The following is a 115,343-nucleotide window of genomic DNA, read 5'->3' on the forward strand; positions in this document are numbered from 1 at the left end:
GTCGAGTTCCCGTTCACCCGCTCCCTCGGCCCGGTGCAGAGCGCCTTCCTCACCGGGCTGCGCGAGCACACCGTGCTCGGTGTGCGCACCACCGACGGCCGGGTGCTGGTGCCGCCCGTCGAATACGACCCGGTCACCGCGGACGAGCTGGCCGACCTGGTCGAGGTCGCCCCCACCGGCACCGTCACCACCTGGGCCTGGAACCCCTCGCCGCGCCGCGGCCAGCCCCTGGGCACCCCCTTCGCCTGGGTGCTGGTGCGGCTGGACGGTGCGGACACCGCCCTCCTCCACGCCCTCGACGCGCCCGGCCCCGACGCCGTGCGCACCGGGATGCGGGTGCGGATCCGCTGGGCCGCGGAGCGCGAGGGGGCCATCACCGACATCGCCTGCTTCGAACCGTACGACGGCGCCGAGGGCGGCGAAGCCGTGCCGCACAGGGGTGCGTTCACCGACCCCGTCAGCGGCATCGTGGCCCCCGCCCGCCTCGACTACACCTACGCGCCCGGCCGCGCCCAGTCGCGCTATCTGAGGGCCCTCGCCGACCACACCACGTACGGGGAGCGCTGCCCGTCCTGCCGCAAGGTGTACGTCCCGCCCCGGGGCGCCTGTCCCACCTGCGGTGTCGCCACCGAAGAGCAGGTTGAAGTCGGCCCGCGCGGCACGGTCACCACCTTCTGCATCGTCAACATCAAGGCCCGCAACCTCGACATCGAGGTGCCGTACGTCTACGCCCACATCGCCCTGGACGGCGCCGATCTGGCCCTCCACGCGCGCATCGGCGGCATCCCCTACGACGAGGTGCGCATGGGGCTGCGCGTGGAGCCCGTATGGAGCGAGGACGGCCGCTACCCCGACCACTACCGCCCCACCGGCGAACCCGACGCCGACTACGACACCTACAAGGAGATGTTGTAGATGCGAGAGGTGGCCATCGTCGCCTTCGGCCAGAGCGACCACCGGCGCGACACCGCGGAGACCTCCGAGGTCGAGATGCTGATGCCCGTACTCCACCAGGCGCTCGACGCCGTCGGACTCCGGGCGGGCGAGATCGACTTCACCTGCTCCGGCTCCTGCGACTATCTGGCGGGCCGCGCCTTCTCCTTCACCATGGCCCTCGACGGCGTCGGCGCCTGGCCGCCCATCTCGGAGTCCCATGTGGAGATGGACGGCGCCTGGGCGCTGTACGAGGCATGGACCAGGCTGCTGACGGGCGAGGCCGAGACCGCGCTCGTCTACTCCTACGGCAAGTCCTCGCCCGGCGATCTGCGGGAGGTCCTCACCCGCCAGCTCGACCCGTACTACGTGGCGCCCCTGTGGCCGGACTCGGTCTCCCTCGCCGCCCTCCAGGCCCAGGCGCTGCTCGACGCGGAAGTCACCCGGGACAGGGGGGGCCCGGGGGACATCGTCGCCGACGAGCGGGCGCTGGCCGGGGTCGCGGCGCGGAGCCGGACCGCGGCCGAGGGCAACCCCCATGCCCAGCTGGCCGGTTCACCGCCGCCCGAGACCCTCCTGGACGAGCCGTATCTGGTGCGGCCGCTGCGCCGCCACGACTGCCCGCCGGTCGGCGACGGCGCGGCCGCCGTCGTGCTCGCCGCCGGGGACACCGCGCGCCGGCTCTGCCGCCGCCCCGCCTGGATCCGCGGCATGGACCACCGGACGGAGGCGCACAGCCTCGGTGTACGGGACCTCACCCGCTCCCCGTCCAGCCGGCTCGCCGCCGAGCGCGCGGGTGCCTTCGAGGCCCCCGTCGACCTGGCCGAGCTGCATGCGCCGTTCACCTCACAGGAGCTGATCCTCCGCCGAGAGCTGCGGCTGGGGGCGGACGTACGCGTCAATCCGTCCGGCGGGGCGCTGGCCGCCAACCCCATGATGGCCGCCGGGCTGATCCGCCTCGGCGAGGCCGCCGCCGCCATCCACCGCGGCGCCGCCGACCGGGCCCTCGCCCACGCCACCTCGGGCCCTTGTCTCCAGCAGAACCTGGTGGCCGTCCTGGAAGGGGAAGCCTCGTGACGAAGGAGCCGGTGGCCGTCGTCGGGATCGGCCAGACCAAGCACACCGCCGCACGCCGGGACGTCTCCATCGCCGGGCTGGTCCGGGAGGCCGCCGTACGGGCCCTGGAGGACGCCCAGTTGACCTGGTCGGACATCGACGCCGTCGTCATCGGCAAGGCCCCCGACTTCTTCGAGGGCGTGATGATGCCCGAGCTGTACCTCGCCGACGCGCTCGGCGCGGTCGGCAAGCCGATGCTGCGCGTGCACACCGCGGGCTCGGTCGGCGGCTCCACCGCGCTGGTGGCCGCGGGCCTGGTCGCCGCCCGTGTCCACCGGACCGTCCTCACCCTCGCCTTCGAGAAGCAGTCGGAGTCCAACGCCATGTGGGGGCTGTCCCTGCCCATCCCCTTCCAGCAGCCGCTGCTGGCCGGGGCGGGCGGCTTCTTCGCGCCGCATGTCCGGGCGTACATGCGGCGCACCGGCGCGCCCTCCGGCATCGGCGCCCTCGTGGCCTACAAGGACCGCCGCAACGCCCTGCGCAACCCCTACGCGCATCTCCACGAGCACGATCTGACGCTGGACCAGGTGCGCTCGTCCCCGATGCTGTGGGACCCCATCCGCTACTCCGAGACCTGCCCCTCCTCGGACGGCGCCTGCGCCATGGTGCTCACCGACCGCGCGGGCGCGGACCGCGCCCCGTATCCGCCCGCCTGGATGCACGGCGGCGCCATGCGCAGCGAGCCGACGCTCTTCGCGGGGAAGGACTTCGTCTCGCCGAGGGCCGGCCGGGACTGCGCGGCCGATGTCTACCGCCAGGCCGGGATCACCGATCCGCGCCGGGAGATCGACGCGGTGGAGATGTATGTGCCCTTCAGCTGGTACGAACCCATGTGGCTGGAGAACCTGGGCTTCGCGGACGAGGGGGAGGGCTGGAAACTCACCGAGTCGGGGGTGACCGAACTCGACGGCGAACTTCCGGTCAATCCCTCGGGCGGGGTGCTGTCCACCAACCCCATCGGGGCGTCCGGGATGCTGCGGTTCGCCGAGGCGGCGCTCCAGGTGCGCGGGCGGGCGGGCGAACACCAGGTCGACGGCGCCCGTAAGGCGCTCGGCCACGCCTATGGCGGAGGCTCGCAGTTCTTCTCGATGTGGGTGGTCGCGGACACGTCACCCATAGGCTGAGTCTCCTGCTCACTCCTCCTTTCGTGGCCTGTGCGGCACCGGTCACGATCGCTAGGGTGGGGCGCGGACGACGATCCGGGAGGATGAGCTGACGTGGCCGATACCACCACCACCGAACAGCCACTGACAGGAAGCGGCGAGAAGCCCGAACTCGACCTCTCGGGCGCCCGATGGCAGTCGAGCAGCCAGGGCGTGGGCGATGTGGAGATCGCCTTCGTCGAGGGATTCATCGCGATGCGCCACGGCCGCCGTCCCGAGGGCCCGGCGCTGATCTTCACTCCGGCCGAGTGGCGCGCCTTCGTCCTGGGCGCGCGTGAGGGCGAGTTCGACCTCACCTGAACCGGGGAGGGTGATCGGGGCGGGCGGATCCGGCCGGACCGGATGGCCCGCCCCGTAGTGCGTTATCGGCCAGGATCAGAACGCGTGGCTGCCTGAGGGTGCCTCATATCGCGGCGCCTGGCCTCCGGGTCCGTTTCCCATGAGTTCATCGCGGCTTCACGATCCCCTCACGCCCCATGCCGAAATGTGAGCGTGACTCACGGTAACACCGGCAGGTCGCATCGGGTCTCCACGCGTGGGAACAGAATCGTCCACGCTCTATGCAGCCTCGGCGCCGGGAGGTAGTTTTCCCTCCCACCTCCCCGTTGTGCGGGGCGGAAAGTCGGCTGAAAAGGGGGTGTCGTGCGCGAATTCAGTCTCCCTCATATGGTGGAACCGCTGCGCGCGGGCGGGCTCGCGGACTCGGTGTACGAGCTGGCGGACCGCGAACCGGACCGGGTCCAGTTCGCCCGGCGCGACCCCGCCGACCGGGATCAGTGGACTCCGGTGACCGCCGCGGCCTTCCGGGACGAGGTCCTGGCGCTGGCGAAGGGCCTGCTGGTCGAGGGAGTGCGGTTCGGGGACCGGGTGGCCCTGATGGCCCGGACGCGCTACGAGTGGACGCTGTTCAGCTATGCCCTGTGGTCCGTCGGCGCCCAGGTGGTGACCGTCTACCCCACCTCCTCGGCGGAGCAGGTGGGCTGGATCCTGGCCCAGACGCGGGCCGTGGCCGTGGTGGTGGAGGGCGAGGACGACGCCATGACGGTCGGCGCCGTCTGCGACACCCTTCCCGCGCTGCGCTCCATCTGGCAGATGGACCAGGGCTGCGTCACGGAGCTGTGGCGGCGCGGCGCCGGGGTCCACGAGGAACTGGTCACCGAGCGGCGCTGGCTCGTCGAACCGCGCTGTACGGCGGTCATCTGCTACACCTCGGGCACCACCGGACAGCCCCTGGGATGCATGATCACCCACGCCAATCTCGCGGCCGAGTGCGACACCCTGTTCGCGGGCTGGAGCGGGCTGTTCGCCGAACCCGGGCAGAAACCCGCCATCCTGGCCTTCCTCCCGCTGGCGCACATCTACGGACTGATGGTCCAAGTGCTCTGTGTGCGGAGCGGCATCCTCATGGGGCACGAGCCCGAGCTCAGCCCGTCCTCGCTGCTGCCGTCCTTCCAGTCCTTCCACCCGACCTGCGTCTTCGCGGTGCCCTACATCTTCGAGCGGATCCTCGGAGCCGCCCGGACCGCCGCCCAGGACTCGGGCAAGGGCTCGCTCTTCGAGCGGGCCATGGACACGGCGGTGCGCCACGCCGAGGCGGTCGAGCGGCAGACACAGGGCGCGGGGAGGGGGCCGGGCCCCGGGCTCAGAGCCGCCCACGCCGTCTTCGACCACATGGTCTACCGGCGGCTGAGAGCGGTCCTGGGCGGCCGGGTGCGCTACGCGGTCACCGGCGGCTCACCGTTCAGCCGGGAGCTGGGGCTGATGTTCGCGGGCGCCGGGATCACCGTGTACAACGGCTACGGCCTTACCGAGACCACCGCCGCCGTCACCGCGCAGCCGCCCGGCCGCCCCCGGCACGGCACCGTGGGCCGCCCGATGCCGGGCACGGCGGTGCGCATCGCGCCGGACGGCGAGGTGTGGGTGCGCGGCGGCACCGTCTTCGCGGGCTATGTGGACGATCCGAAGGCCACCGGGGCCGCGCTGCGTGACGGCTGGCTGCACACCGGGGACGTCGGATTCCTCGACAGCGAGGGCTATCTGACCATCACCGGCCGCAAGAAGGACATCATCATCACCAGCGGCGGCAAGAGCGTCTCCCCGCTGCCGCTGGAGGAGCGGCTGCGGGCGCATCCGCTGATCTCGCAGTGCGTCCTGGTGGGCGACAACCGCCCCTTCGTCGGGGCGCTGATCACCCTGGACGCCGAGATGCTGAGGCGCTGGCACCAGGTGGTCGGCGCGCGGCTCCCGGTCGGCCGGGAGCACGCGTCGGCGAACCAGGCGCTGCACGCGGAGATCCAGCAGGCGGTCTCCACGGCGAACCTCTCGGTGTCCAGGGCGGAGTCGATCAGGGCCTTCCGCATCCTCCCTAAGGACTTCACCGTGGCGGACGGGCTGTTGACGCCCTCGCTCAAACTGCGGCGCGACGCGGTCTACAAGCTCTGCGCCGCGCAGATCGAGCAGCTCTACGCCAACTGACCGATCGAGCGGCGCCACGCCGGCCGAAGGGTCGAGCAGCTCTACGCCGGCTGAGCGCCGGTCAGCTGGGCCCAGGGCCGCTGCCGCCCGCCGCTGACCGCCTCGGTGCCCTGCTCGTCGTACCGGGCCGTACGCAGCGACCAGCCCAGATTGCCCGTCATCACATGCCGCATGCCGTCCACATAGCGCGCCACGGCGCGGCGGGTGTCCGGGTCGGCCCCCGCGTCGGCGAGCCGCGCGGGCAGCTCGGCCGCGGTCTCCTCGAACCAGCGGTACCGGGCATTGGCCAGGTCGGCGATATGGCGTACCGCGTCCTCCAGTTCACCACCCGCGCGCTCCCGCTGGACGATGACGCTGTTGTGGACGTCACCGACGGCCAGCTCCTTGTCCAGGGAGGCGATGTCATTGGTGAAGACCACCACATCGTCCGTAGCCTCCCGCATCCCCTCCAGCGGGAAGCCGCCGTGCAGCGCGGACGGCAGGGTGTAGCCGTCGAACGGCTCGTTCAGATCGAGACAGGGCTGTACGCCTATCGAGTGGCGCCGCAGCGCCAGCACGTCCTCCACCGAGCGCGGCACCTCCGCGCCGCCGGCCCCGGGCAGGGCGCCGGTCCGCTCCAGCGCCTCGCGGTGGTAGGAGTGCAGATATTCCAGCCAGTGGTGACGGAAGCGGTCCCGCCACACCTGGGGCCGCCCGGAGTTGATGCGGCGCCACAGGTCGCGGAAGCTCTCCAGCAGCGGCCCGTCGTCGCCCGCCCTGCCGTGCGCCAGGTCCTCGTCGGTGATCCGCACGACGTCCGCCACCAGCCGCGCCACCGCCTCCGGACGGCTGCCCAGCTCCCCGTCGAACTGATCGTCGAAGACGAAGTACCAGCCCACGAGGTCACTGCCCAGGTTCAGGTCGGCGCCGGTCGCCCGGGGGTAGAACAGACCCGCCAGCACATCGAAGCGGAGCGCGTCGTACTCGGCGACGGACGCGTGGTCCTCGAAGACGCCGAACCGTGAGAGCCATTGGATGGTGTGGTGCCTGGCCGCCTCGGTGCCGGGGTTGAGGTCGGCGGAGGCCGGAAAGCCGAACAGGGCCGCCCGGCGCAGCAGTGCCGTCCGCCGGGCCTGTGGTCGCGCAGCGTGCGTGTGCATGAGTGGTGTCCGCCCCCTTCGTCGTTCGGGCGGCCAGGGCCCGCATATACCACAGGCGAAAGCGGTATCTGGCCAACCCGTTGAATCCGGTCATCCTCGCGTGCGGGACGTGGCATCGATAGAGGAGGTGGTGAATTGGCGTGTGCCACTGGCAATGCCCGGCGGAAATCCCCCCATGGGGGAGCTACGCAGCGTGCCATCCGCGCTACGCTCGGCGTCACCTGCCGGAGGGGAAGCAACGTGGCGGAGTACATGGACCATCAGAACCGGACGCGTCGGACGCTGCTGGAGCGGGAGCGGGAGCTGCGCGCGGTGGACGCCGCGCTCACCGAACTGTGCGGTACCGATCCCGCCGACGGTGCCGAGACACGTAGCGGCGGAGTGATCGCCTTCGAGGGGCCCGGCGGCGTCGGCAAGACCGCGCTGCTCGGCGAGGCGCGCCGCAGGGCCGCCGCGCGCGGCTGCACCGTGCTCCGGGCCCGCGGCGGCGAGCACGAACAGGGCGCGGCCTTCCATGTGGTGCGCCAGCTCTTCCAGCCGGTGCTCGCCGAGACCGGCGAGGACGAGCACCGCAGGATCCTCGGCGGCTGGTACGAGATCGTCGCTCCCGCGGTCGGCCTGGTGGTCTCGGGCCACGGCGGCGCGCCGGATCCGCAGGGCGTCCGCGACGGCCTCGACTGGCTGGTGACCCGCTTCGCCGTGGAGCACGCCCCGGTCGTCATGATCCTCGACGATGTCCACTGGGCCGACCCCGAGTCGCTGGACTGGCTGACCCGGTTCGCCCCGCGCACCGCCGATCTGCCCCTGCTGCTCGCCGTCGGCTACCGCCCGGAGGACCTGACCGCCGACGTCGCCGCCATACGGACTCTGGCCGAGCGCCAGGGTTCACGGCCCCACGTGCTGGCGCCGCTCACCCCGGGCGGAGTCGGCAGGATCGTCCGTGAGGTCCTCGGGGACCACGCCGACGAGGCGTTCTGCCGCGAGTGCTGGGCGATGACCGGCGGCAACCCGTGGGAGGTCACCGAGCTCACCGCCAAGATCCGCGACCGCCGGCTGAAACCGCAGTCGGAGAACCTGCCCGCGCTGCGCGAGCTGGTCTCCTCGGCCAAGGACAGCGGGCTCAACGACCGGCTGACCCGCCTCGGCACCGCCGCCGTCCGCCTCGCCTGGGCCGTCGCCGTCCTCGGCATCGAGGCCACCCCGGCGCTGACCGCCAATGTCGCCGGGCTCAGCGAGACCGAGGCCGCCGACATGGTGACCCGGCTCGTCGACGCGCGGATCCTGGCCCCGCCGCGCCCCGGGAACGGCACCCGGCCCCTGGAGTACCTCCACCCGCTCATCGCCACCGCCGTCTACCAGGCCATCCCCGGCGCCCTGCGGGTGGCCATGCACGGTCAGGCCGCCACCGTGGTGCTCGGCGCGGGCCTGGGCTCCGCGGCCGCCGGCCGGCACCTGCTGGAGATGCACCCCGAGGGCGACCCCTGGGTGGTGCGCCATCTGCGGGCGGCCGCCCGGGAGTATCTGCGCGCCGGAGCCCCCGACGCCGGGCGCCGCTGTCTGGCCCGGGCCCTGCGTGAACCGCCCGCCCTGGAGGAGCGCGCCGCCGTGCTGTACGAGCTGGGCTGCGCCGCCCAGCTCACCGAGCCCGACGTCACCGTCAACCATCTGCGGGCCGCGTTGGAGGAGCCCGCGCTCGGCCCCGAGCTGCGCGAGGCGATCACCTACCGGCTCGCCCAGGCGTACGGCCACAGCGGCCGGATGGAGGAGGCCGCCCAGGTCTTCGCCGACGAGGTCGGGCGGGCCACCAGCGCCCGCACCCGGCTGCGGATGCAGACCGAGCAGCTGATGTGGAACATGTTCCGCGCCGACGAGAAGGAGTCGCCCGCCCGCTCCCGGCGGCTCGCCCGGCTCGCGGACCACCTGACCGGCCGCGGCATGGCCGAGCGCTATCTGATGGGGCTGCGGGCCTGGGACGCGATGACGCGCGGCGAACCGGTCGCCACCGCCCTGCACTACGCGGAGGAAGCCCTCGGCGACGGCCTCAGCTGGACCGATGACGACTGGGGCTTCGAGGTGCCCATCCTGGTCGCCCTGGTCTTCCTCCACTGCGACCAGCCAGGACGCGCCGAGGAGCTGTTCAACAAGGGCATCGCCGAATGCGAGCGCAAGGGCTGGCGCGGCTCCCAACCTGGCCTTCGGCTTCACCCTCCTCGGTTACGCCCGGCTGCGCCGCGGCGCCCTCGGCGAGGCGGAGGAGCTGGCCCGTGAGGGGATGCGGATCGCCGACCTGGTGGGCTCCTCGACCCCCGCGCACTGGACCGCGGTCGGCACCCTCATCGGAACGCTGATCTGCCGGGGCCGGGTCCAGGAGGCGCAGGAGTTCGCGGCCCGGCACCGCGGCGAGACCCTGCCGCAGGCCACGCTCTGCCCCGATGTGCCGACGGTCCGCGGCGAGCTGCTGCTGGCCGCCAACCTCCACCGCGAGGCCCGGAACCAGCTCACCGAGGTCGGCCGCCGCATGGACGGGCGCGGTATGCGCAACCCCGCCTGGTGCCCCTGGCAGCTCCACCTCGCCCAGACCCTCGCGCTGACCGATCCCCGGCAGGCCGCCGAGGTCGCCGACGACGCGGTGCGCCGCGCCCGTCAGTTCGGCACCCACTCCGCCATCGGCAAGGCGCTGCACACCGCAGCCACCGTCACCCAGGGGCCGGACCGGATCAAGCTGCTGGCCGAGGCCGTCAGCCATCTGATGCGGTCACCGGCCGCGTACGACCTGGCCGTGGCGCTGGTGGACCACGGCGCCGCGCTGCGCCGCATCGGCCTGCCCCAGGAGGCCGGCGACCGGCTCTACCGCGGTCTGGAGGGGGCCGTGCGCTGCGGGGCCGACGCGCTCGCGGCCCGGGCCCGCGACGAGCTGTCCGCGGCCGGGCTGCGCCCCATGCAGCTGCGGGTCGATCACACCAGCCCGCTGACCTCGCAGGAGCAGGCCGTCGCCGAGCGGGCCGCCGAGGGCTGGTCGGACGCCCGGATCGGCGAGGCCACGGGCCTTGAGGAGCGTGAGGTGGCCCGGCTGCTGTCCGAGGTCTACCGTAAGGTCGGCACCGACCGGGCCGGGCTGGCCAAGCGGCTCATCACCCCCACGGTCGGCCTTCCCCAGCGCCCGGCGCCCGACCCCGGATGAGGGGTGCGGCCCGGCCGCTCCCCGGCACGGCAACGGGCGCGCGGCCACGTACCATGTCCGCATGTCCTTCCTCCGCCGCCGCAGCGCCGCCACGCCCACCGGGCCGGACTTCGACGTCCTCGCCATGGACCCGGGAGACTGGCCCGGCGATCTCGGAGCGGGGCTGCTGCCCGCTCCGGACGGCACCTGCCAGGGCGTCTTCCTGCGCTACGACCTGTTCGGCGGCCGCGGCCCGGCGATGATCATCGGCAATCTGCCCGAGGGCTCACCCGCCCGGGAGGTGGCCGAGGACCAGCCGCCGTTCGAGGTGACCCAGCTGCTGGCGGCGCTGGGGAACGACGAGCCGGTTCAGGTGGTGGACACCGAGGACAGCCCGGTGATGCACGAGGACAACCTGCTCATCGTCCGCCGGATCAAGCTCTCCGAGGGCCGGATCTCCTGCGCCCAGTTCGACCGCAGCGACGGTGTGCTCGTCACCATCGCCAGCTGGGACCGGCCGATCACCGACGATCTGTACCGGCTGCTCAAGCCACTGCCCGCGGAGATGTTCCAGCAGCGCTGAGAGACCTTCGCCGGGGGCCGTGAGAGCGCCCGTACGGTCGCTCACGGCCCCCGGCCGGCCGTCATACGGCGGATTGACGGCCCGTCAGGCTCACTTTCCCGAGCGCCGGACCGTCACATCGGCGGCCCGGACGAACGCCACCCGGTGCCCGAACTGGATCTGGTAGTACACATCCTGGCCGCGCACCACCTTGTGACCGGCCGGATCGAAGGTGGTCGCCCACAGATACTCGCCCCGCACCCTGAGCCCCAGCGGGTAGGACTGCCCGGCGAGCAGCTTGTACGGCAGCGGCGAGACCGCCTGCACCGGCACACCCTCCGGATACGCCTCCTTTTCCGGGTAGGCGCGGCCGTACACCGGAACCTCCGCCGCCCCGGCCTTGGGCGTCACCACGAGCCCCTTGGCGCTCACCGCCGTCGGCCGCAGCTCGGGGTTCTGGAACCAGGCCCGCTGGCCGAGGTACCAGATCGCCGTCCAGTCGCCCTCGTGCCCCGCGACCGCGAACTGCTGCCCGGTGGTGGCGCGGGCGCCGGTGTCGTTCACCCCGGTCGTGGAGTCCGAGCCGTCCGGGCGCAGCCCGATGTCCTTGACCAGCGGGGCGTCCGCGCTCGGCGCCGTGTGCAGCCGCACCGCGGACGAGCCGTGCGGGGCGCATGCCTGGTCCGCCGTCTCGCAGTCGGTGTAGACGGGCCGGTTGGTGTCGTAGTCGGGGCGGATGGTGACCAGGCCGCCGGAGGAGCCCGCGGTGCGCCGGAAGGGCGCGCCGAGCAGGGTGAAGTAGTGCGCCCAGTCCCAGTAGGGGCCGGGGTCGGTGTGCATGCCCTTGATGGTGGAGGTGGTGGTGCCCGGCACATTGTCATGGCCAAGGATGTGCTGGCGGTCCAGCGGGATGTCGAACCGCTCGGCGAGGTAGCGCACCAGCCGCGCCGAGGAGCGGTACATCGCCTCCGTGTACCAGGCGTCCGGGGCGGTCAGGAACCCCTCGTGCTCCAGCCCGATGGACTTGGCGTTGACGTACCAGTTGCCCGCGTGCCAGGCGACGTCCTTGAGCGGCACATGCTGGGCGATATGCCCGTCGGAGGAGCGCAGGGTGTATTGCCAGGACACATAGGTGGGGTCCTGCACCAGCTTGATGGTGGTGTCCCAGGAGCCCTCGGTGTCATGGATGACGATGTAGTCGATGGACTGCGAGGAGGGGCGGTCGCCCAGGTCGTGGTTGCCGTAGTCGTTGTCCCCGAACTCCTCGTAGGGCGCCGGGATCCACTCGCAGGACACGTCCTTGGGGGCCTCGACCCGCGGATCCCGCGCCCGGGACGGCAGACCGAGCGTCCGCAGCTGCCGGGTGTCCGGGGCGACATCGGGGGCGGCGTCCAGGGAGACCCGCTCGCCGCCCGCGGTCGTCCGCGCGGCACCGCCGCGGATCACCCCGTACACCTCGTCGGCGAAGAAGGCCGCGGCCGCGGCGTCATCGGCGCCGGAGTAGGCCGCCACCGCCGCGTACCAGTCGGCGGGGTCCTTGCTCGACGGCAGCCCCAGCCGCTTCTGCGTGGCGGCCAGCAGGGCCGCGCCACCGCGCACATTGGCGCTCTCGTCGTCGCGCAGCGCCTGCGCGGACAGCCCGGTGAGGTCCGCGGCGCGGCTGAGGGTGCGCAGCCGGGCGGGCAGCTGCCGGGGCTGGGGAACGGTGGCCTTGGGGACCCTCAGCGGCCGGGCCAGATCGCCGCGCGCGTCCTCGGTGCCCTGGCTGTGGTGCGGGGCGGTGAGCAGCGCGGTGTGGGCGTCGGTGAGGTGCATGGGGCCGTAGCCACCGGTGACGCTGGGCGCGCCACCGTGGCCGTCCCAGCGCGACTGGAGATATGACACGCCCAGGAGCACGCTCAGCGGAACGCCGTACTCGGTGGCGGCGGCCGCGAAGGCGCGCTGTAGGGCGCCGCCGTCGGCACCAGGCCCATCGGCCTGCCGCTGGTCGGCATGGGCGGCGGGGGTGGCGGATACCAGCGGGAGCAGAAGGGCGGCGGACGCCGCGGCTCCCGCGGTGCGCAGCGTGGTTCTCCGGGTGGGACCGGACGGGGTTCTGTGCGCGTCGTGGGCGCTGTCCTGTGCGGATCCTGGCATTGCAGCCTCCTCAAGCGGGCCGGGCCGAGCCGAGCCACTTAGAGATATGCGCTGCCAGGCGTGGCGTCAATCGCCGTCACCCGGACGGGCGTTCGCATGTCCACCCGCCTGCGGCGCGTCACCGGTCCAGACCGGTGACGCGCCAGGCGGCCGCCACCCCGCCTCCGCTCAGCGGGTGCCGACCGCCGCCCGCACCGCGCGCCGGGCCAGCGCGCAGTCGTCGTGCAGCCGGCGCAGCAGCAGCCGCTGCTCCTCACCGGCCGGCACCGCTCCCGGCACCAGGGGAGCGGGGTCGTGCATGGTGCGCTGCACCGCGGTCTCGTACTGCCGGATCTCCCGCGTCAACACCAGCATCAGATTCACCAGGAAGGAGTCCCGCGCGGCCGGGCCGGCGGCCTGTGCCAACTGGCTGATCTGGCGCCGGGTGACGGGGGCGTCGCCCAGCACCGTCCACAGCGTGGCCAGGTCATAGCCGGGCAGATACCAGCCCGCGTGATCCCAGTCGAGGAGCACCGGGCCCGCGGGGGACAGCAGGACGTTGTTCAACAGGGCGTCGCCATGGCAGAACTGCACCGGGGTCTGCCGCCCGCAGGCGTGCGAGACGCCGCGCAGCAGCTTCTGTAGATCGCCCATGTCCCGGTCGGTCAGCAGCCCGAGCTCGTGATAGCGGGTCAGCCGGCCGGCGTAGTCGATGGGGGCGTCGAACAGATGGGCGGGCGGCCGCCATTGGTTGACCCGGCGGATCGCACCCAGCACCGTGCCCAGATCGGCACGCGGCGGGGGCTCGGTGGGGTGGCGCTGCGCGGCCGCGATCCGCCCGGGCATCCGCTCGATGACGAGCGCGCAGTTGTCCGGGTCGGCGGCGATCAGCCGGGGCACCCGCACCGGCGGGCGCTGGCGGACGAACGCCCGGTACATCGCTATTTCCCGGCGGAACCGCTCGGCCCACGCGGGGGAGTGGTCCAGCAGGCACTTGGCCACCGCGGTGCTGCGCCCGGTCGCCCCGATCAGGAGTACGGACCGTCCGCTGCGCCGCAGCACCTGCACCGGGTTGAACTCCGGACAGATGCGGTGGACCGAGGTGATCGCGGTGCGCAGCTGCGCACCCTGTGGACCGGACAAGTCGAGTCTCCCGCGGGGCGGCACGGGGCCGAGGGCGGCGGCCCGCCGGGCCCGGCCGCCGGGGGCGGGATCGAGGTACGGCCCATTGCCGGGCAGCTGCCGCCGGTACGGCCGGGGCGGGACGGACACGGAGGACGATGCTGCGTACATGGGCGAGACAGATCCCTTCGTGTGCCGACGAATTGCGTACGCACCCGGCCCCGGGGCGGGGCCGCACCCTGGGGAATGCGGTTCGGTCGAACTCGAGCCGCCACCGGGCCGGGTAACGCGCTCCTACATCACACCCCTGTACGGGTGGCACACCATCTGGCGGACCCTGGCGAACCCTGGCGAATAGTCGCACAGCTCGTGACGGGGCCGTTACTGTCAAGTCAGCCGAGGAACCTGGGGGCTTGACGTGACGAGGGAACCCAACACCCGTCTTGCGGACCTGTTCGGCCTCGCCGGCTGGTCCAAGGGGGAGCTCGCGAGGCTCGTGAACCGGAAGGCGGCGGCCATGGGCCATCCGCAGCTGGCGACCGACACCTCGCGGGTGCGGCGTTGGATCGACACCGGCGAGACGCCGCGCGATCCCGTGCCCAAGGTGCTGGCTGCCCTGTTCACCGAGCGCCTCGGTCGAGTCGTGACCATCGAGGATCTCGGGTTCGGACGAGGGGGGCGCGCGGGAAAGGGGCAGTCCGGTGACGGGCTGCTCTGGCCGCCCGAGTCCACGGCCGCGGTCCTCACCGAATTCACGGGAATGGACCTTATGTTCAACCGACGCGGCTTGGTGGGTGCGGGTGCCGCGCTCGCCGCGGGATCCGCCATCACCGGTGCCATGAGCGACTTTCTGCTCTCCGACCCCACCCTCGCCACCGACGCCCCCCGTACCGACAATCCCCTGTCCGTCGAGCCCGTGGGCTTCGACCGCTACGAGGCCGCCCCCGTGGGCTCCCAGGAGATCGACGCCCTGGAGACCTCGGTCGAGGTCTTCCGCGCCTGGGACGCGGCCCGCGGCGGCGGGCTCCAGCGCAAGGCCGTGGTGGGCCAGCTCAACGAGGTGGGCGGCATGCTCGCCTACCGCCACCCCGAGCACCTCCAGCGCAGACTGTGGGGGGTGGCGGCCAATCTGGCCGTCCTCGCCGGCTGGATGTCCCATGACGTCGGCCTGGAGCCGACCGCCCAGAAGTACTTCGTCATCGCCACCCACGCGGCCCGCGAGGGCGGCGACCGGCCCCGGGCGAGTGAGGCGCTCTCCCGGGCCGCCCGGCAGATGGTGCACCTCGGCCGCCCGGACGACGCCCTGGAGCTGATGAGGCTGGCCAAGTCCGGTGCGGGCGAGGCGGCGCTGCCGCGCACCCGGTCCATGTTCTGCACCATCGAGGCATGGGCGCTGGCGTCCAAGGGCCAGGGTCAGGCGGTGCGGCGCGCCCTGGGCGAGGCGGAGGAGCTGTTCGTCTCGGACCGGGACGACGGGCCGGCGCCGAGCTGGATGCAGCTGTTCAACGAGGCCGATCTGCACGGCATGCAGGGGCTGGTCTACCGCACTCTGGCCGAGCACGAGCCGGGGGCGGCGGGGATCGCCCAGAGCCATGCCAAGAAGGCGCTGCGGATGCGGGAGGGCGGTCGCCAGCGGTCCCAGATCTTCGACCACATCTCCATCGCGTCGGCCTGTTTCCTCGGCGACGATCCGGAGCAGGCCGACCGCCATGCCCGGATGGCGCTGCTGACGATCGAGCAGAACTCCTCGCACCGCACCTGGGACCGGCTGCGCGAGATGTACCGGCTCACCGGGCGGTACGGCACCTCACCGGCCATCCGGGAGCTGCGCGAGGAGATCCAGCAGGTGATGCCGAAGGGAGGCGCGGGGAAGGGTGGCACGGGGCTGAAAGGGCCCGGCTCCATCGCCAGCAGCGCGGCCGTCTAGCGACCGGGCCGCGCCGTACGAAGGGCAGGACGAAGGGCAGCACGCGGGGTCAACGCCATACGAAGGGCAGACGTCTTACGCGGGGTCAACGCCGTATGAAGGGCCGACGCCTGACGAGGGGCCGTTCACCGCGCCACACCGACGCGGGGCGCCGCGTCACGCGCGGGCGCCGGTGACCCTGGCGATCAGCACACAGGCGTCGTTCTCGCGCGGCTCGTCGCCGAACGCCTCGGCCACCGTCCGTACGCACTCCTGTGCGCCATGGGCGGCGGTCAGCCGTGGCGCGAGCGCGAGCAGCCGCTCGGTGGCGCCCTCGGCGTCCCTGGCGAGCCGTCCGGTGTGCAGCACCAGCAGATCGCCCGGCTCCAGCCGCTCCTCGGCCTGGGTGTACGCGGCGCCCGCCGTGGCGCCGAGCAGCACACCGTCGGGAGAGCGCAGCGGGCGCCCCGTCCCATCGCGGAACAGCAGCGGGGCGGGGTGTCCGGCCTGCGCCCACGCCAGGGCACGGGTGCGCGGGTCGTACCGCGCGCAGACGGCGCCGACCAGCGCGGGCTGGGAGGAGACGGCGAGCAGCTGGTTGAGCCGCCCCATCAGCGCGCCGGGCTCGATCCCGGCCACCGCCATGCCGCGCACGGCGCCGAGCAGCATGGCCATGCCGCAGGTCGCGGTCACCCCGTGGCCGGTGAGGCCGCCGACGCTCAGCAGGGTGTGGCCATCGGGGAGTTCGAGCGCGTCGTACCAGTCGCCGCCGATCTGGGCGCTGGACTCCGAGGGGAGGTAGTGGGCGGCGAGGTCGAGGGCGGCGCTGTCCGGCGCCGGACCCGCGCCCGGGAAGCCGTCACGGGCCGGGAGCCGGAGGGAGCCGCGCCACGGCGGCAGCACGGCCTCCTGCACCTCCACCGCCAGCCGGCGCTCGGTCCGGGCGATCCGCCGCTGGTGGCGCAGTGTCTCCCGGCTCTCGCGCACCGCCCGCTCGCTGCGGCGCAGCTCGCTCACATCCCGGAGCACGGCCCACATGGAGGCGGTGCTGCCGTCGCTGTCCAGCACCGGCTCGCCCGCCATATGGACGGTGCGCACCACCTCGTCCTGGCGCACGATGCGGAACTCGCCGTCGATGGGCTTTCCGTCCACCAGGCAGTCCGTGACCATCCCGGTCAGGATCGGCTGGTCCTCGGAGAAGACCCAGGAGGGCAGCTCGTCGAGGGTGAGCCCGCCGTCCCCGGGATCGCGGCCGAAGATCCGGCAGAGCTCGTCGGACCAGGTCACCTCGTCGGTGAGGAGGTTCCACTCGGCGCTGCCGACCCGGCTCAGCAGCGAACCGCGGCCGGTGGGGGCATGACCGGCGGCCTCGCTCCCGGCCGGGGCCCCGGCCGTCGCGTCGGCCGTCGCGTCGGCCTCAGGATCGGTGGAACCGACGGTCTCGGATGGTTCGATCGCCCCGGATGGTTCGATCGCCCCGGATGGTTCGATCGCCCCGGATGGCTCGACCGTCTCGGGGGGCTCGACCGTCTCGGGGGGCTCGACCGTCCCGGATGGCTCGACCGTCCCCGGGGCCTCGACCGTCTCGGAGGCATCGGCGGGCAGCCCCTCGCGCAGCTCGTCCAGATGCCGGCCCAGATCGTCCAGCTGGTGGACGGCGAGCTCGCACAGCGCGCGCTGCCAGCGCACCTGCGCGTCATCCGTACCGCCCAGGTCCGCGACGGTGTCCCGGCGGACGGCGTCGAGCCCGCCGCGGAGCCGCTGGGTCTGCGAGATGAGGGCGTCCACCGTGTCACGCTGGGGAGGCGATACGGCGGGATGGTCCGCGGAGCGGGGGGACGGCATGACGTTCTCCGATACGGGCGCGGCGCGGCCGGGTCTTGAGGGAGGGACCGGTAACGACTCTTGCACAGGCTGCGACATCCCGTAAGCGGTTTGGCAATACCCGATCCGGTGGTGCTTGCGGCATATGCCGATGGCCTTCCGGGTGCATGTCGGGCGGGAATCGGCGGAGCGCGCGATTCCGGGTAGGCTGCGGCGCTCGGGAGTCCCTCAGTCCCGCACCGTTCATCAGGCATACGGCGGCAGGACATCGGCAAGAATGCCGATCGACGGAAATCCCGTTGCCAGCGAACCTCCCGCACCGGATGCTGACCTCATGTTCGATCCAGACATAGCGCCCAGCGGCACCCTGCTCGGCCTCCTCCAGCGAGGCCGCGGCGACGGGACCCTGCACGCCCTCGCCGCGCCGCGGGCCGAGGCGCTCGCGGCACTGCACCACTGTGTGCTGCGCGACCCCCGCCGTGACTGGCAGGTCGAGAACCGCTCGCTCTATTACGCCAGGCTCTGCCTGGACCTCGACGCCGGGCTCGACGAGATCGAACAGCATCTGTTCCACCCCGACGACCTGGTCGACGACGACGAGGAGCGCACCGGGCTCGCCCTCTCCGTCCTCGGCCACCTCGCCGCCTACGGCAGGTCCGACGCGCTGCGGCTGCTGCGCCGCTACGCCGCGGCCGGCAGCAACTGGGAATGGGCCCTCGACGAGCTGGCCCTGCGCGACGACGACACCGGGCTGCGCGGCCTCGCCCCCGCGATCCTCGCCCGCTTCCCCCGGACCCCCGACGGCGACGCGGAACTGGCCGCCGTGGTGCGCGGCGCCTACGAACCCCGGCCCTGGCGGCTGTGGGCCGACGATCCGGACCACGGGCCGCGAGTGCGCGCGGCGGCCGAGCGCGGCGCCTTCGACCGATGGCAGCGCCAGCTGCGGCCCTCGGGACCGCGCCCCGGCTGGAGCGTCCACGACGTCCTGCTGTGGGCCCAGCGGGAGCACGATCTGAAGCCGGACGCCCGCCGCCCCGACGCGGCCGCCCGCTGTCTCGCCGCCGTCGCCGGTCCCGAGGACCGGCCCGAGCTCCTCGCCGCCGCCGCGTCGGCCCCCGACGCCGCCCGCGCCGCGGCGCTGCGGCACCTCGCGGAGATCGGTGACCCCGAGGTGCTCGACCTGATCGAGGCCGCCGTGACCGAGCCGGACGCCTCACAGCTGGTCTCCCAGGCCGCCCTCTCCGCCTTCGAACGCATGCGCAGTATCGCCGCCCTCGACCGGGCCCGGATCTGGGCCCACCGCCCCGACGCCCTCGGGGACGCGGCGGCCGCGATGCTCTCCTGCCGCGGTGGTCAGTACGACACCCCGCTCGTGCTCGCCGCCCTCCGCCGCACGGTCCGGGCCGAGGGCCCGGACGCCCAGACCCTGTGGACGCTCGTCGACGGCGCCGGACGCCTGACGATCTCCTGTGCCGCGCCCGTCCTGCGTCATATCTACCGGGAGACGGCCTCCTCCCACCTCCGCGGCCGCGCCGCCCGCGCGCTGGCCGCCACCGATCCGTCCTTCGCGGCGGGCTTCGCGGTCGAATGCCTCTGGGACTGCGAGGAGAGCACCCGCGAGGTCGCCGCCCGCCACGCCGCCACCGCCGACGCCCGCGTCGTCGAACAGCTCCGCCGGCTGGCCGCCGACCCGGCGGAGGAGGCCGAGGTCCAGACGGCGGTCCGCAGCCGCATCGGGCCCGAGACCCCGGGCTTCTGACCCCCGGCCGCGGGCTTCCGACCCCCGGCCGCCCCCGACGTACGGCCCCGGGGGCCAGGCACTCCAGGACGCGCCCCCGAGGTGTCGGGCGCAAGGCAACCTCCGAGGCGCCGGACGCGTCTTTCCGGGCATGGGTGAGAGTCTCGTCACCCTTCGTATCTCCGCTCCGGCCCCGAGCAGGACGTTCGCAGCGAAACATTCACGCCGGGTGACCGGCCGTCGATTCCAGCGGGTTCATACGGCTTTGCGGCGATCCCTCCAGGGGCCCTGAAGGGGCCTCTCGGGGTGCGAGGGCCAACGCTCATGGGACGTTCTACGGCGCGAAACGTTCACGATGCCGGGGCCACCCTTCGTACGCCGACAACACCGGTATGCGTGTCGCCATCGTGACTGAATCCTTCCCACCCGACATCAACGGCGTCGCTCACTGCACGCTTCAGACCGCGGACCACCTCCACCGCCGTGGTCATCACCCCTTGGTCATCGCACCGGCGGGTCCCCCCGGAGGCCCACCGCCCGCCGCGGCCGGCGGTCCGCCCGAGAGCCAAGGGGAGATGGACCGGTCGCATCCGTACCCCGTCGTCCGTATCCCGTCCCTCCCCCTGCCCGGCTATCCGCAGGTGCGGGTCGCGCTGCCCAGCCGGAAGCTCGCGGCCGCGATCACCTCCCACGGCAGCGATGTCGTCCACCTCGCCAGCCCCTTCGTGCTGGGCGCGCGGGGGATGACGGCCGCGCTCCGGCTGCGGATACCCGCGCTGGCCGTCTACCAGACCGACCTGGGCTCCTACGCCCGCACCTACCTCGGCGCGGGCGAGAACGCGGCCTGGCGGCGCATCCGCGCCGTGCACACCGCCGCCGACCGCACCCTCGCCCCCTCCACCGCCGCCGCTCGCGACCTGGACGAGCACGGCGTGCCGAGGATCCGGCTGTGGCCGCGCGGGGTCGACACCGAGCGCTTCCAGCCCTCGCGCCGCGACCCGGAGCTGCGCCGCTCGCTCGCCCCCGGCGGTGAGCTGATCGTCGGATACATCGGCCGCCTCGCCCCGGAGAAGAACGTCGAGCTGCTCGCGCCGCTGAGCGAGCTCCCCGGCATCCAGGTGGTCGTGGTCGGGGACGGGCCGAGCGAGCCCGCGCTGCGGGCGGCCATGCCGAGGGCCCGCTTCCTCGGCCGCCGCACCGGCAACGACCTGGCCCGGGTCTTCGCCTCGCTGGACGTCTTCGCCCACACCGGGCCCCAGGAGACCTTCTGCCAGACCGTGCAGGAGGCCCAGGCCAGCGGTGTCCCGGTGATCGCGCCCGCGGCGGGCGGCCCGCTGGACCTGATCGACCACGGGCGCACCGGACTGCTGGTGCCGCCCGGGGACGCGACCGAGGTGACCGACGCCGTATCGCTGCTCGCGGCCGACGCGAAGCTGCGCGCGGCGCTGGGCCACGCCGGCCGGGAGGCGGTCGAGGGCCGCACCTGGGCGGCGATCGGCGACCAGCTCATCGACCACTACACCGAGGTCCTGGCGGCCCGCACGGCGGTCGCCGCATGAGCGCTGTGGGAGCTGTGGGAACTGTGGGAGGAGAGCAGAACATGAGCGACGGCAAGGGGCTGCGCATCGTCCGGCTGGCCAACTTCGTCACCCCCGCCTCGGGCGGCCTGCGGACCGCGCTGCGCGAGCTCGGGGCCGGATACCAGGCGGCCGGGCACGAGGCCGTCCTGGTGGTGCCGGGCGAGCGGGTCTCGGACGAGCACACCCGGCAGGGGCGGGTGATCACGCTGCCCGGGCCGACCATCCCCGGCACCGGCGGCTACCGCGTCCTGGCCGACCGGCGGCGGCTGGCCCGGCTGCTCGACGGCCTCGCACCGGACCGGCTCGAGGTGTCGGACCGCACCTCCCTCCGCTGGACGGGGGAGTGGGCGCGGCGCGCCCGCGTACCGGCCGTGATGGTCTCCCACGAGAGCGCGGACGCCGTGCTGCGCACCTGGGGTGTGCCGGACGCGTTCGCCGAGGGAGCCTCCGACCGGCTCAACCTCCGTACCGCGCGGGCGTACTCGCGGATCGTCTGCACCACCGAATGGGCGGCGCGCGAGTTCGTACGGATCGGCGCCCGGAACGTCGTACGCGCCCCGCTGGGCGTGGATCTCGGCCACTTCCGCCCCTCCCACCACGACGCCGCGCTGCGGGACCACCACCGCGGTGAGGCGGCCGTGCTCATCGCCATGTGCTCGCGGCTGTCGCCCGAGAAGCGGCCGGGCCGGGCGCTCGACGCGCTCGCCGAGCTGCGGCGGCGCGGCGTCTCCGCGGCGCTCGTGGTGGCCGGGGACGGGCCGCTCCGGCCGCGTCTGGAGGCCCGCGCCCGCGCCGAGGGGCTTCCGGCCGTCTTCCTCGGCCATCTGGCGGAGCGGGCGGGACTCGCCGCCATCCAGGCGAGCGCCGATGTGGTGCTGGCGCCGGGCCCGGCGGAGACCTTCGGCCTCGCCGCGCTGGAGGCGCTGGCCTGCGGTTCGCCCGTTGTCGTCAGCGCGCTCTCCGCGCTGCCGGACATCGTCGGCGCGGCCGGCGAGACCGCGGCCGACAACGGAACGGCCTTCGCGGACGCCGTCGAGCGCGTCCTCGGCCGCTCGGAGCCCCTGCGCCGGGCGGCGGCCCGGGCCCGGGCCGAGCGCTACGGCTGGCCCGCGGCGGTCGCGTCCTTCCTGGCCGCCCATGACGCGTCCACCGAGGGCGTCCGGTGCGCCGACGGCGGTCGGCTCCCGGCCGCCGCGCTCCCGGCCGCTCCGGCGGTCTCCGCGCCCCGGGCCGTCGGCGGTGTGCGGTGAGCGCAGCCGGCGCTCACACGGGGGACCGGGCTGGTACGGAACCGTCTCGTAAGGAGGCCGTCCCTACGGAGGCCGCCCTTACGGAGACCGTCATCGCGGAGGCCGTCCTTACGGAGACGGGGTGTGCGGGGCAGGACGCGACCACTGCCCCGCACCGGGCGGGCACTGCCCCGCACCGGGCGGGCACTGCCCCGCATCGGGCGGGCCGGACGCCGGGCGCCACGCCGGGCGACGAGGAGGCCACGGGCGAGTGCGCGGGCGAGTGCGCGGGCGAGGGCCCGGGCGAGGGCGCGGAGCCGCGCAGGCTGCGGTTCGCCGCCCTCGGCGACTCGCTCACCGAGGGACTCGGCGACCCCGCGCCCGGCGGCGGTTGGCGCGGCTGGGCCGCGCTGCTCGCGGCGGCGGCCGGGCCGCACCCCGATGAGCCCGTGGAGTTCGTCAATCTGTCCCGCAGCGGGGCGCTGGCCGCCGATGTCGCCGACGAACAGCTGCCCGCCGCCCGCCGTGCCCGCCCGCATCTGGTGTCGGTCGTGGTCGGCGGGAACGACACGCTGCGCGACTCGTTCGACATCCACCGGGTCGCCGAGGCCCTCGACCGCACGATCGGCGCGTTGCGCGCCGACGGCGCCGTGGTGCTCACCGCCTGCCTGCCCGACCCCGGGCGGATGCTGGGGCTGCCGTCCGCGCTGGCGCGCCCCCTGGGGCGCCGGATGCGCGCGGTGAACACCGTGGTGCACGCGCTGTCCCAGCGTCACGAGGCGGTCCATGTGGAGCTGAGCGACCACACCTGGGTCGCCGACCGGCGGGCGTGGAGCGTGGACCGGCTGCATCCGAGCGAGCTCGGGCACCGGCTGCTGGCCAGGGAGTTCCACGGCGCCCTGCGCGCCCGGTCCATCGCGACCGGCGCCCCGCCGTCCCTGGAGCTCGACGGCGTCGCGCCCTCGCGCGCCGCCTCCGCGTGGTGGATGGCGACCCGCGGCACCCGCTGGATCGCGGACCGCTGCACCGACCTGCTGCCCGGTCTGGTCTCGCTGGCGGCCCTGGAGTGGCGCCACCGCCTCAGGGGCACCGGACACCTGCTCGAGGACCGGGACCGGCGGGCGACGCTCGCCGCGCTCACCGCGGTGACCCGCGGCCCGGCCCCCGCCCACCTTCCGCACCCGTCCACCACCGACCCACTGCCCCAGCCGCCCGCCGATCTGCTCATCGCCGGCACACCGCCGTCCGCTGCGACAATGGCGGGGTGACGGGTCGCTGGGAATTCTGGATCGACCGGGGCGGAACCTTCACGGACGTCGTCGGCAAGCGTCCGGACGGCCGCCTGGTCACCGCCAAGCTGCTGTCCCACCACCCCGAGCGCTATACGGACGCCGCCGTCGCCGGGATCCGGCAGACGCTGGGGCTCGGCCCCGGCGATCCGGTCCCGGCCGACCGGATCGACGTCGTCAAGATGGGCACCACGGTCGCCACCAACGCCCTCCTGGAGCGCAAGGGCGAGCCGACCGTCCTCGTTGTCACCGAAGGGTTCCGGGACGCGCTGCGCATCGCGTACCAGAACCGCCCCCGCCTCTTCGACCGCCGGATCCTGCTCCCCGAGGCGCTGTACGACCGGGTGGTGGAGATCCCCGAGCGGGTGGACGCCCATGGCGAGGTCGTCCGCCCCCTGGACCTCGACGCCGCCGCCGGGGCGCTGCGCACCGCCCACCGCGACGGCTTCCGCAGTGCCGCCGTCGTCCTGCTGCACGGCTATCGGCACACCGCGCACGAACAGGCGGTCGCCGCGGTGGCGCGCGACCTCGGCTTCGCCCAGGTGAGCTGCTCCCACGAGGTCAGCCCGCTGATGAAGCTCGTCTCCCGCGGCGACACCACCGTGGTCGACGCCTATCTCTCGCCCATCCTGCGCCGCTATGTGGAGGACGTGGCCGCCGAACTGCGCGGTATCCGGCTGATGTTCATGCAGTCCAACGGAGGGCTGCGGGAGGCCGCGCACTTCCGGGGCAAGGACGCGGTGCTGTCCGGGCCCGCGGGCGGTGTGGTGGGCATGGCGCGCTCCTCCGGTGAGGCCGGACACGACCGCGTCATCGGCTTCGACATGGGCGGCACCTCCACCGATGTCTCGCACTACGCGGGCGAGTTCGAGCGGATCTTCGGCACCGAGGTCGCCGGGGTGCGGATGCGCGCCCCGATGATGAACATCCACACCGTGGCGGCGGGCGGCGGTTCGGTGCTCCACTTCGACGGCCGGCGCTACCGCGTGGGGCCGGACTCGGCCGGTGCCGTCCCCGGCCCCGCCTGCTACCGGCGCGGCGGCCCGCTGACCGTGACCGACGCCAATGTGATGCTCGGCCGGATCCAGCCGGACCACTTCCCCGCGGTCTTCGGCCCGCACGCCGACCAGCCGCTGGACGCGGCGACGGTCCGGGAGCGCTTCGCCGCGCTCGCCGGGGAGATCGCGGAGGCGACCGACGACCGGCGCGGACCGGAGGAGGTCGCGGCGGGCTTCCTGGACATCGCGGTGCTCAACATGGCCAACGCGGTCAAGAAGATCTCCGTGCAGCGCGGCCGTGATGTCACCCGTTACGCGCTCACCAGCTTCGGTGGCGCGGGCGGCCAGCACGCCTGCGCGGTCGCCGACGCGCTCGGCATCGGCACGGTGATCGTGCCGCCGCTCGCGGGGGTGCTCTCCGCGTACGGCATCGGGGTGGCCGACGCCACCGCCATGCGCGAGCAGGCCGTCGAGGCGGAGCTGGGCGAGGAGACGCTGCCGCGGGTGCGCGAGCTGTGCGCGCGGCTGGCCGATCAGACCCGCGGCGAACTGCTCGCGGACGGGGTCCCGGAGGACACCCTGGACACCGTCGCCCGGGTCCATCTGCGGTACGCGGGCACCGACTCCAGCATCCCCGTACCCGTAGGCTCCGCCCCCGCGATGACCGAGGACTTCGTCCGGGCGCACCGCACCCGCTACGCCTTCACCATGGACAAGCCGCTGGTCGTCGAGGCGGTGTCGGTCGAGGCGGTCGGCGCGTCCGGGCCGACCTGCGGCCATGCCGTGGAACGCCCGCCCAGGGAGGGCGAACTGGCGCCCGTGACGACCGTAAGGATGTTCTCGGAAGGGCGCTGGCAGCGGACGGAGCTCTACGAACGCGATCACATGCGCCCGTCGGAGCGGGTCACCGGGCCCGCGATCGTCGCCGAGGAGGACGCCACCACCGTGGTCGACCCCGGCTGGCAGGCCACCATGGGCGAGCGCGGCCATCTGCTGCTCACCCGGGTCCGGCCGCGCCCGAGCACCACCGCGGTCGGCACCGAGGTGGACCCCGTGATGCTGGAGGTCTTCAACAGCCTCTTCATGGCCATCGCCGAACAGATGGGTGTCCGCCTGGAGCACACCGCCCACTCCGTCAACATCAAGGAGCGGCTCGACTTCTCCTGCGCCCTCTTCGACGCCGAGGGCAACCTCATCGCCAACGCCCCGCACATCCCGGTGCACCTGGGCTCCATGGGCGAGTCCATCAAGGAGGTGCTGCGGCGCAACAAGGGCGCGATGCGGCCCGGCGATGTGTACGCGATCAACGACCCGTACCACGGGGGCACCCACCTGCCGGATGTCACCGTGGTCAGCCCGGTCTTCGACGAGGCGGGGGACGAACTGCTCTTCCTCGTCGCCTCGCGCGGCCACCACGCCGAGATCGGCGGCATCACCCCCGGCTCCATGCCCGCCTTCAGCCGCACCATCGAGGAGGAGGGCGTCCTCTTCGACAACTGGCTGCTGGTACGGGACGGGGCGCTGCGCGAGCGGGAGACCCGCGAGCTGCTGACCGCCGGGCCGTATCCGTCCCGCGCCCCGGACGCCAACCTCGCCGATCTGCGCGCCCAGATCGCCGCCAACGAGAAGGGCGTCCAGGAACTGCGCCGGATGATCGGGCAGTTCGGCCTCGACGTCGTGCACGCCTATATGGGCCACGTCCAGGACAACGCCGAGGAGTCGGTGCGCCGTATCGTCGCCGGGCTGCGCGACGGCTCGTACCGCTACGAGACCGACGGCGGGGCGGTCATCCGCGTCAGCCTTACGGTGGACCGCGACGCGCGCGGCGCCGTCCTGGACTTCACCGGCACCTCGCCCCAGCGGCCGGGCAACGACAACGCGCCCGGCTCGGTGGTGATGGCGGCCGTGCTCTATGTCTTCCGCACGCTGGTGGCCGAGGACATCCCGCTCAACAGCGGCTGTCTGAAGCCCCTGGAGGTCCGCGTCCCCGAGGGCTCCATGCTGGCGCCCGTCTTTCCGGCCGCCACGGTCGCCGGGAACGTCGAGACCTCCCAGGCCGTCACGGGCGCCCTGTACGCGGCCCTGGGCGTCCAGGCCGAGGGCTCCGGCACGATGAACAACGTCACCTTCGGCAATGACCGCGTCCAGTACTACGAGACGGTCGCCAGCGGCTCCGGCGCGGGGGACGGCTTCGACGGCGCCGACGCCGTACAGACCCATATGACCAACTCCCGGCTGACCGACCCCGAGGTGCTGGAGTGGCGCTATCCGGTGCGGGTGGAGAGCTTCGCGATCCGCCGGGGCAGCGGCGGCCGCGGCCAATGGCGCGGTGGCCACGGCGTCACCCGCCGCATCCGCTTCCTGGAGCCGATGGCGGTCGCCCTCCTCACCGGCCACCGCCGGGTGGCCCCGTACGGGATGGCGGGCGGCGGACCGGGCGCGCTGGGCGCGAACCTGATCGAGCGCGCCGACGGTTCGGTGGACCGCCTGGACGGCCGTGACGCGGCGGACGTCGGGGCGGGGGACGTCCTGGTCGTCCACACCCCGGGCGGCGGCGGTTACGGCCCGCCGGAGGAGGCCGGGGACGGATTGTCGGTGGCGGATGCCAGATTGGACGCATGACCGACTGGCAGGACATCCACGACTGGACGGATCTGCGGGCCGTGCGCGCCGCGCTCGCCGCGGGAGCCGACCCCGACCGCGTCCTCGGTGGCCATATGGCGCCGCTGCACTCCGCGGCCTGCTCGGGAAGCGCCGAGGTGCTGGCCGAACTGCTCACGGTGGCGCGGGAGGTGGACCAGCCGGACGCGGCGGGCCGCACCCCGCTGTGGCACGCGGTGCGCAACTGGGACCGGGAGAAGGCGTCGGCGCTCATCGCGGCCGGGGCCGACCCCTGGCGGCCCCGGGAGGTCGACGGGCGGAGCCCGGGCGAGCTGGCGTGGTGGACGCCGCTGGCCGACCTGGTGGCCGGGGTGCCCGGCGCCCGGGAGCCGTCCCCCGGGGAGCGGGCCGCGCAGCGGTCGGCCGATGAGCTGATCGCCGTCTTCGACGCCGAGGAGGGGGAGTACCAGGACTGGGGCTGCGTGGCGTTCGTGGCCGGGCGGAGCGTGCCGGAGGTCGTGGCCGCGCTGGGCGGGGACATCGTCGCCACCATCGGCGAGGGCGAGGGCGAGGGCGAGGGCGAGGGCGAGGGCGGAGACGGGGAGGCGGACGGCGCGGCCGACTACGCGGATGTCCTGCTGGAGGAGGAGGGACGGGTGCTGGTCGGCGCGGCGCCCGGCGGTGTGGTGCTCCAGCAGTTCGACGGGATCGCCCTCCATGGCGAGGAGGTGCTGGCGCCGCTCTCCCGGGGCACCGTGGCCGTCTCGGTCTTCGACCACCCCGACGCGTTCATCCATCCCTCCATAGCCCGGGACGGGGCGATGTGCCCCTGCCAGGAGGTCATGCTCGACCCGGAGCAGGGCGATCCGGAGGAGGCGTGGCGCTATCGCTTCGGGGACGGCGGGCATCCGTCCGGCTGGACGGCGCGGGCGCTGGCGATGGCCGCCGCGGTCACGGGGGTCGGGGTCGACGGCGGTCCGCGCTGGATCGGCAGGCCGGGCAGCAGCGTCATCCTGCTGCCCGAGCGGCTGCGGGACTGACGCCCCTGGGGGCCCAGACCGCCCCGGTCCTCAACCAGGTAGCCCGATATGAGGCATGGCGTGTTCGGATCCGTTTGCCGCCGCCACGATCGGAAACCCGAACCCTGTCAAAGCCCGCCTGGACGCGCCCGCATGACCCACGGACGCCCGCCCCGCGCACTCCCGCGCGTGAGCCCGACGGCGGGTGCTTTCAGCGACGTTGTTCAGGGAAGGGGCAGCCATGGCCTGGTGGCATGACGCCGAATGCACGCATGAGGATCCGGAGCTGTTCTTCCCCGTGGGGGTGGCCGGCCCGGCGGCCCGGCGGCAGGAGACGCTGGCCAAGGAGGTCTGCCGGCGCTGTCCGGTGATCCAGGAATGCCTGGACTACGCACTGGAGAGCGGAATGACCCACGGGGTCTGGGGCGGCACCGGCGAGGAGGAGCGCCGCGCGCTGCGCCGCAAGGCACAGCGCAGTCAGCGCGTCGGCACACGGCGCGCCCGTTAGGCGCCGTCCGGGACGGTCCGCCCGGCAGGCGGCCCCCAGGAGGCCCGGCCCAGCGGGGCGAACCGCACCGGAGTGCCGGGGACGGCCTGCGCCGCGGCGGCCAGATACCGCTCCGGAACGACGCCCACGACCGGGTAGCCGCCGGTCGTCGGATGGTCGGCGAGGAAGAGCACCGGCCGTCCGTCCGGCGGGACTTGGAGCGCGCCGAGCGCCATGCCCTCACTTGCCAGCTCACCGTCCCGTGCCCGCTCCAGCGAGGGGCCCTCGGTCCGCAGGCCGATCCGGTTGCTCGCGGCCGAGACACGGAAGTCGCCGGTGGAGAGGGTGCGCAGCCCCGCGGGGGTGAACCAGTCGTCACGCGGACCGAGCACCACGGGGAGCACCAGCTCCGGTACGACGCCCCGATGCGGCACCCCGTCCACGGCGGGCACCGGCCCCCGCGGCCGCCCGAGCCGCAGCACCGCGCCGTCCGCGAGCGGCGCCGGGCCCAGTCCGGAGAGCACATCCGTGGCCCGGCTGCCGAGCACCGGCTCGGCCTCGACACCACCGTCGAACGCCATATAGCTGCGCACCCCATGAGCGGCGGCCCCGGCCTCCAGGAGGGCGCCCGACGGCACCCGTACGGCCGCGCCCCACGCGACCGGGCGGCCGTCGACCGTGACCGGGCAGGGTGCGCCGGTGACCGCGACCGTCGCCGGGCGGCGCAGCCGCACCGCACAGCCGGTGAGCGTGGTCTCCAGGGTCGCGGCCCCCTCGGCGTTGCCCACCAGGCGGTTGGCGAGCCGGTGGGCGGGCTGGTCGAGCGCCCCCGAGCGGGGCACCCCGAGATGGGCATGGCCGATCCGGCCCAGGTCCTGGACGGTGGTCAGGGCTCCCGGCCGTACGACGACGAAGGCGCTGTCGGTCATGGCGCCGCCCCTTCCGGGGTCGCGCCATCCGATACCGGGATGAAGCGGACGCGAGTGCCGGGGGTGAACAGCGCCGCCGGTTCCCGTTCGGTGTCCCACAGCACGGCGTCCGTGGTGCCGATGAGCTGCCAGCCGCCGGGGGAGGAGCGCGGATAGACGCCCGTGTACCCGCCCGCGAGGGCCACCGAGCCGACCGGTACCCGGGTCCTGGGTGTCGCGTGGCGCGGCACGTGGAACCGCTCGGGCAGCCCCGTCAGATAGCCGAAGCCGGGCGCGAAGCCACAGAAGGCCACCCGGAACTCGGCACCGGAGTGGATCCGTACGGCCTCCTCGGGCGTCACCCCCCAGCGCTGCGCGACCTCGTCCAGATCGGGCCCGTCGTAGCGCACGGGCACCTCGACGATCTCGCTGTCGCCACGGTCGAGGGGCGGTATCCGCCAGCCGGGCAGTTCGGCGGCGAGCCGCCCGGGGTCCGCGAGCCCGTCGAGGAACACGGTCCGGGCGGCGGGCACGATGTCGCTCACGGTGGGCAGCCGCCGCTCGGCGGCGCGGCGCAGCAGCTCGGCGTGGAGCGCCTCGGCCGCCTCACCGCTGTCGAGCTCGATGAGCAGCCCGTGCTCACCGACGGGCAGGGTCCGCACCGTCATACGAACGCCGCCACGCGCACCCCCGCGGCGGCCAGCTCGGACCGCACCCGGCGGGCGAGGTCGGCGGCGCCGGGGGTGTCGCCGTGGACGCACAGCGAGCGCACGTCCACCTCGATGCGCCGTCCGTCGATCGAGGTCACCGCGCGGTCGCGGGCGAAGCCGAGGGCGCGCTTGACCACCGTGTCCGGGTCGTGGACCACGGCGCCGGGCTCGGTGCGGGGCACGAGCGTCCCGGCGGCGGTGTAGGCGCGGTCGGCGAACGCCTCGGCGATCACCGGCAGCCCGGCCGCGCGGGCCGCCTCGTGCAGCCGGGACCCGGGCAGCCCCAGCACCGGCAGCGGACCGCCGGCGGCCAGCCTGACGCCCTCGACCACGGCGGCGGCCTGCGCCTCGTCGTGCACGCTGCGGTTGTAGAGCGCGCCATGGGGCTTGACGTAGTGCACCCGCGTCCCGGCGGCACGCGCGAAGATCTCCAACGCGCCGATCTGATACGCGATCTCGTCGGCCAGCTCCCGGGCCGGTACATCCATGCTGCGCCGACCGAAACCGGCCAGGTCCCGGTAGGAGACCTGGGCCCCGACGCGCACTCCGCGCTCGGCGGCCAGCTCGCACACCCGGCGCATGGTCGAGGGATCCCCGGCGTGGAAGCCGCAGGCGACATTGGCGCTGGTGACGATGGACAGCAGGGCCTCGTCGTCGGTGAGCTGCCAGCGGCCGAACCCCTCGCCGAGGTCGGCGTTGAGATCGATGGACAGGTTCGCCAAGGATGCGGTCATATCCGTCCGTTCGGGCGTGGGGGATACGTGCGGGGTTGTGGATGGCACCACAAGGTAAGCGATCGTTGAACGATCCGACAAGATGGTTGTTGTCCGGTCACGGTTTCTGGGCTTGACTTCTCGCTATACGGGACGAACGCGACGCCGAACAGGGGTTGATGTGGCGAACGGGGCAAAGGGTGTAAATCGCCGTTCCGGCGAGCCGTCGGACGAGTCGCCGGAGATGCCGGAGGCGCCGGGGACGGCAGGGGGCGTGGAGCCGGCGGAGCCGGCCGGGTACGCCCCGGCCCCCGGTCTCGCCGCCGGGCTCGAGGCCGACCGGGCGCTGCTGGGGCGCACCAGCACGGCGGAGCGCGTCGCGGACATCCTGCGCGACCGCATCGCCGAGGGGTTCTTCCCGCCCGGCACCCGGCTGTCCGAGGACAGCGTGGGCGGCGCGCTCGGCGTCTCGCGCAACACCCTCCGGGAGGCGTTCCGCCTGCTGACCCACGAGCGGCTGCTGGTGCACGAGCTGAACCGCGGCGTCTTCGTCCGCGTCGTCACGGTCGACGACCTCAACGACATCTACCGCGTGCGCCGGCTCGTCGAATGCGCGGCGGTGCGCGGCCTGGGCGAGCCGCCGTACGAGGTGCGGGCGGTCGAGGCGGCGGTCCTGGCGGGCGAGCGGGCCGCCCGGGACCGGGCCTGGCAGGACCTGTCCACCGCCAATATCCGCTTCCATCAGGCGATTGTCTCCCTCGCCGGAAGTCCCCGCGCCGACGAACTGATGCGCGCGGTGCTGGCCGAGCTCCGGCTGGTCTTCCACGTCATGGCCGACCCCCGCCGCTTCCACGCCCCCTATCTGGTGCGCAACCGCCAGATCCTGGAGGTGCTCCAGGGCGGCGACGCGGTGGAGGCGGAGCGGCTGCTCGCCTCCTATCTGGACGATTCCCAGGGGCAGTTGGCCGACGCCTACGGGCGGAAGATGTCCCGTCGATAGAGGTTTCCCAGCGGTAAACGATCCGGCGAGGCCGGAACAAGTTCGTTTCAGGCTCTTGTCGGATCGTTGAACGAACGCCTAGCCTCCGGTGCACCCTCCTCACGCCCCCGTGAGGTCCTTGTGCGCGGAAGGCCGGACGCATGATCGTTCTCCTTGGCGTCCTCGTGGTGATCCTCGGATTCGCCACACGACGCAACCCGTTGCTGGTGGTGGGGGTCGCCGGCATCGCCACCGGACTGCTGGCCAAGCTCTCGCCCCAGGAGATCCTGGCGGCCTTCGGCAACGGCTTCGCCTCCAGCCGCTCGGTGACGATCTTCGTCATCACCCTGCCGGTGATCGGCCTCCTGGAGCGCCACGGCCTCCAGGAACAGGCCCGTACCCTCATCGGCCGGCTCGGCAAGCTCACCACCGGCCGGTTCCTCGCCCTCTACCTGCTGCTGCGCCAGCTCACCGCAGCCCTCGGCCTCACCAGCATCGGCGGCCCGGCCCAGAGCGTGCGGCCCATGGTCGCGCCGATGGCCGAGGGCGCCGCGGAGCGCCGCCACGGCCCGCTGCCCGAGCGGGTCCGCGAGCGCGTCCGCTCGTACTCCGCCAGCGCCGACACGGTCGGGCTGTTCTTCGGCGAGGACTGCTTCCTGGCCATCGGCTCGATCCTGCTGATCACCGGGTTCGTGAACACCACGTACCACACCCATCTGGAGCCGCTTCAGCTGGCGCTGTGGGCCATCCCCACCGCCGTCTGCGCGTTCCTCATCCACGGCTTCCGGCTGCTGCGCCTGGACCGCTCACTGGACCACGACTTCGCCGCCTCCGGCGGCCGATCCGCTGCCGAGGGCAGCCGCACCGCGGAGGAAGCCAAGTGATCAAGGCGGAGTGGTTCTACTGGCTCGTCGGCGCCGTCTTCCTCGCCATGGCCGCCCAGATGGCCGTCGACCGCACCAACCCCAAGCGCCTCGGCTCGGCCGCCTTCTGGGGGCTGCTCGGCGGCTGCTTCTTCTACAGCAGCTGGGTGGTGGAGAAGAAGGCCCCGGCCGAACCGCTGGGCGTCGCCGTCCTCGCCATGGTCTGCCTGGGCGGCTTCCAGCTCACCGGGCGCGGTGTGCCGCGCACCACCACGCCCGAGCAGCGCGCGGCCTCGGCCGCCCGGCTCGGCAGCAAGCTGTTCGTCCCGGCGCTCACCATCCCGCTGGTCGCCGTCGTCTGCGCATCGGCCGTCAAGCACTGGCACATCGGGGGCGAACCGGTCCTGGAGGCCGGCAGCGAGACCATCCTCGGCCTCGGCTTCGGCGCGATCGTCGGACTGCTGGTCGGGATGGCCGTGGTGCGCGAGCGGCGGCCCGCGGTGCCCCTGCACGCCGGGCGGAGCCTGCTGGAGTCCATGGGCTGGGCGCTGCTGCTGCCCCAGCTGCTCGCCGTGCTCGGCTCCATCTTCCAGGAGGCCGGGGTCGGCACCCAGGTCGGCAAGATCACCGAACAGGTGCTGCCGGAGGGTCAGAAGTACGTGGCCGTGGCCGTCTACTGCGTGGGAATGGCCCTGTTCACCGTCATCATGGGCAACGCCTTCGCCGCCTTCCCGGTGATGACCGCCGCCATCGGCTGGCCCGTGCTCATCCAGCAGATGCACGGGGACGCGCCCGTCGTCCTCGCCGTCGGCATGCTGGCCGGTTTCTGCGGCACGCTCGTGACACCCATGGCCGCCAACTTCAACCTGGTGCCCGCCGCCCTGCTGGAACTCAAGGACCAGTACGGGCCCATCAAGGCGCAGATCCCCACCGCCGGGGCGCTGTTGGTCTGCAACATCGCCATCATCTCGCTGTTCGCCTTCTGAAGGGGGCCGCTGCTGTGACCCGTGTGCTTCTCACCGGCTTCGAACCCTTCGCGGGCTCGGCCGTCAACCCGTCGTGGTAGGCCGTCTCCCTGGTGGCCGCCGATCCGCCGCCCGGCACCGAGGTCACGGCCGTACAGCTCGCCTGCGTCTTCGGCACCGCCCTCGACGAGCTGGCCGCCGCCGTGGCGGAGGCCGACCCCGACCTGGTGCTGTGCGTGGGCCAGGCGGGCGGCCGTCCCGGTGTCACCGTCGAGCGGGTCGCGATCAACGTGGACGACGCCCGGATACCCGACAACGCCGGACGTCGGCCCATCGACGAACCGGTGGTCGAGGGCGGCCCCGCCGCCTACTTCGCGTCCCTGCCCGTCAAGGCGTGTGTCGCGGCCGTCCGCGAGGCCGGGATTCCGGCCGCCGTCTCACAGACTGCCGGAACGTTTGTGTGCAACCACGTCTTCTACGGTCTGGCCCATCTCATCGCCACCGAGCGGCCCGCCCTGCGCGGCGGCTTCGTCCACCTCCCGTACGCGCCCGAGCAGGTCGTGGACGGCGCCGAACCCGCACTGCCGGCCGCCATGGCGGCCGACGCGCTGCGGGCGATCATCGGTGCGGCCGTGAGCACCCGAACCGACCTGCGCGTCGCCGAGGGGGCAACGCATTGAACGCGCCTTATGAATTCGACGAGCCGGACGAGCGGGGCGAGCCGGACGGGACGGACGAGCGGGGCGAGCCGGACGGGACCGGGAGCGAACTCGGCCGGTACGCGGCCCGGTTCGCCGCCCTCGCCACCGCCAACGTCACCCGGGCCTACCCCAACGCCCCCGCGCATCTGCTGCGCGGCCCCGAGGACCTGGTCGAGCCGCGCCGGCACCACCCCGCCTTCTACGGCTCCTACGACTGGCACTCCGCGGTCCATATGCACTGGCTGCTGGTCCGGCTGCTGCGCCGCTGCCCCGACCGCGTCCGCGCCGACGAGGTCACCGCCGTACTGGACGGGCACCTTACGGCCGACGCCCTCGCCGCGGAGGCGGACTATCTGCGCGCCCACCCCTCCTTCGAGCGCCCTTACGGATGGGCCTGGCTGCTCGCGCTGACCGCCGAGTGCCGGAGCCTGCCGGGGCCCGCGGGCGAGCGCTGGGCGAAGGCCCTGGAACCGGCCGCCGACGCCGTCTGCGCACTGCTGGGCGGATGGCTGGAACGCGCCACCTACCCGGTGCGGCACGGCGTCCACACCAACAGCGCCTTCGCCCTCGGCCTGGTCCTGGACAGCGCGGCCGCCGCGGGTGCGAAGGGGATCGTCGAACCGGTCACCGAGGCCGTCCTGGACTGGTTCGCCGACGACCACGACGCCCCCGTCCACTGGGAGCCGTCCGGGCAGGACTTCCTCTCGCCCGCGCTCACCGAGGCCGAGGCGGTCTGCCGGGTGCTGCCGGAGGAGGAGTTCGCGCGCTGGCTGGAACGCTTCCTCGCCGGCGTCGAATGGGGCGCGCCCGTCACCGTGCTCACCCCGCCCATCGTCTCCGACCCCGCCGATCCGCACATCGGTCACCTCCTCGGCCTCATCCTCAGCCGGGCCGCCGCGCTCCGCCGCGTGGCAGCCGCCCTGCCGCACGGCGATCCGCGGGCGGACGTGCTGCGGACGGCGGCCCGTGACCATCTGGCCGCCGGGCTCCCGGCCAGCGTCTCCGGGGACTTCACCGGCGACCACTGGCTCGCCACCTTCGCGGCGCTCGCCCTGGACGGACCACCGGCCGGTGAGCCGTAGACTGACGGATCGGTGAGGTGCGGGGGACGCGCCGGTGTACGCGCGTCCACACGCCGGGGACCTGGTATGTCATAGCGGGATCTCCGTGCCGTTTCGTACGTTGTCGGTGCGACGCCCTACTCTGTGCGACGTGACATCTCCACCCCCGGGGGCCGCCGCGCCCCAGCTCAACACCGCTGAAGGGGCCGGCCGGCCGGCCCCGGGCCCGGCCGCCGACGAGGGCCTGGCCCGGCGGCTGCGCGCGCTCGCCTGCACCGCCCCGCTGCACGACCTGGACGCGCGCAAGGCCAATCTCGCGGGGGAGTACGGGGTGTACGCGATGGCGGAGGTCGCCCTCGCCGCCATCGACCTCGTCACGCTCCACATGGACTTCGACACCGGCGCCGACCACGAGCAGATAGTGGCCAGGCTGCTGCCCCGGGTGGCGGCCCAGGCCCCCGGCCGCCCCGCCGCCGAGCACGACCGGGTCGCCCGCTGGGTGCTGGAGAACCTGATCAACGTCGGCAGTGTGGACCGCGGCTTCCGCGCCGTCTACGGCACCTTCGGGCCCGATGGGGTGTATGTCCGCAGGGACTACGACTTCAAGCTGATCGAGGAGGTGCCGGGGCCCGGCGGCAGCGTCTATCTGCGCACCACCGACGAGGCGGTCAACGTCCTGGTCGGCGCCCTCGACACGGACGTCACCAGCGCCCAGATCGCCGCCGAGGTCAAGCTGGAGGTCCTGATCAGCCGGGGTCGTCTCGCCGATGCCCAACTCGCCGCCGAGCAGGCCCGCTACCGCACCGTGCAGTACTCGGAGACGCTGCGCCGCACCCTCGACGCCACCCGGCGCAACGTCCGCGCGGTCGACTGGCTGAGCACCGTCCCCGAGCTGATCAGCGAGGCGCTCGACCACGTCGCCGACCGCTACCGCCACGAGAACGCGATCCTCACCAACATCCGCAAGGCGCGCGACGAGGCCGAGGGCACCGAGCACAAGCGGCGCGCCGCGGAGCTCGTCGACATCGTCAAGGACTGCATCCGGCGCCACACCCAGCTACAGTCCCGGCTGCTGGAGGCCGGTCCGCTGTTCCGCGCCGAGCAGGACCGCCAAGCCTTCGCGCCCCCCGCCCCGCGCTCCGGATACGACCTGTACGGACAGCTGCTGGCCCCCGTCCTCCCGCTGCCCCTCGAGCGCGCGGGCCGGGTCACCGACGCGTTCTTCGCCCGCGGCACGGGGCTGCGCACCCCGACCTCGGTGCGCATGAGCGACCTGGTCGAGATGCTGCTCACCCCGCCCGTGGAGCGGGAGCACCTCGGCGCGGAGATGCCCGAGCCGGACCTCATCGCCACCCCCGACGACAGCCGCTTCAGCGAGGAGCAGCTGGCGGTGGCCATGGAGCTGCTCGAACTGCCCGCGGACGCCCCGCGGCGGCTGTCCGGGCTGCTCGCCGACGCCCGCCGCCGCGACCCCGAGCTGCCCTATCTGATCGCCCTCCTCGCCGTCCACGCCGCCAGCCCCCCGGTCGGCACCGCCTACCGCCAGGGCGAGCAGCGGCTGCTGTTCGCCGTGGACGACGGCACCGAACTGGACGACCCCGAATTCGGCGGCGCCGACCTGATAGTGGGCACCGCCCTGCTGGACGCGGTCGGCATGGCGGCCGACCGCGCGGAGGTGGCGTGATGACCGCGACCCATGAGTACGCCCCGCGCGAGGAGGTTCAGCCGTGACCGAGTACGACATCGACGAGATGACACCGCCGGACGCGGCCCCCGCCCCGGCGGCGGCCGGTCTGACGCCCGCCGACGCGGCCGACGCCGCGCGGCTGGTGGCCTTCGGGCTCCAGCCCAAGCTGCTGCCCGCGCGGGACGTCGAATACGCCGAGCTGCTGCGCCGCCACCGCGACGAACCGGCGTTCGCCCGCCTCACCGACGCCATCGCCGCCGGACTCGGGCTCATCGTGCTGGAGGTGTCGACCCGCGCCGGAATGGCGGTGACCGCCGCCGAGGACTCCGTCTTCGCCGTCCGCATGGGCGACTACGCCCGCCGCGCCGCCACCGACTCCGCCGACCGCTTTCTGCACGGCCTCGCCCATCTCGCCGTCGCCGCCCTGGCGTTCCCCCGCCCCGAGGACCTCGCCGACGACGGCTATATCGGCCGCGTCACCGTCAACGGCGTCGACGCCTTCGTCCGCCAGGCGTGCCGGCGGCTGGAGGAGCGCGCCGAGGAGCAGGGGGAGAACACCGACCCCGCCACCGGTGCGCCCGGGCTGGAGTCCGCCTGGCGGGTCTACGCCCGGCGCAGCGCGACCGGCGCCACCAAGGACGCGCGCAGGCTCGCCGGTTCCACCACCGGCATCGTCGGCAAGGCCGTCGCCTTCCTGGTCGACTCCGGCTTCCTCCAGCGCACCGGCGACGAGTCCGGCGGCACCTACCGCACGACCGCCCGCTATCAGCTCCAGGTACGCGACATGGCGGCCTCCGCCGCCATGACCGAGCTGCTGGAGCTCGGCGTCGTCCCCGTCAGCGACGGCGGCGCCACCCTGCTCCCCCCCGACCAGGGCGACGACCTCGACCTGGTGGCCGACGCCGGTCTCCCCTTCCACTCCTGAACCCCGACGCCCGGCCCCCACCCGCCCGACACCACCCCACCTTCCGACAACGAGAGTCCGCCGCCATGTACGAGCTGTCCCGGATCCGCCTCTACTCCATCGGGCCGGCCGGTGCGCGGTACGCCGACACCGTGCTGGACCTGCGCGGAGTCGGCGAGCCGGTGCCCAGCCCCGCGCCCACCCAGGCGGAGTTCTTCGAGGAGGAGCCGGTCGGCCCGCCGCGCCGCCCCGCCCCCGCCGGGGTGCTCTTCCTGGAGAACGGCGGCGGCAAGTCCGTCCTGCTCAAGCTGATCTTCTCGGTGATGCTGCCCGGCCATCGCAACACCCTGGGCGGCGCCAGCTCCGGTGTGCTGCGCAAGTTCCTGCTCGCCGACGACTGCGGGCATGTCGCGCTGGAGTGGCAGCACACCGTCACCGGTGAGACCGTCGTCGTCGGCAAGGTCAGCGAATGGCGCGGCCGTCAGGTCTCCAACGACCCGCGGAAGTTCGCCGAGGCGTGGTACTCCTTCCGGCCCGGCCCCGGGATGAGCCTGGACTCGCTGCCGGTCGCCGAGTCCGCGGCGGTGCGGCCCGCCGTCGAGGGCGCGTCCACCGCCCGCGGCCGCCGCCGCACCATGAAGGGCTTCCGTGACGCCCTTACGGAGGCCACCAAGGCGTACCCGCATCTGGACGTGGTCTGGGTGGAGATCCACGAGCGCTGGAACGAACACCTCGGCGAGCTCGGCCTCGACCCCGAACTCTTCCGCTACCAGCGGGAGATGAACGCCGACGAGGGCGAGGCCGCCGGGCTCTTCGCCGTCAAGAACGACTCCGACTTCACCGACCTCCTGCTGCGCGCCGTCACCGACACCCGCGACACGGACGGGCTCGCCGACCTCGTCCACGGCTTCGCCCACAAGCTGGGCCGCCGCGCCGAGCTGACCGCCGAGCGCGACTTCACCGCCGGTTCGCTCGATCTGCTCCAGCGCATCGCGGACGCCGCGGAGCGGCGTGAGCAGGCGCGCGGTGTGCACGCGGGCGCCGAGCGCCGCACCCGTACGCTCGCCCGGCGGCTGTCCGCGCGCGGCGCGGAGGAGCGGGCGCGGGCCGCCGAGCTCGCCGAGCGGGTCGCCTCCGCCGCCGAGGCCGTCACCGACGCCGAGGGAGCGCGCGGCCGCAGCGATCTCGTCGCCGCCGAACTCGCCTACCGGCACGCCTCCCTGGCGCTCGCCGCCGCCGAGAAGGGTGCCGCCGCGCAGCGCCGCGAGCTCAACGAAGCCCGCACCCTGCACTCCGCCTGGCAGGCCGCCGAGACGGTGCTGCGCCACCGCGCCGCCGCCGACCGCTCCGCGCGCGTGGCCGCCGCCATCCGCGAGGCCGAGCGGGACGCGGCCCCCGCGCTCGCCGCCCGCGCCAAGGCCGCCGCCGACCTCGTCCGCGCCCTGCACGCGGCCGCGGAGGACGGCGAGCGGGTCGCCAACGAGGAGGAGGAGCGCTCCGCCGCCCTCCAGGAGGACGGCGAGGCCGCCCACCGCGACGCCACCTCCGCCGCCACGGCGGCCCAGCGCGCCCGCAGCGACGCCGAGCATCTGCGCCAGCGGCTCGCCGAGGTCGAGCAGGAGACCGCGGAGGCCGTCCGCGCCGGATGGCTCGACGACTCCGCCCCCGACGCCGACCCGGCCCGCGCCGCGCTCGCCGCCAGCGACGCCGAGAAGACCACGGTCGCCGCGTTCGACGAGGCCCGCGAGACCGCCCGGCGCACCGCCGACCACGCGAAGTCGGCCGCCGCCGAGGAGGCCCGCGCCGAACTGGCCGCGGCGCGAGCGGTGGACGCGGCGCGCGCCGCGGAGTCCGCGTACGACGCGGAGCGGCGCGCCGCGGAGGCGCTGGGCACGGAGCAGCGCCTGGTCGAACTGCTGGGCCTGCCAGAGCTGTCCGCCGCCGTGCCCGCCCCCCGCGGTGCCGCCACCCGCCCGTCACCGGCGGACGCGCGGGCGGCGCGCGGGGTGACGGTGCGCATTCCGGACGCGGGCGCCGCGGGCCGCCGAGGCGCCCGCGCCCTGCCGACCGACTCCGACCGGGACGGGTGGATCACGGTCCACGTGGACGAGGAGGACGCGGACGACGTCGGCCTCTCCCAACTCCCCGCCGCCTTCCGCGCGGACCCCTCCGCCCACCCGACCCCCGTGGACGGCGAACCCGCGCCCCACGACCACACCTACGCCCCCGAGGAGCCCCCCACCGACACCCGCGAACGCCTTGCGGCAGAGGACCACGCCGGGATGGACCCCGCCTCCGGCTCGGCGGCCTGGTCGACGGATGCCATCGCGGACGCGGAAGGTGACGCAGCTGCTGCGGGCGACCGGCTCCCGGGCACCGGACCGACGCCCGGTGACGGCGTTGCCGCCTCGTGCGCGCTCGGTGAGCCATGCCCGAGGGGCGAGATGCCGGGGCGAGTTGAGGAGGCGGGGGGCGGCCCCGCCCCCGTCGGCGGTGGACGGGCGGATACCGGACCGGTGGGTGAGGCGGAGGAGACGCGCCCCACTCGGCATGGAGGAGCGTCCGCAGAGGACGCGGAGGCGGGCCCCGGGGAGGCACCCGGGCGGCGTCCGCTCGCGGCGGAGTCGCGGCCTGCGGGGCGGGTGACGGTGCGGATCGACGAGGTCGAGGACGCCCCGTCGGGCGGTGGCGGTCCGCGCCCGGAGGGCCACCGTGCCGGTGCCCCGGCCGTGGCGGCCGATGCTCACGGCGACGGCGGTCAGTCCGGGACGCGGATCGCGGCTGACTCCGCCCACGGCACCCAGGCGGTCCCGGCGGGCGCCCCGCGCGGTGGCGCCCGGGTTGTGGCGGCCGAGTCCCGGCCGTCGGGAGAGGTGTCGGCCCGGGTCGGGGACGGTGACGACGGTCAGGCCGAAGGGGAGGCCGCTGCCACCGACACCCCGCCCGGCAACGTCACCGCCACCGACGCCGACACCCCCGCCGACTCCGCCACCGCCCCCGACGACTCCGACTGCTGGAGCCCCGAGCCCGGCGGCGAACCCGCACCCGAACCCGCACCTGATCCTGAAAGCGACCGCGGCAGCGGCCACCGCACCCCGCCCGCCCCGCGGCCCCTCGCGGACGGGCCGCTCACCGCCGAGGAGCTGGACCGGAACGCCGAGGCGTTGCGGGAGCTGCTCGAGGAGAGTGTGGGCTCCGCCGAGCGGCAATTGTTCGAGTTGCGGACCGCTGCCGCCGAGGACGCGCGCATCCTGGGGGCGCTCGGTGACGGGGGGCTGTTGCCGCCCAGTGCCGATGTGCTGGCGGCCGTCGAGTTCCTCGGGGAGCACGGCATCCCCGCGCTTCCCGGCTGGCGCTATCTCGCCCAGGCCGTGGACCCCGTCGACCACGCCTCCGTGCTCGCGGCCCGCCCCGAGCTGGTGGACGGTGTCGTCATCACCGACCCCGGCACCCACGCCCGCGCCCGTGAGGTGCTCGGCCAGGCGTCGCTGCTGCCGCGGTCCGCCGTGGCCGTCGGGACGTCGGCCGCGCTGCTCGCGCCGACCCCCGCGCCGGGTGCCGAGGAGAGCGGGGTCTTCCTCGTGCCGCCGAACCCGGCGATGCACGACGAGCGCGCCGCCGACGACGAGCGGCGCGAGCTGCGGGCCCGTGCCACCGCGCGGGACGAGGAGATCAGGGCGCTCGCCGCCCGGCTGGCCGGGGACCGGGCGCTGTCCGCGCGGCTCGCCTCCTGGCGTACCGGCTGCCCGACCGGTCGGCTCGCGGAGCTCGCGGCGGCGGCAGAGACCGCCCGGGAGACCGCGGAGACCGCGCAGAGCGACCTCGTGGAGGCGCGCACGGCACGCGCGGAGGCCGACGAGGCCGCCACCGAGGCCGCCCGCGTCCGGGACGAGCGCCAGGAGGCGGCCCAGCGGGCCCGCCGGGTGGCGGACGCGCTGGCCGGGCTGGCGTACCGGCTGCGGGAGCGCGCCACCTGGCAGACCCGGCTGCGCGAACTGGCCGAGGAGGCCGTCGAGTACGAGGAGCGCGCCGCGGGCTGTGTGGACCGGGCCCGCTCCGCCGACGAGGACCGGCGCGCCGCCCAGCGCGCGGCCGACGACGCGCGCCGTACCGCCCGTGCCCTGCGCGCCGAGCGCGCGGAGATCGCGGGCGCCCCCGACGACCTCGGCGAGGCCACCGAGCCGCCCTCCGCCTCGCTGCCCGCGCTCCGCGAGGCGTACCGCGCCGCCTCCCAGGTCTATGAGAAGGTCGGCGTCGGCGCCGACCTCCGCGCCGAACAGGCCCGCGCCGAAAGCGACGAGAGCGCGGCCCTCGCCACCCTCGACCGGCTCACCAACAAGGTCCGCACCCGCGCCGCCCAGCTCCTGGAGGGCACCGACGGCGCCGACGGCCCCTCCCGGCAGGCCGCCGCCGCCCGCGCCGAATCGCTGGTCCAGATGCTGGAGAGCCGCGCGTCGGCGGCGAGCGAGCAGCTGGGCCGGCTGCGCGGCGAGGCCGAGCGGCTCGCCCCCGCCGACGGCGACGCCCACACCGAGCTGCCGGAGGAGACGGTCCCGGCCGACGCCGAGCAGGCGAAGGAGCTGCTGCGCACCGCCAATGGCGAGCTGGCCGCCCGTACGGACGCCCTGGACACCGCCCGCACCGCCCACGCCGACCTGGTGCGCGCCCACCGCGCCGCCGAGGACGCCGCGGGCGGCTTCGACGAGACCGCCGCCCTGCTGCGGGATCTGCTGCGGGACGGTCCCGGCGCGGAGGACGACGGCGAGCGGCCCGAGCCGTACGCCGGGGATCTCGCCGAGGCCCGTCAGGCCGCCGCCGAGACCCGCCGCTCACTGCGCGGCTGCGCCGCCGATCTGTCGGCGGCCGAGTCCTCGGTGCGGGAGGCGAGCGATGTGCTCGTACGGCACGCCAACTCCACCCGCTACGAGCAGGTGCGCACCCCCGCCCGCCAGCAGATCCGGGAGCTCCCCGCGGCCGCCCTGCCCGAGCACGCCGCCGCCTGGGCCGACGCGTTCGCGCCCCGGCTGCGCGTGCTCACCGACGAGCTGGAGCAGCTGGAGCGCAACCGCGACTCGATCGTGGACCGGCTGCGCGGCCTCGTCGAGTCCTGCCTGGCCACCCTGCGTTCGGCACAGCGGCTCTCCCGGCTCCCGGAGGGGCTCGGCGAGTGGTCGGGCCAGGAGTTCCTGCGGATCCGCTTCGAGGACCCCGACCAGGCCACGCTCACCGAGCGGCTCGGCGAGGTCATCGACGAGGCCACCCGCTCCGCCGTCCGCAAGAACTCCGATCTGCGCCGGGACGGCATGTCGCTGCTGCTGCGCGGGGTCCACGCCGCGCTCCAGCCGCGCGGGGTGGCCGTGGAGATCCTCAAGCCGGACGCGGTGCTGCGGGCCGAGCGGGTGCCGGTGGGGCAGATGGGCGATGTGTTCTCCGGTGGCCAGCTGCTGACCGCCGCCATCGCGCTGTACTGCACCATGGCCGCCCTGCGCAGCAATGACCGGGGCCGGGACAAGCACCGTCACGCGGGCACGCTCTTCCTCGACAACCCCATCGGCCGCGCCAACGCCACCTATCTGCTGGAGCTCCAGCGGGCGGTGGCGGACGCGCTGGGAGTGCAGCTGCTCTATACGACGGGGCTGTTCGACACCACGGCGCTGGCCGAGTTCCCGCTGGTGATCCGGTTGCGCAATGACGCGGACCTGAGGGCCGGGCTGAAGTACATCAGCGTCGAGGAGCATCTGCGGCCGGGTCTGCCGGTCCGGGAGCCTGAGGAGGAGCAGCAGGTCCACGGCCAGATCACCGCCACCCGGATGTACCGACGCCCCGAGGCGGACGCGGAGGCGTCCGACGGGGCGGCGGATCGGCCGTGAGCCCGGTGGGCTACCCCGAACCGGTGTTCACCGTCTGGGTGATGGAGGCCGAGGAGGTCGCGTAGTTGATGTCGCCGTTGTAGTTGGCGGTGACGGTATGCGTCCCCTTCTGAAGCGGGTTGAACGTCGCGGAGGCGGTGCCGTTCACCAGTGTCACCACCTGGGGGGTGCGATTGGTGATGGCCAGGGTGACGGTCCCGGTGGGCGTCCCCGCGCCGGGGGCGACGGGGGACACGGTCGCGGTGACCGTCACCGGATCGCTCACCCGAGAGGGGTTCGGCGAGGAGACCACGGTCGTGGTGGTGGCCGCCTTGTTCACGGTCTGGGTGTCCGTACCGCTGGATGCGGCGACGTTCTCGTTCCCGTTGTACGTGGCCGTGATCGTGAACGGGCTCCCGGTGGTGGTCGTGTAGGTGTGGGTGACGGTCGCGATGCCTCCGGAGAGGATGCCCACGGCGGTGTTGGTGCCGTCGCCGAAGGAGAAGGTGACCGCCCCGACCGGGGTTCCGGACGCGGACGAGACCGTCGCCTTGATGGTCACCGACTGACCCACCACCGAGGGGTCGGGGGTCGAGGTCACCGTGGTGGTGGTCGCGGCCTTGTTGTTGATGGTCTGGGTGTCGGTGCCGCTGGACGCGTTGAAGTTGGTGTCCCCGTTGTACGTGGCCGTGATGGGGAAGGGGCTGCCCGTCCTCGTGGTGTAGGTGTGGTTGACGGTCGCGACGCCGCCGGAGAGGGTCACGGTGCTGTTGCTCGTACCGTCGCCGAAGGAGAAGGTGACCGTGCCGGTCGGGCTTCCGGCGCCGGGGGAGACGGATGCCACGGTGGCGGTGAGGGTCACCGACTGCCCGGTCGCCGAGGGATCCGGCGCCGAGACCACGGTCGTGGTCGTGGCCGCCCGGCCCACGGTCTGGGTGTCGGTGCCGGTGGAGGTCGTGTAGTTGGTGTCCCCGTTGTATGTGGCCGTGATGGGGAAGGGGCTGCCGGTCCTGGTGGTGTAGGCGTGGGTGGTGGTGGCCGTACCGCCGGACAGGGGCGCGGTGACGGTCGGTGCGCCGTCCCCGAAGGAGAAGGTGACCGTCCCGGTCGGGACTCCGGCGCCGGGGAGGACCGATGCCACGGTGGCGGTGAGCGTGACGGTCTGGCCGGTGACGGTGGGGTCGGGTGCGGAGGCGACGGTGGTCGTCGTGGCCGCCTTGTTGACCGTCTGGGTGTCGGTGCCGGTGGACGAGGTGTAGCCGTTGTTCCCGTTGTAAGTGGCGGTGACGGTGTACGGACTGCCCGAGGTCCCCGCGTAGGCGTGGGTCACGGTGGCCACGCCCCCGGTGACCGGGGCCGTGGCGGTCGGTGTGCCGTCCCCGAAGGAGAAGGTGACGGTGCCGGTCGGGGTTCCGGCGCCCGGCCCCACCGCGGAGACGGTGGCGCTGAGGGTCACGGTCTGGCCGGTGACGGTGGGGTCGGGTGCGGAGGCGACGGTGGTCGTCGTGGCCGCCTTGTTGACGGTCTGGGTGTCGGTGCCGGTGGAGGGCGCGAAGCCGGTGGCGCCGTTGTAGGTGGCGGTGACCGTGAAGGGGCTGCCCGCGGCGGTGCTGTACGCGTGGGTCACGGTGGCCACGCCTCCGGCGACCGGGGCCGTGGCGGTCGGTGTGCCGTCCCCGAAGGAGAAGGTGACGGTGCCGGTGGGCGTTCCGGAGGCCGGGGCGAGCGCGGAGACCGTGGCGGTGAGGGTGACGGTCTGTCCGGTGACGCAGGGATCGGGCGAGGAGGACACCGCCGTCGTGGTGGCCGCCCTGTTGACCGTGTGCGCATCGGTGCCGCTGGACGCCGTGTAGTCGGCGTCCCCGTTGTAGGTGGCCGTGATGGTGTACGGGCTGCCGGAGGTACCCGCGTAGGAGTGGGTGACGGAGGTGAGGCCATCGGTGAGCGGAGCGGTGGCGGTCGGCGTGCCGTCGCCGAAGTCGAAGGTCACCGTCCCGGTCGGCACCCCGGTTCCCGGGGCGGTCGGCACCACCGTCGCGGTGAGGGTGACGGGCTGACCGCTGACCGTGGGTTCCGGCGCGGAGACCACCGCCGTCGTGGTGGCCGCCTTGTTCACGGTCTGGGCGTCGGTGCCGCTGGACGAGAGGAAGCTCGGGGCTCCGTCGTAGGTGGCGGTCACCGTGAAGCCGGCGGCGCTCGTATAGGGGTGGCTGATGGTGGCCACCCCGCCGGCCAGCGCCGCCGAAGCGACCGGGGAGCCGTCGCCGAAGTCGAAGGTCACGGTGCCGGTCGGCACCCCCGCCCCCGGGGCGACGGGAGCCACGGTCGCCGTGAGGGCCACCGGCTGCCCGACCACGGAGGGATCGGGCGCGGAGGACACCGTCGTGGTCGTGGACGCCGGGGCGACCGTCTGGGTGTCCGTGCCCGCGGATGAGCTGAAGTTGACGTCCCCGCTGTAGGTGGCGGTGACCGTGTACGGGCTGCCCACTGCGGTCGTGCAGGCGTGGACCACGGTGGCCACCCCGCCGGCCAGCGCCGCCGAAGCGACCGGGGAGCCGTCGCCGAAGTCGAAGGTCACCGTGCCGGTGGGCACCCCGGCACCGGGCGGGGTCGGTGCCACGGTCGCGGTGAAGGTCACCGCCCGGCCGGTCACCGAGGGGTCCGGGGAGGAGGTCACGGTGGTCGATGTGGTGGCGGCGCTCACCGACACCGTATGTGTCCCGGTGGCGGTGGACGGGGTGAAGTCCGCGCTGCCGCTGTAGGAGGCGGTGACCGTGAAGGGGCTGCCGGCCGAGGTCGGGTAGGAGTGGGTCACGGTGGCCACCCCACCGCTGACCGGTGCGGTGGCGGTCGGCGTGCCGTCGCCGAAGTCGAAGGTGACCGTGCCGGTCGGGCTGCCCGCCCCCGGGGCCGCGGCGGAGACCCTGGCGCGGAAGGTGACCTGCTCGCCCGCCACGGACGGGTCCGGAGAGGTGATCAGGGAGGTGGCGGAGCCCGCCTGGCCGACCGTCCGGGTGTCCGTGCCGGTGGAGGCGGTGAAGTCGGCGGCGCCACTGTAGGAGACGGTGATGGTGTACGGGCTGCCGGAGGTGCTCGCATAGGTGTGGGTGATGCTCGCCGCCCCGTTGACGAGCGGCGCGGTGACGGCCGGGCCGCCGTCGCCGGGGTCGATGGTGACGGTTCCGGTGGGGATTCCGTCCCCCGGCACGGCCGGTGCGACGGTGGCGCCGATGGTCACCGCCTGGCCGGCCACCGAGGGATCGGGGACCGAGGTCACCGTGGTGGCGGTCGCGGCCGGGTTCACGGTCTGGGTGGCGGTGCCGGTGGAGGCGGTGAAGCCGGCGTCGCCGCTGTAGTTCGCCGTGATGGTGTACGGACTGTCGAAGGCGATCGGATAGGCGTGGGCGATGGTCGCCACCCCGCCGGTGACCGGCGCCGTGACGGCCCCCGTCCCGTCGCCGAAGTCGAAGGTGACGGTTCCGGTGGGGGTACCGGCTCCCGGGGCGACGGCCGCGATGGTGGCGGTGACGGTCACCGGCTGGCCGGTGACCGACGGATTCGGCGACGAGTCGACCGCCGTCGCCGACAACGCCCGCTCGACGGGGTGCGTTTCCGTGTTCACCGAGCCGATGAAGTGGGCGTCCCCGCCGTAGGTGGCGGTGACCGTGTACGGGCTGCCCGCCGCGGTGGCGTACGTGTGCACGGCCGTCGCCACACCGTCCGTCACCGGGACGTCGACCGCCTGCGTGCCGTCGCCGAAGTCGTGGGTCACCGTGCCCGTGGGCGCGCCCGCGCCCGGGGCGACCGGCGCCACCCTCGCGAAGAACGTCACCGGCTGGCCCGTGACCGACGGCTCCGGCAGATCGCTGACGGCGACGGTGGTCGAGGCGCGGCCCACGGCCTGGGTGTCGGTGCCGAAGGACGTCAGGAAGTCCGCGTCGCCGGCGTAGGTGGCGGTGATGGTGTACGGGCTGCCGGCGCCGTCGGTGTAGGTATGGGTGACGGTGGCCACGCCCGCGCTCATGGGCGCGGTGACGGCCGGGCTGCCGTCGCCGGGGTCGATGGTGACGGTTCCGGTGGGGGTTCCGGCTCCCGGGGCGACGGCCGAGACGGTGGCGCCGATGGTCACCGGCTGGCCCGTGACCGAGGGATCGGGCGAGGGGGTCACATCGGTGTGGGTGGCGGCCGGGGCGACGGTGTGGGTGTCGGTGCCGGTGGAGGCGGTGAAGTCGGAGTCGCCGCCGTAGCCCGCCGTGATGGTGTACGGGCTGCCCGAGGTGTCGGCCCAGGCGTGGGCGACCGTGGCCACCCCGGCCGTGACCGGCGCGGTGGCGGGGGCCGCGCCGTCGCCGAAGTCGAAGGTGACGGTTCCGGTGGGGGTTCCGGCTCCCGGGGCGACGGCCGCGATGGTGGCGGTGACGGTCACCGGCTGGCCCGCCACCGACGGATCCGGCGCCGAGACCACCGCCGTCGTGGTCAGGGCCCGGCCGACGGAGTGGGTGACGAGGTCGGCGGAGCCCGTGAAGTCGGGGCTGCCGCCGTACGTGGCGGTGACGGGATACGGGCTGCCCGCCGCGGTCGTATAGACGTGCACGGCCGTCGCCAGGCCGCCGACGACCGGGGTCGCGGCCGGGGTGCTGCCGTCGCCGAAGTCGAACGTCACCGTGCCCGTGGGCGAGCCCCCGCCGGGTGCCACCGGCGCCACGGTCGCCGTGAAGGTGACCGGCTGGCCCACGACGGACGGCTCCGGCGCAGGGTTCACCGTGGTGGTCGTCGCGGACTGGACGACGGTTTGCGGCTCGGTGTCCGCCGAGGACCGGAAGTCGTCGCCGCCGCCGTACGTCGCGGTGATCGTGTAGGGGCTGCCGAGGCTGCTCGCGTACGTGTGCGGAAGGATGGCGGCCCCTCCGGCCAGGGGCACGCCGACCGCCGGGGTGCCGTCGCCGAAGTCGAAGGTGACCGTGCCGGACGGCACCCCGGCCCCCGGTGGCACCGGGGCGACCGTCGCCGTGATGGTCGTCTCCTGGCCCACCACCGACGGATCGGGATCGGCGGTCACCGTGGTGGTGGTCGAGGACGGATGCACGGTGTGGACGTCGGTGCCGGTGGAGGGCGCGAAGTCGCCGTCGTCGCCGTAGGTGGCGCTGATGGTGTACGGGCTGCCGGACGTCTCCGTGTAGGCATGGGTCACCGCCGCCACTCCGGCCACGCCGGGGACGGTGACCGGCGGGGTGCCGTCGCCGAAGTCGAAGGTGACGATGCCGTTGGTGGTGCCCGAACCCGGGGCGAGGACCGCCACGTTGGCGGTGATGGCCACGGGCTGGCCGACCTGGGTCGGGTCCGGCGAGGAGAAGACGGTGGTGGAGGTGGCCCCCGGGTTCACGGTCTGGATGAGGGTGTCCGCGGATCCGGTGAAGCTCACGTCCCCGTCGTAGGTGGCGGTGACGGTGTACGGGCTGCCCGCGGCGCCGGCGTAGGCGTGGACGGCGATCGCCGTCCCGTCGGTGAGGGGCGCCCGGACCGGCCGTGTGCCGTCGCCGAAGTCGAAGGTCACCGTCCCCGGCGGGGTCCCCGCGCCCGGCTGCCCCGACGCCACGGTCGCGGTGAAGGTGACCGGCCGGCCGGTCACGGACGGATTCGGCGCCGAGCTCAGCGTCGTGGACGACGAGGCCGGGGTGGCCGCCTGGATGTCCAGCCCGGTCGACCCGGTGAAGTCGTCGTCCCCGCTGTAGACCGCGATGATGGTGTACGGGCTGCCCGCCGTCGAGGCGTAGGCATGGCTGGTCGTCGCCGTGTCGCCGGTCAGCGGGACGGTGACGGTCGGGGTGCCGTCGCCGAAGTCGAACGTCACGGTCCCGGTGGCGGTGCCCGCGGCGGGCGGCAGGACCGTCACGGTCGCGGAGACGGCCACCGCCTCGCCGACGGCGGACGGGTCCGGGGTGGTGCTCACCGTCGTCGCGGTGGCCGAGACGTCCATCTCCACCGGCTGGACGGCGGTGCCGGTGGAGGCGGCGAAGTTGCCGTCCCCGCTGTAGGCGGCGGTGATGGTGTACGGGCTGCCCGCGGTGGAGATGTAGGCGTGCGTCGTCGTGGCCACACCGTTGGCGACCGGCACGGTGGCCGTCGTGGTGCCGTCGCCGAAGTCGAAGGTCACGGTGCCGGTCGGCGCGCCCGCGCCCGGCGGTACCGGCGCCACCCGCGCGATCAGCGTCACGGTCTGGCCCACCGCCGACGGAGTCGGCGACGAGGTCACGACGGTGGTGGTCGCGGCCGGTGCGACGGCGTGCATGAGGGTGTTCTCGGACGGCGCGAAGTCGCCGTCGCCGGCGTACTCGGCCGCGATGGTGTAGGGGCTGCCGGCCGTGCTGGCGTAGGCGTGGGTGACCGCGGCCGAGCCGTTCACCAGCTGGGCGGTGACCGGCGGGGTGCCGTCCCCGAAGTCGATGGTGACCGGTCCGGTCGGGGTGCCCGCGCCGGGCCCGGTGGGGACCACGGTGACCGTGACCAGCTCCCCCGTGACGGACGGGTTGGGCGCGGCGGTGATCGTGGTGGTGGTTCCGGCCGGGTCGACGGTGTGGAGGCGGGTGCCGACGGACGCCACGAAGTTGGCGTCGCCGTCGTAGGTGGCGGTGACCGTGTACGGACTGCCGACCGCGGTGGCGTAGGCGTGATCGGTGGTCGCCGAGCCGCCGGTGAGGGCGAGGGCGACGGGCGCGGTGCCGTCGCCGAAGTCGAAGGTGACCGTGCCGGTCGGCGCGCCGGAGGCGGGGGGCACGGCCGCGACGGTCGCGGTGAAGGTCACCGTCTGGCCGGTCACCGAGGGGGACGGCGAGGCGGTGAGCACCGTGGTCGACACGCCCTGGACGACCTGATGGCCGTCCGCCGCCGAGGACGGCTGGAAGTTCGTGTCGCCGCTGTAGGCGGCCGTGACCGTGTACGTGGTCGCCGACTCCGGGTTGGAGTGGGCCACCGTGGCCGTGCCGCCGGTCACGGGTGCCGTGACCGGTGGCGTGCTGTCGCTGAACTCGAAGGTCACCGTGCCCGTGGGCGAACCGGCCCCCGGGGTGTCGGGGGTGACCTTCGCGATGAACGTCGTGGACTGCCCCACGCTGGACGGGTCGGGCACGGAGGTCAGGGCGGTGGCGGTGGTGGCCTGCTCGACGATCTGGGCGTCCGTGCCCGTGGAGGGCGTGAAGTTGGTGTCGCCGTTGTAGGTGGCGGTGACCGTGTAGGGGCTGCCCGCGGTGTCGGTGTCGGTGTAGGTGTAGGTGGCGGTCGCGGTGTCGCCGGAGAGGGGCGCGGTGAGGGGCGGGGTGCCGTCCCCGGGGTCGAAGGTCACCGTCCCGGTGGGGGTGCCCGCGCCGGGCGGTACGGCCGTGACCGTGGCGGTGAAGGTCACCGGGTCGCCCACCGCCGAGGGGTCGGGCGCGGCGGTCACGGCGGTGGCGGTGGCGGCCTGCTGGACGGTCTGCGAGTCGGTGCCGAGGGACGTCAGGAAGTTCGTGTCGCCGTTGTAGGTGGCGATGATGGCGTACGGGCTGCCGGCGGCGCCGGTGTAGGTGTGTGTGGCCGTCGCCTGGCCCGCGGACACGGGCTGGGTGACGGTCGGGGTGCCGTCGCCGAAGTCGAGGGTTACTGTGCCCGTCGGCGTTCCCGCCCCCGGGGACACCGCCGTGACCGTGGCGGTGACGGTCACCGGCTCGCCCACCGCCGAGGGATCGGGTGCGGAGGACACGGCGGTCGCGGTCGAGGACCGCCCCACCGACTGGAGGTCCGTGCCCGTGGAGGCGGTGAAGTCGGTGTCGCCGTTGTAGGTGGCGGCGATGGCGTAGGGGCTGCCGGTGGTGCCGGTGTAGGTGTGTGTGGCCGTCGCCTGGCCCGCGGACACGGGCTGGGTGACGGTCGGGGTGCCGTCGCCGAAGTCGAAGGTCACCGTCCCGGTGGGAGTGCCCGCGCCGGGCGGTACGGCCGTGACCGCGGCGGTGAAGGTCACCGGCTGGCCGACGACGGACGGACCCGGTGCGGAGCTCACCGCGGTGGCCGTCGCCGCCTGCTCGACGATCTGGGCGTCCGTGCCCGTGGAGGGCGTGAAGTTGGTGTCGCCGTCGTAGGTGGCGGTGACCGGGTAGGGGCTCCCGGCGACGTCCGGGTAGGCGTGGGTCACCGTCGCCGCGCCGTTCGCCAGCGGCCGGGTCACGGTCGGGGTGCCGTCGCCGAAGTCGAACGTCACCGTCCCGGTCGGCGCACCGGCCCCCGGCGGCCCGGGGGCCACCTGGGCGACGAAGGTGACGGGCTGTCCGGGCACGGACGGATCGGGGGCGGAGTTCACCGTGGTGGTGGTCGATGCCTGGCCGACGGTCTGGGTGTCCGTGCCCGTCGAGGCCGTGAAGTACGGATCGCCGCCGTACTCGGCGGTGACGGCGTACGGGGCGGCCGACGGCGCGGTGTAGACGTGGCCGACCGTGGCCGTACCACCCGTGAGGGAGACCGCCACGGTCGGGCTTCCGTCGCCGAAGTCGAAGGTGACGGTGCCGGTGGGGGTGCCCGCCGTGGGTGGAACATCCGCCACCGCGGCGGTGAAGGTCACCGACTGGCCGACGACGGAGGGGTCCGGCGCGGAGGTGACTTCCGTGGTGGTCGGCGCCACGTAGGTGAAGCCGTCCGCAACCGTCACGCTGCCCCCGGCGGTGGTGACGGTGATGTCGGCGGGGCCGGGGACGTTCGGGGGCGTCACCACGACCAGCAGGGTGTCGGAGATCGACCCGAAGGACGTGACGGGGACGCCGCCGAAGGTGACGGCGGTGACATGGCTGAGCCCGGTGCCGGTCAGGACGACGGGCTCGCCACCCGCGGTGGAACCCGTGGCCGGGCTGACGTCGGTGACGACCGGCACGGCGGCGTAGGTGTAGAGCAGCCGGTTGCTCACCCCGCCCACCGTGATGACGTACACCGGAACGGTGCCGGGCCCCGAGGCCGGGGGAGCGGTCACCAGGAGGTGCTGGTCGGAGACGGCCGTGGGGTGGGCGGCGGAGTCGCCGAAGTGCACCAGCCGCGCGGTGCTCAGATTGACGCCGGTGAGCTCGACGATGTCGCCCCCGCCGAGCGGCCCGGCGATGGGCTCGATGCCGGTGAGAGTGGGCCAGAGGAGGTAGAAGAACGAGCCGATGGGGGCCGTGCCGCTCGGGGTGGTGACATACACCGGGACCGAGCCCGTCCCCGAGGGGCTCACCGCGACGATGGTCTGGTCGTCGAGGACGGAGAAGCTCGCCGCCCGGCGGGTGCCGAAGAACACGTCCGTGGCGCCCGAGAAGTGGCTGCCGATGACGGTCACCAGCGTCCCGCCGCTGTACGGACCCTGGTCGGGGAAGATCCCGGCGAACTGGTTGAAGAGCTCGAACGTGTCCTGGGGGCGAACGGCCTCGAGGCCCGTCCGCGCCCCGGGGAGCACCGGCCGGTCCGGATCGCCGGGGAGGGGATCCAGCAGGGTGCCGCGGCGGAGGGCGGCCAGCGCGGCGAGGCGGTCGAGCGCGGTGCGCACCACCAGCCGGTCGGGCATGCTCCGCGCCGGGAGCGGGATCGGCGCGGGGAGCGTCGGCACGAGCCTGTGGGATTCCGGATCGACGACGGCGATGCAGTGCTCACCGGGATCGGCGACGAGGATGAGTCCCAACGGGCGACAGGGCATGACGGCTCCGATCTGGCAAGGCGTCTTCCACTCCGCCGGAAAGGATGGGCAGCCCACCGGAATCGGACGGATTCAGTAACCCATTGCGGTGGGACCCGGGCAATATCCTTGACCGCGGCTCACCCGAATGGCGCAGCGCGCACCGGCCCCGTGGAGGTCAGGCGAACCAGCCCTGCGGACGCGGACGCGTATTGCGCCAGATGTGCTTGGCCTCCCGGTACTCCGCGAGCCCGCTGGGCCCCAACTCCCGCCCGGTCCCGGACTGTTTGAACCCGCCCCACTCCGCCTGCGGGAGACAGGGGTGGTAGTCGTTGATCCAGACGGTGCCCAGCCGCAGCCGGGAGGCCACCCGCTGCGCCCGCTCCTCGTCGCCGGACCATACGGCCCCGGCGAGCCCGTACACGGTGTCGTTGGCCAGTCGCACCGCCTCGTCCTCACCGGCGAAACGTTCCACCGTGAGCACCGGCCCGAAGGACTCGTCGGCCAGCACCGACATCCCGCTGTGGCAGCGGTCGAGGACGGTCGGCAGGAAGTAGTAGCCGTCGGCCAGGGCCGGATCGTCGGGGCGGGTGCCACCGCAGCGCAGCCGGGCGCCCTCCGAGAGCCCGGCCGCCACATACGCCTCGACCTTGGCCCGGTGCGCGGCCGAGATCAGCGGGCCGGTCTGGGCCCGCTCGTCGAACGGCCCGCCGAGCCGGATCCCGTGGGCGCGGCGCACGACCTCCTCCACGAAGGCGTCGTGCACCGGGTCCTCCACCAGCAGCCGGGCCCCGGCCGAGCAGACCTGCCCCGAGTGGAGGAAGACCGCGGTGAGCGCGTAGTCCACGGCCGTGTCGAAGTCCGCGTCCGCGAAGACCACATTGGGGTTCTTGCCGCCCAGCTCCAGCGAGGTCCGCTTGACCGTGCCCGCGGCCGCGGCCATGATCCGGCGCCCGGTCCGCAGCCCCCCGGTGAAGGACACCATGTCCACATCGGGGTTGTCGGTGAGCGGGGCCCCGGCCTCGGCGCCGGGGCCGAGCACCAGATTGGCCACCCCGTCCGGCAGCCCGGCCTCCGCCAGCAGCCGCATCAGGGCGATCGCGGTGCTGGGGGTCAGCTCACTGGGTTTCAGTACGAAGGTGTTGCCCGCGGCGAGCGCGGGCGCGACCTTCCACGCGGTCTGCAACAGCGGATAGTTCCACGGGGTGATCAGCGCGCAGACCCCGACCGGTTCATAGACCACCCGGCTGACCGCGTGCTCGCTGCCGGTGTCCACGACCCGGTCCGCCTCGGTGCGCACCAGCTGTCCGTAGTAGCGGAAGCACGCCACCACGCCGTCGATGTCGACGTCGCTCTCGGCCAGGCGCTTCCCGGTGTCCAGGGACTCGGCGCGGGCGAGCGCGGCCTTGTCGCGCTCCACCAGACCGGCGACGCGCAGCAGCAGATCGCCGCGCGCCTCGACCGGGGTACGGGGCCAGGGCCCCTGGTCGAAGGCCAGCCGGGCGGCGCCCACCGCCTCGGCCGCGTCCTTGCCGCCGCCCTCGTCGACGACCGCCACCAGCGATCCGTCGGCCGGGCAGCGGATCTCCCGGGTGCGCTCGTCGATCGCGCCGGTCCACTGGCCACCGATGAAGAGGTCCGTCACGGGCATTCCTCCGCTTCCCGGGTCGGGACATGGTCGGTCACCCATCGGTGGAAGGCGCCGATGTGGTGTTCGCTGGGGACGAGAACCCCGCCGTCGCGGTAGGCGCGGGAGTCCATGGCGGGCTGGGTGCGCTCACAGGCGTCGAAGTCCTGGGTGTTGACCCGGTGGAACAGCTCCACCGACTTCGACAGATCCCGATCGGACGCCACCACTTCGGGTGCGTAGAGCCAATCGCATTCGACCAGCGTGCGATCGGGGGCGAGCGGGAACATCCGGTGCATGATCACGTGGTCGGGCACCAGATTGAGGAAGACCTGCGGCCGTACCGTGATCGCGTAGTAGCGGCGGTCCTGCTCGTCGGCGATCCCCGCGAACCGGTCGAACCCCTCGCTGCCGTCCACCGTGAACCCCTGGGCCTCCTCGGCGAACTCCGCGCCGTGCCCGACGAAGTACTGCGCCGCCAGGCCGTCGGCGAACTCCGGGAGCACCTCGGTGAGTTCGGGGTGGATGGTCGCGCAGTGGTAGCACTCCATGAAGTTCTCGACGATCAGCTTCCAGTTGGCCTTGACGTCATAGGAGATCCGGCGGCCCAGCGCCAGCCCCGCCACGCCGTAGCGCTCCACGGAGTCCGTGTCGCCGAGCCGCTCGGCCACCGCCCCGATGACCGTCTCCTCGAACGACGGTGGCTCCTCGGCCAGGCAGACCCAGACATAGCCGAGCCATTCGCGAAGCCGTACCGGCACCAGTCCGCGCTCGACCCGGTCGACATCGGGCATCTTCGATAGGTTGGGGGCGGCGGTGAGCCGGCCGTCCAGATCGTAGGTCCAGGCGTGGTACGGGCACTGGAGCGAGCGCCGCACCGTACCGGACTCCTCGGTGCACAGCCGGGCGCCACGGTGGCGGCAGATGTTGAGGAACGCCCGCGCCTCACCTTGCCGGTTGCGGGTGATCAGCACGCTCTCCCGGCCGACCTGCACGGTGCGGAAGGCACCCGGCCGGTCCAGGTCGGCCCCGCGCACCGCGCAGAACCACATGGCCTCGAACAGGTGCTCCTGCTCCCGGCGGAAGACCCCGGGAGCGGTGTACCAGTGGCCGGGGAGAGTGGCGAGCAGACTGGGGGGCGTGATGGCGGGGGACTCGGGAGCCACAGTCATGGGTTCTCCTCAGGCGGTCGCGGCGGTCAGCCGGCGGGGGTCGAAGAGCTCGATGGGGTGGGCGGTGTCGCCGATGAGTGCCAAGGGGGCCTCCAAGCGGTCGGTTCCCGCTCTCGCGGCGCTCGGTGTCAGCGGCGGATGCGCTCCATGCGCGGGTCGAAGAGGGGCTCGGCGGCGACGGTCGCGGGCACCTTCTCGCCGAAGTACTCGATGTGGACGGCGGTGCCGGGCACGGCGGCCGCGGCGGGCAGCCAGGCGTAGGCGACGGTCCGGCCGATGGTGTAGCCGTAGGACGCGCTGGTCACATAGCCCGCCGGGACGCCGTCGGCGTACACCGGCTCCTTGCCCATGACGACCGCGGCCGGGTCGTCCAGGGTGAGACAGGTCAGCCTGCGCGCCGCCGTCTCCTCGGAGCGGCCCTCGAGCGCCGCGCGCCCGATGAAGTCGCCCTTGTTCATCCGGACGGCGAAGCCGACCCCGGCCTCGTAGGGATCGTGCTCGGTGGTCATGTCATGGCCCCAGGCACGATAGCCCTTCTCCAGCCGCAGACTGTTGAAGGCCGACCGCCCGGCGGCGATCACCCCGTGGCGCTGTCCGGCCTCCCACAGGGTGTCCCACAGCCGCAGTCCCATGTCGGCGGTGGTGTACAGCTCCCAGCCGAGCTCGCCCACGTAACTGAGCCGCATCGCGGTCACCGGGACATGGCCGATATGGGTCTGCCTGGCCTTGAAGTAGCCGAACGCCTCGTGCGAGAAGTCGTCGCGGGTCAGCGGCCGGACCAGCTCCCGGGCCAGCGGGCCCCAGACCCCGACGCAGCAGGTGCCCGGGGTGATGTCGGCGATGTGCACGTCATCGGGCGCGTGGCGCAGCAGCCAGTCCAGGTCCAGCCCGCCGTTGGCGCCCACCTGGAAGTGGCGCTCGGAGAGCCGGGCGACGGTGAGGTCGCTGCGGATGCCCCCGGCCTCGTCCAGCAGCAGGGTGTAGGTGACCGCGCCGGGCTTCTTCGCCAGCTGATTGGTGGTCATGCGCTGGAGGAAGTCCAGCGCCCCGGGCCCGGTGACCGCCAGCCGCTTGAGCGGGGTCATGTCGTACAGCGCGACCCGCTCCCGGGTGGCCCTGGCCTCGGCGGCGGCGATGGGCGACCAGTAGCGGGCCGACCAGGCGTCGCGCGGGGGCAGTTCGACGGACTCGGCGAGCGGGGCGTTCGCCTCGTACCAGTGCGGCCGCTCCCAGCCCGCCGCCTCCAGGAAGGACCCGCCCAGCTCCCGCTGCCGGACGTGGAAGGGGCTGACCCGCAGCGGACGGGGCTGCTCCATCGGCTGGAGCGGATGGATGACGTCGTAGACCTCGACGAAGTTCTGCTGCCCCCGCTCGGTGACGTAGGCGGGGGAGCGCTGGGCGTCCTCGAAGCGGTACAGATCGCATTCATGGACGTCCATGCCCGGCCGCCCGTCCGTCATCCACTCGGCGACGGCCCGGGCGACGCCCGCGGAGTGGGTCACCCACACCGCCTCGGCCAGCCAGAAGCCGCGCACCTCGCGGGACTCGCCGATCACCGGCATACCGTCGGGGGTGAAGGAGAAGACGCCGTTGAAGCCCTCCTCGACCCGGCTCGCGCCGAGCGCGGGGAGCAGCTGGACGCTCTCCTCCCAGCTGGGGGCGAAGTCCTCGGGGGTGAACGGCAGCGAGGACGGCATCACCGGGGCGTCGTCGTACGCGGGCAGCCGCGCCGGGTCCACGGGGAGCGGGCGGTGGGCGTAGCTGCCGATGCCGATGCGGTCGGTGTGCTCGCGGTAGTACAGATCGCGGTCCTGGAACCGCAGGATCGGCTTGCTCGCCTCCGTACGGGGGTCGTTCACCCCCGCGAGCTCGGGCAGCGGCCCGGTCTTGGCGTACTGGTGGGCGAGCGGCTGGAGCGGGACGGGGACCCCCGCCATGTCGCCGATCAGCGGGCCCCAGAATCCGGCGGCGGAGACCACGATGTCGGCCGGGAAGGTGCCCCGGTCGGTGACGACGGCGGTCACCCGGCCGCCCTCCCGCTCGATGGCGGTCACGGTGTGCCGGTCCAGGAACCGGGCGCCGTGCGCGGTGGCCCGCTCCATCTGGGCGCGGGAGGCGAGCAGCGCCCGGGCCAGCCCGTCGTCCGGGGTGTGCAGGCCGCCGAGGATTCGCTCCGGGTCCAGCATCGGCCACATCTCGGCGCACCGGGCCGGGCCGAGCAGCTCGGCCCGTACGCCCCAGGAGGCCGCGAGACCGGCCTTGCGGTGCAGATCGGCCCAGCGCTCCTCGCTGGTGGCGATCTCCAGACCGCCCACCGGGTTGAAGCAGGGCAGCCCGTCGACCTCGAGGGAGGAGAACTTCTCCACGGTGTACCGGGCGAGGTCGGTCAGGGCCTTGGAGGGGCTGGTCTGGAAGACCAGACCGGGGGCGTGCGAGGTCGAGCCGCCGGGGGCGAGCAGCGGGCCCTGCTCCAGGACGGTGATGTCCCGCCAGCCACGGGTGGTCAGCTCATCGGCGAGCGAGCAGCCGACGATCCCGGCCCCGACGATCACGACTCGGGCATCTGGGGTGTTCACAGGACCTTTTTGTTCGCTTCTCCGCCCGCGCGGCGCAGGTGCGGGCTTCGTTATCGTCTGCGGCCCGGCGGCCGCGCGTGCTCCCCCAGCTACCGCTGGGAGGTGCCCCCTGCTCACAGGACCACCACCGACCGCAGCACCTCGCCGCGCTGCATCTTCGCGAACGCGGCCTCGACCTCGTCCAGCGTGATCGTCTCGCTGACGAACGCCTCCAGATCCAGCTTGCGGCTGAGGTGGAGGTCGACCAGGACCGGGAAGTCCCGGCTGGGCAGGCAGTCGCCGTACCAGGACGACTTGAGCGCGCCGCCCCGCGAGAACAGATCGATCAGCGGCAGATCGATGCGCATCTCCGGGTCCGGCACCCCGACCTGCACCAGCACCCCGGCCAGATCGCGCATATAGAAGCCCTGGGTATAGGTCTCGGGGCGGCCCACCGCGTCGATGACCACATTCGCGCCGAAGCCCCCGGTCAGCTCCCGCACCGCCTCGACCGGGTCCGTACCACGGGAGTTGACGGTGTCGGTGGCGCCGAAGCGGGTCGCCGCGTCCAGCTTGGCGTCGTCGATGTCCACGGCGATCACCCGGCGCGCCCCGGACAGCGCGGCCCCGGCGATCGCGGCGTTGCCGACGCCGCCGCAGCCGATGACCGCGACTGTGTCGCCGTTGGACACCCCGCCGGTGTGCACGGCCGCGCCGTACCCGGCCATCACCCCGCAGCCGATCAGACCCGCCGCCTCGGGGCGTGCCGAGGGGTCGATCTTCACCGCCTGCCCGGCCGCGACCAGCGTCTTCTCGGCGAACGCGCCGATGCCGAGCGCCGGGCTGAGCGGGGTGCCGTCGGTCAGGGTCATCGGCTGGGCGGCATTGCGGCTGTCGAAGCAGTACCACGGCCGGCCCCGGCGGCAGGAGCGGCAGCCGCCGCACGGCGCCCGCCAGGCCAGGACCACATAGTCACCGGGGGCGAGTGCGGTGACGCCGGGGCCCACGGCCTCGACCATTCCGGCCGCCTCATGCCCGAGCAGATACGGGAATTCGTCACCGATGGCGCCGTCCCGGTAGTGCAGGTCGGTATGGCACACCCCGCACGCCTGCACTCCCACCAGCACCTCACCGGGGCCGGGCTCGGGCACGAGTACGGGCACCACCTCCACCGGGGCGCCCTTTTTGACCGCGACGACGGCGCGGGCTTCTTGCGGCATGGCTCACTCCTCTGTTCTCCTGCGATCGCAGGGACCGGTGCACGGGAGCTGGCATGACTGCCTCGAAGGGGGGTGAGACCGAGGCCGTTCAGCGGCCCCCGGTTACCCCCCAGTTGCGTATAGCGCGGCGTGTTGCGCGATGGGAGACATCCTGAAAGTCGCCGCCCCGTGCGGTCAAGGGGTTCGCGTAAACCGTCTGTGAACCGGCGCTGACGGGGGAATTCGCGTAGCTCGCACGCCTCACGGAACGCCTGGGTACAGACGCGACGAGGGGGCCGGAGTCATCCGGCCCCCTCGTCGGGTGGGTGGGGTGGTGGGGTGATTCAGCCAGGGAAGCCCATCCGCCGGGACAGCTCCTCGGCGGTCTTCACGGCGTACTCGGCCAGATCGGGCAGCCGGCTCTGGGCCATCCGGTACGCCGGCCCGGAGACGCCGATCGCCCCCATGACCGCGCCGTCGTGGCCGCGCACCGGCGCCGCCACCGCGTTCAGCCCGATCTCCAGCTCCTCGCACGAGTAGGCGAATCCGCGCTCGGCCGCCGTCTCCAGCTGCTGCCGCAGCTCGGCGGCGGTGGTGATGGTGTGCTCGGTGAACCGCGGCAGCTTCCGCGTCACCAGCCGCTCCCGGCGCTCGCCCGACAGATGTGCGAGCAGCACCTTGCCGCTCGCGGTCGCGTGCAGCGCGGTGCGCCGGCCCAGCCAGTTGAAGGCGGTCACCGCGGCGGCGCCGCGCGCCTGCATGATGTTGACCGCCGCGTCCCCGTCCAGGACGGCGATATTGGCCGTCTCGCCGGTCTCGTCGGCCAGTGCCCGGCACACCGGGGCGCCCTCCTGTGAGATGTCCAGGCGGATGGCGGCGGCGCCCGCGAGTCTGAGCACCCCGGCGCCCAGGTAGTACTTCCCCCGGTCGCGTTCCTGCCCGACGAGTCCGCGGTTCTCCAGGACGCCGAGCAGCCGGAAGGCGGTCGACTTGTGGACCCCCAGCTCGTCGGCGATCTCGGTCACTCCGGCCTCGCCGAGTCTGGCAAGGATCTCCAGGACGCTGACCGCCCTGTCCACGGACTGCACTGCCCCGGAAGCCCCCCGCTTGTCCTCGGCCCGATCCTCGGTCGTGTTCGTCATGGTTCTGATCTCACCATCCGACGGCTCTGCGTGGGGCCCCTCGGGCCGGGGAACTCTTGACGGCTGCCTTCCCGATCTGGATTCTGTTGCGCATCGCGCTTTTCAGTGCACTATCCACAACGCATGATACCGATCAACGTGAGGGGGGCCAATGATTCCCGTCTGCCGTATCGAGGACCTGCCGGAGGGTGAGTCGGTGCGTATCGAGGCCGGCGACGCCACCGCGCCGATCGCGGTGTTCCACACCGACGGTGCGTTCTATGCCATCGACGACACTTGCAGCCACCAGGACGCCTCCCTCTCCGACGGGTGGCTGGAAGGCTGCTACGTGGAATGCCCGCTGCACGCCGCGCTGTTCGATCTGCGATCCGGCGAGCCGACCTGTCTGCCCGCCCGTAAGCCCGTGCGGACCCACGCTGTCACGGTCGTGGACGGAATGCTGTATGTCCACCCCGCGACACAGATCGTTCCCGGTCAGCCCGTGCACGCGGCGCCGGAAGAAGCCGTGGCATGACGGCGGCCAGGACGGTCACCGTGGTCGGGGCCTCGCTCGCGGGTCTGCACGCGGCGCGGGGCCTGCGCACCCAGGGGTACGACGGGCGGCTGGTCGTCGTCGGCGAGGAGCACCACCGCCCCTATGACCGCCCGCCGCTGTCCAAGGAGTTCCTGACCGGGGACGGCGACCCGGGCGAGGGTCTGGGGCCGCTCGCCCTCACCGACCCCGAGGAGGAGGCCGAGCTGGACGCCGAGTGGCTGCTCGGGGTCCGGGCCGAGGCGCTGGACACCGCGGCCGGGGAGATCCGCCTCACCGGCGGCCGTGCCCTGCGCACCGACGGCGTCGTCATCGCCACCGGCGCCACGCCCAGAACGCTGCCCCTCCCGCCGCTGGACGGGGTGCACACCCTGCGCACCCTCGACGACGCGCTCCGGCTCCGCGCCGAGCTGCGCGCGGGCGCCGAGCGGGCGGTGGTGATCGGCGCGGGCTTCATCGGCGCCGAGGTGGCCTCCTCCTGCGCCACCCTCGGGCTCGACGTCACCGTCGTGGAGGCCGCGCCGCTGCCGCTGGTGCCCCACCTGGGCGAGGAGATGGCCCGGGTGTGCGCCGGGCTGCACACCCGGGGCGGGGCCACCCTGCTGTGCGGCACCGGTGTGGCCGGTCTGCGCGGAGCCGGCCGGGTCACCGGTGTGGAGCTCGCCGACGGGCGGGTGCTGCCCGCCGATGTGGTGGTCGTCGGCGTCGGGGTGCGCCCCGTCACCGAGTGGCTGGAAGGCTCCGGTCTGGCCCTGGACGACGGGGTGCGGTGCGACGCGGGCTGCGTCACCGCGCTGCCCAACGTCGTGGCCGTCGGGGACGTGGCCCGGCTGGACCGGCCGGGCAGCGCCCGCACCGTCCGGGCCGAGCACTGGACCAGCGGCATGCTCCAGGGCGACGTGGCCGCCCGCAATCTGCTCGCCGGATCCACCGTCGAACGCTTCGACGCGCTCCCCTACTTCTGGTCCGACCAGTACGGCGCGCGCATCCAGTACGCCGGGCGGCGCGAATCCGGGGACACGGTCCGGATCGTCGAGGGGGACCCGGCCGAGGGCGGCGGCTTCCTCGCCGTCTACGAACGGAACGGGATTCCCACCGCCGCCCTCGGCGTGGACCGGCCCCGGCCCTTCATGCGGCTGCGCCGCGAGCTGGCCCGCGCTCCGCAGCCGGCCGGGAGGTGACTGTCGGGTCGGCCTCCCGGGCCCGCTCCCGGCGGCGCAGGCGGCGCATCTCGCGGGCCGTGCTGCTGGGCCGGGACACCACCCCGTAGCGCTGGCGCCAGACCTGACGGGTCACCCACACGTCCAGCACCCCCCAGGTCGCCACCACCGTGCTCGCCACCGTGGCGAGCACGACGGGGAAGGCGGACCACGAGCCCGCCAGGGTGCACAGCAGAGCGACCATCACCTCCACCAGAGTCACGGCGATGATGATGACCGCCCGCACCGCCGCCGTACGGACGGGATCGGGCAGCCGCCGCCTGCGCGCCGGCTCCTCGGTCCACAACGGCCGGACCCCGTGCGCCGGGATGTCGCGATCCTTGTCCATCGCGTCCATGACGCTCCCACCCCTTTCCATGCTCTGCCCCGATGCGGCCGAGTCAGATAGCGGGACTTGGGTCGTATGCCCCCCTAGTGTGCCCCGTTGGATCACGAATGGCACCGACCCCGGGTTCCCCTGGGGAGGGGAAAACAAGCCAAGCGCGGCTGAATGGCCGTATGCGGGGTCGTCGAGCGGTGGGGGGTAAGTCGGGGAATCGCCCGACAACTCCTGATCACGGACTGTAAGGGACTCCCTGCATCAAGTGGACACGCCTTCGATCTGTCCAACCGGCAGTAGTAGGCTCGCGCCCGCTCGATGTCGGAACTCGGAACCCCGCCCCTGGAATTCGGGGTTGACGTTAGGGAGGCCATGCGCTTTCGCGGTAAGTCCATCCGCAGGAAGATCGTGGCGCTGTTGCTGGTGCCGCTCGTGTCACTGACGGCGATATGGGCGTTCGCCACTGTGATCACCGGTCGCGAGGCAATGCAACTGCTGGACGCGTCCGACATCATCGACAAGGCGGGCCAGCCGGCCGAGGACGCGGTGCACGCCGTCCAGAAGGAGCGCCGGCAGACGCTCATCCTGCTGGCCGACCCGCGGCAGTCGGACGCCCTGCCCGTGCTCCACTCCCTACAGCGCAGGACCGACCAGGCGATCGACAAGCTGCGGGCCGCCGAGTCGGACGGCGATGTGAACGGCAAGATGAACGACGACTCCGAGGAACAGCTCGACAACATCCTCAAGGCCGCGGACGGACTGGACAGTCTGCGCCGCAAGGTCGAGGACGACGGCATATCCTCGACCCAGGCGTATGAGTATTACAACAAGCTCGTCGACCTCTGCTACACCTTCCGCAGCTCCCTCCACGAGGTCCCCGACACCGACCTCGACAAACAGGGCCGCGCGCTGGTCGCCATGATCCGCGCCCGGGAGGCGCTCTCCCGCGAGGACGCGCTGTACGTCTCGGCGCTGACGGCGCGCAAGATGACGCTGGCGGACCTTCAGGCGATGTCCGACCTCATCGCCGAGCGCACCCTGCTCTACGAGATCAACCTGCCGATCCTCCCCGACTCCGAGCAGAAGGTCTTCGCCGACTACCGGCGCACCAACGCAGCCCCCGCCGCCCTGCGCGTGGCCGAGGGCAAGGTCCTCTCCTCGATGGACCCCGCCACGGCCATCACGTCACTGGACCAGGAGCACTGGGAGGCCGCGGCCCAGCCCGTCCTCAACGACTACGACCGGCTGGGCGAGGAGGCCACCGACCGGCTCCAGAAGCGCATCGACCCGGTGGCCAGCAGCGTGATGCTCAAGGCGGGCATCGCCGGCATCCTCGGCCTGGTCGCCCTCATCGTCTCCGTCTTCGTCTCGTTCCGCATCGGCCGCAGCCTGGTCCGCGATCTGTCCCGGCTGCGCCGGGACGCGCAGGAGGTCGCCAGCGTCCGGCTGCCGAGCGTGATGCGCCGCCTCGGCGCGGGCGAGCAGATCGACGTGGAGACCGAGGCGCCCCGGCTGGACTACGGCCCCGATGAGATGGGCCAGGTCGGCCAGGCCCTCAACACCCTCCAGCGGGCCGCCGTCGAGGCCGCCGTCAAACAGGCCGAACTCCGCCAGGGCGTCTCCGACGTCTTCGTCAACCTGGCCCGCCGCAGCCAGGTGCTGCTGCACCGTCAGCTCACCCTCCTGGACACCATGGAGCGGCGCACCGAGGACACCGACGAGCTGTCCGACCTGTTCCGCCTGGACCACATGACCACCCGTATGCGGCGGCACGCCGAGGGTCTGGTCATCCTCTCCGGCGCGGCCCCCTCCCGGCAGTGGCGCAAGCCGATCCCGCTGATGGACGTCGTGCGCGCCGCCGTGGCCGAGGTGGAGGACTACGAGCGGATCGAGGTCCGGCGGCTGCCGCGGATCGCGGTCGTCGGCCCGGCCGTCGGCGACCTCACCCACCTCGTCGCCGAACTGCTGGAGAACGCCACCGTCTTCTCGCCGCCGCACACCGCCGTCCAGGTGCACGGCGAGCGGGTCGCCAAGGGCTTCACCCTGGAGATCCACGACCGCGGTCTCGGCATGACGCCCGACGCGCTGCTGGAGGCCAACCTCCGGCTGGCCGAGACCCCCGAGTTCGAGCTGTCCGACACCGACCGGCTCGGGCTGTTCGTGGTCAGCCGGCTCGCCCAGCGGCAGCGGGTGCGGGTCTCGCTCCAGCCCTCCCCGTACGGCGGCACCACGGCCATCGTGCTCATCCCCTCCAACCTGCTCACCGACGAAGGCACCCGGGGGGACGCCGACGACCGCGACACCGGCGGCCGTTACGCCGACACCGCGCGGCGCGGCGTGGGCGACGTCCGGCTCGGGCCCGCCGACGAGGACGGGCCGGCCTCCCCGCTCGCCTCCCTGACCGCGTCCCTGACGCACGAGGCCCACCACGACGACGCCGACGAGGACGACGAAATGGGCGGCATCTTCCGCGCCCGCGGCCTCAAGGCGCGCCAGTCCGCACGCACCGGACCCGTCCCGTCCACCGTGGAGCAGCACCAGCAGGCTCCGGACGGCCCGGACCCCGAACCGGGCGGCGGCCCCGCGCCGCTGCCCCGCCGTGTCCCACCGGTCCTGGTCGCCGACCACGGCCGGCCGGTCGAGGGCACGGCCGGCGGACGGCACAGCCGTCCGCCGAGCCCGGGGCAGCCGTCCTGGGCCGAGCGCTCCGAAGGCCAAGGCCAGGGTCAGGACCAGGCCCAGGGCCGCGACCAGGGCCCGCGGCGCACGGGGCCGGAGCGCCGGGGCCCGGAGCAGAGCCCGGTGCCCACCCAGCGGGCGGCCTCCGGCCTCCCCAAGCGGGTACGGCAGGCAAGCCTGGCCCCGCAGCTGAAGAACGACCCCGCGCCCCCGACCGACGACCGAACCCCTGCCGAGATCGATCCCGAGCGCGAAGCCGAGCAGGCGAGGGCCACCATGGCCTCGCTCCAACGGGGGTGGCAGCGCGGTCGGCGGCAGTCGGCCGGCGGATCCGGAGGCGCGGACACAGCACCAGGAACGACACATGAGGGGGACGGTCGATGACCGCATCAAACGCCGCAGCGCCCAACGGATCGCCCAACGCGTCGGGCGAGCTGAACTGGCTGCTGGACGAACTGGTCGGAAGAGTGGGCAGCATCCGCAAGGCGCTGGTGCTCTCCGGGGACGGGCTCCTCACCGGCGGCTCACGCGATCTGTCGCGGGAGGACGGTGAGCACCTGGCCGCCGTGGCCTCGGGCTTCCACAGCCTCGCCAAGGGCGTCGGCCGCCACTTCGATGTCGGCCGGGTCCGGCAGACCATCGTCGAACTCGACGACGCCTTCCTGTTCGTCACCGCGGCGGGCGACGGCAGCTGTCTCGCCGTCCTGGCGGACGCCGACTCCGATGTGGGCCAGATAGCGTACGAGATGACGCTGCTGGTCAAGCGGGTGGGCGTGCATCTGGGCTCGGCTCCGCGCTCCACCGGGTGACGGAGGCCGGGGGAAATGAGCGGAGACCCGGAGCGCGCCGCCCGGTGGTTCGACGACGCGGCGGGACCTGTGGTCAGGCCCTATGCGATGACGCGGGGACGTACCCGCAGCGCCGCCGAGGAGAAGCTGGATCTGATCGCTGTCGTGGTCGCCGACAGCGCGACCCACCGGACCGTCGCCGACCAGACGCTGTCCCCGGAGCACATCGACATCGTCGAGCTGAGCCGGGACAGCCCGCAGTCCGTCGCCGAGCTGGCGGCCGAACTCGACCTTCCGATCGGCGTGATCCGTGTGCTCATCGGCGATCTGCTCCACGCCGCACTCGTCCGAGTGTCCCGGCCCGTACCTCCGGCGGAACTGCCGGACGAGAGGATTCTGCGCGAGGTGATCAATGGTCTACGGGCACTCTGACCTGGGCCGCCCCCATATTGTCGAACCGGTCACGCTGAAGATACTGGTGGCCGGCGGCTTCGGGGTGGGCAAGACGACCCTGGTGGGCGCGGTCAGCGAGATCAAACCGCTGCGCACCGAGGAGATCCTCACCGAGGCGGGCCGGCCGGTCGACGACATCGCGGGGGTGGAGTCCAAGACGACCACCACCGTCGCCATGGACTTCGGGCGCATCACGCTCCGCGAGGACCTGGTGCTCTACCTCTTCGGCACACCGGGCCAGGACCGGTTCTGGTTCCTGTGGGACGAGCTGGCCACCGGCGCGCTGGGCGCGGTGGTGCTGGCCGACACCCGCCGTCTCGAGGACTGCTTCGCCGCGATCGACTACTTCGAGCGGCGGGACATCGCCTTCACCGTGGCGGTCAACTGCTTCGAGGGGGCCGACCGCTATCCGGAGGACTCGGTGCGCGACGCGCTGGACCTCGACCCGGGCACCCCGGTCGTCCTGTGCGACGCCCGGGAGCGCGAGTCGGCCAAGCATGTGCTGATCTCGGTGGTGGAGCACGCGATGCTGGCTTCCGCGCGGGGCTGAACGGTACGGCCCGTACCTCGCCGTCCGGGGTACGGGCCGCTGTTCGCGCCGGCGGTGCGGGCCGCCGGGTGCGGGTGCCGGGTGCGGCTCAGGCTCAGGAGTCCTCGGCCCGCTGCCCCTCCCGGTGCCAGCCGAAGCTGCGCTCCACCGCCATGCGCCAGTTGCCGTACTCGCGCGTCCGCTCCTCCTCGGTCATCCGCGGGGTCCACTCGGCGTCCCGCTTCCAGTGCGCCCGCAGCTCGTCCAGGTCCTGCCAGGCGCCGGTGGCCAGCCCGGCCGCGTACGCCGCGCCCAGGCAGGTGGTCTCGGCGACCACCGGACGGATCACCGGGACGCCCAGCACATCGGCCTGATGCTGCATCAGCAGGTCGTTGGCGGTCATGCCGCCGTCGACCTTGAGCGTGCTGATCCGCACCCCGGAGTCCTGGTACATCGCGTCGACCACCTCGCGCGTCTGCCAGCTGGTCGCCTCCAGGACGGCACGGGCCAGATGCGCCTTGGTGACATAGCGGGTGAGGCCGGTGATCACACCGCGGGCGTCCGAGCGCCAGTACGGGGCGAACAGCCCCGAGAAGGCCGGGACGATGTACGCCCCGCCGTTGTCGTCCACGCTTCGGGCGAGCGGTTCGATCTCGTCGGCGGAGCGGATGATGCCCAGCTGGTCGCGGAACCACTGCACCAGCGCGCCGGTGATCGCGATCGATCCCTCCAGGCAGTAGACGGGCCGCTCGCCGCCGAGCCGGTAGCCCATCGTGGTCAGCAGCCCGCTCTTGGACGGCACCGGGCGGTCACCGGTGTTCAGCAGCAGGAAGCTGCCGGTGCCATAGGTGTTCTTGGCCTCGCCGACGCCGTAGCAGGTCTGGCCGAAGACGGCGGCCTGCTGATCGCCGAGCGCGGAGGCCACCGGCACACCGGCCAGCTGCCCGACCGCCGTGCCGTACACCTCGGCGGAGGAGCGGATCTCCGGCAGCATCGCCTCGGGGAGGCCCATCGTGGCGAGGATCGAGGTGTCCCACTGGAGGGTCCGCAGATCCATCAGCAGGGTGCGTCCGGCGTTGGTCACATCGGTGACGTGCACTCCGCCGTCGGTGCCGCCGGTGAGGTTCCAGATCAGCCAGGAGTCGATGGTGCCGAAGGCGATCTCGCCCATCTCGGCGCGGCGGCGCAGCCCGGGCACGTGGTCCAGCAGCCAGGCGGCCTTGGGCCCGGAGAAGTAGCTGGCCAGCGGCAGTCCGGTGGTGTCCCGGAAGCGGTCCTGGCCCACCTCGCCGCCGAGTTCCTCGCACAGGCCGGAGGTGCGGGTGTCCTGCCAGACGATCGCGTTGTGCACCGGCTTGCCGGTGCGGCGGTCCCACAGGACCGTCGTCTCGCGCTGGTTGGTGATGCCCAGCGCGGTCAGCTCGTCGGCCCGCAGCCCCGCCTTGGCCAGCGCACCGGCCACCACGGCCTGCACCTTGGACCAGATCTCGGTGGCGTCGTGCTCCACCCAGCCGGGCTTGGGGAAGATCTGGCGGTGCTCGCGCTGGTCGACGGCGACGATCGCGCCGTTCCGGTCGAAGATGATGCAACGGCTGGAGGTGGTGCCCTGGTCGATCGCGGCGACGTAGGTGTCCGTCGGATGCGGCATGGCGTCTCCTTCGGTCAGAAGGCTGCGTTGAAGACGAGACCCGCCAGCACGGCCCCGATCAGCGGGCCCACCACCGGTATCCAGGCGTAACCCCAGTCCGAGGTGCCCTTGTTGGGGATGGGCAGCAGGGCGTGGGCGAGGCGCGGCCCGAGGTCGCGCGCCGGGTTGATGGCGTAGCCGGTGGGCCCGCCCAGGGAGAGGCCGATGCCGACCACCAGGAAGGCGACGAGCAGGACGGAGATGCCCGAGCCGAGGACCACGGTGCCGCCGCCCTCGCTGACCGGGCCGATCCCGATGCCGTCGACCTGGCCGAACGCGAGCAGCGGCAGCACCAGCGCGGCCGTCGCGATGATCTCGGTCACGAGGTTGGCCACCGGGTTCCGGATCTCCGGGACGGTGGAGAAGACCCCGAGCGTGGGCAGGGCGGTCTTCTCATCGGCGTTGGCGGCGAACTGCGCGTAGTACAGCGCCCAGGTCAGCACCGCGCCGATCACGGCACCCACCAGCTGCCCGAGAATGTACAGCGGCACCTTGTCCCAGTCGCCGGTGTCCACGGCGACGCCCACGGTCACCGCCGGGTTGAGATGGGCGCCGGACAGCGGGGCCGCGGTGTACGCACCGGCCATGACGCCGAAGCCCCAGCCGAAGGCGATGACGATCCACCCGGCCGACTTGGCCTTGGAGTGGTTCAGGGTGACGGCGGCGCACACGCCGGCGCCGAAGAGAATCAGTATCGCGGTGCCGATGACCTCACCGGTGAAGATGTCCCCATTGCTCATGGCGGCTCCTAGGACCTCGCCCGGGGCGGGTGGCCCCGGTCCTCCGTGCTGGGTCGTTTCGAGCGTGCGGGTGCATCGGAATCGCCCATGGGGGGTGACCGTGGAGAGAGCCTGCGCGCGGCGACGCCGACTGACACCGCAGCAGTGTTCACCGGTGGTCAGGGGGCGTCAAGGTGATGGACGGCAACGGTGTTGGTGACAACCGTAAGGGCGTTGCCCTGGTATCGCCGTCCACTCAGGCACGACGTGGGCACCGGGCGGTCACCGCGCGGCCACCCGGCGGCCACGGGGGAGTTGCTTCTCGGGCGCCCGCTCAGCGGACCGCGACGACCGATGAGCCATGCCCGAACAGCCCCTGGTTGACGGTGATTCCGGCGCGCGCCCCCGGCACCTGCCGCTCGCCCGCCTGCCCGCGCAGCTGCCAGGTCAGCTCACACACCTGGGCGATGGCCTGCGCCGGAACCGCCTCCCCGAAGGACGCCAGCCCCCCGCTCGGATTGACCGGGATCCGCCCGCCCGGCGCCGTGGCCCCCTCGCGCAGCAGCTTCGCGCCCTCGCCGGGCGCGCACAGCCCCAGGTCCTCGTACCACTCCAGCTCCAGGGCGGTGGACAGGTCGTACACCTCGGCCAGCGACAGATCCTCCGGTCCGAGGCCCGCCTCCTCGTACGCCGCCCGCGCGATGGAGGGCCGGAACGGATCGGGGACGGGGGAGCCCGGCGGGGCGGAGTCGGTGGCGATGTCCGGCAGGTCAAGCGCGGTGCGCGGATGGGTGGGGGAGACCGACGAGACCGCGCGGATGCGGACCGGGCGCGCCATCCCGAGCCGCCGTGCCGTCTCCACGCTGCCGAGCACCAGCGCCGCCGCCCCGTCGGAGGTCGCGCAGATGTCCAGCAGCCGCAGCGGATCGGCGACGACCGGGGACGCGGCGACCTCCTCGGCGGTGACGGGGGAGCGGTAGCGGGCGTAACGGTTGGCGGCGCCCGCGGCCGCGTTCTTCACCTTCACCCGCGCGAAGTCCTCGGCCGTGTCGCCGTACAGTGCCATCCGGCGGCGCGCCCAGAGCGCGAAATAGGCGGGGTTGGTGGCGCCCAGCACCCGGAAGCGCAGCCAGTCCGGATCGTCCGGCCGCTCACCGCCCGCGGGCGCGAAGAACCCCTTGGGCGCCGCGTCGGAGCCCACCACCAACACCGTGTCCGCCATGCCCGACAGGATCTGGGCGCGGGCGGTGTCGATGGCCCGTGCGCCGGACGCGCATGCCGCGTACACGCTGGTGACGCGGGCGCCCTGCCAGCCCAGCGCCTTGGCGAAGGTCGCGCCCGCGACCTGCCCCGGATAGCCGCAGCGCACGGTGTTGGCGCCGACCACGGACTGGATCGCGGACCACTCGAGCCCGGCGTCCGCGAGCGCGGCCCGCGCCGCCTTGGTGCCGTACTCCACGAAGCCGCGGCCCCACTTCCCCCAGGGGTGCATCCCGGCGCCGAGCACCGCCACCTCACCGGTCATGACGCCTCCCCGGGAACGGGCCGCTCCTCGGAGGCGCGCCGCTCCCCGGGGACGGGTCCCTCCCCGGGAACGGGCCGCCAGTGCCAGGTGGTGAGGGTGCGTCCGTCCTCCTCGGCCAGCACCCCCGGCACCACCTCGACCTCCATGCCGATGGCCAGATCGGCCACGGTCACCCCGGGGGCGCCCTGGCCCAGCACCACCATCCGCTCGGCGGTCAGCTCCACGGCGATGAGGGTGTACGGGTGCCAGGTTCGCTCGGGGTCGGACGGGTAGGGGGCGGGTGGCCGGTAGCGGCCGTCGGTGTAGGACCACACCCGCCCGCGGCGGGACAGCGGAACCTCCGCCAGCTCGGTGCCCGCGCAGCCCGGGGCACGGCAGTAGGCGTCCTCCCGGGGGAAGTACACCGTCCCGCAGTCCCGGCAGCACGTTCCCAGCAGCCGGAACTCCCCGCCCTCGGCGGTGAACCACCCGTCGACCACGGGCACACGCGTGGGGGACACGGCCCCTCCCGATACCTCGTAACTGACGATGTGTCAGAAGTGTGGCACGGGGACCGCAGCGCGCGTAACCCCGGTACAGTGACCGCGATCACAGGCCGCGATCACTTGTCGCGATCACGGGCCTGATCAGCCGAAGGGCGAGGGGAGCGGTCGGTGACGGAGACGGAGACCAGGACGCGGACCGGGACCACGACGACGCGCACGGCCGTCCGGCTCGAGGCCGTCACCAAGGACTTCGGTACGGTGCGCGCGGTGGACGCCGTCGATCTCACCGTCCGCGAGGGCGAGTTCTTCTCGCTGCTCGGCCCCTCCGGCTCGGGGAAGACGACGCTGCTGCGGCTGGTCGCGGGGTTCGAACAGCCCACCGCGGGGCGTATCGAACTCGCCGGGAACGACGTCACCGCGACGCCCCCCAACCGCCGCGACGCGCACACCGTCTTCCAGGACTACGCGCTCTTCCCGCACATGAGCGTCGAGCAGAACGTGGCCTACGCCCTGACCGTGCGCGGCGTCCGCAAGGCCGAGCGGCTCGCCCGCGCCCGCGAGGCGCTGACCACCGTACGGCTGGACGGCTTCGCCGCCCGCCGCCCCGCCGAGCTCTCCGGCGGCCAGCGCCAGCGTGTCGCCCTCGCCCGCGCCCTCGTCGACCGGCCCGCGGTGCTGCTGCTCGACGAACCGCTCGGCGCGCTCGACCTGGCGCTGCGGCAGGAGATGCAGACCGAGCTCAAGGAGTTGCAGCGGACCACCGGCATCACCTTCCTCCTGGTCACCCACGACCAGGACGAGGCGCTGACCATGAGCGACCGCATCGCCGTGGTCCGCGACGGCCGCATCGAGCAGACCGGCCCGCCGGTCGAGGTGTACGAACGCCCCGCCACCGCCTTCGTCGCGGGCTTCGTCGGCACCACCAACCTGCTGCGCGGTGAGGCCGCGGTGCGCGTCGTGGGCCGTCCCGGCACGTACTCCATCCGGCCCGAGCGGATCCTGCTCACCGAGCCCGTGGAACGGCCCGTGGACCCGCCCGCGGAGCCGCCTGCCGAAGCCGCGGCAGCCGCCGATGGCCGACGGACCGTCACGGGGCGCGTCACCGACATCGTGCACGCCGGGGCGCACACCCGCTTCACCATCGCGCTTCCGCACGGCGATCGGCTCACCGTGCTCCGCCAGAACCTCGACGGACTCCCTCAATCCGCCCGCCTGGACGGCGAGATCGGGCTGTCCTGGGACGAGAAGGACGCCTTCCCGGTCCCGAGTTGACCTTGTCATTGCCGACGGCACCCTGGCGAGGGCCCACCGCCCGCCCGATACTGGCCGGGCCTCAAGTGGCTAGTGGGACGAGGAGGACCGGATGCGGAAACGGAAGACGTCTGCGTGGAGGTCCGCGGCCGCCGTCTGCGCGCTGCTGCTGACCGCGGCCGGATGCGGCTCGGGCGGCGGCGACGACAAGGGCGGCCACGCACCCGACAAGCTCGGTAAGGGCGAAGGCAAAGTCAACATCATCGCCTGGGCCGGCTACGCCGAGGACGGCTCCAACGACCCCAAGGTGGACTGGGTTCACCCGTTCGAGAAGAAGACCGGCTGCCAGGTGAACACCAAGACGGCCGGCACCTCCGACGAGATGGTCTCGCTGATGAAGACCGGGCAGTACGACACGGTCTCCGCCTCCGGCGACGCCACCCTGCGCCTCATCGCCTCCGGCGACGCGGCCCCCGTCAACACCAAGCTGGTCCCCAACTACAAGGACATCTTCCCGGCCCTCAAACAGCAGCCGTTCAACTCCAAGGACGGCCGGATGTACGGCATTCCGCACGGCCGGGGCGCCAACCTCCTCATGTACCGCACCGACAAGGTGAAGCCCGCGCCCGACTCCTGGCGCGCCGTCTTCGACGACTCCGCGCGGTACTCCGGGCACGTCACCGCCTACGACTCGCCCATCTACATCGCCGACGCCGCGCTCTATCTGATGCGCGCCAAGCCCTCGCTCGGCATCAAGAACCCCTACGCGCTCGACCAGAAGCAACTCGACGCGGCCGTATCCCTGCTGAAGAAGCAGCACAAGGCGGTGGGGGAGTACTGGAGCGACTACCAGAAGGAGATCACCGCCTTCAAGGGCGGCGACAGCGTCATCGGCACCACCTGGCAGGTCATCGCCAACCTCACCAAGGCCGAGAAGGCCCCGGTCAAGACGGTGCTCCCCAAGGAGGGCGCCACCGGCTGGTCCGACACCTGGATGGTGTCCGCCAAGGCCGAGCACCCCAACTGCGCCTACAAGTGGCTCGACTGGATCGTTTCGCCCAAGGTCAACGCCCAGGTGGCGGAGTACTTCGGCGAGGCTCCGGCCAACCGTAAGGCGTGCGCCGAGACCTCCGACCCCAACCACTGCGCGATCTTCCACGCGGACGACGAGAAGTACTTCCAGCGCGTCCACTTCTGGACCACGCCCATCAAGGAGTGCCTCGACGGCCGTAAGGACGCCACCTGCACCGACTACGCCCAGTGGACCCGGGCCTGGACGGAGGTCAAGGGCTGAGATGCCCGCCGCGCCCACCTCAGGATCGCGGCTGCGCCTCACCGCGCTCCTCGCCCCGCCCCTGCTCTGGCTGACCCTGGCCTATCTGGGCTCGCTCGCCATCCTGCTGCTGTCGGCCTTCTGGGCCACCGACTCCTTCACCTCCGATGTCGTCCACACCTGGAACACCGACAACTTCCACGAGCTGCTGACCACCCCCGTCTACCGCACCATCGCCCTGCGCACCCTGTCCATCGCGGCCGCCGTCACCGTCATCGACGCGCTCCTCGCCCTGCCCATGGCGTTCTGCATGGCGCGGGTCGCGGGGCGGCGGTGGCGGCGGCCGCTGCTGGTCGCCGTGCTCACCCCGCTGTGGGCCGGCTATCTGGTCAAGGCGTACGCCTGGCGGGTCATGCTCGGCGAGGACGGCGTCGTGGGCGCCGCCCTCGCCCCGTTCGGGCTGCACGGGCCCGGCTACGGCACCACCGCCGTCGTCATCGTGCTCGCCTACCTCTGGCTGCCGTACATGATCCTGCCGGTGTACGCGGCCCTCGAACGGCTCCCCGAGCGGATGCTGGAAGCCTCGGCCGACCTCGGCGCCGGCGCGTGGCGGACCCTGCGCTCCGTCGTCCTGCCCGCCGTACGCCCCGCCGTGCTCGCCGGGTCCGTCTTCACCTTCTCGCTCAGCCTGGGCGACTACCTCACCGTGCAGATCGTCGGCGGCAAGACCCAGCTGCTGGGCAATGTCATCGCCTCACAGGTCACCCTGGATCTGCCGATGGCCGCCGCGCTCTCCGCCGTACCCGTGGTCCTCATCGTCTGCTACCTGGCCGCCGTACGCCGTGCGGGCGCCCTCGACTCGCTCTAGCCGCTCAAGTCGCCTCAAGTCGCCCTAGTCGCCCCAGGAGGTGGGCCCATGCGCCTCTCGCGCACCGCCCGAGTGGTCCTCGGCTGTGTCACCGCGGCCGGCCTCGCGATCGTCTACGTCCCCCTGCTGCTGGTGCTGCTGAACTCCTTCAACGCCGACCGCTCCTTCGGCTGGCCGCCCAGCGGCCTCACCGGCCGCTGGTGGCGGGCCGCCCTGCACAGCGACGGGGCCCGCGAGGCCCTGCTCACCTCGCTCAAGGCCGGGCTCGCCGCCACCGCGATCGCCCTGGTCCTGGGCACCCTCGCCGCGTACGCCGTCCACCGGTACCGCTTCTTCGGGCGGCGGACCGTGTCCTTCCTGCTCGTCCTGCCGATCGCGCTGCCCGGCATCGTCAGCGGCATCGCCCTCAACGCCGCCTTCCGCACCGTCCTCGACCCGATCGGCATCGGCTTCGGCCTGTTCACGGTGGTCGTCGGGCACGCCACGTTCTGCGTCGTCATCGTCTTCAACAACATCGGCGCCCGGCTGCGCCGTATCGCGCCCTCCCTGGCCGAGGCGTCCGCCGACCTCGGGGCGCGCTCCTGGCAGACCTTCCGGTACGTCACCTTCCCCGCCATGCGCTCGGCGCTCTTCGCGGGCGGGCTGCTGGCCTTCGCGCTCTCCTTCGACGAGATCGTCGTCACGACCTTCACCGCCGGGCCCGGCACCCGCACCCTGCCCATCTGGATCTACGAGAACCTGGCCCGCCCCCACCAGGCCCCCGTCGTCAACGTCGTCGCCGCGCTGCTCATCCTGGTGTCCGTGGTGCCCGTGTACATCGCCCAGCGGCTGTCCTCGGACACGGCGGGGGGACGGCTGTGAGGCGCGCTCAGCCGGTCAGCCGCTCAGCGAGCGGCGCGAGACCGGAAAGTCGAAGTACGTGTCCGGGAACAGCTCCGGCTTGAAGGTGTAGTGCCACCACTCCTCGGCCAGATTGACGAACCCGAGCTTCTCCAACGTGCCCTTGAGCAGCAGCCGGTTGGCCCGCTGCACCCCCTTGATCCGCGGATCGAGGGTATGCGAGCGCGTGTCGAAGCAGTCGTAACCGGTGCCCATGTCCACGGAGTTGTCCGGGAAGCGGTCCTCCTTGGCCGCGTAGCACGGCACCAGCTTCTCGCCCGGCACATACGGGCGCGTGGGCGGCGCGGGCAGCCGAGCGATCGTCAGATCCACGGTGCTGCCCCGGCTGTGCCCCGACTTCTCGGCGATGTAGCCGTCCTGGAACAGCCGCGTCTTGTCGACCTCCGGATAGAACTCGCCCTTCATCCGCTGATCGCCCAGATCCTTGGCCCACTCCACGAAGTCGTTCACCGCGCGCTGCGGCCGATAGCAGTCGTACACCTTCAAGGTGTAACCGCGCCGCAGCAGTTGACGCTGCGCCCGATGCAGCGCCTCGGCGGCCGGGCGGGTCAGGAGGCACATCGGCCGACGGTATCCGTCCACCGGATCGCCGGTGAAGTTGTGCGGCGTGAAGTACCGGATCTCCTGCCGAATGGTCGGATCGACGTCCCGGAGGGCCACGAACTCCTTCGGAGCCTTGGGCTCCGGCTTCGCCTGTGCCGGGGTGTACGGCACGACGGCCAGCAGAGCGGCGACGGGCAGAGCGAGCGCACGCAGCGCGACGGCGAGTCTTGGCATGCCCATCACTTATCCCACCGGGAGAAGTGAAAACAAGCCCGCGTCCGCGAGTCCGCGTCCGCGAGTCCGCGTTCGCGGGGGGTATCCGTTGGCGCCGTTGCCGCCGGGTCTCCGCGCGGCGGGCGGCTTCCTGCGGGGGCTGCCTTGGCCTGCCGTGCCGCGACCGGCGGACGCCCTGGCGTCCTGCCGCGTCCGCGGGATGCGCATCGGTCGGTGCTCGCGGTCGCAAGCCCGTGCTGCGGGGTGCCCTCGGTGCCGTCGCGGCGGGGGCTCGGCATGGCTTTCGGCTTCTTGTGAGCTGGTCTTGGCCTGCCGTGTCGCGACCGGCCCTGGCGTCCCGGCACCCTGGCCGCCCTGGCGCGGCTTGCTTCCACCGGTGCCCTCTCGCCGGGGCGTGCCTTCGCCGAGCCGCCGCGGTGCGCCGCCGACCATCGCGCGGTGGTCCGGGGCGGCTTGTTTTCGCCGGGGTGCGCTTGGGTTCTCGCCCGCTTCCGTCCGGGGCCCTGGCCGTCCGGGCGCGGCTTGTCGCCTCCGTCGTGTTCTGCTTCCGTCGGCGGTCGCTCGCCGAGGTGTCGGGGCTCCCGCTGTTGACCGTCGCGCGGTGGTCCGGGGCGGACAGCTTTGGCCGGGGTGCGCTTGGGTCCTCGCCCGCTTCCGTTGGGCTGCGGGCGCCGACTCGGGTGGGCCCGGGGGTGCCCACAAGGGCGGCGGCCTGCCCGGTTGCCGCCCGGGGCGGCGCGCTGGGCAGACCGCGTCGCGGTCAGCTCGCTCGGGGGCCGGGGCGGTCCTCGGAGGGCGGGGCCTCGCCTCGTACTCGTATCGGGTAGCCCACCTCGCCGCCGCCCTCGCGCTCGATCGTCACCTCGCCGTCCCGCACCCGGGTGGTGAAGCGCAGCAGTTCCGGCTTCTCCCAGCCGTCGCCGGTGTCCACGGCCAGCGAGCCCGCGCCCACGCCCTTGCGGCCCGCGCACGGGGTCCACACCTCCAGCTCCACCCCGCCGCCGGGCGCCGCCACCGGCACCACCGAACCGGCCCGGGCCAGCACCGGGATGCCTGACAGGGGAGCGTCCAGCACCACCTGGCCGGGGCCGTGGTAAGCCCGGCCGGTCACCGTGTCGTACCAGCGGCCGCGCGGCAGCCGGACCGGGCGACGGCGGGCGCCCTCCTCCAGCACCGGCGCCACCAGCAGCGCGTCCCCCAGCAGAAAGGCGTCCTCGCAGTCGCGCAGCGCCCGGTCCTTGGGCGTCCGCCACCACACGGGCCGCACATACGGGGCGCCGGTGCGCGCTGCCAGCTGCGCCAGCGTGGTGAAGTACGGCAGCAGCCGCTGCCGTTCGCGCAGCGCCGCCGCCGCGTGCTCCAGCACCCGCGACCCGAACTCCCACGGCTCCCGCCGCCCCGCCGAGATCGCCGAATGGGTGCGGAACAGCGGCAGATACGCGCCCAGCTGGAACCACCGCAGATACAGCTCCGGCGAGGGAGAGCCGGTGAAGCCACCGATGTCGGGCCCCGAATACGGCACCCCGGACAGGCCCAGCCCGATCACCAGCGACAGCGAGGCCCGCAGCCCCGCCCAGCCCGTGGCCACGTCGCCGGACCAACTGCCCCCGTACCGCTGGAGCCCAGCCCACCCCGAGCGCGAGAAGAGAAACGGCCGCTCGTCGGGGCGCAGCTCGCACAGCCCCTCGTAGCCCGCCCGCGCCATCGCCAGCCCGTAGACGTTGTGCGCCTCCCGGTGGTCGCCGCCCCGGCCCTCCAGGGCGTGCCGGGCGGAGCGCGGCAGCGTGGTCTCCCCGAAGGCGGCGAACGACACCGGTTCGTTCATGTCGTGCCACACCCCGGAGAAGCCCTGCGCCAGCCGCTCCGCGTACAGCCCGCCCCACCACTTGCGCACCCGCGGATCGGTGAAGTCGGGGAACACCGACTCGCCCGCCCACACCACTCCGCGCACCTCACGCCCCTGGGCGTCGCGTACGAAGACGTCGTCCGCCGTCCCGCTCTCGTACACCGCGTTGCCCGGCTCCGCCTTCACCGCCGGGTCGACGATCGACACCAGCCGCACCCCGTCCTCGAGCAGCTCCGCGGCGAGCCCCGGCAGATCGGGGAAGCGCGCGCCGTCCACCGTGAACACCCGGTGGCCGATGAGGTGGTCGATGTCCAGGTGCAGCGCGGACAGCGGCAGATCCCGCTCCCGGTAGCCCGCCACCACCCGCCGGACCTCCTCCGCGTCGCGGAACCCCCAGCGCGCGTGGTGATGGCCGAGCGCCCACCGCGGCGGCACCGCCGGGGCGCCGGTCAGCGCCGTCCAGCCGTTCAGCACCCGCGCCGGAGTGGTGCCCACGATCACCCAGTAGCGCAGCGGGCCGCCCTCCATCCGCGTCCGGCAGCAGCCGGGCCGGTCATGGCCGGAGCCCGCGCCCTCCTCGCCCTCCCGCAGGGTGACCGTGCCGTCCCAGGAGTTGTCGTGGAACACCAGATGGGTGCCCGCGTCGGCCACCACCAGCTGCACCGGCATGGTCAGATACAGCGGATCGTCCCCCGGCTCGAAGCTGCCACCCGGATCGGTGTTCCACAGCCGGTACACCCCGTCCCGCAGCCGGGGCCCGGAGGCCCGTCCGCCGAGCCCGAAGAAGCGCGCGTCCGCGGCCACTTCGGACAGCTGGAGCCAGCGTGCGCCCTCCCCGACCAGCCCGGGCCCGAGCCCGGGATCCACGGTCCGGGGCTCCGCACCCGGCTCTGAGGACCCCGGCCCCGAGGAATCCGGCTCTGGGGACCTTGGCCCCGTCTCCGGCCCCGCGAGCCGTGGCCCGGCGGATCCGACCCCCAGCCCCGGCTCCGCGAGCCCCATCCCCATCCCCATCCCCAGCCCTGACCCCGCTCCCGCCTCCGGCCCTGACTTCGCTCCCGCCCCAGGCCCCGCCCCCGGCCCCGCCGGCTCCCGCGCCCCGGCAGGCTCCCACCACCGCGGCGGCAGATCCCGCCGCAGCACGACCCCGCCCGGGGTACGCACCTCCACCGTGCCGGTCCGCCCCACCATCACCGTGACCCGCTCCGACACCACCCGCCAGCCGCCACCGGTGTCCGGCTCCAGTTCCGCCCGCTCGTCCGCCTCCGGACAGGGTCCGTCCAGCGCGTACGACGGCTCCGGTTCGGCTCCGTCCCAGCCGCAGAACACCGCGCCGCCCGTGGTCACCCGCACCCGCAGCGAGGACCGCGCGAACCGCACCACCCCGCCCCCCGGCTCCGGATCGGCCCCCTGCACCGCACCCGGCACCCGGGCCAGCTCGGTGCCCCGGCGGGGCAGCGCGGCCGCGTCGGAACGCCGACGCCGCCACGCCGAGCGCAGTGACCGCAGCCCCTGCGCGGTGCAGAGCACCCTCACCGATCGCACCAGCTTCTCCGACCGCACCAGGTCACGCGCATCCATACTGATCAGCCTGCCATTGCCGACGCCCGGCAGAGACATGGTTCAACTGCCGTTCACCTGTGGTCCTCGCACATGAACCCGCCCTGTGATGTGGAGTGGCGCCCCTGGTGCGGGAGTCGATCACATGGCATCGTCACGACCGGACGCATACGAGGCGGATGTGCCACCCACGGACACATCCGACGCGGACAGCCCGGGAGCCGACACCCATGACCACCGCAGCCCACTCCGACCACCGGCCGCGCCCCCTGTGGCAGCCCGGCGCGGACCGGATCGCCCGGTCCCGGCTGACCGCCTTCCACGCCTGGGCGGCCGAGCGGCACGGTGCCCCCGCGCCCGCCCCGGACGACCCCACCGCGAGCTACGCCGCGCTGCACCGCTGGTCGGTGGCGGAGCTGGAGACCTTCTGGCGGGCGGTCGCCGAATGGTTCGAGGTGCGCTTCGCCACCCCGTACGAGCGGGTGCTCGCCGACGCCGCCATGCCTGGCGCCCACTGGTTCCCCGGCGCCACCCTCAACTACGCAGAGCACGCTCTGCGTGCCGCCGAGGCCCCCGCCCGCGCCGAGGACCCCGCGCTGCTCCACGTCGACGAGGTCCAGGACCCGCGCCCGGTCAGCTGGGCCGAGCTGCGCGGCCAGGTCGGCGCGGTCGCCGCCGAGCTGCGCCGCCTCGGCGTCCGCCCGGGCGACCGGGTCAGCGGCTACGTCCCCAACATCCCGCAGGCCACCGTGGCCCTCCTGGCCGCCGCCGCCGTCGGCGCCGTATGGACCTCCTGCGCCCCGGACTTCGGCGCCCGCAGCGTCCTGGACCGCTTCCAGCAGGTCGAACCGGTGGTGCTCTTCACCGTCGACGGCTACCGCTACGGCGGAAAGACCCACGACCGCACCGCCACCGTGACCGAGCTGCGCGCCGAGCTGCCCAGCCTGCGCGCCGTCGTCCACATCCCGCTGCTGGGCACCGCCGCCCCCGAGTCCACGCTGGTGTGGGACGACATCGTCCGAGAACCGGTGGAGCCCGTCTTCGAGCAGCTCCCCTTCGACCACCCCCTGTGGGTGCTCTACTCCTCCGGCACCACCGGCCTGCCCAAGGCGATCGTCCAGTCCCAGGGCGGCATCCTGCTCGAACACCTCAAGCAGCTCGGCCTCCACTGCGACCTCGGCCCGGAAGACCGTTTCTTCTGGTACACCTCCACCGGCTGGATGATGTGGAACTTCCTGGTGTCCGGCCTGCTGGTCGGCGCCACCGTCGTCCTCTACGACGGCAGCCCCGGCTACCCGGACACCGCCGCCCAGTGGCGCGTCGCCGAACGCACCGGCACCACGCTCTACGGCACCTCCGCCGCGTACGTCATGGCCTGCCGCAAGGCCGACGTCCACCCGGGCCGCGACTTCGACCTCTCCGCCGTGAAATGCGTCGCCACCACGGGCTCCCCCCTGCCACCCGACGGCTTCCGGTGGATCCACGACGAGGTGGCCGAGGACATGTGGATCGCCTCCGTCAGCGGCGGCACCGACGTGTGCAGTTGCTTCGCGGGCGCCGCGCCCACCCTCCCCGTCTACATCGGCGAGCTCCAGGCCCCCGGCCTCGGCACCGACCTCCAGGCGTGGGACCCGCAGGGCGAACCGGTGGTCGACGAGGTCGGCGAGCTGATCGTGGCCCGCCCCATGCCGTCGATGCCCGTCCGCTTCTGGAACGACCCCGACGGCACCCGCTACCGCGACAGCTACTTTGAGATGTTCCCCGGCGCCTGGCGCCACGGCGACTGGATCACCCTGACCTCCCGAGGCACCGTGATCATCCACGGCCGCTCCGACTCCACCCTCAACCGCCAGGGCGTCCGCATGGGCTCCGCCGACATCTACGAGGCGGTCGAACGTCTACCGGAGATCCGCGAATCCCTCGTCATCGGCGTCGAACAATCCGACGGCGGCTACTGGATGCCCCTCTTCGTCCACCTGGCCCCCGGTGCCATCCTGAACGAGGAACTCCTGACCCGCATCAAAACCACCATCCGCACCCAACTCTCCCCCCGCCACGTCCCCGACGAGGTCATCGAGGTCCCCGGCGTCCCCCACACCCTCACCGGCAAACGCATCGAGGTCCCGGTCAAGCGCCTCCTCCAGGGCACGTCCTTGGACAAGGCGGTGAACCCGGGGTCGGTGGACGATGTGGAACTGCTGCGGTATTACGAGCGCTTGGCCCAGGAGAGGGGCGGGGCCGCACCGACCTCTTGAGGTTCCGGCCCCAGGGGCGTACTTCCTTCCCAGCTCTTCGCGCGTGCTTCCCAGCCCCTCCGGGGGCTTGAGGAGTCCGGGGCGGTGCCCCACAACCAGCCCCTCCGGCGTTTGAGGAGCGGGGTCCAGGGGCGGAGCCCCGGCGGGGGCCGGGGCCGCGCCCCGGTTTCGGGAAGGGGCGGGGTGGGGAAACAACCCCGCCTACCCCCCATACGTCGCCTGCGCCTCCCCCAACACCCCCGCCAAATCCCCCGCCAAAACCCCCGCATCCACCTCCCCCAACCCCGCCGTCGTAATCCGCACCCCCGCCCCCGCAGCCAGCCGAAACCTCGCACCGGCCGCCACCCACCACCCCCGCGTCCGCAACCCATTGACCACCGCCGCCTCATCCCGCACCGGCACCCACACATTCATCCCGCTCGCCCCGTGCGCGGCGATCCCCCGGGCCGACAGCGCCGCCAGCAGGGCCTCACGCCGCCGCGCGTAGGCGGACCGCGCCGCGGCCACCAGGCCCTGGGTCTCCGGGTCGGTCATCAGCCGGGCGACGGTCTCCTGGAGCACATGGCTGACCCAGCCCGACGTCAGCAGCATGCGGCCGTCATGGCGCGCCAGCGTCGTAGGGTCGCAGGCGAGCGCGCCCCACCGCAGGTCGGTCCCCAGATGCTTGGAGACGGTACGCACCTGCGCCCACCGCGCCGGACCACCCGCAGTGTTGCCCCTGCCCCCCGCCGTAAGGCTGTACAGCGGCACCCCCGCGACATCCGCCGCATGATCGTCCTCGATCACCAGCACCTCACCCGCCGCCTCACCCAAAACACCCAGCAGCGCATCCCGCCGCCCCGCCGAGAACCAGCCACCGTAAGGGTTCTGCCCACGCGGGCTACAGATCAGCGCACGCGCCCCCGCCCGCAGCGCCGCCCGCAGCGCGTCCGGCCGGATGCCCTCGTCGTCCACGGCCACCGGCACGCTCCGCAGCCCCAGCGCCGGGACGAGGTCCAGCAGATGGTGGTAGCCGGGGTCCTCCATCGCCACGGCGTCACCGGGCCTGAGCTCGACGGACAGCAGCCGGGCCACGCAGTCGAGCGCGCCATGGGCGAAGGTCAGGTGCTCGGCCGGCACGCCGTCGCGCTCGTACCAGGCGCGGGTCAGCTCCTCCAGTCCGGCCAGCCGGGGCTGGGCGCGGTGCGACCGCACTCCGGGGGAGAGCCGGGCGGTCGGCAGCAGAGCGGGCAGGAAGGCCGGATCGGGGTGACCGCCCGCCAGATCGCGCGCCCCCTCGGGCACCGGCGGCGGGCGACGCGAGGCGACGGCGGGCGTCGGGGCGACCACCGTGCCGCCCCGCCCCTGGGTCACCACGATCCCGCGCCGCCGCAGCTCCTTGTACGCGGTCGCGACGGTGCCGGGGCTGACGCCCAGGCGCTCCGCCAGCCGACGCACCGGGGGCAGCGCGGTATCGGGCGTCAACGCCCCCTCCACCACACCCTGTTCGACGGACGCGGCAATCCCCTTGGCCGACGCACCGGTGATCTCATATTGTGTCGCCACAGAAGCAACTCTGTATCAATACAAAAGAGAATGTCAAGAGGGAATGTCAGGGGGAACCAGGGTGGGCAAGCCAAGGCGCCGCACCGCGCTCAGCGACCGCATCCCCGGCGGCCGGGACGGCCGACGCATGCTGATCGTCACCTTCGTCGACCGGATCGGCTCGGGTCTGTGGGGCGCGACCGCGACGCTCTACTTCACCTTCGCCGCCGGGCTCAGCACCGCCGAGATCGGCCTGCTGCTCGCCGTATCCGGAGCGATCGGCATCGCGGGGCCGCCCCTCGGCGGCCTCCTCGCCGACCGCGTCAGACTGCGCCCGCTCCTGATCACCGTCCAACTGGTGCGCGCCGCCGCCTCATTGGCCCTTCTCACCACCACCGACCTCCGGCTCCTGCTCGCCATCGCCTCGGTGGGCAGCCTGGGCGACCGCGCGGCCGCCGTCCTGACCAAGCTGTACGCGACCCGGGTCGCGGGCCCCGAGCGCGTCCGCTACCAGGCCATCAGCCGCACCGCCATGAACGTCGGCTGGGCCGTCGGCGGCCTCGCGGCGGCCGCGGCACTCACCGGCGGCACGGTCACCGTCTACCGCTGGCTGCTGATCGGCGACGCGCTCTCCTTCGTCGCCTCCGCGCTGTTCACGCTTCGCTGCGCAGAACCGCCCTCGGCCTCCCGTATCGCGGCCCAATCCGCATCCCCGGCACCAGACGCATCAGCCCCCGCGGAACCCGGCGCACCCACCCCCTCGGAACCCGGCGCACCCACCCCCGCGGGACCCGCACCCACCCCCGCGGAACCCGCGTCCGCACCCGAGAAGACCACGGCCCCCACCCCCTGGCGCGACCGCCGCTACCTCGCCTACACCGCCAGCGAGGCCGTCCTCTTCCTCGACGACTCCGTCTTCAAGGTCGGCCTGCCGCTGTGGGCCGTGACGGCCACCAGCACCCCGCACCAACTCGTCCCCCTGCTGCTCGTCCTCAACAACCTGCTCGTGGTGTTCTTCCAGGTCCCGTTCGCCCGCTTCGGCGCCACCCCGCACACCGCACGCACCTCGCTGTGGCCACTGGCCGGTGCCTTCCTCGTCGGCGGGGGAGCGCTGGCCGCCTCGGCCGTCGGCGCGCCCTGGTTCGCGGCCACCGCGCTGGTGCTGGCCGCCACCGCCTTCACCGTCGCGGAGATGCTGCACGCCACGATCTCCTGGGAGCTGTCCGTGGTCCTCGCCCCGCCCACCGCACAGGGCGCCTACCTCGGCGTGCACGGCCTGGCCCAGGCCGTCCAGCGCAGTGCGGGTCCGCTCGCGGTGACGGCGGCGATCGCGGCGGGCCCCCTCGGCTGGCTCGGCCTCGGCGCCGGGCTTGCCGCCATGTGCGGCGCCCAGCGCCACCTGGTACGGGACCGCGGTGACGGAGCGTTGTCAGTGGCGCCGGTTACGGTGAGTGAGCACTGAACATCCGCGCTGAGGGGGAGTCATGGCGCACACCGGCCGCAGGAGCCACCGGAACCGCCCGGGCGGGCACAGGAAGCCGAGGACACAGAAGCCGAGGACACAGAGGCCGAAGACACAGAAGCCGACGACGCGGCAGCGTACGAGAAGGCAGACCACCCGGCGCGCCCTCCGCAGAGAGGTGCCCAGCACCGTGGCCCTGCTCGCCGACGAGCGGGACTTCGCGGCCATGCGGCACTACGAGTCATTCGCCTTCGACGACCACGGAGCGTATCTACGGGAGATGGAGGGGCTGCTGAAGGCGCTCGCGGCCAAGGGCGTCCACACCACCGTCGCCCTCTTCGACCCCGTCGCCTACGAGGAGTTCTGCGCGGACACCCGGCTCGACCCGGACACCGCCGCGAGCCGCACGCGCTATACGGCGGAGCTGGCCGTCGCGGGCGGCACCGTCACCTACGAGGGCCAGCCGATCGCCCGCCTGGTGCCACGGCTCATCGGCGTGGCCGAGGAGCAGGCCACCTGGGAGTACGCCACGGCGCTGCTCTCCCGCGTCGGCCACCACGGGGAGTGCCGCGACGACACCACCGCCCGCGCCGCGTTCGACCGCGCCGGGGCCGCGCTGCGCGCGGTCGTCGAGGCGGTCGGGCCGGGCGTTCACCATCTGGTGTGCAGCGTGCCGGCGGACGGCACGTCACTGGTCGCCGTGCTCCACGCCGACGCCCGGGAAGCGGGCCCGCCGAAGCTGGCCGAGCCCTCGGGGCTGGTCTTTCGCACCGTCCTGGCCTGCGGGTTCGCCCTGCGCGGCGCCGGCGGCCTGGTGCTGCGCACCATCGTGGCGGACTCCCCGGAGACGGTCCGCGGCTGGGCGCTTCAGGACGGCTGGCTGCGCCCGCTGAGCGAGGCGGAGGTGTTCACCGCGTACTGCACCGACGCCGAGACCGGTGAACCCATCCCTCCGGAGCACGGCGTCGAATACCGGGCGGGCATCCCGCTCAGCCGCCCGGAATGACCGAAGGCGTCCCGCCACCCGGCGGGACGCCTCCATCAACAGCTCAAAGCCCAGAGCTCACATCTCACAGCTCACGGATCACACCCCACAGCTCACCGGCTCATTCGCCGGACAGCACCGCCTGCGCCGCCCGGCGGGCATCCTCCGCGGTGTCCGCCGCGCGCGCCGCGGAGGCGGCCCGCTCGCACTGCGCCAGCGTGTGCTTGGCCAGCGTCGCGCGCACATACGGAATGGAGGCCGCACCCATGGAGAGGCTGGTGACGCCCAGACCGGCCAGCACACACGCCAGCAGCGGATCGGAGGCGGCCTCACCACAGACACCACAGCTCTTGCCCTCGGCCTGCGCGGCCTCCGCCGACGCCGCCACCAGGTCGAGCAGCGCGGGCTGCCACGGGTCCTGGAGCCGCGACACCGCACCGACCTGACGGTCGGCCGCGAAGGTGTACTGCGCCAGGTCGTTGGTGCCCAGAGAGAGGAACTCGACCTCCTGGAGGATCGAGCGCGCCCGCAGCGCGGCGGACGGAATCTCCACCATCGCGCCGAACTTGGCCCGCAGCCCCGCCTCGCGGCACGCGTCCGCGAACGCCTTGGCGTCCAGCCGGTCGGCCACCATCGGGGCCATCACCTCGAGATAGACCGGCAGCCCCTCCGACGCCTTGGCCAGCGCCGTGAGCTGCGTCCGCAGCACCTCGGGGTGGTCCAGCAGGGTACGCAGACCGCGCACGCCCAGCGCCGGGTTGGGCTCATCGGCCGGGGTGAGGAAGTCCAGCGGCTTGTCCGCGCCCGCGTCCAGGACCCGCACCACCACCCGGCCCTCGGGGAACGCCTCCAGCACCTGCCGGTACGCCGTGACCTGCTTCTCCTCCGACGGCGCCTGAGTGCTGTCGTCGAGGAAGAGGAACTCGGTGCGGAACAGCCCCACACCCTCGGCGCCCGCCTCGACCGCCGCCGGCACATCGGCCGGTCCGCCGACGTTCGCCAGCAGCGGCACCTTGTGCCCGTCCGACGTCGCACCCGGACCGGAGGAGGCGGCCAGCGCGGCCCGGCGCTCCTCGGCGGCGCGCGTCAGCTCGGCCCGCTTCTCCTCGCTCGGGGACACGAAGATCTCGCCCGTGCTGCCGTCGACGGCGATCAGGATGCCCTCGACCAGATCCCCGGCACCGGGCAGCGCGACCACGGCCGGCACCCCAAGGGCACGGGCGAGGATCGCGCTGTGGCTCGTCGGCCCGCCCTCCTCGGTCACGAACCCCAGCACCAGCGTCGGGTCGAGCAGCGCGGTGTCGGCCGGGGCGAGGTCCCGCGCGATCAGTACATACGGCTCATCGCTGTCCGGCACGCCCGGCATCGGCACACCCAGCAGCCGCGCCACAATCCGGTTCCGGACGTCGTCGAGGTCGGCCACCCGGCCCGCCAGGTAGTCACCGGCCCCCGCCAGCAGCGCCCGGTAAGCGGCGAAGGCGTCGTACACCGCGCGCTCGGCGGTGCTGCCCACGGTGATGCGCCGCTCGACATCGGCCATCAGCTCCGGGTCCTGCGCCATCATGGCCTGCGCCTCGAGCACGGCCTGGGCCTCGCCGCCCGCCAGATTGCCGCGCGCGACCAGATCGGCCGCCACGGCCTCCACCGCCTGGCGCGCCCGCCCCTGCTCACGCGGCGCCTCATCGGCCGGAATCTGCTTCGCCGGCGGCTCCAGGACCGCCGTCCCCATATGGCGCACCTCGCCGATGGCCACCCCGTGGCTCACGCCGACGCCTCGCAGCGTTGTCTCCATGTCACCCGTCCCCGGTCGATACGGCGGAACCCCGCCATGGTGGATGTCGTACCCGCGGTGCGCCGCCCGGCCCGGTCCCCATCGGCCGCCGGACGCACGCCCGGCTCACCAGTCGAAGAGTGTGTCGCCCGTCTTCACATCGACGTCCTCCTTGACGTCGGACAGGGCATCGGCCGTGGCCTCGAGCGCCACGATCGGGCAGATCGGCGACTTGCCCGCGGCCACGGCGGTGGCCGGGTCCCAGCGCACGATCGCGTCACCGCGCTTGACGGTGTCCCCCTTGTTGATGAGGACCTCGAAGCCCTCACCGTTCAGCTGCACGGTGTCGATGCCGAGGTGGGTGAGCACACCGTGCCCCTCCCCGTCCACGACGACGAACGCGTGAGGGTGCAGGGAGACGACGATGCCGTCGACCGGGGCCACGGCCACGAAGGGCTCGAGTACTGGGTCGATCGCCGTGCCCGGACCGACCATGGCGCCGGAGAACACCGGATCGGGCACCGCTTCGAGCCCGATCACGCGGCCGGCGACCGGTGAGGTCACGCTGGTCATGGGAGCCTCCCGGGAGGTGAAGATTCATCACGCGCCGTCACCACCTGTCCCGGACAGCGCACTGCCCAGAAGAGTAAGTCATAGGAACTACGGATTCCGCACACGTGGCGCAGGCAGGAGGGGGTGCCCGGGCCGGGAATCGATTTGCCACGGCCGCGCGGGGCGCTGTACTGTCGTATCCCTGCCCACCGGATGAAGCACTGTGGACATCTGCGTGCACATCAAGGTTCAGGGCGGCGCCATCAGCTACTTGATCCAAATCTCAGATCCGCTTTCGCATGCCTTGCGAGAGACACGGGTACGGAGAGCCGGAAATAGTCTGATAGCGTGTGAAACACCGAAGGGAAGCGCCCGGAGAAACCGGTGAAACGGTTTCAAAGGAAGCGTCCGTTCCTTGAGAACTCAACAGCGTGCCAAAAGTCAACGCCAGATATGTTGATACCCCGTCCACTCGTGGACGAGGTTCCTTTGAAGAAAAAACACAGCGAGGACGCTGTGAACCATCGGATTATTCCTCTGGTGGTTCCGCTCTCGTGCAGTGTTTGCCGGGATAGCCCGGAAGCATTCACGGAGAGTTTGATCCTGGCTCAGGACGAACGCTGGCGGCGTGCTTAACACATGCAAGTCGAACGATGAACCGGTTTCGGCCGGGGATTAGTGGCGAACGGGTGAGTAACACGTGGGCAATCTGCCCTGCACTCTGGGACAAGCCCTGGAAACGGGGTCTAATACCGGATACGACGCGTTCCCGCATGGGATACGCGTGGAAAGCTCCGGCGGTGCAGGATGAGCCCGCGGCCTATCAGCTTGTTGGTGGGGTGATGGCCTACCAAGGCGACGACGGGTAGCCGGCCTGAGAGGGCGACCGGCCACACTGGGACTGAGACACGGCCCAGACTCCTACGGGAGGCAGCAGTGGGGAATATTGCACAATGGGCGAAAGCCTGATGCAGCGACGCCGCGTGAGGGATGACGGCCTTCGGGTTGTAAACCTCTTTCAGCAGGGAAGAAGCGAAAGTGACGGTACCTGCAGAAGAAGCGCCGGCTAACTACGTGCCAGCAGCCGCGGTAATACGTAGGGCGCAAGCGTTGTCCGGAATTATTGGGCGTAAAGAGCTCGTAGGCGGCTTGTCGCGTCGGATGTGAAAGCCCGGGGCTTAACCCCGGGTCTGCATTCGATACGGGCAGGCTAGAGTTCGGTAGGGGAGATCGGAATTCCTGGTGTAGCGGTGAAATGCGCAGATATCAGGAGGAACACCGGTGGCGAAGGCGGATCTCTGGGCCGATACTGACGCTGAGGAGCGAAAGCGTGGGGAGCGAACAGGATTAGATACCCTGGTAGTCCACGCCGTAAACGTTGGGAACTAGGTGTGGGCGACATTCCACGTTGTCCGTGCCGCAGCTAACGCATTAAGTTCCCCGCCTGGGGAGTACGGCCGCAAGGCTAAAACTCAAAGGAATTGACGGGGGCCCGCACAAGCGGCGGAGCATGTGGCTTAATTCGACGCAACGCGAAGAACCTTACCAAGGCTTGACATACACCGGAAAACCCTGGAGACAGGGTCCCCCTTGTGGTCGGTGTACAGGTGGTGCATGGCTGTCGTCAGCTCGTGTCGTGAGATGTTGGGTTAAGTCCCGCAACGAGCGCAACCCTTGTTCTGTGTTGCCAGCATGCCTTTCGGGGTGATGGGGACTCACAGGAGACTGCCGGGGTCAACTCGGAGGAAGGTGGGGACGACGTCAAGTCATCATGCCCCTTATGTCTTGGGCTGCACACGTGCTACAATGGCCGGTACAATGAGCTGCGAAGCCGTGAGGTGGAGCGAATCTCAAAAAGCCGGTCTCAGTTCGGATTGGGGTCTGCAACTCGACCCCATGAAGTCGGAGTCGCTAGTAATCGCAGATCAGCATTGCTGCGGTGAATACGTTCCCGGGCCTTGTACACACCGCCCGTCACGTCACGAAAGTCGGTAACACCCGAAGCCGGTGGCCCAACCCTTGTGGAGGGAGCCGTCGAAGGTGGGACTGGCGATTGGGACGAAGTCGTAACAAGGTAGCCGTACCGGAAGGTGCGGCTGGATCACCTCCTTTCTAAGGAGCACATAGCCGACTGCAAGCAAGTGTCTTGCACGGTTGCTCATGGGTGGAACGTTGACTACTCGGCATTGTTTCGGATGCTTCCTCTGTTAGTACTGCTTCGGCGTGGAACACAGAGCAAGCGGACGGATGGTGTCGGGCACGCTGTTGGGTGTCTGAGGGTACGGGCAGAAATGCTTGTCCCTTCGACCGGTCCCGGTGTACCACACTGTAAGGGTGTGGGTGACGGGGTACGGGTCGTTGTTTGAGAACTGCACAGTGGACGCGAGCATCTGTGGCCAAGTTTTTAAGGGCGCACGGTGGATGCCTTGGCACCAGGAACCGATGAAGGACGTGGGAGGCCGCGATAGGCCCCGGGGAGCTGTCAACCGAGCTTTGATCCGGGGGTGTCCGAATGGGGAAACCCGGCAGTCGTCATGGGCTGTCACCCATACCTGAACACATAGGGTATGTGGAGGGAACGCGGGGAAGTGAAACATCTCAGTACCCGCAGGAAGAGAAAACAACCGTGATTCCGGGAGTAGTGGCGAGCGAAACCGGATGAGGCCAAACCGTATGTGTGTGATACCCGGCAGGGGTTGCGCATACGGGGTTGTGGGAATGAGCTTCAGTCGTCTGCCGGCGACTGGGCAAGTCAGAAACCATTGCGATAGACGAAGGACATGCGAAAGGTCCGGCATAGAGGGTAAGACCCCCGTAGTTGAAATCGTGATGGCTTGCTTGCTCATCTCCCAAGTAGCACGGGGCCCGAGAAATCCCGTGTGAATCTGGCGGGACCACCCGCTAAGCCTAAATATTCCCTGGTGACCGATAGCGGATAGTACCGTGAGGGAATGGTGAAAAGTACCGCGGGAGCGGAGTGAAATAGTACCTGAAACCGTGTGCCTACAAGCCGTGGGAGCGTCGGACATCAGCTTGCTGGTGTCTCGTGACTGCGTGCCTTTTGAAGAATGAGCCTGCGAGTTTGCGGTGTGTTGCGAGGTTAACCCGTGTGGGGAAGCCGTAGCGAAAGCGAGTCCGAATAGGGCGATAGAGTAGCGCGCTCAAGACCCGAAGCGGAGTGATCTAGCCATGGGCAGGTTGAAGCGGAGGTAAGACTTCGTGGAGGACCGAACCCACCAGGGTTGAAAACCTGGGGGATGACCTGTGGTTAGGGGTGAAAGGCCAATCAAACTCCGTGATAGCTGGTTCTCCCCGAAATGCATTTAGGTGCAGCGTCGTGTGTTTCTTGCCGGAGGTAGAGCACTGGATAGGCGATGGGCCCTACCGGGTTACTGACCTTAGCCAAACTCCGAATGCCGGTAAGTGAGAGCGCGGCAGTGAGACTGTGGGGGATAAGCTCCATGGTCGAGAGGGAAACAGCCCAGAGCATCGACTAAGGCCCCTAAGCGTACGCTAAGTGGGAAAGGATGTGGAGTCGCAGAGACAACCAGGAGGTTGGCTTAGAAGCAGCCATCCTTGAAAGAGTGCGTAATAGCTCACTGGTCAAGTGATTCCGCGCCGACAATGTAGCGGGGCTCAAGCGTACCGCCGAAGTCGTGTCATTGCAGCATATACCTCTAACGGGGGCTGTGATGGGTAGGGGAGCGTCGTGTGCCGGGTGAAGCAGCCGTGTAAGCGAGTTGTGGATGGTTCACGAGTGAGAATGCAGGCATGAGTAGCGATACACACGTGAGAAACGTGTGCGCCGATTGACTAAGGGTTCCTGGGTCAAGCTGATCTGCCCAGGGTAAGTCGGGACCTAAGGCGAGGCCGACAGGCGTAGTCGATGGACAACCGGTTGATATTCCGGTACCCGCTTTGAAGCGCCAACGCCGAACCAGGCGATGCTAAGTCCGTGAAGCCGCCCCGGAGCCTTCGGGCAAAGGGGAGTGGTGGAGCCGACGGACCAGACCTGTAGTAGGTGAGTGATGGGGTGACGCAGGAAGGTAGTCCAGCCCGGGCGGTGGTTGTCCCGGGGTAAGGGTGTAGCCCGAGGGGTAGGTAAATCCGTCCCTCATTTAAGGGTGAGACCTGATGCCGAGCCGATTGTGGTGAAGTGGATGATCCTATGCTGTCGAGAAAAGCCTCTAGCGAGTTTCATGGCGGCCCGTACCCTAAACCGACTCAGGTGGTCAGGTAGAGAATACCGAGGCGTTCGGGTGAACTATGGTTAAGGAACTCGGCAAAATGCCCCCGTAACTTCGGGAGAAGGGGGGCCATTGCTGGTGATCACCCTTGCGGTGTGAGCTGGTGGTGGCCGCAGAGACCAGCGAGAAGCGACTGTTTACTAAAAACACAGGTCCGTGCGAAGCCGTAAGGCGATGTATACGGACTGACGCCTGCCCGGTGCTGGAACGTTAAGGGGACCGGTTAGTGGGATTTCGATCCCGCGAAGCTGAGAACTTAAGCGCCAGTAAACGGCGGTGGTAACTATAACCATCCTAAGGTAGCGAAATTCCTTGTCGGGTAAGTTCCGACCTGCACGAATGGCGTAACGACTTCTCGACTGTCTCAACCATAGGCCCGGTGAAATTGCATTACGAGTAAAGATGCTCGTTTCGCGCAGCAGGACGGAAAGACCCCGGGACCTTTACTACAGCTTGATATTGGTGTTCGGTTCGGCTTGTGTAGGATAGGTGGGAGACTGTGAACTCTGGACGCCAGTTCAGGGGGAGTCGTTGTTGAAATACCACTCTGGTCGTGCTGGATGTCTAACCTGGGTCCGTGATCCGGATCAGGGACAGTGTCTGGTGGGTAGTTTAACTGGGGCGGTTGCCTCCTAAAGGGTAACGGAGGCGCCCAAAGGTTCCCTCAGCCTGGTTGGCAATCAGGTGTTGAGTGTAAGTGCACAAGGGAGCTTGACTGTGAGACCGACGGGTCGAGCAGGGACGAAAGTCGGGACTAGTGATCCGGCGGTGGCTTGTGGAAGCGCCGTCGCTCAACGGATAAAAGGTACCCCGGGGATAACAGGCTGATCTTCCCCAAGAGTCCATATCGACGGGATGGTTTGGCACCTCGATGTCGGCTCGTCGCATCCTGGGGCTGGAGTCGGTCCCAAGGGTTGGGCTGTTCGCCCATTAAAGCGGTACGCGAGCTGGGTTTAGAACGTCGTGAGACAGTTCGGTCCCTATCCGCTGTGCGCGTAGGAGTCTTGAGAAGGGCTGTCCCTAGTACGAGAGGACCGGGACGGACGAACCTCTGGTGTGCCAGTTGTTCTGCCAAGGGCATGGCTGGTTGGCTACGTTCGGGAGGGATAACCGCTGAAAGCATCTAAGCGGGAAGCCTGCTTCGAGATGAGGACTCCCACCCACTTGATGGGTTAAGGCTCCCAGTAGACGACTGGGTTGATAGGCCAGATATGGAAGCCGGGTGACCGGTGGAGTTGACTGGTACTAATAGGCCGAGGGCTTGTCCTCAGGTGCTCGCGTCCACTGTGTTGGTTCTGAAGCAATGAACCGTCCGATCGCCCCCTTTGTGTGGGCTGGGTCCGGTTCAACTTCATAGTGTTTCGGTGGTTATAGCGTTAGGGAAACGCCCGGTTACATTTCGAACCCGGAAGCTAAGCCTTTCAGCGCCGATGGTACTGCAGGGGGGACCCTGTGGGAGAGTAGGACGCCGCCGAACAAATCTTCAAAAAGACCCCGATGGGAAATTCATTCCCATCGGGGTCTTTTTGTGCCCATGTCCACTACGCCCCGGTGCGGGGCCTGTGCGGGCCTACCGGTAGAGTCATGGAGCATCATCGGCCTGTTTCTCACGGGAGGCTCCCGGGTGGAGGTACAGGAGACACGCGTCCAGACGGATCGTGTGCTCACCATCCCGAACATCCTCAGCGCTGCGCGCCTCGTCGGCGTGCCGCTTTTCCTGTGGCTGATCCTCCGGCCCGAGTTCGGCGGGCCCAACAGCGACGGCTGGGCGCTGCTGGTACTGGCGCTCAGCGGTATCAGCGACTATCTCGACGGGAAGCTGGCCCGTCGCTGGAACCAGATCAGCCGTCTCGGCCGGCTTCTCGACCCGGCGGCCGACCGCCTCTACATACTGTCGACTCTTGTCGGTCTCACCTGGCGCGAGATCCTGCCCCTCTGGCTCACCGCGGCCCTTCTCGCGCGAGAGCTGGTCCTGCTGGTGATGGTGGGCATCCTCCGGCGCCATGGCTATCCGCCGCCGCAGGTGAACTTCCTCGGCAAGGCGGCCACCTTCAACCTGATGTACGCCTTCCCGTTGCTCCTTCTGAGTGAGGGAAGTGGCGGGCTTCACACGACCGCCGCTATTTTCGGATGGGCGTTCGCCGGATGGGGTACAACACTCTATTGGTGGGCAGGAGTCCTCTACGTGGTTCAGGTCCGCCGACTCGTCAAGGCGGACACCGCGGCCGACTGAGCTCGCCGTAGCGGCGTCTATAGAGGCCGGGGCCCATAGCCACTTCAGGTGTAAGGGCCATCGGGCGTGCGCGGTCGGCATGACCGTCGTCTCTTCAAGGAGGACGCTTCCGATATGAAGGCCGTCGTGATGGCAGGGGGCGAGGGGACTCGTCTGCGCCCGATGACCTCGACCATGCCCAAACCGCTGCTGCCCGTGGCCAACCGGCCGATCATGGAACATGTGCTGCGGCTGCTCAAGCGGCATGGTCTCAGCGAGACCGTGGTGACAGTCCAGTTCCTCGCCTCCCTCGTCAAGAACTACTTCGGTGATGGCGAGGAGCTCGACATGGAGCTCACGTACGCGAATGAGGAGAAGCCACTCGGCACCGCGGGAAGCGTCAAGAACGCGGAGGAAGCACTCAAGGACGACACCTTCCTGGTGATCTCGGGTGATGCCCTGACGGATTTCGACCTTACGGATCTGATCAATTTCCATAAGGAAAAGGGCGCCCTTGTCACCGTCTGCTTGACTCGCGTTCCCAATCCGCTCGAGTTCGGTATCACCATCGTCGACGAGGGCGGAAAGGTCGAGCGCTTCCTGGAGAAGCCCACCTGGGGCCAGGTCTTCTCGGATACCGTCAACACCGGCATCTATGTCATGGAGCCGGAGGTCTTCGACTATGTCGATCCCGATGTCCCGGTCGACTGGTCCGGAGATGTCTTCCCCCAGCTGATGAAGGAGGGCAAGCCCATCTTCGGCTATGTCGCCGAGGGCTACTGGGAGGACGTCGGCACCCATGAGAGCTATGTGAAGGCCCAGGCGGACGTTCTCGAGGGCAAGGTCGACGTCGAACTCGACGGATTCGAGATCTCGCCCGGCGTATGGGTCGCCGAAGGGGCCGATGTGCATCCGGAGGCCGTGCTCCGGGGTCCGCTCTACATCGGCGACTACGCCAAGGTGGAGGCCGGTGCCGAGATCCGTGAGCACACCGTCGTCGGCTCCAATGTCGTGGTGAAGAGCGGCGCCTTCCTCCACAAGGCGGTGGTGCACGACAATGTGTACGTCGGCCAGCAGAGCAATCTGCGCGGCTGTGTCATCGGCAAGAACACCGACATCATGCGCGCCGCCCGGATCGAGGACGGGGCCGTCATCGGCGATGAGTGCCTGATCGGCGAGGAATCGATCGTCCAGGGCAATGTCCGGGTCTATCCGTTCAAGACCATCGAGGCGGGCGCGTTCGTCAACACCTCAGTGATCTGGGAGTCCCGGGGGCAGGCCCATCTGTTCGGCGCCCGCGGTGTCTCCGGCATCCTCAATGTGGAGATCACCCCGGAGCTCGCGGTGCGGCTCGCCGGGGCGTACGCCACGACCCTCAAAAAGGGCTCCACGGTCACCACGGCGCGTGACCACTCCAGGGGTGCGCGGGCGCTCAAGCGGGCGATGATCTCCGCCCTCCAGACCAGCGCCATCGACGTACGGGACCTCGAGAACGTGCCGCTGCCGGTGGCCCGGCAGCAGACCGCGCGCGGCAGCGCCGGCGGCTTCATGATCCGGACCTCGCCCGGGGTGCCCGACTCGGTCGACATCATGTTCTTCGACGAGCGGGGCGCCGATCTCTCCGCGGGCGGTCAGCGGAAGCTGGACCGGGTGTATGCCCGCCAGGAGTACCGCAGGGCGTTCCCGGGCGAGATCGGTGACCTCAGCTTCCCGTCGAGCGTCTTCGACTCGTACACGGGCTCGCTGCTGCGCGCCGTGGACATCAGCGGCATCGCCGAGTCCGGTCTGAAGGTCGTCGTGGACGCCGCCAACGGCAGCGCCGGGCTGGTGCTGCCCAGTCTGCTGGGCCGGCTCGGGGTGGACGCGCTGACCATCAACCCCGGCCTGGACGAGTCGCGTCCGACGGAGACCGCCGACGCGCGCCGGTCGGGGCTGGCCCGGCTCGGCGAGATCGTCGCCTCGGCGCGTGCCGCGTTCGGAGTGCGGTTCGACCCGGTCGGTGAGCGGTTCTCGCTCGTCGACGAGCGCGGCCGGATCGTGGAGGACGACCGGGCGCTGCTGGTGATGCTGGACCTGGTGGCCGCGGAGCGGCGGAGCGGGCGGGTGGCGCTTCCGGTGACCACGACCCGTATCGCCGAGCAGGTGGCGGCGTACCACGGCACACAGGTGGAGTGGACGACCACCGCGGCGGACGATCTGACCCGGGTCGCCCGGTCGGAGTCCACCATCTTCGGAGGCGACGGGCGCGGCGGATTCATCATCCCCGAGTTCAGCAGCGTCTTCGACGGCACGGCCGCCTTCGTCCGGCTGATCGGGCTGGTGGCGCGCACTCAGCTGACGCTGAGCCAGATCGATGCGCGGATTCCGCGGGCGCATGTCCAGCGGCGTGATCTGGCTACCCCCTGGGCGGTCAAGGGCCTGGTCATGCGGCATGTGGTGGAGGCCGCGGGGGACCGTTCCGTGGACACCACCGACGGGGTGCGGGTCGTGGAGACCGACGGGCGGTGGGTCATGGTGCTGCCCGACCCGGCCGAGGCGGTCACCCATCTGTGGGCGGAGGGCCCGGACGACGCGTCCGCGCAGGCCCTGCTGGACGAGTGGTCCAGCGTCGTGGACAGCGCGGGGCGCTGATCCCGGGGCCGCCCGAGCACGTCTGAGCGCGTGGGGCCGCCGTCCCGAGGGCCCGGATCCGGCACGCCGGAGGGGCCATTCGGTGGCGGCGGCCCCCACGTGCGACGATGTGCGGCATGTCGCAGCAGCCCCCCGTTCGGAGCACAGCATCGCCGCGCCCGCGCCCGCGCCTCGACGCGTCCATGTCGCTGCTGACCAATGTGATGGACCACAGCCTTGACGACGGCTACGCCGAGGCCGCCGCGCGGCGCGGGGAGACCGGTCGCTCGGGCCTGCCGCGCACGGTGCGGGCCAAATTGGGGCTGGCCTTCGGTCTCGTCCTGGTCGCGGTCGTCATCACCATCGGGGCCGCCGAGGCGCGGATATCGGCGCCGACGCTGGCCAAGGAGCGGGGAGAATTGATCGACCGCATCGAGACGGGGAACTCGAACGCGGACAAGCTCGCCCGGAGCGTGGACAAGCTCCGCGGCGAGGTCGGGGAGAAGCAGCGGCAGGCACTGGAGAAGCACGGCGGGGCCAAGGCCGATCTGGTGGCGCTGCTCTCGGGGGCCAACGAGGTGACGGGCCCCGGGGTGAAGCTGGTGGTCGACGACGCCAAGGGCGCGGCGGGCGGCGGCGGGGGACCACGGGAGAGCGCCGACTTCTCCGACACCGGCCGGGTGCGCGACCACGACATGCAGCGTGTCGTCAACGGCCTGTGGGAGTCGGGCGCGGAGGCCGTCTCGATCAACGGGCAGCGGCTGACGGCGCTCTCGGCGATCAGGGCCGCGGGAGACGCCATACTGGTCGACAACAAGCCGCTGGCGCCGCCGTATACGGTGCTCGCGGTGGGGGACGGGCAGCGGCTGAGCACCGCTTTCCAGAACAGTGCGGACGGACAGTACCTGCATGTGCTCCAGCAGAACTATGACATCCGTACGAGCATTTCCGCCCAGGACTCGCTCCGGCTTCCGGCCGCGCCGAGCCTGATCGTACGCACCGCGGAGCCGATAGCCGGTGGTTCCGGCAAGGGTGACGCCGACACAGGGAAGGGCACATCGTGATCGCCGTATTGGGGCTCATCGTGGGAGTCGTGGTCGGACTTGTGGTCCGACCCGTGGTGCCGACGGTGGTCGAGCCCTACCTGCCGATCGCCGTCGTGGCGGCACTCGACGCGGTTTTCGGGGGCTTCCGGGCGATGCTGGACGGGATCTTCGACGACAAGGTCTTCGTCGTATCGTTCCTGTCCAATGTGGTGGTGGCCGCGCTGATCGTCTTCCTCGGTGACAAGCTGGGCGTCGGTGCCCAGCTGTCGACGGGGGTCGTGGTCGTGCTCGGTATCCGGATCTTCTCCAACGCGGCCGCGATCCGCCGCCATGTGTTCCGGGCGTGAGGCCGATGACGACCGACGACACCCCGGAGAAGCCCGAGAGCGCACAGTCGGCCGAAATCCGACGGCAGGCCGACACGCCGCGACAGCCGGCCGAAACGCCACGGCAGTCCGCCGACACGCCGCGACAGCAGTCGGACGAGACGCCGCACCAGTCCGCCGACACGCCGCGACCGGCCGAGAGGGACGCGAAGGCCGAGCAGTCCGCCGACACGCCGCACCAAGCGGCGAAGGCCGACACGCCCGAGAAGGCCGCTGAGCCGCCCCGGCGGTCGCCCGAGCCGGCGCGTCGGCCGGAGACGCCGGAGCGGCCCACGCGCCCCGGGGAGCCCCAGGAGCGGGGCGAGCTCAAGCGGCCCTCGGCGGCCGGGCCGCCGCGCCCGGGCACCCCGTCGCCCGAGCGGAAGCCCGAGCGCCGTGACGCGCCCGCGGAGCGGCCGGGCAGGCCCGCCACGCCCCCGCCGGGCGGCTTCAAGGATCTCGCGCTCAGGACGCCCCTGCCCAAGGCCGTACTGCCCGAGGCCCTGCCGCCGCAGGCCCAGGGCCGGTCCGTCACGGCGGACACGCCCGGGGCGCGTGCCGAGGGCCCCCGGCCCGCCGACGGGTCCCGGAGCGACTCCGGAGAGCGTGTGGGGCCCGCCCCCGGCCCTGCTTCCGGCCCCGGGGGGCCCGGGGCCGACCGGAGCCGGGAGGAGGCCCTGACCGGCCGCCAGCGGCTGTGGAAGGGCGTATGGCCGCCGCGGCTCACCCGTGCGCAGCTGATCGTCGCCCTGCTGCTCTTCGGGCTCGGCCTGGGCCTCGCCATCCAGGTGCGCTCGACCAACGAGAACAGCGTGCTGCGCGGCGCCCGGCAGGAGGACCTGGTCCGGATCCTCGATGAGCTGGACTCGCGCACCCAGCGGCTCCAGGACGAGAAGCGCCGCCTCGAGAACCAGCGCACCGAGTTGGAGAACAGCTCGGACCAGGCCGAGGAGGCCCGGAAACAGACGCTTCAGAAGGAGCAGCAGCTGGGCGTGCTCGCGGGTACGGTGGCAGCACAGGGTCCTGGTATCACGATCACCATCGACGACTCCCGGGGCTCCGTGGAGTCGGACATGCTGCTCGACACGGTCCAGGAGCTGCGCGCGGCGGGCGCCGAGGCGATCCAGATCGGCACGGTGCGCGTGGTCGCCGGCACCTACTTCTCGGACAGCGGTGGCGCGATCCGGATCGATGGACGGAAAGTGACGCGACCGTATGTTGTGAAGGTGATCGGCAAGCCGGAGGATCTGGAGCCGGCCCTGAACATCCCGGGCGGGGTGGTGCAGAGCCTGGAGAAGGAGCAGGCCACTGTGTCCGTGCAGCGGGAGAAGAAGATCGTTGTGGATGCCTTGCGATCGGCGAAGCGGCCTGACTACGCTCGGTCGTCATCACGGTGAGGCGGTTCGAAATGAGGGTCTCTCGGGGAGACCATGTGGACGCGGGGGGTCAACGCACCGGAAGATCCGCGCGTGATGGAAACTGTCTGGTGGTCACGGACGTTGTGAGGATGTCCGGACCGTCTGGTGTGTGCATCGAGGGTTTGTCCTGCCCCACGGGCGGGTCTGTTTCAGTCAAGGGGAATCGCCCGTGAAGTTGTTCGGGAAGTTGTTCGGTAAGAGTGCCCGCCAGGATGGCGGCAGCAGTACCGCTCGCCACCGCGCCTCGCGCGCCGCGGAGGAGAGCGGAGGGGGAACCGAGGAGCGCCCGCTCTTCCGTGACCAGGTCGGCGGGCAGGGCGCGTCTGTTGACCCCTCCGCGGCCGGGCCCATAGGTTTCGAGGACCCATCGGCCTCTCACAGTGGTGGAGGGTTCGGCTTGCCGGTCTGTCAGCGGTGTGGCCACCGGAACGCGGAGGCCAGCCGGTTCTGCTCCAATTGCGGCGCCCCGTTGCGGGGCGGCGCGCCCTCCGAGCGTGCCTCGGAGACCACCTCCACCATTTCGATCTCGGGTCTCGAGGCGTACGACTCCGAGGTGACCGGGCAGACGCCGCTGCCGTCGCTCAGCCCGGAGGCGCAGGCCGCCGTCGAGGCGCTGCCCCTGGGGTCGGCCCTGCTGGTGGTCCGCCGCGGGCCGAATTCCGGCAGCCGCTTCCTGCTGGACAGTGATGTCACCACGGCGGGCCGTCATCCGCAGAGCGACATCTTCCTGGACGATGTGACGGTCTCCCGCCGCCATGTGGAGTTCCGGCGCGGCCAGGACGGCAGCTTCACCGTCTCGGACGTCGGCAGCCTCAACGGGACGTATGTCAACCGGGAGCAGATCGACGCGCCGGTGGTCCTGACCAGTGGGGACGAGGTGCAGATCGGTAAGTACCGGCTGGTCTTCTACCCGAGCCAGCGGGGCGTCGGCATCTGACCCGTCAGGGGAGGTCCATGCTTCAGACACCGTCGGGCGGTGCCGATACCGGCACCGCCTCCACGGACGGCCGGTCGATGAGCATCGGCACCGTGCTGAATCTGTTGCGGGACGAGTTCCCCGAGGTCACCATCTCCAAGATCCGCTTCTTGGAGTCGGAGGGGCTGGTGGAGCCGCGGCGGACGCCGTCCGGCTACCGCAAATTCAGCCAGCGGGATGTGGAGCGGCTCGGCCATATCCTCCGGATGCAGCGTGACCACTACCTGCCGCTCAAGGTCATCCGGGAGCATCTGGACGCCCTGGAGCGGGGTGAGCCATTGCAGCTTCCTGCCGTTTCGCAGGGAGTGCGGCAGCCGGGGCCGCTCGACGGCGGCCCCGGCGCGGCCCCGGACGGCCCCACGGCCGCCCGGGTCGGCCGGGCCGAATTGCTGGCAACGGCCGAGGTCAGCGAGGCGGAGCTGGCCGAATGGGAGTCGTACGGGCTGCTCGCGCCGACCGCGGACGGCGGGTACGACATCGAGGCGGTGACTGTCGCCCGGCTCATCGCCGAGCTCGGTCGTTTCGGCCTGGAACCACGTCATCTGCGAATCATGAAAGCCTCCGCCGAGCGTGAGGCCGGAATGGTCGAGCAGGTGGTCGCCCCGCTGCGGTTGCATAGAAATCCGCAGACCAGAGCGCATGCGGAGGCCAGTGTGCGGGAGCTCGCCACGCTCTCCGTACGGCTGCACGCGGCCCTGGTGCGGTCGGCTCTGAGGGTCCAGGAGCGGTGACCGACCGGGCCCCGACTATCCAAACCGGCCGGGCACGTCCTAGGGTTGCTGTGTGAACGAGCTCGACGTCGTGGGTGTCCGGGTGGAAATGCCCTCCAACCAACCGATCGTGCTCCTGCGTGAAGTGGGAGGCGACCGCTACCTCCCCATCTGGATCGGACCAGGTGAGGCGACCGCGATCGCCTTCGCTCAGCAGGGCATGGCTCCGGCGCGCCCGCTGACCCATGATCTTTTCAAAGACGTACTCGAAGCGGTCGGCCAGCAGCTCACGGAGGTCCGGATCACGGATCTGCGCGAGGGGGTCTTCTACGCGGAGCTGGTCTTCGCCAGCGGCGTGGAGGTCAGCGCCCGGCCGTCCGACGCCATAGCGCTCGCGCTGCGCACCGGAACGCCGATCTACGGCAGTGACGGCGTGCTGGACGACGCCGGGATCGCGATCCCGGACGAGCAGGAGGACGAGGTGGAGAAGTTCCGCGAGTTCCTCGACCAGATCTCGCCGGAGGACTTCGGAACCAGCAGCCAGTGAACTGTATGCCGGTCCTCGCTTGCGCATTCGAGTAGCCTTTCCCGGACGAGGGACACGGGAAACCACTCTTAGGGTGATTATCACTCGGCGTGCCGAGTGTGGCGATCGTTGACGCACCCCGGGTGACTGCCTACCTTCAAGATGGCAGGTCGAGGACGGAGGTCGGCGTGAGAAGCACCGGCGACGGCACGGCGGCCGGAGGTCCGTATGCGCTCCAGGGGAGCGCATCGGCCGATCCGGCATTGAAGGCGCGGGTCGCGGCACAGGCCGCACCGCCGCGTGAGCCCGCCGCGGGGGGGACGGAGCGGATCGGATACCGCGGACCCACCGCGTGTGCGGCCGCGGGCATCACCTACCGCCAGCTGGACTACTGGGCCCGCACCGGGCTGGTGGAGCCGAGCGTCCGCCCGGCCTACGGCTCGGGCAGCCAGCGGCTCTACAGCTTCCGGGACGTGGTCGTCCTCAAGATCGTGAAGCGGCTGCTGGACACCGGCGTATCGCTCCAGAACATCCGGGCGGCGGTGCTGCACCTCCGTGCCCGGGAGCTCGACGACCTGGCCCAGATGACGCTCATGAGCGACGGCGCGACCGTCTACGAGTGCACCTCGCCCGATGAGGTCGTGGACCTCCTCCAGGGCGGCCAGGGCGTCTTCGGGATTGCCGTGGGCGTCGTGTGGCGGGATGTGGAGAGCGCGCTGTCCCAGCTGCACGGCGAGCGCGTGGACACCGGCGAGACGCTGGTCCGGCACAACCCGACCGACGAGCTCGCGGCGCGCCGGAACCGGGCCGGTTAGAAACCTTCGCCTGAGCGCCCCGGGGGACGGATCGGCGCCCCCGGGCGCGCCCCCCCGGCCGTTGCCCGCCCCATTGTCAGTGGTGTGCGGCAGCATCGGAGGTGTGAGGGGTGCGCCGACGATTCTCCATCTGGACATGGACGCCTTCTACGCCTCGGCGGAGCAGGCGGCCAAGCCCAGCCTGCGCGGAAAGCCGGTGATCGTGGGGGGTCTGGGGCCGCGTGGTGTGGTGGCCACGGCCTCCTACGAGGCCCGGGTCTTCGGGGTGCACTCGGCCATGGCGATGGCCCAGGCCCGCCGGCTGTGTCCGAACGCGGCGTTCCTCATCCCCCGCTTCGCGCTCTACCGCAAGGTGAGCGACGCGGTCATGACCCTGCTGCACACCCTGTCGCCCCTGGTGGAGCCGCTGAGCCTGGACGAGGCGTTCGTCGACCTGGAGGCGGGCGGCACCGAACCCACCGTCGAGGCGGCGCGCGCCGTGGCGGAGCGGCTGCGGGCCGACATCAAGGCGGTCACCGGGCTGACCGGATCGGTGGGGCTCGCCGGCTCCAAGATGCTCGCCAAGATTGGTTCGGAGCAGGCCAAGCCGGACGGCCTGGTGGTCATCGAGCCCGGTACGGAGCGCGAACTGCTCGGCCCGATGTCGGTGCGGACGCTCCCGGGCGTCGGCCCCGCCACGGCGGAGACGCTGCGCCGGGCCGGGATCCACACCGTGGCCGAGACGCGGGAGGCGGGCGAGGCGGAGCTGGTGCGGCTGCTGGGCCGGGCCCACGGCGCGTCGCTGTTCCTGATGGCCGAGGGCCGGGACGAGCGGCCCGTCGTCGCCGAGCGGGACGCCAAGTCCATCTCGGTCGAGGACACGTTCGACGTCGACCTCACCGACCGCACCCGGGTGCAGCTGGAGATCGCGCGGCTCGCCGACCGCTGTGTGCGGCGGCTGCGCGAGGCGGGCCGCTCGGGGCGGACGGTCGTGATCAAGGTGCGGCGGTACGACTTCTCCACGCTCACCCGTTCGGAGACCCTGCGCGGGCCGACCGACGACCCGGCGGTGGTGCGGGAGGCCGCGGCGCGGCTGATCGACGGGGTGGAGACGACGGCGGGCGTGCGGCTGCTGGGGGTCGGCGTCAGCGGTCTGGCGGACTTCACGCAGGAGGATCTCTTCGCCCAAGCCGCCCAAGCCGCCCAGGCCGCCCAGGCCGCGGAAGCGGTTCAGGCCGCCCAAGCCGCTCATGAGGCCCTGGGAGACGCCGGGCGCCCTCCGGGCCCCGAGAGACCGGAGCCCGTGAGAGAGGGCGCGGGAGAGGCTTCTGAGGACGCTGAGAAGCCGCGGCGCTGGCTCCCGGGCTCCGATGTACGGCACGCCGAGTACGGGGCGGGCTGGGTGCAGGGGAGCGGAGTGGGCCGGGTGACCGTGCGCTTCGAGGAGCCGTGGTCGCCGCCGGGCCGGGTACGGACGTTCCCCGTGGACGACCCGGCGCTACAGCCCGCCGACCCGCTGCCGCTGCTGCGGCCGGACGCGGAGGCGGAGGCGGAAGCGGAGGAGGCCGGAGGCCCGGACGGGCCGACCCCGGGGGCCAGCGGGCCCGAGCCCGGCCGGGGGCCGGGTCAGCCCGTGACGTCCAGGCCGTAGTGGTGGTAGAGCTGGAGCTCCTGTTCCGGGGAGAGATGGCGGCCCACCCCGAAGTCCGGGGCGTCCTTGATCAGGGACCGGTCGTACGGCACCCGCAGGGTGTCGCCGACGACCTCGCTCGGTTCGAGCGGCACGAAGACGTCCCGGCTGAACAGTCCGGTGCGTACCGCCGCCCATTCGGGCTCGCCGGTCGCGTCGTCGAGATAGACCTCGTCCACGGTGCCGATCTTGGCGCCCTCGCGGTCGAATGCCTTGCGGCCGATCAGGGTCCGCGGGTCGATATCGGTCTGCACGCTCTCTCCCACAGGTGGCAAACAGATGAACAAGCAGTTAGCAAGTGCCCATTGCTACCTACAAAAAGCCACATCGCCGCACTCGGCCACTCGAACGCCCGCGACCGTTCCCCGTGGCAGAACCGCTGGTACGCTGACTGTGGCTGTAGACCCCGTGCGGGAGAGTCCTCCGCCGACGCTGTCGGAGGCGCCGAAGGAGCAAACCCTCCCCGGAATCTCTCAGGCACACGTACCGTGCGGGTGAGGTCACTCTGGAAAGCAGGGTGGGCCACGGGCGAGCAGAGTTCCGGAACCCCTCCTCACCGACGGTGAAAACCGGTCAGCGGTATATGGACCGGTGAAGCTCTCAGGTTGAGATGACAGAGGGGGAGGCCGTCCGGGCACCCGAGCCGCGGTGCCCCTCGTAGGTCGTCACAGACCAGGAGGCCCCCTGAGATGACCGCCAATCGCATCGCACTCTCCGACTTGGAATCCGGTACTCCGTTCGAGCAGCGTCACATCGGCCCGGACGGCGAGGCACAGGCCAAGATGCTCGCCCAGGTCGGCTTCGGCTCGCTGGACGAGCTCACCGAGGCCGCCGTACCGGACGTCATCAAGAGCACCGAGGCGCTGGACACCCTGCCGCCGGCCCGCAGCGAGCCGGAGGTCCTCGCCGAGCTGCGCGCGCTCGCCGACCGCAACCAGGTGCTGCCGTCGATGATCGGCCTCGGCTACTACGGCACCCACACTCCGCCGGTGATCCTGCGCAATGTGCTGGAGAACCCCGCCTGGTACACCGCGTACACGCCCTACCAGCCGGAGATCTCCCAGGGCCGGCTCGAGGCGCTGCTGAACTTCCAGACCGTCGTCGCCGATCTGACCGGGCTGCCCACGGCCGGTTCCTCGCTGCTGGACGAGGCCACCGCGGCCGCCGAGGCGATGGCGCTGTCGCGGCGCGTCGGCAAGGTCAAGGAGGGCGTCTTCCTGATCGACGCCGACTGTCTGCCGCAGACCATCGCGGTCATACGGACCCGCGCCGAGCCGACCGGTGTCGAGGTCGTCGTCGCCGACCTGGCCGAGGGCATCCCGGATGAGATCGCCGAGCGCGGGGTCTTCGGCGTGCTGCTCCAGTACCCGGGCGCCTCCGGTGTGGTGCGCGATCCGCGCCCGCTCGTCGAGCGCGCCCATGAGCTGGGCGCCGTCGTCACCGTCGCCGCCGATCTGCTCGCGCTCACCCTGCTCACCTCGCCCGGTGAGCTGGGCGCGGACATCGCGGTGGGCAGCAGCCAGCGGTTCGGCGTCCCGATGGGCTTCGGCGGGCCGCACGCCGGTTTCATGGCGGTGCGCGACGCCTACGCCCGCAACCTGCCCGGCCGGCTGGTCGGGGTCTCGGTGGACGCCGACGGCGACAAGGCGTACCGGCTGGCGCTTCAGACCCGTGAGCAGCACATCCGCCGGGAGAAGGCCACCAGCAACATCTGCACCGCACAGGTGCTGCTGGCCGTGATGGCCGGGATGTACGCCGTCTACCACGGCCCGGACGGGCTCGCGGCGATCGCCCGCCGCACCCACCGCTACGCCTCCGTGCTCGCCGAGGGGCTGCGGGCCGGCGGTGTCGAGGTGGTGCACGGCGCGTTCTTCGACACCCTCACCGCGCGGGTGCCGGGCCGGGCCGTCGAGGTCGTCGCCGCGGCCCGCGAGGCCGGGGTCAACCTTCGGCTGACCGATGCCGACCACGTCGGCATCGCCTGCGACGAGACCACCGGCCGCGCGCAGCTCGCCGCCGTATGGTCCGCCTTCGGGGTGGACGGCGGCCACGGCAACGCCTCCGGGATCCCCGGGATCGACGAGCTGGACGCCTCGGCGCCGGACGCGCTGCCCGCGGCCCTGCTGCGCCAGGACGGCTATCTGGCCCACCCGGTCTTCCACCAGCACCGCTCCGAGACCGCGATGCTGCGCTATCTGCGCCGCCTGGCCGACCGGGACTACGCCCTGGACCGGGGCATGATCCCCCTGGGCTCCTGCACCATGAAGCTCAACGCGACCGCCGAGATGGAGCCGGTCACCTGGCCGGAGTTCGGCGCGCTGCACCCCTTCGCACCGGCCGAGCAGGCCCAGGGCTATCTGACCCTGATCCGTGAGCTGGAGGAGCGGCTGGCCGAGGTCACCGGCTATGACAAGGTCTCGCTCCAGCCGAACGCCGGGTCCCAGGGCGAGCTCGCCGGACTGCTGGCGGTGCGCGCCTACCACCGGGCCAACGGGGACACCCAGCGCACCGTCTGCCTCATCCCGTCCTCCGCGCACGGCACCAACGCCGCCAGCGCCGTGATGGCCGGTATGAAGGTCGTCGTGGTCAAGACCGGCCAGGACGGCGAGGTGGACACCGACGACCTGCGCGCCAAGATCGAGCAGTACGGCGACCAGCTGGCCGTCCTGATGGTCACCTACCCCTCCACCCACGGGGTGTTCGAGGAGCACATCACCGAGATCTGCGCGACCGTGCATGACGCGGGCGGCCAGGTCTACGTGGACGGCGCCAACCTCAACGCGCTGGTCGGGCTCGCCGAGCCGGGCCGGTTCGGCGGCGATGTCTCGCATCTGAACCTGCACAAGACCTTCTGCATCCCGCACGGCGGCGGCGGCCCCGGCGTCGGCCCGATCGCGGTGCGCGAGCACCTGGCGCCCTACCTCCCCAACCATCCGCTACAGCCCGCCGCCGGACCGGCCACCGGCGTCGGCCCGGTCTCGGCCGCGCCGTGGGGCTCCGCGGGGATCCTGCCGATCTCCTGGGCGTACATCCGGCTGATGGGCGCCGAGGGGCTGCGCCGCGCGACCCAGGTCGCGGTGCTCGGCGCCAACTACGTCGCCAAGCGCCTCGAGCCGCACTACCCGGTGCTCTACACCGGCCCCGGCGGCCTGGTGGCACATGAGTGCATCGTGGATCTGCGTCCGCTGACGAAGGCCACCGGGGTGACCGTGGACGATGTGGCCAAGCGCCTGATCGACTACGGCTTCCACGCGCCGACGATGTCGTTCCCGGTCGCCGGGACGCTGATGATCGAGCCGACCGAGAGCGAGGACCTGGCGGAGCTGGACCGGTTCTGCCAGGCGATGATCGCCATCCGGGCCGAGATCGAGAAGGTCGGCTCCGGCGAGTGGGCCAAGGAGGACAATCCGCTCCGGAACGCCCCGCATACGGCGGCGTCGCTGACCGGGGAGTGGGGCCACCCGTACTCCCGGGAGGAAGCGGTTTTCCCGGCCGGGGTCTCGGCGGCCGACAAGTACTGGCCGCCGGTGCGGCGGATCGACGGGGCCTACGGGGACCGTAACCTCGTCTGCTCCTGCCCGCCGCTGGAGTCCTACGAGGGCTGAGAGGGCTTGAGCCCGACGATGCGTCAGTGGGGCCGGTTCGGCGGATGCGCCGGGCCGGCCCCTGATATGTACGTGCCGTCGACGGCGACCGTCAGGCCGCGGTGACGACGTGCTCGGAACCCAGCGGTCGGCACGGCGCGATCACGCGCCCGTCCGGCAGCAGCTCACCGGTGTCCTCGAAGAGCAGGACGCCATTGCACAGCAGGCTCCATCCCTGCTCCGGGTGGTGCGCCACCAGATGGGCGGCCTCCCGGTCGGCGGAGTCGGCTGACGGGCAGGGTGGTTGATGCTGGCACATGACAGGGTTCTTTCGCTGCGGAGTGGTGAAGGTCCTGCGGCTCGCTGCGGCGTTCATGGCCGCCCCCCGTGGTTGAGTCGGTCGATTGCTCCAGTGTTGCCCTGCGGCCTGGAATCCGCAGGGATTTCGCGGTACCGGTCTCGCTAGATAATGACGCATCACCCGCCCGGACGGTTCATCGCGGCCGGACTGTTACGAGGATGCTGCGGAGCGCCCCGTGACCCGGCGGTCACGGGGCGCTCCCGGCCTGGTGAAGGCCCAGGTCAGGCGGGTGAGCCAAGCAAGGGGGCGCGGGTCAGCCGGTGAGTGAGGACGGGCAGCAGATCGGTTGCCCGGTGCGCCCGGTGCGCCGCGATACCGGGCGGGGCCGGGGCGAGCGGCACCAGCAGGTCCCCGGCGCCGAGGCCGCCTTCGGCGCCGTCCGCGGTCAGGTCGCCGTGCAGCCAGAGCGTGACCATGTAGAGCTCGGGGATGGACAGCAGCCGCGGCTGGTACGCCGAGGGCAGCGACTCGGCCTCGCTCAGGGCGAGTTCGGCCGAGCTGACATAGGGGCCCTCGGAGAAGTGCGAGAAGGCCCAGCCGTCGGCGGTGAGCATCGCCTCCGCGGCGGCCACCGTACGGTCGCCGTCGCGGATCAGGAATCGCCAGCCGGTGAGCCGGGTGCGCGGCGGGCCGTCGGAGGCGGTGATGTCGTCCAGGATATGGACGGGGAGCGGGAGTTCGGGTTCGAAGGGGCCGGTGAGCGTGGAGAGCACGGGGGTGCGGGCCTCGCGGACGGCGGTGGGGGAATCAAGGGCCGTGAGGACGCTGCGCAGGGCGGGCGCGGGGGCCTGGGGCACATGCAGCGGCATGGTGGGTCGCCTCTCGCTTTGAAGACACGGTGAAGCGATAGCGGGCCGGGTTTGGGCGGCGCTGTCGGTGGAACACGGGTCAGAGGGGAGCCGGAACAGACCGTTCGGGCGTTATCTCTCTGCCTCGTTAGCCGAGTTTATACGACAAGTGTTCCCGTTGTGTTTCGTCTAGCCGCTGCCGATATCGCCGACAAGAGGATATCCAGACCCCGGGAAGGCGGGGATTTTCCCCGATTCAGTGCCAGATGAACGGATATGACCTGGCATTTTGAACCCCGCGCGGTAGGCTGGAACTCGCTGGTCCATTTCTCCAGCGCAATGCGCAGTTCCCCAGAGCCTATCGGCTGGGTGGGGATCGCGGGGCGTTATCGATCACATTGGTGGGCATCATCGAGCGTGGTGTGCACACCACTGGCGCCGATGATCCACTCGAGGAGGGACGCTTCGATGGGGGAGAAGCTCATAGCCGGTGAGTTCGACCCGTCCGGTCGGCGACGGCAGCGCGTCCGGTTGCGGCAGTGCCTCGACGGGCTGGGCCGGCTCCTGGCCGACAAGCGATTCGACCGCCCGAAGAATCTGATGGGGCTGGAGATCGAGCTGAATCTCGCCGGGGCCGACGGGCTGCCGAGGATGATGAACGCGGAGGTTCTGGAGCGCATCGGGAGTCATGATTTCCAGACCGAACTCGGGCAGTGCAATCTTGAAGTAAACATCGTGCCCCACCGTTTGCACGGACGCGTTCTCGATCAGCTCTCCGAAGAGCTCCGAACCGGTTTGTCATATGCCGATCGCAAGGCGCGGGAGGTGTCCTCCGAGATCGTGATGATCGGAATTCTGCCCACCCTCGCCGCGGACGATCTGGGATCCACGAACCTCTCCTATGACGACCGTTACAAACTTCTCAATGAGCAGATGCTGGCCGCCCGCGGCGAGGATTTCCTCATCGACATCGAGGGCCGGGAGCGATTCACCTGCGCCAGCTCCTCCATCGCCCCAGAGGCGGCCTGCACCTCCGTCCAGCTCCATCTCCAGGTCACTCCTGGCCGCTTCGCGGACGCGTGGAACGCGGCGCAGGCGGCGGCCGCCGCGCAGATCGCGGTGGGCGCCAATTCCCCCTTCGTCTTCGGCCACGAGGCATGGCGCGAATCGCGGCCGCCGCTGTTCCTCCAGGCCACCGATGTGCGCCCGCCGGAGATCGCCGCCCAGGGGGCGCGCCCGCGCACCTGGTTCGGCGAGCGCTGGATCGACTCCGCGTACGAGCTGTTCGAGGAGAACCTGCGCTACTTCCCGCCGCTGCTCTCCACCGGCGAGGACGAGGACCCGCTGCGGGCGCTGGACGAGGGCGGGGTGCCCGAGCTCCAGGAGCTGGCGCTGCACAACGGCACGATCTACCGCTGGAACCGGCCCGTCTACGACGTCGTGGACGGCGTGCCGCATCTGCGGGTGGAGAACCGCGTGCTCCCGGCCGGGCCCACCGTCACCGATGTCATCGCCAACGCCGCCTTCTACTACGGGCTGGTCAGGGCGCTCGCCGAGGAGCCCCGCCCGGTGTGGACCAGGCTGCCGTTCGCGGCCGCCGCGGCCAACTTCGAGGCGGCCTGCCGCCATGGCATCGACGCGGTCCTCCAGTGGCCCAAATCCGGCCGGTCGGCGTCCCTGACCCGCACCTCCGCCGTACGGCTGGTCCGCGAGGAACTGCTGCCGCTCGCCGCGTCCGGCCTCGACTCCTGGGGCGTGGAGCCGGCCGACCGCGACCGCTATCTCGGTGTGATCGAGGAACGTTGCAAGCTGGGGGTCAACGGCGCGTCCTGGCAGACGGCCACCTACCACCGGGCGCTGGGCGACGGACTGGACCGGGACGCCGCCCTCGCGGCCATGACCCGGCGCTACTGCGCCCTGATGCGGACCGACGCACCGGTGCACACCTGGCCCACCGATCTCTCCGGGTGACGCCCCCACCGTGGACCATGACCCCGTATTGTCCGGTGAACGGGGCGGGTGCACCGATGAGGCGGAGAGACGGAAGTGGGGACAGGAGTGCGGTCACAGGCGCGGGGCGCGGAGCTGCCCGTGGTCGAGGACGGGCTCTCGCGGCGGACGCTGCGCGATGAAACGCTGCTCGTACTCGCGCTGTCCCTGGGCGCGAGCGGACTGTCCGCGCTGATCAGCTTTATCGGCTCGGTGACCAAACCGGGCGGGCTGAAGGACCAGGCGGCCAATCTCAACTCCTCCGCGGCGCCGGGGCGGCCCTGGCTGGATCTCGCCTGGCAGCTGTTCGGCATCACCACCGCGCTGGTGCCGGTCGCGCTCGTGGCCCATCTGCTGCTGCGCGAGGGCGCCGGGCTGCGGGTGATCGGCTTCGACCGCGACCGGCCCCGGTTCGACCTGGCGTGGGGCGCCGCGATCGCGGCCGCGATCGGCGGCACCGGGCTGCTGCTGTACCTCGGGGCGCGGGCGGCCGGGGGCAACCTCACGGTGGTGCCCGAGTCGCTGCCCGACGTCTGGTGGAAGATCCCCGTACTGATCGCCTCCGCCGTGCAGAACGCGGTGCTGGAGGAGGTGATCGTGGTCGGCTATCTGCTGCGCAGGCTCGGGCAGTTGGGCTGGACCCCGATGGCCGCCCTGCTGGCCAGCTCGGTGCTGCGCGGCTCGTACCACCTCTACCAGGGGATCGGCGGCTTCTTCGGCAATATGGCGATGGGCGTGGTCTTCGTGCTGCTCTACCGTCGCTGGGGCCGGGTCGGGCCGCTGGTCGCCGCCCACTCGCTGATCGACATCGTGGCCTTCGTCGGATACGCCGTGCTGGCGGGCCGGGTGGACTGGCTGCCCACGGCCTGACCCGCCGTCCGGCGTTGTGTGACGCGTTGTGTGACGGGCCTCAGGCGAACAGTTCGCCGTCGATGACGGTCACGGCGCCGCCCGTCAGCAGCGTACGGTCGCCGCGCAGCGCGGTACGGACCAGGCCGGTGCGCGCGGACGCCTGGAGCCCGGTCAGCTCGTCGCGGCCGAACCGGGCCGACCAGTAGGGCGCGAGCGCGGTGTGCGCGCTGCCGGTGACCGGGTCCTCGTCGATACCGACGCCCGGGGCGAACATCCGCGAGACGAAGTCATAGCCGCACCCGGGGTCCTCGGCGGCCGCGGTCACGATGACGCCCCGGTGACTGATCCGCTTGAGCGCGGCGAGGTCGGGGGCCAGGGCGCGCACGGTCTTCTCGTCGGCCACCTCGATCAGCAGGTCGTCGATGAACGGGCCGGCGTGGTGGGCGGACACGATCTGGGCGCCGAGCGCCGCGCCGACCTCGGCCGTCTTCTCGGGCACCGGCAGCTCGGTCAGTGCGGCGGTGGGGAAGTCCAGCGTGATCGAGCCGCCGTCGTCGGCCGTCGCCGACAGCACCCCGCTGAGGGTGGCGAAGCGGACCGTGCCGGTCGCGGCGCCCGTGGTCTTCAGGACATGGGTGGTGGCGAGCGTGGCATGGCCGCACATGGGCGCCTCGGTGACCGGGGTGAACCAGCGCAGCGCCCAGTCGGCCTCCGCGGCCCGGGGGAGGGGGTGCGCGAAGGCGGTCTCGGCGAGGTTGACCTCGGCGGCGACCTGCTGGAGCCAGTGGTCGTCCGGGAAGGAGTCGGAGTCGAGGAGGACGACCCCGGCCGGGTTGCCGGCGAAGGGGCGGTCGGTGAACGCGTCGACGATTCGTATCCGCATGAGCCGACCGTAGGCGGCGGGCGGCGGGTGGGCCATGGCCAATCACTCGGATGTGGCTCCTTTCGGGGCGGGGTAGAGCCAGCGGCATGGGAGCCGCAGTGCGGGAATCGGCTCTCGGAATGCCCGGGGGCCCTCGGCGTGGCGGGAGAAGGGGGTTGGCATCCGATCGGTTCCGATATATCGTTGAAGTGTCGTGATGGATCGACGATAGAAAGGAGCGTCACGATGCGTTCTCATGGACATGGACACGGACGTGAGCACTGCGGACCCGGCCAGCGTGGCTGGAGCGAAGGCGAGGGGCGTGAGGGGCGGCGCGCGGCGTTCGGCCCGTTCGGCCCCGGATTCGATGGTCCGCCCTTCGGCGGCCCCCCGTTCGGCGGCCGTGGCCGCGGCGGACCGGGTGGTCGGGGGATGCGCGGCCGGGCGCGGCGCGGCGATGTGCGCGCCTCGATCCTGGCCCTGCTGAAGGACCGCCCGATGCACGGCTACGAGATGATCCAGGAGATCACCGAGCGCAGCGGGGGAGCCTGGCGGCCCAGCCCCGGCTCGGTGTACCCCACCCTTCAGCTGCTCGAGGACGAGGGGCTGATCGGCAGCGAGAGCGAGGGCGGCAAGAAGCTGTTCGCGCTCACCGACGTCGGTCGCGCCGAGGCCGAGGCGGTGCCCGCCGCCCCGTGGGAGGAGGCCGGGCGCGGTATCGACTGGGAGGCCATGCAGGAGGTCCGCCAGGCGGGCTTCGGGCTGATGGAGGCGTTCGCCCAGGTCTGGCGGACCGGCAGCGCGGAGCAGCGGCAGAAGGCCGTCTCCGTCATCAATGAGTCGCGCAAGCGGCTGTACCTCATCCTCGCCGAGCAGGAGGAGGCGAACGGCGGCGCCGAGCGCGGTGGCGAGAGCTGAGTCCCGTCGGACGGGGGCGCGGCCGCACGGGGGCGGCGGAGCGGGACGGGGCGCGGGGGACTTCAGACGACCAGTGCGCTCAGCTTGCGCAGTGATTCATTGAGCGCGGTGCTCGCCGAGTCCTTCAGCTTCCCGGCCATCAAGGAGACCGCCGCCCCCGTGAACTCCCCGTCGATGCGCACCGTCGTGGCATCGCCGTCGGGCGTCAGCGAGTACCGCATGGCGAGGTTCACGCCCATCGGGCCCTTGCCCCGGGTGGTCAGCAGCCGGGCCGGTTCGC

76 protein-coding genes, 3 rRNA genes, 2 pseudogenes and 2 riboswitches (2 of these 83 cut by a window edge) are annotated in these 115,343 nt (G+C 72.0%); of the genes and pseudogenes, 53 read left to right on the forward strand and 28 right to left on the reverse strand.

Annotated features, from left to right (window positions below; all coding sequences use genetic code 11):
• The 5 genes from KHP12_RS44005 to KHP12_RS44025 form a co-directional block, all read left to right on the forward strand.
• A protein-coding gene (locus KHP12_RS44005) for a Zn-ribbon domain-containing OB-fold protein (RefSeq protein ID WP_210609003.1) crosses the window boundary here: on the forward strand, positions 1–915 show its 3' portion. 45 nt of this gene lie to the left of the window's left edge; only the last 915 of its 960 coding nucleotides appear in the window; its start codon lies off the left edge, out of view; the stop codon is at positions 913–915.
• Positions 916–2,010 (forward strand): thiolase family protein, encoded by a 1,095-nt coding sequence (locus tag KHP12_RS44010; protein WP_086886439.1) that lies wholly within the window; start codon positions 916–918, stop codon positions 2,008–2,010.
• On the forward strand, positions 2,007–3,173 hold the full coding sequence (locus KHP12_RS44015; RefSeq protein ID WP_086886440.1) for a thiolase family protein: 1,167 nt from the start codon (positions 2,007–2,009) through the stop codon (positions 3,171–3,173). The genes KHP12_RS44010 and KHP12_RS44015 overlap by 4 nt, the downstream gene beginning before the upstream one ends.
• 93 nt (positions 3,174–3,266) lie before the next feature.
• Positions 3,267–3,512, forward strand: coding sequence for a DUF397 domain-containing protein (locus KHP12_RS44020; protein ID WP_086886441.1), 246 nt, complete (start codon positions 3,267–3,269; stop codon positions 3,510–3,512).
• Between the two features lie 342 nt (positions 3,513–3,854).
• Entirely contained in the window at positions 3,855–5,687 is a 1,833-nt protein-coding gene (locus KHP12_RS44025) for an AMP-dependent synthetase/ligase (RefSeq protein ID WP_086886442.1), read from the forward strand.
• A 41-nt stretch (positions 5,688–5,728) separates the two neighbouring features.
• On the opposite strand, the gene KHP12_RS44030 is transcribed toward KHP12_RS44025, so the two are convergent.
• The gene (locus KHP12_RS44030; RefSeq protein WP_086886443.1) at positions 5,729–6,826 is read right to left on the reverse strand and encodes an isoafricanol synthase; all 1,098 of its coding nucleotides are present in this window, start codon (positions 6,824–6,826) and stop codon (positions 5,729–5,731) included.
• A 252-nt stretch (positions 6,827–7,078) separates the two neighbouring features.
• Between KHP12_RS44030 and KHP12_RS44035 the strand changes: the two are divergent.
• A pseudogene (locus KHP12_RS44035) lies at positions 7,079–10,007 on the forward strand (ATP-binding protein).
• A 61-nt stretch (positions 10,008–10,068) separates the two neighbouring features.
• Positions 10,069–10,569, forward strand: coding sequence for a hypothetical protein (locus KHP12_RS44040; protein WP_086883706.1), 501 nt, complete (start codon positions 10,069–10,071; stop codon positions 10,567–10,569).
• Positions 10,570–10,659: 90 nt separating this feature from the next.
• On the opposite strand, the gene KHP12_RS44045 is transcribed toward KHP12_RS44040, so the two are convergent.
• Both KHP12_RS44045 and KHP12_RS44050 read right to left on the reverse strand, forming a co-directional pair.
• The gene (locus tag KHP12_RS44045) at positions 10,660–12,684 is read right to left on the reverse strand and encodes an N-acetylmuramoyl-L-alanine amidase (RefSeq protein ID WP_086883705.1); all 2,025 of its coding nucleotides are present in this window, start codon (positions 12,682–12,684) and stop codon (positions 10,660–10,662) included.
• 168 nt (positions 12,685–12,852) lie between these two features.
• Positions 12,853–13,956, reverse strand: coding sequence for an aminoglycoside phosphotransferase family protein (locus tag KHP12_RS44050; RefSeq protein WP_086883704.1), 1,104 nt, complete (start codon positions 13,954–13,956; stop codon positions 12,853–12,855).
• 247 nt (positions 13,957–14,203) lie between these two features.
• On the opposite strand from KHP12_RS44050, the gene KHP12_RS44055 reads away from it, so the two are divergent.
• On the forward strand, positions 14,204–15,712 hold the full coding sequence (locus tag KHP12_RS44055; protein ID WP_086883703.1) for a DNA-binding protein NsdB: 1,509 nt from the start codon (positions 14,204–14,206) through the stop codon (positions 15,710–15,712).
• Between the two features lie 156 nt (positions 15,713–15,868).
• Here the strand turns inward: KHP12_RS44055 and KHP12_RS44060 are convergent, their stop codons facing one another.
• Positions 15,869–17,536, reverse strand: a complete 1,668-nt coding sequence (locus tag KHP12_RS44060) for a PP2C family protein-serine/threonine phosphatase (protein WP_211834527.1) — start codon at positions 17,534–17,536, stop codon at positions 15,869–15,871.
• A gap of 313 nt (positions 17,537–17,849) precedes the next feature.
• Here KHP12_RS44060 and KHP12_RS44065 point away from each other — a divergent pair, with 313 nt between their 5' ends.
• From KHP12_RS44065 to KHP12_RS44095, 7 genes are all read left to right on the forward strand, one after another.
• The gene (locus tag KHP12_RS44065; protein ID WP_086883701.1) at positions 17,850–19,274 is read left to right on the forward strand and encodes a hypothetical protein; all 1,425 of its coding nucleotides are present in this window, start codon (positions 17,850–17,852) and stop codon (positions 19,272–19,274) included.
• A gap of 371 nt (positions 19,275–19,645) precedes the next feature.
• The gene (locus KHP12_RS44070) at positions 19,646–20,812 is read left to right on the forward strand and encodes a glycosyltransferase family 4 protein (RefSeq protein ID WP_086883700.1); all 1,167 of its coding nucleotides are present in this window, start codon (positions 19,646–19,648) and stop codon (positions 20,810–20,812) included.
• Positions 20,813–20,853: 41 nt separating this feature from the next.
• A complete protein-coding gene (locus KHP12_RS44075) occupies positions 20,854–22,083 on the forward strand; it encodes a glycosyltransferase (RefSeq protein WP_211834528.1) in 1,230 nt (409 codons plus the stop codon).
• On the forward strand, positions 22,080–23,330 hold the full coding sequence (locus KHP12_RS44080) for an SGNH/GDSL hydrolase family protein (RefSeq protein ID WP_308017016.1): 1,251 nt from the start codon (positions 22,080–22,082) through the stop codon (positions 23,328–23,330). The genes KHP12_RS44075 and KHP12_RS44080 overlap by 4 nt, the downstream gene beginning before the upstream one ends.
• Positions 23,327–26,971, forward strand: a complete 3,645-nt coding sequence (locus KHP12_RS44085; protein WP_211834529.1) for a hydantoinase B/oxoprolinase family protein — start codon at positions 23,327–23,329, stop codon at positions 26,969–26,971. The genes KHP12_RS44080 and KHP12_RS44085 overlap by 4 nt, the downstream gene beginning before the upstream one ends.
• Entirely contained in the window at positions 26,968–27,990 is a 1,023-nt protein-coding gene (locus KHP12_RS44090) for an ankyrin repeat domain-containing protein (RefSeq protein WP_211834530.1), read from the forward strand. The genes KHP12_RS44085 and KHP12_RS44090 overlap by 4 nt, the downstream gene beginning before the upstream one ends.
• A gap of 220 nt (positions 27,991–28,210) precedes the next feature.
• Positions 28,211–28,477 (forward strand): WhiB family transcriptional regulator, encoded by a 267-nt coding sequence (locus KHP12_RS44095; RefSeq protein WP_086883696.1) that lies wholly within the window; start codon positions 28,211–28,213, stop codon positions 28,475–28,477.
• On the opposite strand, the gene KHP12_RS44100 is transcribed toward KHP12_RS44095, so the two are convergent.
• Genes KHP12_RS44100 through KHP12_RS44110 form a run of 3 tightly spaced genes read right to left on the reverse strand, consistent with a single transcriptional unit; the run spans position 28,474 to position 30,808 of the window.
• Positions 28,474–29,385 (reverse strand): 5-oxoprolinase subunit C family protein, encoded by a 912-nt coding sequence (locus KHP12_RS44100; protein WP_086883695.1) that lies wholly within the window; start codon positions 29,383–29,385, stop codon positions 28,474–28,476. The two genes, KHP12_RS44095 and KHP12_RS44100, sit on opposite strands and share 4 nt — an antisense overlap.
• A complete protein-coding gene (locus KHP12_RS44105; protein ID WP_086883694.1) occupies positions 29,382–30,032 on the reverse strand; it encodes a 5-oxoprolinase subunit B family protein in 651 nt (216 codons plus the stop codon). The genes KHP12_RS44100 and KHP12_RS44105 overlap by 4 nt, the downstream gene beginning before the upstream one ends.
• Positions 30,029–30,808 carry a LamB/YcsF family protein gene (locus tag KHP12_RS44110; protein WP_086883693.1) on the reverse strand — a complete coding sequence of 260 codons (780 nt, stop codon included), beginning with the start codon at positions 30,806–30,808 and terminating at the stop codon, positions 30,029–30,031. Before KHP12_RS44110 ends, KHP12_RS44105 begins: the two co-directional genes overlap by 4 nt.
• Before the next feature lie 253 nt (positions 30,809–31,061).
• Between KHP12_RS44110 and KHP12_RS44115 the strand changes: the two genes are divergently transcribed.
• The 8 genes and pseudogenes from KHP12_RS44115 (at position 31,062) to KHP12_RS44150 (ending at position 43,817) form a co-directional block, all read left to right on the forward strand.
• Complete coding sequence (locus KHP12_RS44115; RefSeq protein ID WP_086883692.1) at positions 31,062–31,787, forward strand: GntR family transcriptional regulator; 726 nt, start codon at positions 31,062–31,064, stop codon at positions 31,785–31,787.
• A 140-nt stretch (positions 31,788–31,927) separates the two neighbouring features.
• A complete protein-coding gene (locus tag KHP12_RS44120; RefSeq protein ID WP_086883691.1) occupies positions 31,928–32,650 on the forward strand; it encodes a DUF969 domain-containing protein in 723 nt (240 codons plus the stop codon).
• On the forward strand, positions 32,647–33,615 hold the full coding sequence (locus KHP12_RS44125; protein ID WP_086883690.1) for a DUF979 domain-containing protein: 969 nt from the start codon (positions 32,647–32,649) through the stop codon (positions 33,613–33,615). The genes KHP12_RS44120 and KHP12_RS44125 overlap by 4 nt, the downstream gene beginning before the upstream one ends.
• A gap of 14 nt (positions 33,616–33,629) precedes the next feature.
• Positions 33,630–34,274: pseudogene (gene pcp / locus KHP12_RS44130) on the forward strand (pyroglutamyl-peptidase I).
• Positions 34,271–35,377, forward strand: coding sequence for a DUF2891 domain-containing protein (locus KHP12_RS44135; RefSeq protein WP_086883688.1), 1,107 nt, complete (start codon positions 34,271–34,273; stop codon positions 35,375–35,377). The pseudogene pcp and the gene KHP12_RS44135 overlap by 4 nt, the downstream one beginning before the upstream one ends.
• Positions 35,378–35,507: 130 nt before the next feature.
• Positions 35,508–37,040 (forward strand): hypothetical protein, encoded by a 1,533-nt coding sequence (locus KHP12_RS44140; RefSeq protein ID WP_210609001.1) that lies wholly within the window; start codon positions 35,508–35,510, stop codon positions 37,038–37,040.
• 67 nt (positions 37,041–37,107) lie between these two features.
• Entirely contained in the window at positions 37,108–37,968 is an 861-nt protein-coding gene (locus tag KHP12_RS44145; RefSeq protein WP_245010360.1) for a hypothetical protein, read from the forward strand.
• Positions 37,969–38,033: 65 nt separating this feature from the next.
• On the forward strand, positions 38,034–43,817 hold the full coding sequence (locus KHP12_RS44150) for a coiled-coil domain-containing protein (protein ID WP_211834531.1): 5,784 nt from the start codon (positions 38,034–38,036) through the stop codon (positions 43,815–43,817).
• A gap of 10 nt (positions 43,818–43,827) precedes the next feature.
• Here the strand turns inward: KHP12_RS44150 and KHP12_RS52615 are convergent, their stop codons facing one another.
• The 6 genes from KHP12_RS52615 to KHP12_RS44180 all read right to left on the reverse strand — a co-directional run bounded on the left by KHP12_RS52615 (position 43,828) and on the right by KHP12_RS44180 (position 61,155).
• A complete protein-coding gene (locus KHP12_RS52615) occupies positions 43,828–53,466 on the reverse strand; it encodes an Ig-like domain repeat protein (RefSeq protein WP_143677857.1) in 9,639 nt (3,212 codons plus the stop codon).
• Between the two features lie 172 nt (positions 53,467–53,638).
• Entirely contained in the window at positions 53,639–55,105 is a 1,467-nt protein-coding gene (locus KHP12_RS44160) for an aldehyde dehydrogenase family protein (RefSeq protein WP_086880351.1), read from the reverse strand.
• Positions 55,102–56,259 carry an aromatic ring-hydroxylating oxygenase subunit alpha gene (locus tag KHP12_RS44165; RefSeq protein WP_086880350.1) on the reverse strand — a complete coding sequence of 386 codons (1,158 nt, stop codon included), beginning with the start codon at positions 56,257–56,259 and terminating at the stop codon, positions 55,102–55,104. The genes KHP12_RS44160 and KHP12_RS44165 overlap by 4 nt, the downstream gene beginning before the upstream one ends.
• 128 nt (positions 56,260–56,387) lie before the next feature.
• The gene (locus KHP12_RS44170; protein ID WP_211834532.1) at positions 56,388–58,835 is read right to left on the reverse strand and encodes a GcvT family protein; all 2,448 of its coding nucleotides are present in this window, start codon (positions 58,833–58,835) and stop codon (positions 56,388–56,390) included.
• A 113-nt stretch (positions 58,836–58,948) separates the two neighbouring features.
• Positions 58,949–60,034: an S-(hydroxymethyl)mycothiol dehydrogenase gene (locus KHP12_RS44175; RefSeq protein ID WP_086880348.1), complete on the reverse strand. Its 1,086-nt coding sequence runs from the start codon at positions 60,032–60,034 to the stop codon at positions 58,949–58,951.
• A 323-nt stretch (positions 60,035–60,357) separates the two neighbouring features.
• Positions 60,358–61,155: an IclR family transcriptional regulator gene (locus tag KHP12_RS44180; RefSeq protein ID WP_051573957.1), complete on the reverse strand. Its 798-nt coding sequence runs from the start codon at positions 61,153–61,155 to the stop codon at positions 60,358–60,360.
• A 151-nt stretch (positions 61,156–61,306) separates the two neighbouring features.
• On the opposite strand from KHP12_RS44180, the gene KHP12_RS44185 reads away from it, so the two are divergent.
• Together KHP12_RS44185 and KHP12_RS44190 are read left to right on the forward strand one after the other, a co-directional pair.
• The gene (locus tag KHP12_RS44185) at positions 61,307–61,669 is read left to right on the forward strand and encodes a bifunctional 3-phenylpropionate/cinnamic acid dioxygenase ferredoxin subunit (RefSeq protein ID WP_086880347.1); all 363 of its coding nucleotides are present in this window, start codon (positions 61,307–61,309) and stop codon (positions 61,667–61,669) included.
• A complete protein-coding gene (locus KHP12_RS44190) occupies positions 61,666–62,868 on the forward strand; it encodes an NAD(P)/FAD-dependent oxidoreductase (RefSeq protein ID WP_086880346.1) in 1,203 nt (400 codons plus the stop codon). Before KHP12_RS44185 ends, KHP12_RS44190 begins: the two co-directional genes overlap by 4 nt.
• Here KHP12_RS44190 and KHP12_RS44195 read toward each other — a convergent pair.
• The gene (locus KHP12_RS44195) at positions 62,816–63,244 is read right to left on the reverse strand and encodes a hypothetical protein (protein WP_037964140.1); all 429 of its coding nucleotides are present in this window, start codon (positions 63,242–63,244) and stop codon (positions 62,816–62,818) included. The two genes, KHP12_RS44190 and KHP12_RS44195, sit on opposite strands and share 53 nt — an antisense overlap.
• Positions 63,245–63,598: 354 nt before the next feature.
• Here KHP12_RS44195 and KHP12_RS44200 point away from each other — a divergent pair, with 354 nt between their 5' ends.
• From KHP12_RS44200 to KHP12_RS44215, 4 genes are read left to right on the forward strand one after another with little or no spacing between them, the layout of a single operon-like run.
• A complete protein-coding gene (locus KHP12_RS44200) occupies positions 63,599–66,289 on the forward strand; it encodes a nitrate- and nitrite sensing domain-containing protein (RefSeq protein ID WP_086880345.1) in 2,691 nt (896 codons plus the stop codon).
• Entirely contained in the window at positions 66,286–66,714 is a 429-nt protein-coding gene (locus KHP12_RS44205) for a roadblock/LC7 domain-containing protein (RefSeq protein WP_020873578.1), read from the forward strand. The genes KHP12_RS44200 and KHP12_RS44205 overlap by 4 nt, the downstream gene beginning before the upstream one ends.
• Before the next feature lie 15 nt (positions 66,715–66,729).
• On the forward strand, positions 66,730–67,125 hold the full coding sequence (locus tag KHP12_RS44210; protein WP_020873579.1) for a DUF742 domain-containing protein: 396 nt from the start codon (positions 66,730–66,732) through the stop codon (positions 67,123–67,125).
• Positions 67,106–67,696 (forward strand): GTP-binding protein, encoded by a 591-nt coding sequence (locus KHP12_RS44215; RefSeq protein ID WP_086880344.1) that lies wholly within the window; start codon positions 67,106–67,108, stop codon positions 67,694–67,696. Before KHP12_RS44210 ends, KHP12_RS44215 begins: the two co-directional genes overlap by 20 nt.
• 94 nt (positions 67,697–67,790) lie before the next feature.
• Here KHP12_RS44215 and glpK read toward each other — a convergent pair whose 3' ends face one another.
• The 4 genes from glpK to KHP12_RS44235 form a co-directional block, all read right to left on the reverse strand.
• On the reverse strand, positions 67,791–69,323 hold the full coding sequence (glpK, locus tag KHP12_RS44220) for a glycerol kinase GlpK (RefSeq protein WP_086880343.1): 1,533 nt from the start codon (positions 69,321–69,323) through the stop codon (positions 67,791–67,793).
• Between the two features lie 14 nt (positions 69,324–69,337).
• Positions 69,338–70,102 carry an MIP/aquaporin family protein gene (locus KHP12_RS44225; RefSeq protein WP_086880342.1) on the reverse strand — a complete coding sequence of 255 codons (765 nt, stop codon included), beginning with the start codon at positions 70,100–70,102 and terminating at the stop codon, positions 69,338–69,340.
• A gap of 313 nt (positions 70,103–70,415) precedes the next feature.
• Positions 70,416–71,606 (reverse strand): lipid-transfer protein, encoded by a 1,191-nt coding sequence (locus KHP12_RS44230; RefSeq protein ID WP_086880341.1) that lies wholly within the window; start codon positions 71,604–71,606, stop codon positions 70,416–70,418.
• Positions 71,603–72,106 carry a Zn-ribbon domain-containing OB-fold protein gene (locus tag KHP12_RS44235; RefSeq protein WP_086880340.1) on the reverse strand — a complete coding sequence of 168 codons (504 nt, stop codon included), beginning with the start codon at positions 72,104–72,106 and terminating at the stop codon, positions 71,603–71,605. The genes KHP12_RS44230 and KHP12_RS44235 overlap by 4 nt, the downstream gene beginning before the upstream one ends.
• A 153-nt stretch (positions 72,107–72,259) precedes the next feature.
• On the opposite strand from KHP12_RS44235, the gene KHP12_RS44240 reads away from it, so the two are divergent.
• From KHP12_RS44240 to KHP12_RS44255, 4 genes are all read left to right on the forward strand, one after another.
• On the forward strand, positions 72,260–73,363 hold the full coding sequence (locus tag KHP12_RS44240; protein ID WP_086880339.1) for an ABC transporter ATP-binding protein: 1,104 nt from the start codon (positions 72,260–72,262) through the stop codon (positions 73,361–73,363).
• Positions 73,364–73,454: 91 nt separating this feature from the next.
• Positions 73,455–74,636, forward strand: a complete 1,182-nt coding sequence (locus KHP12_RS44245; protein WP_086880338.1) for an ABC transporter substrate-binding protein — start codon at positions 73,455–73,457, stop codon at positions 74,634–74,636.
• A gap of 1 nt (position 74,637) precedes the next feature.
• Positions 74,638–75,483 carry an ABC transporter permease gene (locus tag KHP12_RS44250; protein WP_086880337.1) on the forward strand — a complete coding sequence of 282 codons (846 nt, stop codon included), beginning with the start codon at positions 74,638–74,640 and terminating at the stop codon, positions 75,481–75,483.
• Positions 75,484–75,531: 48 nt separating this feature from the next.
• The gene (locus KHP12_RS44255) at positions 75,532–76,344 is read left to right on the forward strand and encodes an ABC transporter permease (protein ID WP_086880336.1); all 813 of its coding nucleotides are present in this window, start codon (positions 75,532–75,534) and stop codon (positions 76,342–76,344) included.
• Between the two features lie 15 nt (positions 76,345–76,359).
• Here KHP12_RS44255 and KHP12_RS44260 read toward each other — a convergent pair whose 3' ends face one another.
• Entirely contained in the window at positions 76,360–77,160 is an 801-nt protein-coding gene (locus KHP12_RS44260) for a M15 family metallopeptidase (protein ID WP_086880352.1), read from the reverse strand.
• A gap of 760 nt (positions 77,161–77,920) precedes the next feature.
• Complete coding sequence (locus KHP12_RS44265) at positions 77,921–80,587, reverse strand: TIM-barrel domain-containing protein (protein WP_245010030.1); 2,667 nt, start codon at positions 80,585–80,587, stop codon at positions 77,921–77,923.
• Positions 80,588–80,796: 209 nt separating this feature from the next.
• On the opposite strand from KHP12_RS44265, the gene KHP12_RS44275 reads away from it, so the two are divergent.
• A complete protein-coding gene (locus KHP12_RS44275; RefSeq protein WP_086884983.1) occupies positions 80,797–82,821 on the forward strand; it encodes an acetoacetate--CoA ligase in 2,025 nt (674 codons plus the stop codon).
• 201 nt (positions 82,822–83,022) lie between these two features.
• Here KHP12_RS44275 and KHP12_RS44280 read toward each other — a convergent pair whose 3' ends face one another.
• Positions 83,023–84,366 (reverse strand): aminotransferase class I/II-fold pyridoxal phosphate-dependent enzyme, encoded by a 1,344-nt coding sequence (locus KHP12_RS44280; protein ID WP_211834533.1) that lies wholly within the window; start codon positions 84,364–84,366, stop codon positions 83,023–83,025.
• A 61-nt stretch (positions 84,367–84,427) separates the two neighbouring features.
• On the opposite strand from KHP12_RS44280, the gene KHP12_RS44285 reads away from it, so the two are divergent.
• Together KHP12_RS44285 and KHP12_RS44290 are read left to right on the forward strand one after the other, a co-directional pair.
• Positions 84,428–85,807, forward strand: coding sequence for an MFS transporter (locus tag KHP12_RS44285; protein ID WP_308017018.1), 1,380 nt, complete (start codon positions 84,428–84,430; stop codon positions 85,805–85,807).
• Positions 85,808–85,829: 22 nt separating this feature from the next.
• Entirely contained in the window at positions 85,830–86,813 is a 984-nt protein-coding gene (locus KHP12_RS44290) for a DUF8829 domain-containing protein (RefSeq protein ID WP_211834534.1), read from the forward strand.
• A gap of 100 nt (positions 86,814–86,913) precedes the next feature.
• Here the strand turns inward: KHP12_RS44290 and ptsP are convergent, their stop codons facing one another.
• Both ptsP and KHP12_RS44300 read right to left on the reverse strand, forming a co-directional pair.
• Complete coding sequence (gene ptsP, locus KHP12_RS44295; protein WP_210608996.1) at positions 86,914–88,584, reverse strand: phosphoenolpyruvate--protein phosphotransferase; 1,671 nt, start codon at positions 88,582–88,584, stop codon at positions 86,914–86,916.
• 105 nt (positions 88,585–88,689) lie between these two features.
• A complete protein-coding gene (locus tag KHP12_RS44300) occupies positions 88,690–89,136 on the reverse strand; it encodes a PTS sugar transporter subunit IIA (protein ID WP_210608995.1) in 447 nt (148 codons plus the stop codon).
• Positions 89,137–89,700: 564 nt separating this feature from the next.
• On the opposite strand from KHP12_RS44300, the gene KHP12_RS44305 reads away from it, so the two are divergent.
• From KHP12_RS44305 to KHP12_RS44365, 13 genes are all read left to right on the forward strand, one after another.
• Positions 89,701–91,227: ribosomal RNA gene (locus KHP12_RS44305) — 16S ribosomal RNA — on the forward strand.
• Between the two features lie 282 nt (positions 91,228–91,509).
• Positions 91,510–94,631: ribosomal RNA gene (locus tag KHP12_RS44310) — 23S ribosomal RNA — on the forward strand.
• A 91-nt stretch (positions 94,632–94,722) separates the two neighbouring features.
• Positions 94,723–94,839, forward strand: a 5S ribosomal RNA gene (gene rrf / locus KHP12_RS44315).
• Together the 16S, 23S and 5S rRNA genes form the textbook arrangement of a ribosomal RNA operon.
• A gap of 147 nt (positions 94,840–94,986) precedes the next feature.
• Positions 94,987–95,595 (forward strand): cardiolipin synthase ClsA, encoded by a 609-nt coding sequence (clsA, locus tag KHP12_RS44320; RefSeq protein ID WP_086885124.1) that lies wholly within the window; start codon positions 94,987–94,989, stop codon positions 95,593–95,595.
• Between the two features lie 114 nt (positions 95,596–95,709).
• Entirely contained in the window at positions 95,710–98,205 is a 2,496-nt protein-coding gene (locus KHP12_RS44325) for a mannose-1-phosphate guanyltransferase (protein ID WP_037964941.1), read from the forward strand.
• 116 nt (positions 98,206–98,321) lie between these two features.
• Positions 98,322–99,248, forward strand: a complete 927-nt coding sequence (locus tag KHP12_RS44330) for a DUF881 domain-containing protein (protein ID WP_086885123.1) — start codon at positions 98,322–98,324, stop codon at positions 99,246–99,248.
• Entirely contained in the window at positions 99,245–99,577 is a 333-nt protein-coding gene (locus tag KHP12_RS44335) for a small basic family protein (protein ID WP_014058688.1), read from the forward strand. The genes KHP12_RS44330 and KHP12_RS44335 overlap by 4 nt, the downstream gene beginning before the upstream one ends.
• A 521-nt stretch (positions 99,578–100,098) precedes the next feature.
• Positions 100,099–100,992, forward strand: coding sequence for a DUF881 domain-containing protein (locus KHP12_RS44340; RefSeq protein WP_211834993.1), 894 nt, complete (start codon positions 100,099–100,101; stop codon positions 100,990–100,992).
• 130 nt (positions 100,993–101,122) lie between these two features.
• Positions 101,123–101,950 (forward strand): FHA domain-containing protein, encoded by an 828-nt coding sequence (locus tag KHP12_RS44345; RefSeq protein WP_372455271.1) that lies wholly within the window; start codon positions 101,123–101,125, stop codon positions 101,948–101,950.
• Positions 101,951–101,967: 17 nt separating this feature from the next.
• Entirely contained in the window at positions 101,968–102,720 is a 753-nt protein-coding gene (ftsR, locus tag KHP12_RS44350; protein WP_086885122.1) for a transcriptional regulator FtsR, read from the forward strand.
• A 52-nt stretch (positions 102,721–102,772) separates the two neighbouring features.
• Entirely contained in the window at positions 102,773–103,246 is a 474-nt protein-coding gene (locus KHP12_RS44355) for a bifunctional nuclease family protein (protein WP_014058684.1), read from the forward strand.
• A gap of 167 nt (positions 103,247–103,413) precedes the next feature.
• Positions 103,414–104,040 (forward strand): MerR family transcriptional regulator, encoded by a 627-nt coding sequence (locus KHP12_RS44360; RefSeq protein WP_086884569.1) that lies wholly within the window; start codon positions 103,414–103,416, stop codon positions 104,038–104,040.
• A 103-nt stretch (positions 104,041–104,143) separates the two neighbouring features.
• Positions 104,144–105,670 (forward strand): DNA polymerase IV, encoded by a 1,527-nt coding sequence (locus KHP12_RS44365; RefSeq protein ID WP_211834535.1) that lies wholly within the window; start codon positions 104,144–104,146, stop codon positions 105,668–105,670.
• On the opposite strand, the gene KHP12_RS44370 is transcribed toward KHP12_RS44365, so the two are convergent.
• Positions 105,646–105,963: a PRC-barrel domain-containing protein gene (locus tag KHP12_RS44370; RefSeq protein WP_020873604.1), complete on the reverse strand. Its 318-nt coding sequence runs from the start codon at positions 105,961–105,963 to the stop codon at positions 105,646–105,648. The genes KHP12_RS44365 and KHP12_RS44370 overlap by 25 nt on opposite strands.
• A gap of 147 nt (positions 105,964–106,110) precedes the next feature.
• Positions 106,111–106,208: riboswitch (glycine riboswitch) on the forward strand.
• A 1-nt stretch (position 106,209) separates the two neighbouring features.
• Positions 106,210–106,333: riboswitch (glycine riboswitch) on the forward strand.
• A gap of 65 nt (positions 106,334–106,398) precedes the next feature.
• Between KHP12_RS44370 and gcvP the strand changes: the two genes are divergently transcribed.
• On the forward strand, positions 106,399–109,314 hold the full coding sequence (gene gcvP / locus KHP12_RS44375; RefSeq protein ID WP_211834536.1) for an aminomethyl-transferring glycine dehydrogenase: 2,916 nt from the start codon (positions 106,399–106,401) through the stop codon (positions 109,312–109,314).
• A 91-nt stretch (positions 109,315–109,405) separates the two neighbouring features.
• On the opposite strand, the gene KHP12_RS44380 is transcribed toward gcvP, so the two are convergent.
• Together KHP12_RS44380 and KHP12_RS44385 are read right to left on the reverse strand one after the other, a co-directional pair.
• Complete coding sequence (locus KHP12_RS44380; protein ID WP_037964925.1) at positions 109,406–109,612, reverse strand: DUF5999 family protein; 207 nt, start codon at positions 109,610–109,612, stop codon at positions 109,406–109,408.
• Between the two features lie 263 nt (positions 109,613–109,875).
• Positions 109,876–110,463, reverse strand: a complete 588-nt coding sequence (locus KHP12_RS44385; protein WP_211834537.1) for a hypothetical protein — start codon at positions 110,461–110,463, stop codon at positions 109,876–109,878.
• A gap of 447 nt (positions 110,464–110,910) precedes the next feature.
• Between KHP12_RS44385 and KHP12_RS44390 the strand changes: the two genes are divergently transcribed.
• Both KHP12_RS44390 and KHP12_RS44395 read left to right on the forward strand, forming a co-directional pair.
• Entirely contained in the window at positions 110,911–112,413 is a 1,503-nt protein-coding gene (locus KHP12_RS44390; protein ID WP_086884565.1) for a glutamate-cysteine ligase family protein, read from the forward strand.
• Between the two features lie 75 nt (positions 112,414–112,488).
• Positions 112,489–113,301, forward strand: a complete 813-nt coding sequence (locus tag KHP12_RS44395; RefSeq protein WP_210608994.1) for a CPBP family intramembrane glutamic endopeptidase — start codon at positions 112,489–112,491, stop codon at positions 113,299–113,301.
• Between the two features lie 40 nt (positions 113,302–113,341).
• Here KHP12_RS44395 and KHP12_RS44400 read toward each other — a convergent pair whose 3' ends face one another.
• On the reverse strand, positions 113,342–114,166 hold the full coding sequence (locus KHP12_RS44400; RefSeq protein WP_086886235.1) for a PhzF family phenazine biosynthesis protein: 825 nt from the start codon (positions 114,164–114,166) through the stop codon (positions 113,342–113,344).
• A 225-nt stretch (positions 114,167–114,391) separates the two neighbouring features.
• Between KHP12_RS44400 and KHP12_RS44405 the strand changes: the two genes are divergently transcribed.
• Positions 114,392–115,063, forward strand: coding sequence for a PadR family transcriptional regulator (locus tag KHP12_RS44405; protein ID WP_211834538.1), 672 nt, complete (start codon positions 114,392–114,394; stop codon positions 115,061–115,063).
• 62 nt (positions 115,064–115,125) lie between these two features.
• Here the strand turns inward: KHP12_RS44405 and KHP12_RS44410 are convergent, their stop codons facing one another.
• Positions 115,126–115,343 carry the 3' portion of a type II toxin-antitoxin system Rv0910 family toxin gene (locus KHP12_RS44410; RefSeq protein WP_086886091.1) on the reverse strand. Its footprint extends 211 nt past the window's final position, so 218 of the gene's 429 nt are visible here — the last part of the coding sequence; the start codon falls outside the window, past its right edge; its stop codon occupies positions 115,126–115,128.

The sequence above is a fragment of the Streptomyces asiaticus genome (assembly GCF_018138715.1).
Lineage (GTDB): Bacteria > Actinomycetota > Actinomycetes > Streptomycetales > Streptomycetaceae > Streptomyces > Streptomyces asiaticus.

Excerpts from the sequence above, each read along its gene's own strand:
- KHP12_RS44040 (WP_086883706.1), top strand. The coding sequence starts at position 10,069 with ATGTCCTTCCTCCGCCGCCGCAGCGCCGCCACGCCCACCGGGCCGGAC.
- KHP12_RS44180 (WP_051573957.1), bottom strand. The coding sequence starts at position 61,155 with ATGACGAACACGACCGAGGATCGGGCCGAGGACAAGCGGGGGGCTTCC.
- KHP12_RS44120 (WP_086883691.1), top strand. The coding sequence starts at position 31,928 with ATGATCGTTCTCCTTGGCGTCCTCGTGGTGATCCTCGGATTCGCCACA.
- KHP12_RS44250 (WP_086880337.1), top strand. The coding sequence starts at position 74,638 with ATGCCCGCCGCGCCCACCTCAGGATCGCGGCTGCGCCTCACCGCGCTC.
- KHP12_RS44045 (WP_086883705.1), bottom strand. The coding sequence starts at position 12,684 with ATGCCAGGATCCGCACAGGACAGCGCCCACGACGCGCACAGAACCCCG.
- KHP12_RS44290 (WP_211834534.1), top strand. The coding sequence starts at position 85,830 with ATGGCGCACACCGGCCGCAGGAGCCACCGGAACCGCCCGGGCGGGCAC.
- KHP12_RS44010 (WP_086886439.1), top strand. The coding sequence starts at position 916 with ATGCGAGAGGTGGCCATCGTCGCCTTCGGCCAGAGCGACCACCGGCGC.
- KHP12_RS44330 (WP_086885123.1), top strand. The coding sequence starts at position 98,322 with ATGTCGCAGCAGCCCCCCGTTCGGAGCACAGCATCGCCGCGCCCGCGC.
- KHP12_RS44095 (WP_086883696.1), top strand. The coding sequence starts at position 28,211 with ATGGCCTGGTGGCATGACGCCGAATGCACGCATGAGGATCCGGAGCTG.
- KHP12_RS44165 (WP_086880350.1), bottom strand. The coding sequence starts at position 56,259 with ATGACTGTGGCTCCCGAGTCCCCCGCCATCACGCCCCCCAGTCTGCTC.
- KHP12_RS44325 (WP_037964941.1), top strand. The coding sequence starts at position 95,710 with ATGAAGGCCGTCGTGATGGCAGGGGGCGAGGGGACTCGTCTGCGCCCG.
- KHP12_RS44175 (WP_086880348.1), bottom strand. The coding sequence starts at position 60,034 with ATGCCGCAAGAAGCCCGCGCCGTCGTCGCGGTCAAAAAGGGCGCCCCG.
- KHP12_RS44405 (WP_211834538.1), top strand. The coding sequence starts at position 114,392 with ATGCGTTCTCATGGACATGGACACGGACGTGAGCACTGCGGACCCGGC.
- KHP12_RS44230 (WP_086880341.1), bottom strand. The coding sequence starts at position 71,606 with ATGACCGGTGAGGTGGCGGTGCTCGGCGCCGGGATGCACCCCTGGGGG.
- KHP12_RS44110 (WP_086883693.1), bottom strand. The coding sequence starts at position 30,808 with ATGACCGCATCCTTGGCGAACCTGTCCATCGATCTCAACGCCGACCTC.
- KHP12_RS44265 (WP_245010030.1), bottom strand. The coding sequence starts at position 80,587 with ATGGATGCGCGTGACCTGGTGCGGTCGGAGAAGCTGGTGCGATCGGTG.
- KHP12_RS44275 (WP_086884983.1), top strand. The coding sequence starts at position 80,797 with ATGACCACCGCAGCCCACTCCGACCACCGGCCGCGCCCCCTGTGGCAG.
- KHP12_RS44400 (WP_086886235.1), bottom strand. The coding sequence starts at position 114,166 with ATGCGGATACGAATCGTCGACGCGTTCACCGACCGCCCCTTCGCCGGC.
- KHP12_RS44215 (WP_086880344.1), top strand. The coding sequence starts at position 67,106 with ATGGTCTACGGGCACTCTGACCTGGGCCGCCCCCATATTGTCGAACCG.
- KHP12_RS44255 (WP_086880336.1), top strand. The coding sequence starts at position 75,532 with ATGCGCCTCTCGCGCACCGCCCGAGTGGTCCTCGGCTGTGTCACCGCG.
- KHP12_RS44225 (WP_086880342.1), bottom strand. The coding sequence starts at position 70,102 with ATGAGCAATGGGGACATCTTCACCGGTGAGGTCATCGGCACCGCGATA.
- glpK (WP_086880343.1), bottom strand. The coding sequence starts at position 69,323 with ATGCCGCATCCGACGGACACCTACGTCGCCGCGATCGACCAGGGCACC.
- KHP12_RS44380 (WP_037964925.1), bottom strand. The coding sequence starts at position 109,612 with ATGTGCCAGCATCAACCACCCTGCCCGTCAGCCGACTCCGCCGACCGG.
- KHP12_RS44150 (WP_211834531.1), top strand. The coding sequence starts at position 38,034 with ATGTACGAGCTGTCCCGGATCCGCCTCTACTCCATCGGGCCGGCCGGT.
- KHP12_RS44200 (WP_086880345.1), top strand. The coding sequence starts at position 63,599 with ATGCGCTTTCGCGGTAAGTCCATCCGCAGGAAGATCGTGGCGCTGTTG.
- KHP12_RS44050 (WP_086883704.1), bottom strand. The coding sequence starts at position 13,956 with ATGTACGCAGCATCGTCCTCCGTGTCCGTCCCGCCCCGGCCGTACCGG.
- KHP12_RS44195 (WP_037964140.1), bottom strand. The coding sequence starts at position 63,244 with ATGGACGCGATGGACAAGGATCGCGACATCCCGGCGCACGGGGTCCGG.
- KHP12_RS44245 (WP_086880338.1), top strand. The coding sequence starts at position 73,455 with ATGCGGAAACGGAAGACGTCTGCGTGGAGGTCCGCGGCCGCCGTCTGC.
- KHP12_RS44070 (WP_086883700.1), top strand. The coding sequence starts at position 19,646 with ATGCGTGTCGCCATCGTGACTGAATCCTTCCCACCCGACATCAACGGC.
- KHP12_RS44190 (WP_086880346.1), top strand. The coding sequence starts at position 61,666 with ATGACGGCGGCCAGGACGGTCACCGTGGTCGGGGCCTCGCTCGCGGGT.
- KHP12_RS44075 (WP_211834528.1), top strand. The coding sequence starts at position 20,854 with ATGAGCGACGGCAAGGGGCTGCGCATCGTCCGGCTGGCCAACTTCGTC.
- KHP12_RS44065 (WP_086883701.1), top strand. The coding sequence starts at position 17,850 with ATGTTCGATCCAGACATAGCGCCCAGCGGCACCCTGCTCGGCCTCCTC.
- KHP12_RS44260 (WP_086880352.1), bottom strand. The coding sequence starts at position 77,160 with ATGCCAAGACTCGCCGTCGCGCTGCGTGCGCTCGCTCTGCCCGTCGCC.
- KHP12_RS44145 (WP_245010360.1), top strand. The coding sequence starts at position 37,108 with ATGACACCGCCGGACGCGGCCCCCGCCCCGGCGGCGGCCGGTCTGACG.
- ftsR (WP_086885122.1), top strand. The coding sequence starts at position 101,968 with ATGCTTCAGACACCGTCGGGCGGTGCCGATACCGGCACCGCCTCCACG.
- gcvP (WP_211834536.1), top strand. The coding sequence starts at position 106,399 with ATGACCGCCAATCGCATCGCACTCTCCGACTTGGAATCCGGTACTCCG.
- KHP12_RS44105 (WP_086883694.1), bottom strand. The coding sequence starts at position 30,032 with ATGACGGTGCGGACCCTGCCCGTCGGTGAGCACGGGCTGCTCATCGAG.
- ptsP (WP_210608996.1), bottom strand. The coding sequence starts at position 88,584 with ATGGAGACAACGCTGCGAGGCGTCGGCGTGAGCCACGGGGTGGCCATC.
- KHP12_RS44185 (WP_086880347.1), top strand. The coding sequence starts at position 61,307 with ATGATTCCCGTCTGCCGTATCGAGGACCTGCCGGAGGGTGAGTCGGTG.
- KHP12_RS44030 (WP_086886443.1), bottom strand. The coding sequence starts at position 6,826 with ATGCACACGCACGCTGCGCGACCACAGGCCCGGCGGACGGCACTGCTG.
- KHP12_RS44205 (WP_020873578.1), top strand. The coding sequence starts at position 66,286 with ATGACCGCATCAAACGCCGCAGCGCCCAACGGATCGCCCAACGCGTCG.
- KHP12_RS44300 (WP_210608995.1), bottom strand. The coding sequence starts at position 89,136 with ATGACCAGCGTGACCTCACCGGTCGCCGGCCGCGTGATCGGGCTCGAA.
- KHP12_RS44090 (WP_211834530.1), top strand. The coding sequence starts at position 26,968 with ATGACCGACTGGCAGGACATCCACGACTGGACGGATCTGCGGGCCGTG.
- KHP12_RS44210 (WP_020873579.1), top strand. The coding sequence starts at position 66,730 with ATGAGCGGAGACCCGGAGCGCGCCGCCCGGTGGTTCGACGACGCGGCG.
- KHP12_RS44060 (WP_211834527.1), bottom strand. The coding sequence starts at position 17,536 with ATGCCGTCCCCCCGCTCCGCGGACCATCCCGCCGTATCGCCTCCCCAG.
- KHP12_RS44385 (WP_211834537.1), bottom strand. The coding sequence starts at position 110,463 with ATGCCGCTGCATGTGCCCCAGGCCCCCGCGCCCGCCCTGCGCAGCGTC.
- KHP12_RS44390 (WP_086884565.1), top strand. The coding sequence starts at position 110,911 with ATGGGGGAGAAGCTCATAGCCGGTGAGTTCGACCCGTCCGGTCGGCGA.
- KHP12_RS44100 (WP_086883695.1), bottom strand. The coding sequence starts at position 29,385 with ATGACCGACAGCGCCTTCGTCGTCGTACGGCCGGGAGCCCTGACCACC.